This window comes from Ancylobacter mangrovi, assembly GCF_024752355.1.
In the GTDB taxonomy this organism is placed as follows: domain Bacteria; phylum Pseudomonadota; class Alphaproteobacteria; order Rhizobiales; family Xanthobacteraceae; genus Ancylobacter; species Ancylobacter mangrovi.
The window spans coordinates 57,672-168,888 of sequence record NZ_JANTHZ010000010.1; the positions used below are offsets into that span (position 1 = coordinate 57,672).

Annotated in this window: 109 protein-coding genes and 1 tRNA gene (2 of these 110 only partly in view); 38 read left to right on the top strand and 72 right to left on the bottom strand. The window is 67.9% G+C overall.

Going from position 1 to position 111,217, the window contains the following annotated elements:
- The 5 genes from NVS89_RS18900 to NVS89_RS18920 form a co-directional block, all read right to left on the bottom strand.
- Positions 1 to 362 carry the 5' end (the start) of an NAD(P)/FAD-dependent oxidoreductase gene (locus NVS89_RS18900; protein ID WP_258734312.1) on the bottom strand. It extends 868 nt beyond the left edge of the window, so the window shows 362 of its 1,230 coding nt (coding positions 1-362); it begins with the start codon at positions 360 to 362; its stop codon lies off the left edge, out of view.
- Positions 359 to 1,792, bottom strand: a complete 1,434-nt coding sequence (locus tag NVS89_RS18905) for an NAD(P)/FAD-dependent oxidoreductase (protein ID WP_258734313.1) — start codon at positions 1,790 to 1,792, stop codon at positions 359 to 361. The genes NVS89_RS18900 and NVS89_RS18905 overlap by 4 nt, the downstream gene beginning before the upstream one ends.
- 138 nt (positions 1,793 to 1,930) lie before the next feature.
- Positions 1,931 to 2,983 carry a type 2 periplasmic-binding domain-containing protein gene (locus NVS89_RS18910; RefSeq protein ID WP_258734431.1) on the bottom strand — a complete coding sequence of 351 codons (1,053 nt, stop codon included), beginning with the start codon at positions 2,981 to 2,983 and terminating at the stop codon, positions 1,931 to 1,933.
- A 138-nt stretch (positions 2,984 to 3,121) separates the two neighbouring features.
- Positions 3,122 to 4,459, bottom strand: coding sequence for a TRAP transporter large permease (locus NVS89_RS18915; protein WP_258734314.1), 1,338 nt, complete (start codon positions 4,457 to 4,459; stop codon positions 3,122 to 3,124).
- Positions 4,456 to 4,968: a TRAP transporter small permease subunit gene (locus NVS89_RS18920; protein WP_258734315.1), complete on the bottom strand. Its 513-nt coding sequence runs from the start codon at positions 4,966 to 4,968 to the stop codon at positions 4,456 to 4,458. Before NVS89_RS18920 ends, NVS89_RS18915 begins: the two co-directional genes overlap by 4 nt.
- A 666-nt stretch (positions 4,969 to 5,634) precedes the next feature.
- Between NVS89_RS18920 and NVS89_RS18925 the strand changes: the two genes are divergently transcribed.
- The 8 genes from NVS89_RS18925 to NVS89_RS18960 all read left to right on the top strand — a co-directional run bounded on the left by NVS89_RS18925 (position 5,635) and on the right by NVS89_RS18960 (position 13,853).
- Positions 5,635 to 6,414: a DeoR/GlpR family DNA-binding transcription regulator gene (locus NVS89_RS18925; RefSeq protein WP_258734316.1), complete on the top strand. Its 780-nt coding sequence runs from the start codon at positions 5,635 to 5,637 to the stop codon at positions 6,412 to 6,414.
- 699 nt (positions 6,415 to 7,113) lie between these two features.
- Positions 7,114 to 8,625 (top strand): amidase, encoded by a 1,512-nt coding sequence (locus NVS89_RS18930; RefSeq protein WP_258734317.1) that lies wholly within the window; start codon positions 7,114 to 7,116, stop codon positions 8,623 to 8,625.
- 17 nt (positions 8,626 to 8,642) lie between these two features.
- Positions 8,643 to 9,737: a mandelate racemase/muconate lactonizing enzyme family protein gene (locus NVS89_RS18935; RefSeq protein WP_258734318.1), complete on the top strand. Its 1,095-nt coding sequence runs from the start codon at positions 8,643 to 8,645 to the stop codon at positions 9,735 to 9,737.
- 33 nt (positions 9,738 to 9,770) lie between these two features.
- On the top strand, positions 9,771 to 10,763 hold the full coding sequence (locus tag NVS89_RS18940) for a TRAP transporter substrate-binding protein (RefSeq protein ID WP_258734319.1): 993 nt from the start codon (positions 9,771 to 9,773) through the stop codon (positions 10,761 to 10,763).
- A 91-nt stretch (positions 10,764 to 10,854) separates the two neighbouring features.
- Entirely contained in the window at positions 10,855 to 11,445 is a 591-nt protein-coding gene (locus NVS89_RS18945) for a TRAP transporter small permease (RefSeq protein ID WP_258734320.1), read from the top strand.
- Positions 11,442 to 12,722, top strand: coding sequence for a TRAP transporter large permease (locus tag NVS89_RS18950; RefSeq protein ID WP_258734321.1), 1,281 nt, complete (start codon positions 11,442 to 11,444; stop codon positions 12,720 to 12,722). Before NVS89_RS18945 ends, NVS89_RS18950 begins: the two co-directional genes overlap by 4 nt.
- Positions 12,723 to 12,773: 51 nt before the next feature.
- A complete protein-coding gene (locus tag NVS89_RS18955) occupies positions 12,774 to 13,019 on the top strand; it encodes a hypothetical protein (RefSeq protein WP_258734322.1) in 246 nt (81 codons plus the stop codon).
- A 150-nt stretch (positions 13,020 to 13,169) separates the two neighbouring features.
- Entirely contained in the window at positions 13,170 to 13,853 is a 684-nt protein-coding gene (locus NVS89_RS18960) for a GntR family transcriptional regulator (RefSeq protein ID WP_258734323.1), read from the top strand.
- 27 nt (positions 13,854 to 13,880) lie between these two features.
- Here the strand turns inward: NVS89_RS18960 and NVS89_RS18965 are convergent, their stop codons facing one another.
- The 8 genes from NVS89_RS18965 to NVS89_RS19000 form a co-directional block, all read right to left on the bottom strand.
- The gene (locus NVS89_RS18965; protein ID WP_258734324.1) at positions 13,881 to 15,062 is read right to left on the bottom strand and encodes a mandelate racemase/muconate lactonizing enzyme family protein; all 1,182 of its coding nucleotides are present in this window, start codon (positions 15,060 to 15,062) and stop codon (positions 13,881 to 13,883) included.
- Between the two features lie 58 nt (positions 15,063 to 15,120).
- Complete coding sequence (locus NVS89_RS18970; RefSeq protein ID WP_258734325.1) at positions 15,121 to 16,260, bottom strand: mandelate racemase/muconate lactonizing enzyme family protein; 1,140 nt, start codon at positions 16,258 to 16,260, stop codon at positions 15,121 to 15,123.
- Positions 16,261 to 16,303: 43 nt separating this feature from the next.
- Complete coding sequence (locus NVS89_RS18975) at positions 16,304 to 17,800, bottom strand: tripartite tricarboxylate transporter permease (RefSeq protein WP_258734326.1); 1,497 nt, start codon at positions 17,798 to 17,800, stop codon at positions 16,304 to 16,306.
- Between the two features lie 28 nt (positions 17,801 to 17,828).
- Positions 17,829 to 18,290 (bottom strand): tripartite tricarboxylate transporter TctB family protein, encoded by a 462-nt coding sequence (locus tag NVS89_RS18980; RefSeq protein ID WP_258734327.1) that lies wholly within the window; start codon positions 18,288 to 18,290, stop codon positions 17,829 to 17,831.
- A 67-nt stretch (positions 18,291 to 18,357) separates the two neighbouring features.
- The gene (locus NVS89_RS18985; RefSeq protein ID WP_258734328.1) at positions 18,358 to 19,308 is read right to left on the bottom strand and encodes a Bug family tripartite tricarboxylate transporter substrate binding protein; all 951 of its coding nucleotides are present in this window, start codon (positions 19,306 to 19,308) and stop codon (positions 18,358 to 18,360) included.
- Positions 19,309 to 19,454: 146 nt separating this feature from the next.
- The gene (locus NVS89_RS18990) at positions 19,455 to 19,829 is read right to left on the bottom strand and encodes a VOC family protein (RefSeq protein ID WP_258734329.1); all 375 of its coding nucleotides are present in this window, start codon (positions 19,827 to 19,829) and stop codon (positions 19,455 to 19,457) included.
- Positions 19,830 to 19,852: 23 nt separating this feature from the next.
- The gene (locus NVS89_RS18995) at positions 19,853 to 21,322 is read right to left on the bottom strand and encodes an NAD-dependent succinate-semialdehyde dehydrogenase (protein ID WP_258734330.1); all 1,470 of its coding nucleotides are present in this window, start codon (positions 21,320 to 21,322) and stop codon (positions 19,853 to 19,855) included.
- Positions 21,323 to 21,440: 118 nt separating this feature from the next.
- On the bottom strand, positions 21,441 to 22,124 hold the full coding sequence (locus tag NVS89_RS19000; protein WP_258734331.1) for a GntR family transcriptional regulator: 684 nt from the start codon (positions 22,122 to 22,124) through the stop codon (positions 21,441 to 21,443).
- A 92-nt stretch (positions 22,125 to 22,216) separates the two neighbouring features.
- On the opposite strand from NVS89_RS19000, the gene NVS89_RS19005 reads away from it, so the two are divergent.
- The 4 genes from NVS89_RS19005 to NVS89_RS19020 are packed head-to-tail and all read left to right on the top strand — an operon-like array spanning position 22,217 to position 26,576.
- Positions 22,217 to 23,230 (top strand): Ldh family oxidoreductase, encoded by a 1,014-nt coding sequence (locus NVS89_RS19005; RefSeq protein ID WP_258734332.1) that lies wholly within the window; start codon positions 22,217 to 22,219, stop codon positions 23,228 to 23,230.
- Positions 23,227 to 24,465 carry an iron-containing alcohol dehydrogenase gene (locus NVS89_RS19010; protein ID WP_258734333.1) on the top strand — a complete coding sequence of 413 codons (1,239 nt, stop codon included), beginning with the start codon at positions 23,227 to 23,229 and terminating at the stop codon, positions 24,463 to 24,465. Before NVS89_RS19005 ends, NVS89_RS19010 begins: the two co-directional genes overlap by 4 nt.
- A gap of 9 nt (positions 24,466 to 24,474) precedes the next feature.
- The gene (locus NVS89_RS19015; protein WP_258734334.1) at positions 24,475 to 25,422 is read left to right on the top strand and encodes a D-2-hydroxyacid dehydrogenase; all 948 of its coding nucleotides are present in this window, start codon (positions 24,475 to 24,477) and stop codon (positions 25,420 to 25,422) included.
- A 41-nt stretch (positions 25,423 to 25,463) separates the two neighbouring features.
- The gene (locus NVS89_RS19020; protein ID WP_258734335.1) at positions 25,464 to 26,576 is read left to right on the top strand and encodes an enolase C-terminal domain-like protein; all 1,113 of its coding nucleotides are present in this window, start codon (positions 25,464 to 25,466) and stop codon (positions 26,574 to 26,576) included.
- Between the two features lie 197 nt (positions 26,577 to 26,773).
- On the opposite strand, the gene NVS89_RS19025 is transcribed toward NVS89_RS19020, so the two are convergent.
- Positions 26,774 to 27,712, bottom strand: a complete 939-nt coding sequence (locus NVS89_RS19025) for a Bug family tripartite tricarboxylate transporter substrate binding protein (RefSeq protein WP_258734336.1) — start codon at positions 27,710 to 27,712, stop codon at positions 26,774 to 26,776.
- Between the two features lie 117 nt (positions 27,713 to 27,829).
- Positions 27,830 to 28,558, bottom strand: a complete 729-nt coding sequence (locus NVS89_RS19030) for a transporter substrate-binding domain-containing protein (RefSeq protein WP_258734337.1) — start codon at positions 28,556 to 28,558, stop codon at positions 27,830 to 27,832.
- Positions 28,559 to 28,754: 196 nt separating this feature from the next.
- Between NVS89_RS19030 and NVS89_RS19035 the strand changes: the two genes are divergently transcribed.
- Positions 28,755 to 29,675 carry a GntR family transcriptional regulator gene (locus NVS89_RS19035; protein ID WP_258734338.1) on the top strand — a complete coding sequence of 307 codons (921 nt, stop codon included), beginning with the start codon at positions 28,755 to 28,757 and terminating at the stop codon, positions 29,673 to 29,675.
- 6 nt (positions 29,676 to 29,681) lie between these two features.
- Here the strand turns inward: NVS89_RS19035 and NVS89_RS19040 are convergent, their stop codons facing one another.
- The 8 genes from NVS89_RS19040 to NVS89_RS19075 all read right to left on the bottom strand — a co-directional run bounded on the left by NVS89_RS19040 (position 29,682) and on the right by NVS89_RS19075 (position 37,416).
- Positions 29,682 to 31,028, bottom strand: a complete 1,347-nt coding sequence (locus NVS89_RS19040; RefSeq protein ID WP_258734339.1) for an MmgE/PrpD family protein — start codon at positions 31,026 to 31,028, stop codon at positions 29,682 to 29,684.
- A gap of 52 nt (positions 31,029 to 31,080) precedes the next feature.
- Entirely contained in the window at positions 31,081 to 32,598 is a 1,518-nt protein-coding gene (locus NVS89_RS19045) for a tripartite tricarboxylate transporter permease (protein ID WP_258734340.1), read from the bottom strand.
- 3 nt (positions 32,599 to 32,601) lie between these two features.
- Positions 32,602 to 33,078, bottom strand: coding sequence for a tripartite tricarboxylate transporter TctB family protein (locus tag NVS89_RS19050; protein ID WP_258734341.1), 477 nt, complete (start codon positions 33,076 to 33,078; stop codon positions 32,602 to 32,604).
- Between the two features lie 40 nt (positions 33,079 to 33,118).
- Entirely contained in the window at positions 33,119 to 33,670 is a 552-nt protein-coding gene (locus NVS89_RS19055; RefSeq protein ID WP_258734342.1) for a chromate transporter, read from the bottom strand.
- The gene (locus tag NVS89_RS19060; RefSeq protein WP_258734343.1) at positions 33,663 to 34,256 is read right to left on the bottom strand and encodes a chromate transporter; all 594 of its coding nucleotides are present in this window, start codon (positions 34,254 to 34,256) and stop codon (positions 33,663 to 33,665) included. Before NVS89_RS19060 ends, NVS89_RS19055 begins: the two co-directional genes overlap by 8 nt.
- The gene (locus NVS89_RS19065) at positions 34,256 to 35,305 is read right to left on the bottom strand and encodes a CapA family protein (protein ID WP_258734344.1); all 1,050 of its coding nucleotides are present in this window, start codon (positions 35,303 to 35,305) and stop codon (positions 34,256 to 34,258) included. The genes NVS89_RS19060 and NVS89_RS19065 overlap by 1 nt, the downstream gene beginning before the upstream one ends.
- A 64-nt stretch (positions 35,306 to 35,369) precedes the next feature.
- The gene (locus NVS89_RS19070) at positions 35,370 to 36,350 is read right to left on the bottom strand and encodes a Bug family tripartite tricarboxylate transporter substrate binding protein (RefSeq protein WP_258734345.1); all 981 of its coding nucleotides are present in this window, start codon (positions 36,348 to 36,350) and stop codon (positions 35,370 to 35,372) included.
- 88 nt (positions 36,351 to 36,438) lie between these two features.
- A complete protein-coding gene (locus NVS89_RS19075) occupies positions 36,439 to 37,416 on the bottom strand; it encodes a Bug family tripartite tricarboxylate transporter substrate binding protein (protein WP_258734346.1) in 978 nt (325 codons plus the stop codon).
- A 158-nt stretch (positions 37,417 to 37,574) separates the two neighbouring features.
- Here NVS89_RS19075 and NVS89_RS19080 point away from each other — a divergent pair, with 158 nt between their 5' ends.
- The gene (locus NVS89_RS19080; protein ID WP_258734347.1) at positions 37,575 to 38,627 is read left to right on the top strand and encodes a ketopantoate reductase family protein; all 1,053 of its coding nucleotides are present in this window, start codon (positions 37,575 to 37,577) and stop codon (positions 38,625 to 38,627) included.
- Here NVS89_RS19080 and NVS89_RS19085 read toward each other — a convergent pair.
- From NVS89_RS19085 to rplU, 8 genes are all read right to left on the bottom strand, one after another.
- A complete protein-coding gene (locus NVS89_RS19085) occupies positions 38,624 to 39,325 on the bottom strand; it encodes an HpcH/HpaI aldolase family protein (protein WP_258734348.1) in 702 nt (233 codons plus the stop codon). The genes NVS89_RS19080 and NVS89_RS19085 overlap by 4 nt on opposite strands.
- A 10-nt stretch (positions 39,326 to 39,335) precedes the next feature.
- Complete coding sequence (locus tag NVS89_RS19090) at positions 39,336 to 40,463, bottom strand: mandelate racemase/muconate lactonizing enzyme family protein (RefSeq protein WP_258734349.1); 1,128 nt, start codon at positions 40,461 to 40,463, stop codon at positions 39,336 to 39,338.
- 181 nt (positions 40,464 to 40,644) lie between these two features.
- Positions 40,645 to 41,247 (bottom strand): Crp/Fnr family transcriptional regulator, encoded by a 603-nt coding sequence (locus NVS89_RS19095; RefSeq protein ID WP_258734350.1) that lies wholly within the window; start codon positions 41,245 to 41,247, stop codon positions 40,645 to 40,647.
- Between the two features lie 160 nt (positions 41,248 to 41,407).
- Positions 41,408 to 42,580, bottom strand: a complete 1,173-nt coding sequence (gene proB / locus NVS89_RS19100) for a glutamate 5-kinase (protein ID WP_258734351.1) — start codon at positions 42,578 to 42,580, stop codon at positions 41,408 to 41,410.
- 144 nt (positions 42,581 to 42,724) lie between these two features.
- Entirely contained in the window at positions 42,725 to 43,759 is a 1,035-nt protein-coding gene (gene obgE, locus NVS89_RS19105) for a GTPase ObgE (RefSeq protein ID WP_258734352.1), read from the bottom strand.
- 68 nt (positions 43,760 to 43,827) lie between these two features.
- Positions 43,828 to 44,496 carry a GNAT family N-acetyltransferase gene (locus NVS89_RS19110; protein WP_258734353.1) on the bottom strand — a complete coding sequence of 223 codons (669 nt, stop codon included), beginning with the start codon at positions 44,494 to 44,496 and terminating at the stop codon, positions 43,828 to 43,830.
- Positions 44,497 to 44,641: 145 nt separating this feature from the next.
- A complete protein-coding gene (gene rpmA / locus NVS89_RS19115; RefSeq protein WP_258734354.1) occupies positions 44,642 to 44,911 on the bottom strand; it encodes a 50S ribosomal protein L27 in 270 nt (89 codons plus the stop codon).
- Between the two features lie 29 nt (positions 44,912 to 44,940).
- Positions 44,941 to 45,249 (bottom strand): 50S ribosomal protein L21, encoded by a 309-nt coding sequence (rplU, locus tag NVS89_RS19120; protein WP_258734355.1) that lies wholly within the window; start codon positions 45,247 to 45,249, stop codon positions 44,941 to 44,943.
- Positions 45,250 to 45,548: 299 nt separating this feature from the next.
- On the opposite strand from rplU, the gene NVS89_RS19125 reads away from it, so the two are divergent.
- Together NVS89_RS19125 and NVS89_RS19130 are read left to right on the top strand one after the other, a co-directional pair.
- The gene (locus NVS89_RS19125) at positions 45,549 to 45,875 is read left to right on the top strand and encodes a hypothetical protein (protein WP_258734356.1); all 327 of its coding nucleotides are present in this window, start codon (positions 45,549 to 45,551) and stop codon (positions 45,873 to 45,875) included.
- Between the two features lie 443 nt (positions 45,876 to 46,318).
- A tRNA-Ser gene (locus NVS89_RS19130) sits at positions 46,319 to 46,408 on the top strand.
- 456 nt (positions 46,409 to 46,864) lie between these two features.
- Here the strand turns inward: NVS89_RS19130 and NVS89_RS19135 are convergent.
- The 5 genes from NVS89_RS19135 to NVS89_RS19155 form a co-directional block, all read right to left on the bottom strand.
- Positions 46,865 to 49,378, bottom strand: a complete 2,514-nt coding sequence (locus NVS89_RS19135) for an arylsulfatase (RefSeq protein ID WP_258734357.1) — start codon at positions 49,376 to 49,378, stop codon at positions 46,865 to 46,867.
- Positions 49,379 to 49,716: 338 nt separating this feature from the next.
- The gene (locus NVS89_RS19140; protein WP_258734358.1) at positions 49,717 to 50,781 is read right to left on the bottom strand and encodes an ABC transporter ATP-binding protein; all 1,065 of its coding nucleotides are present in this window, start codon (positions 50,779 to 50,781) and stop codon (positions 49,717 to 49,719) included.
- Positions 50,782 to 50,810: 29 nt separating this feature from the next.
- A complete protein-coding gene (locus NVS89_RS19145) occupies positions 50,811 to 51,620 on the bottom strand; it encodes a carbohydrate ABC transporter permease (protein ID WP_258734359.1) in 810 nt (269 codons plus the stop codon).
- Positions 51,607 to 52,485 carry a carbohydrate ABC transporter permease gene (locus tag NVS89_RS19150; protein ID WP_258734360.1) on the bottom strand — a complete coding sequence of 293 codons (879 nt, stop codon included), beginning with the start codon at positions 52,483 to 52,485 and terminating at the stop codon, positions 51,607 to 51,609. The genes NVS89_RS19145 and NVS89_RS19150 overlap by 14 nt, the downstream gene beginning before the upstream one ends.
- Positions 52,486 to 52,540: 55 nt before the next feature.
- Complete coding sequence (locus NVS89_RS19155; protein ID WP_258734361.1) at positions 52,541 to 53,848, bottom strand: ABC transporter substrate-binding protein; 1,308 nt, start codon at positions 53,846 to 53,848, stop codon at positions 52,541 to 52,543.
- Between the two features lie 137 nt (positions 53,849 to 53,985).
- Between NVS89_RS19155 and NVS89_RS19160 the strand changes: the two genes are divergently transcribed.
- Entirely contained in the window at positions 53,986 to 54,792 is an 807-nt protein-coding gene (locus NVS89_RS19160; protein ID WP_258734362.1) for an IclR family transcriptional regulator, read from the top strand.
- Between the two features lie 60 nt (positions 54,793 to 54,852).
- Here the strand turns inward: NVS89_RS19160 and NVS89_RS19165 are convergent, their stop codons facing one another.
- The 10 genes from NVS89_RS19165 to NVS89_RS19210 all read right to left on the bottom strand — a co-directional run bounded on the left by NVS89_RS19165 (position 54,853) and on the right by NVS89_RS19210 (position 64,640).
- Positions 54,853 to 56,244 (bottom strand): FAD-dependent oxidoreductase, encoded by a 1,392-nt coding sequence (locus tag NVS89_RS19165; protein ID WP_309486571.1) that lies wholly within the window; start codon positions 56,242 to 56,244, stop codon positions 54,853 to 54,855.
- A 525-nt stretch (positions 56,245 to 56,769) separates the two neighbouring features.
- Positions 56,770 to 57,855: an Ldh family oxidoreductase gene (locus NVS89_RS19170; RefSeq protein WP_258734363.1), complete on the bottom strand. Its 1,086-nt coding sequence runs from the start codon at positions 57,853 to 57,855 to the stop codon at positions 56,770 to 56,772.
- 3 nt (positions 57,856 to 57,858) lie between these two features.
- Positions 57,859 to 58,281, bottom strand: a complete 423-nt coding sequence (locus tag NVS89_RS19175) for a cupin domain-containing protein (RefSeq protein WP_258734364.1) — start codon at positions 58,279 to 58,281, stop codon at positions 57,859 to 57,861.
- Between the two features lie 117 nt (positions 58,282 to 58,398).
- Positions 58,399 to 58,710: a DUF4387 domain-containing protein gene (locus tag NVS89_RS19180; RefSeq protein WP_258734365.1), complete on the bottom strand. Its 312-nt coding sequence runs from the start codon at positions 58,708 to 58,710 to the stop codon at positions 58,399 to 58,401.
- A gap of 3 nt (positions 58,711 to 58,713) precedes the next feature.
- Entirely contained in the window at positions 58,714 to 60,087 is a 1,374-nt protein-coding gene (locus NVS89_RS19185; protein ID WP_258734366.1) for an acyclic terpene utilization AtuA family protein, read from the bottom strand.
- A 64-nt stretch (positions 60,088 to 60,151) separates the two neighbouring features.
- Positions 60,152 to 61,186, bottom strand: coding sequence for an ABC transporter substrate-binding protein (locus NVS89_RS19190; protein WP_258734367.1), 1,035 nt, complete (start codon positions 61,184 to 61,186; stop codon positions 60,152 to 60,154).
- A 58-nt stretch (positions 61,187 to 61,244) separates the two neighbouring features.
- A complete protein-coding gene (locus tag NVS89_RS19195) occupies positions 61,245 to 62,342 on the bottom strand; it encodes an Ldh family oxidoreductase (protein ID WP_258734368.1) in 1,098 nt (365 codons plus the stop codon).
- Complete coding sequence (locus NVS89_RS19200) at positions 62,339 to 63,145, bottom strand: ABC transporter ATP-binding protein (RefSeq protein WP_258734369.1); 807 nt, start codon at positions 63,143 to 63,145, stop codon at positions 62,339 to 62,341. The genes NVS89_RS19195 and NVS89_RS19200 overlap by 4 nt, the downstream gene beginning before the upstream one ends.
- Before the next feature lie 8 nt (positions 63,146 to 63,153).
- Positions 63,154 to 63,915, bottom strand: a complete 762-nt coding sequence (locus NVS89_RS19205) for an ABC transporter permease (protein ID WP_258734370.1) — start codon at positions 63,913 to 63,915, stop codon at positions 63,154 to 63,156.
- A 5-nt stretch (positions 63,916 to 63,920) separates the two neighbouring features.
- Positions 63,921 to 64,640 carry an ABC transporter permease gene (locus NVS89_RS19210; RefSeq protein ID WP_258734371.1) on the bottom strand — a complete coding sequence of 240 codons (720 nt, stop codon included), beginning with the start codon at positions 64,638 to 64,640 and terminating at the stop codon, positions 63,921 to 63,923.
- 237 nt (positions 64,641 to 64,877) lie between these two features.
- Here NVS89_RS19210 and NVS89_RS19215 point away from each other — a divergent pair, with 237 nt between their 5' ends.
- Entirely contained in the window at positions 64,878 to 65,654 is a 777-nt protein-coding gene (locus tag NVS89_RS19215) for a GntR family transcriptional regulator (protein WP_258734372.1), read from the top strand.
- An 81-nt stretch (positions 65,655 to 65,735) separates the two neighbouring features.
- Positions 65,736 to 66,647 (top strand): SMP-30/gluconolactonase/LRE family protein, encoded by a 912-nt coding sequence (locus NVS89_RS19220; RefSeq protein WP_258734433.1) that lies wholly within the window; start codon positions 65,736 to 65,738, stop codon positions 66,645 to 66,647.
- A gap of 129 nt (positions 66,648 to 66,776) precedes the next feature.
- Here the strand turns inward: NVS89_RS19220 and NVS89_RS19225 are convergent, their stop codons facing one another.
- From NVS89_RS19225 to NVS89_RS19235, 3 genes are read right to left on the bottom strand one after another with little or no spacing between them, the layout of a single operon-like run.
- On the bottom strand, positions 66,777 to 67,937 hold the full coding sequence (locus tag NVS89_RS19225; RefSeq protein WP_258734373.1) for a M24 family metallopeptidase: 1,161 nt from the start codon (positions 67,935 to 67,937) through the stop codon (positions 66,777 to 66,779).
- 54 nt (positions 67,938 to 67,991) lie between these two features.
- On the bottom strand, positions 67,992 to 68,963 hold the full coding sequence (locus NVS89_RS19230) for a TRAP transporter substrate-binding protein (RefSeq protein ID WP_258734374.1): 972 nt from the start codon (positions 68,961 to 68,963) through the stop codon (positions 67,992 to 67,994).
- Positions 68,956 to 69,732, bottom strand: coding sequence for a GntR family transcriptional regulator (locus NVS89_RS19235; RefSeq protein ID WP_258734375.1), 777 nt, complete (start codon positions 69,730 to 69,732; stop codon positions 68,956 to 68,958). Before NVS89_RS19235 ends, NVS89_RS19230 begins: the two co-directional genes overlap by 8 nt.
- 247 nt (positions 69,733 to 69,979) lie before the next feature.
- Here NVS89_RS19235 and NVS89_RS19240 point away from each other — a divergent pair, with 247 nt between their 5' ends.
- A complete protein-coding gene (locus NVS89_RS19240) occupies positions 69,980 to 70,531 on the top strand; it encodes a TRAP transporter small permease (RefSeq protein ID WP_258734376.1) in 552 nt (183 codons plus the stop codon).
- Positions 70,531 to 71,802, top strand: coding sequence for a TRAP transporter large permease (locus tag NVS89_RS19245; RefSeq protein ID WP_258734377.1), 1,272 nt, complete (start codon positions 70,531 to 70,533; stop codon positions 71,800 to 71,802). Before NVS89_RS19240 ends, NVS89_RS19245 begins: the two co-directional genes overlap by 1 nt.
- Before the next feature lie 128 nt (positions 71,803 to 71,930).
- Here the strand turns inward: NVS89_RS19245 and NVS89_RS19250 are convergent, their stop codons facing one another.
- From NVS89_RS19250 to NVS89_RS19260, 3 genes are all read right to left on the bottom strand, one after another.
- The gene (locus NVS89_RS19250) at positions 71,931 to 72,116 is read right to left on the bottom strand and encodes a hypothetical protein (protein WP_258734378.1); all 186 of its coding nucleotides are present in this window, start codon (positions 72,114 to 72,116) and stop codon (positions 71,931 to 71,933) included.
- A gap of 53 nt (positions 72,117 to 72,169) precedes the next feature.
- On the bottom strand, positions 72,170 to 72,577 hold the full coding sequence (locus NVS89_RS19255; RefSeq protein ID WP_258734379.1) for a hypothetical protein: 408 nt from the start codon (positions 72,575 to 72,577) through the stop codon (positions 72,170 to 72,172).
- A 75-nt stretch (positions 72,578 to 72,652) separates the two neighbouring features.
- Positions 72,653 to 73,459: a sterol desaturase family protein gene (locus NVS89_RS19260; protein ID WP_258734380.1), complete on the bottom strand. Its 807-nt coding sequence runs from the start codon at positions 73,457 to 73,459 to the stop codon at positions 72,653 to 72,655.
- A 188-nt stretch (positions 73,460 to 73,647) separates the two neighbouring features.
- Between NVS89_RS19260 and NVS89_RS19265 the strand changes: the two genes are divergently transcribed.
- The gene (locus tag NVS89_RS19265) at positions 73,648 to 74,757 is read left to right on the top strand and encodes a Zn-dependent alcohol dehydrogenase (protein ID WP_258734381.1); all 1,110 of its coding nucleotides are present in this window, start codon (positions 73,648 to 73,650) and stop codon (positions 74,755 to 74,757) included.
- A gap of 46 nt (positions 74,758 to 74,803) precedes the next feature.
- Here NVS89_RS19265 and NVS89_RS19270 read toward each other — a convergent pair whose 3' ends face one another.
- The 6 genes from NVS89_RS19270 to NVS89_RS19295 all read right to left on the bottom strand — a co-directional run bounded on the left by NVS89_RS19270 (position 74,804) and on the right by NVS89_RS19295 (position 79,902).
- Complete coding sequence (locus NVS89_RS19270) at positions 74,804 to 75,532, bottom strand: GntR family transcriptional regulator (RefSeq protein ID WP_258734382.1); 729 nt, start codon at positions 75,530 to 75,532, stop codon at positions 74,804 to 74,806.
- Between the two features lie 70 nt (positions 75,533 to 75,602).
- Positions 75,603 to 76,382, bottom strand: coding sequence for an alpha/beta fold hydrolase (locus NVS89_RS19275; RefSeq protein ID WP_258734383.1), 780 nt, complete (start codon positions 76,380 to 76,382; stop codon positions 75,603 to 75,605).
- 19 nt (positions 76,383 to 76,401) lie between these two features.
- A complete protein-coding gene (locus NVS89_RS19280) occupies positions 76,402 to 76,698 on the bottom strand; it encodes a DUF6166 domain-containing protein (protein WP_258734384.1) in 297 nt (98 codons plus the stop codon).
- 101 nt (positions 76,699 to 76,799) lie between these two features.
- On the bottom strand, positions 76,800 to 78,311 hold the full coding sequence (locus NVS89_RS19285; RefSeq protein ID WP_258734385.1) for a tripartite tricarboxylate transporter permease: 1,512 nt from the start codon (positions 78,309 to 78,311) through the stop codon (positions 76,800 to 76,802).
- Between the two features lie 7 nt (positions 78,312 to 78,318).
- Entirely contained in the window at positions 78,319 to 78,816 is a 498-nt protein-coding gene (locus NVS89_RS19290; RefSeq protein WP_258734386.1) for a tripartite tricarboxylate transporter TctB family protein, read from the bottom strand.
- 102 nt (positions 78,817 to 78,918) lie between these two features.
- Positions 78,919 to 79,902 (bottom strand): Bug family tripartite tricarboxylate transporter substrate binding protein, encoded by a 984-nt coding sequence (locus NVS89_RS19295; protein WP_258734387.1) that lies wholly within the window; start codon positions 79,900 to 79,902, stop codon positions 78,919 to 78,921.
- A gap of 351 nt (positions 79,903 to 80,253) precedes the next feature.
- Here NVS89_RS19295 and mdcA point away from each other — a divergent pair, with 351 nt between their 5' ends.
- From mdcA to NVS89_RS19330, 7 genes are read left to right on the top strand one after another with little or no spacing between them, the layout of a single operon-like run.
- The gene (gene mdcA, locus NVS89_RS19300) at positions 80,254 to 81,912 is read left to right on the top strand and encodes a malonate decarboxylase subunit alpha (protein WP_258734388.1); all 1,659 of its coding nucleotides are present in this window, start codon (positions 80,254 to 80,256) and stop codon (positions 81,910 to 81,912) included.
- 11 nt (positions 81,913 to 81,923) lie between these two features.
- Positions 81,924 to 82,244, top strand: a complete 321-nt coding sequence (gene mdcC, locus NVS89_RS19305) for a malonate decarboxylase acyl carrier protein (protein ID WP_258734389.1) — start codon at positions 81,924 to 81,926, stop codon at positions 82,242 to 82,244.
- Entirely contained in the window at positions 82,241 to 83,137 is an 897-nt protein-coding gene (locus NVS89_RS19310; protein WP_258734390.1) for a biotin-independent malonate decarboxylase subunit beta, read from the top strand. The genes mdcC and NVS89_RS19310 overlap by 4 nt, the downstream gene beginning before the upstream one ends.
- Positions 83,134 to 83,871, top strand: a complete 738-nt coding sequence (locus tag NVS89_RS19315) for a biotin-independent malonate decarboxylase subunit gamma (RefSeq protein WP_258734391.1) — start codon at positions 83,134 to 83,136, stop codon at positions 83,869 to 83,871. Before NVS89_RS19310 ends, NVS89_RS19315 begins: the two co-directional genes overlap by 4 nt.
- A 4-nt stretch (positions 83,872 to 83,875) precedes the next feature.
- Positions 83,876 to 84,604 (top strand): malonate decarboxylase holo-[acyl-carrier-protein] synthase, encoded by a 729-nt coding sequence (mdcG, locus tag NVS89_RS19320; RefSeq protein ID WP_258734392.1) that lies wholly within the window; start codon positions 83,876 to 83,878, stop codon positions 84,602 to 84,604.
- Positions 84,601 to 85,497 carry a triphosphoribosyl-dephospho-CoA synthase MdcB gene (mdcB, locus tag NVS89_RS19325; protein WP_258734393.1) on the top strand — a complete coding sequence of 299 codons (897 nt, stop codon included), beginning with the start codon at positions 84,601 to 84,603 and terminating at the stop codon, positions 85,495 to 85,497. Before mdcG ends, mdcB begins: the two co-directional genes overlap by 4 nt.
- A complete protein-coding gene (locus NVS89_RS19330; RefSeq protein ID WP_258734394.1) occupies positions 85,488 to 86,417 on the top strand; it encodes an acyltransferase domain-containing protein in 930 nt (309 codons plus the stop codon). The genes mdcB and NVS89_RS19330 overlap by 10 nt, the downstream gene beginning before the upstream one ends.
- A gap of 28 nt (positions 86,418 to 86,445) precedes the next feature.
- Here the strand turns inward: NVS89_RS19330 and NVS89_RS19335 are convergent, their stop codons facing one another.
- From NVS89_RS19335 to NVS89_RS19375, 9 genes are all read right to left on the bottom strand, one after another.
- Entirely contained in the window at positions 86,446 to 86,796 is a 351-nt protein-coding gene (locus NVS89_RS19335; RefSeq protein ID WP_258734395.1) for a RidA family protein, read from the bottom strand.
- 18 nt (positions 86,797 to 86,814) lie between these two features.
- A complete protein-coding gene (locus NVS89_RS19340) occupies positions 86,815 to 88,434 on the bottom strand; it encodes a hydantoinase B/oxoprolinase family protein (RefSeq protein WP_258734396.1) in 1,620 nt (539 codons plus the stop codon).
- A 1-nt stretch (position 88,435) separates the two neighbouring features.
- The gene (locus NVS89_RS19345) at positions 88,436 to 90,568 is read right to left on the bottom strand and encodes a hydantoinase/oxoprolinase family protein (RefSeq protein ID WP_258734397.1); all 2,133 of its coding nucleotides are present in this window, start codon (positions 90,566 to 90,568) and stop codon (positions 88,436 to 88,438) included.
- A 36-nt stretch (positions 90,569 to 90,604) separates the two neighbouring features.
- Positions 90,605 to 92,017, bottom strand: coding sequence for an aldehyde dehydrogenase family protein (locus tag NVS89_RS19350; protein ID WP_258734398.1), 1,413 nt, complete (start codon positions 92,015 to 92,017; stop codon positions 90,605 to 90,607).
- Between the two features lie 19 nt (positions 92,018 to 92,036).
- A complete protein-coding gene (locus NVS89_RS19355) occupies positions 92,037 to 92,648 on the bottom strand; it encodes a thiamine pyrophosphate-dependent enzyme (protein WP_258734399.1) in 612 nt (203 codons plus the stop codon).
- Between the two features lie 14 nt (positions 92,649 to 92,662).
- The gene (locus NVS89_RS19360) at positions 92,663 to 93,187 is read right to left on the bottom strand and encodes a thiamine pyrophosphate-binding protein (protein WP_258734400.1); all 525 of its coding nucleotides are present in this window, start codon (positions 93,185 to 93,187) and stop codon (positions 92,663 to 92,665) included.
- 275 nt (positions 93,188 to 93,462) lie between these two features.
- Complete coding sequence (locus NVS89_RS19365; protein WP_258734401.1) at positions 93,463 to 93,903, bottom strand: PaaI family thioesterase; 441 nt, start codon at positions 93,901 to 93,903, stop codon at positions 93,463 to 93,465.
- Complete coding sequence (locus tag NVS89_RS19370; RefSeq protein WP_258734402.1) at positions 93,900 to 95,444, bottom strand: class I adenylate-forming enzyme family protein; 1,545 nt, start codon at positions 95,442 to 95,444, stop codon at positions 93,900 to 93,902. The genes NVS89_RS19365 and NVS89_RS19370 overlap by 4 nt, the downstream gene beginning before the upstream one ends.
- Complete coding sequence (locus tag NVS89_RS19375; RefSeq protein ID WP_258734403.1) at positions 95,441 to 96,436, bottom strand: zinc-binding dehydrogenase; 996 nt, start codon at positions 96,434 to 96,436, stop codon at positions 95,441 to 95,443. The genes NVS89_RS19370 and NVS89_RS19375 overlap by 4 nt, the downstream gene beginning before the upstream one ends.
- A gap of 515 nt (positions 96,437 to 96,951) precedes the next feature.
- On the opposite strand from NVS89_RS19375, the gene NVS89_RS19380 reads away from it, so the two are divergent.
- The 5 genes from NVS89_RS19380 to NVS89_RS19400 are packed head-to-tail and all read left to right on the top strand — an operon-like array spanning position 96,952 to position 102,323.
- Positions 96,952 to 97,830, top strand: a complete 879-nt coding sequence (locus NVS89_RS19380; RefSeq protein ID WP_258734404.1) for an FAD binding domain-containing protein — start codon at positions 96,952 to 96,954, stop codon at positions 97,828 to 97,830.
- Positions 97,830 to 98,315: a (2Fe-2S)-binding protein gene (locus tag NVS89_RS19385; RefSeq protein WP_258734405.1), complete on the top strand. Its 486-nt coding sequence runs from the start codon at positions 97,830 to 97,832 to the stop codon at positions 98,313 to 98,315. The genes NVS89_RS19380 and NVS89_RS19385 overlap by 1 nt, the downstream gene beginning before the upstream one ends.
- Complete coding sequence (locus NVS89_RS19390; protein ID WP_258734406.1) at positions 98,312 to 100,723, top strand: xanthine dehydrogenase family protein molybdopterin-binding subunit; 2,412 nt, start codon at positions 98,312 to 98,314, stop codon at positions 100,721 to 100,723. The genes NVS89_RS19385 and NVS89_RS19390 overlap by 4 nt, the downstream gene beginning before the upstream one ends.
- Positions 100,707 to 101,693 (top strand): ABC transporter substrate-binding protein, encoded by a 987-nt coding sequence (locus tag NVS89_RS19395; RefSeq protein ID WP_258734407.1) that lies wholly within the window; start codon positions 100,707 to 100,709, stop codon positions 101,691 to 101,693. The genes NVS89_RS19390 and NVS89_RS19395 overlap by 17 nt, the downstream gene beginning before the upstream one ends.
- A 39-nt stretch (positions 101,694 to 101,732) precedes the next feature.
- Positions 101,733 to 102,323 carry an SRPBCC family protein gene (locus NVS89_RS19400; RefSeq protein WP_258734408.1) on the top strand — a complete coding sequence of 197 codons (591 nt, stop codon included), beginning with the start codon at positions 101,733 to 101,735 and terminating at the stop codon, positions 102,321 to 102,323.
- Between the two features lie 36 nt (positions 102,324 to 102,359).
- Here NVS89_RS19400 and NVS89_RS19405 read toward each other — a convergent pair whose 3' ends face one another.
- The 5 genes from NVS89_RS19405 to NVS89_RS19425 form a co-directional block, all read right to left on the bottom strand.
- Complete coding sequence (locus NVS89_RS19405; RefSeq protein ID WP_258734409.1) at positions 102,360 to 103,292, bottom strand: LysR family transcriptional regulator; 933 nt, start codon at positions 103,290 to 103,292, stop codon at positions 102,360 to 102,362.
- A 183-nt stretch (positions 103,293 to 103,475) separates the two neighbouring features.
- On the bottom strand, positions 103,476 to 104,051 hold the full coding sequence (locus NVS89_RS19410) for a tripartite tricarboxylate transporter TctB family protein (RefSeq protein ID WP_258734410.1): 576 nt from the start codon (positions 104,049 to 104,051) through the stop codon (positions 103,476 to 103,478).
- Entirely contained in the window at positions 104,048 to 105,556 is a 1,509-nt protein-coding gene (locus tag NVS89_RS19415; RefSeq protein ID WP_258734411.1) for a tripartite tricarboxylate transporter permease, read from the bottom strand. The genes NVS89_RS19410 and NVS89_RS19415 overlap by 4 nt, the downstream gene beginning before the upstream one ends.
- Positions 105,557 to 105,652: 96 nt before the next feature.
- Positions 105,653 to 106,720 carry a Bug family tripartite tricarboxylate transporter substrate binding protein gene (locus tag NVS89_RS19420; protein WP_258734412.1) on the bottom strand — a complete coding sequence of 356 codons (1,068 nt, stop codon included), beginning with the start codon at positions 106,718 to 106,720 and terminating at the stop codon, positions 105,653 to 105,655.
- An 84-nt stretch (positions 106,721 to 106,804) separates the two neighbouring features.
- Entirely contained in the window at positions 106,805 to 107,869 is a 1,065-nt protein-coding gene (locus NVS89_RS19425; protein ID WP_258734413.1) for a Bug family tripartite tricarboxylate transporter substrate binding protein, read from the bottom strand.
- Between the two features lie 683 nt (positions 107,870 to 108,552).
- Between NVS89_RS19425 and NVS89_RS19430 the strand changes: the two genes are divergently transcribed.
- The 4 genes from NVS89_RS19430 to NVS89_RS19445 form a co-directional block, all read left to right on the top strand.
- Positions 108,553 to 108,705 carry a hypothetical protein gene (locus NVS89_RS19430; RefSeq protein ID WP_258734414.1) on the top strand — a complete coding sequence of 51 codons (153 nt, stop codon included), beginning with the start codon at positions 108,553 to 108,555 and terminating at the stop codon, positions 108,703 to 108,705.
- Positions 108,706 to 108,791: 86 nt separating this feature from the next.
- The gene (locus tag NVS89_RS19435) at positions 108,792 to 109,919 is read left to right on the top strand and encodes a type III polyketide synthase (protein WP_258734415.1); all 1,128 of its coding nucleotides are present in this window, start codon (positions 108,792 to 108,794) and stop codon (positions 109,917 to 109,919) included.
- Between the two features lie 12 nt (positions 109,920 to 109,931).
- Positions 109,932 to 110,441 (top strand): isoprenylcysteine carboxyl methyltransferase family protein, encoded by a 510-nt coding sequence (locus NVS89_RS19440; RefSeq protein ID WP_258734416.1) that lies wholly within the window; start codon positions 109,932 to 109,934, stop codon positions 110,439 to 110,441.
- Positions 110,438 to 111,217: the start of a DHA2 family efflux MFS transporter permease subunit gene (locus tag NVS89_RS19445; protein ID WP_258734417.1), read on the top strand. The gene runs 783 nt beyond the window's last position; only the first 780 of its 1,563 coding nucleotides appear in the window; it begins with the start codon at positions 110,438 to 110,440; the stop codon falls past the right edge of the window. The genes NVS89_RS19440 and NVS89_RS19445 overlap by 4 nt, the downstream gene beginning before the upstream one ends.

A 111,217-nucleotide genomic window follows, 5' to 3' on the forward strand; every position in this document is an offset into this window, starting at 1 on the left:
TCGCGGGCACCGGTGGCGATCATGAGGCGCCGCGCCGACAGGGTCTCGGCGCCGCGCGCCGAGGCGACCTCGAGCCGCCCGCCGTCGAGCATCCGCACCACCGAATGGCCGAGCCGGACGTCGACGCCCGCCTGCCCGGCCTCCTGCGCCAGCCGCCGGCCATAGGCCGCGCCGAGATAGACCCGGCCGAACTCGCGCGTGCCGAAGGGAGAGTGGCTGCAATGGCGCGTCGCCCCGCCGAGCTCCGGCTCGCGGTCGAGCAGCACGACCCGCTCCACGCCGCGCCGGCGCAGTTCCACCGCCGCCGCCACGCCGGCCGGGCCGCCACCGACGACGATCACGTCGATCATCGCCCCGCTCATGACCGCCCGGGCTCCTCGTCCTCGCCGACCGCGAGCGGCTCGGCGAGGCGCCCGCGCGTCATCTCCGCGAGGCGCGCATTGCAGTAGAAGCCCTGGCAGCGGCCCATCCCGGCGCGCGTGCGCCGCCTCAGCCCACCGAAATCGCCCGGCGGCACCGCGCTCTCGAACGCCGCCTCGATCTCGCGGCGCGTCACCAGCTCGCAATGGCAGACGATCTCGCCATGGTCGGGCTGCTGCCAGTCGCGCTCGCGCGTCTCGGCGAGGTTGGGCAGATGGACAGCCGGCGCTCCCACCGGTGCAAGCGGCGGCCCTTCGAAGGCGGCGTGCAGTTGCAACGCGTGCTGCGCGAGGCCGAGCGCGGCGCTGAGCCCGGTCGAGCGTATGCCGCCGAGCGTGATGGCCCGGCTCTCCGGCCGCGCGAAGATGCGGTAGCCCTTCTCCTCGCTCGCGGGCCGCAGCCCGGCATAGACGGCCGTTACCGGCACGCCCTCAAGCGCGGGCACAATCTCGGCGCCGCGCTTCAGCAAGGCGCGCAGCGTGTCGGTCTCGACGGTGGCGCGGGTGCGATCCTCCTGCTCCTCCGCCGTCGGCCCGATCAGCACATTGCCAAAGGCGGTGGGACACACCACCACGCCCTTGGTGATCTCGGTCGGCACGGGAAGGACGATACGCGGCACGTGAGGAAAGGCCGCCTTGTCGAGCACCACGAACTGGCCCTTGCGCGGGCGGATCTCGAACTCCGGCGCGAAGCCGAGCCGGCGGTCGACCTCGTCGCCATAGAGCCCGGCGGCGTTGACCACGGCACGCGCGCGCAATTCGCCGGCCGAGGTCGCGAGTGTCCAGTCGCCACCGAAGCGGCCCTCGATCAGCTCGGCTCGGCGCAGGAACCGCGCGCCCAGCGCCACGGCCTGCGTGAGATAGGCGAGCGGCGCGCTCCAGGGGTCGATGATGTGCTCGCCCTCGACCTCGATCGCCGCCACCAGCCGCGGCGAAAGCGCGGGCATGCCCGCGCGCGCCTCATGCGCGTTCAGCAAGCGCAGCCCGGCGACGCCATTGTCGCGCCCCTGCGCCGCGATTGCCTCCAGTTTCGCCGCCTCCGCCTCGTTCCAGGCGCAGACCAGCGCGCCCGTCGTGACGAGCGGCAGGCCGAGGCTGTCGCGGATGTCGAGATATTCCGCCCGCCCGGCCTTCACCAGCTCCAGCTCCAGGCTGCCGGGCGGGGCGTCGAAGCCGGTATGCAGGATGGCGCTATTGGCCTTGGAGGCGCCGCTCAGAATGTCGCTGCCCTTCTCGACCAGCACCACCTTCGCCCCCGCCAGAGCGAAGCGGCGCGCGAGAGCGCAGCCGACCACGCCGGCCCCGATGATGGCGACGTCGAACATCTCCTGAAGCGAGGGGGCGGGCGTCGGCCGGGCCTGCGCGTGGAGCATCGTTGCTCCCTTCCTGTCACAACGCGACCGGCGCGAGGCCGGTCACGGCACGTCACTCGGCTCCGGCGTGCGCCGGGCCGTCGGCGCCCCGCCCGCATGGGCGGAGGCGCCATAGGCGGCAGATGAGGTCGGTCCCGATCAGCGATAGGGGTAGCCGGCCTTCTGCATCGTCTCGGCGTATTTCTTGAAGGCGGCGACCACCTTGCCCGCACGCGGGCTGGAGGCGGCAACCTCGTCCCAGAAGCCCGTGGCGTCCTGAACCACCTGCGCCCATTCCTGCGGCGGCAGCGAGGTGAGCTCCATCTTCTCGCCTTCCACGCGCAGCTTGGCCTCGCCGCCCCAGTACCAGACGTCGCGATAATAGTGCGACTGGTCGATGGACATGAGGAACAGCTCCTTCAGGTGCGGGGGCACCTTGTCCCAGCTCGCCGTGTTGGCGAAATAGCTGCCGAACCACGCGCCGGTGACCGAGTTGGAAAGGGCGTAGTTGCACACGTCGGCCCAGCCCACCTCATAGGCCTCGGTGAAGCCGCACCAGGCGACGCCGTCGAGCTCGCCGGTCTGCATCGCGACTTCGACGTTGTCCCACGGGATCGTCACCGGCACGAGACCGTACTTGGACAGGAACTTGCCCGCGGTCGGCACGCCGAACACGCGCAGGCCCTGCATGTCGGCGAGACTGCGGATCGGCTTCTCGACGGTGAAGATGTGCAGCGGGTCCCAGGCGCCGGTGGACAGCCAGGTGACGTTCTCGACCTCGGAATAGGCCTCTTCCCAGATCTCCTTGAGCCCGTAATAGCGGAACAGCGCCGGCACATCGAGGCTGTAGCGGGTGGCGAAGGGGAAGTAGCCGCCGAACACGGCGATATCGACCGGCGAGGCCATGGTCGCCTCGTCCGACTGCACCGCGTCGATGGTGCCGCTCTGCAGCGCGCGGAACAGGTCGGCGGTCGGGACCAGCTGGTCGGCGTAGAACAGCTCGATCTCCATCTCCCCGTTCGCCGCCGTGTTGAAGGCCTCGATCTGCGGCTTGATGACATGGGCGCCGAGCGGGGCGCCGGAATAGGTCTGCAGGCGCCACTTGATCGGGCCGGTCTGCGCGATGACGGCGGGGGCCGCCAGGGTGGAGCTCGCCAGCGCCACGCCGGCGCCGAGGCCGGCCTTGCCGAGGAAGTTGCGGCGCGTCGCCAGGATCTTCTCCGCCGCGCCGGGCTTCTTGAGGCTGCCCGGCTTCGTGCTCTCGGGCGTCAGGATGCCAGACGTCTTGGTCTTGTCGCTCATCTGCTGTTCCTCTCGTTTTGGAAGGTTCTGGTTGCCGGCAACATGTCCTCAGCCCCGCACATTGGTGTGGGTGGGAAGCCAGAGCGCGAGCTGCGGGAACGCCATGATCAGCGCGATGGTGAGCGCCATGATCAGCACGAACGGCCAGATCGACCGGTAGATGTCGACCAGCGTGATCTCCTTCGGCGCCAGCGAGCGCATGAGGAAGAGGTTGTAGCCAAAGGGCGGGGTGATGTAGGCGATCTGGCAGGTGATGGTGTAGAGCACGCCGAACCAGATGAGCTGGTTGGGGAAGCCGAGGTCCAGCGTCTTCACCAGCGGGATGTAGAGCGGCGCGACGATCACCAGCATCGCGGTATCGTCGAGGAACATCCCCATGATCAGGAAGCTCACCTGCATCATGATGATGATGGTCCAGGGGTCGAGGTCCCACTGGCGCACGAACAGGTTCTCGATCGCCTTGACCGCGCCGAGGCCGTCGAACACCGCGCCGAAGGCCAGCGCGGCCAGGATGAGCCACAGGAACATGCAGGAGACGGCGAGCGTCTTCATCGACGTCTCGCGCACCAGCCGCCAGGTGAACCGGCGCTTCATCACCGCCGCCAGCGTCGCCGACGCCGCGCCCACCGCCGAGCTCTCGACGAGGCTGGTGTAGCCGGAGACGAACAGCCCGGTCATGAAGAAGAAGATGGCGAAGGGAATGATGCCCGCCCGCGCCAGCGCCAGCTTCTCGCGCAGGGGCATGTTCAGCTCCTCCTCCGCCACGATGGGAGCGAGCTTCGGGTTGGTGCGGGCGCGGAACATCACGTACAGCACGAACAGCGCCGCCATGATGAGGCCCGGCACCAGCCCGGCGAACCACAGCTTCGACACCGGCTGGCGGGCGATCATGCCGTACAGCACCATCACCACCGAGGGCGGGATCAGGATGCCGAGCGAGGAGCCGCCCTGCACGACGCCGGAGATCAGCACCTTGTCGTAGCCGCGCCGCAGCATCTCCGGCAGCGCGATGGTGGCGCCGATGGCCATGCCGGCGACCGACAGGCCGTTCATGGCGGAGATGATGACCATCAGGAAGATGGTGCCGATGGCGAGCCCGCCGCGCACGCGCCCGAACCACACGTGCAGCATCCTGTAGAGGTCTTCGGCAATGCCGGACTCCGACAGGATGTAGCCCATGTAGATGAACATGGGCAGCGTGAGCATGGCGTACCAGTTGAAGAGCTTGAACACCTGGTTGAAGGGCAGCTCCACCGCGCCGTGCCCGTAGAGCAGCAGCGCCGCGCCGGCGGCGACGAAGCCGATGGCGGCGAAGACCCGCTGGCCCGAGACCAGCAGCAGCACCATCGAGGCGAACATGAGAAGGGCGATCGCCTCGTAGCTCACCGCAGATCCTCCCCGCGCAGCGTGGCGACGTGCTTGAAGAAGAGCGCGACGGCCTGCAGCAGCATCAGCACGATGCACGCGACCATCAGCGACTTGATCGGGATCACCGACGGATTCCAGATCGAGAACCGCCGCTCGTCGGTGGCGATGGCGTAGGCGAGGCTGGAGATCGAGCCCGCGAGCAACACGCCGAGATAGAAGATCAGGCACCAGACGGTGAAGATATCGACCTTCGCCTTGCCGCGTACGGAAAGGTTTCCGTACCAGAGGTCCATGCGGACATGCTCGTCGTTCTTGAGCGTGATCGGCCCGCCCATGAAGTAATAGGCGGCGAGCGTGAACTGGGTGAGTTCCACCGCCCAGTGGACCGGCATGCGGATCAGGTTGCGGGTGACGGCGTCGAACAGCAGCGTGGCGCCCATGAAGAAGATGAGCGAGGCGGCGAGGTAGCCGACATAGTCGGAGATCCGATCCGTCAGGCGCACATAGAAGGCGATCCATCGCCACATGCCCGTCTCTGTCCGTTCTGCCACTTCGGAAGTCACATCCACGCTCCGTTCCTGTCCGATATGCACCCGCTCGGTCCTGAAGGCCGGCGCCGGCGCGCCCGCCGCCGGAAAATCCGCGTGACGCGCCAGACGGCCCCGCCGCGCCCGGCACACACGGGCGCCGGCGCGCGATCCACAAGACGGCGCCGACGCGATCGCCGCCGATGCTCGCGCAACTAGGCATCGCCGCGACGTCAGATGCCGATCATGAGGCCCATCTGCCAAAGGCGGTCATATGCAATCCCCTCGCGCCCGCTGCACGCCGAATGTGCGCGCCGTTATTTTCAGCACTAGCAAGCACCATACCGCTTTCGATACGGAAGGAAAGACCGAATTATCATCATCGGCGGCCATTTTGACCGAAATGGTTGACTATGTAGCCCGTATAATCAACATATGGCTCTTGCAGTTGACTATTCGGTCATATCACGCGGAAATATCGTCGGCTACCCAAAGGTAAATGCCCGAATCGGCGTCGCCTCCGTACAGCGGCGCGGTCTCATTGACCCAACAACCGGCGTCACTTACCGATTCAGCAATCGCCGTCGCGTGGAATCGGGCGCGCCGCCGGGCCGCCCGACCGGGCCGAAAGCCCGAGCATTCACGAAAGGCAAGCAGGGAAACGCCGTGCAGCCCTCCTCCCGCCATGACGACATCATCGCGCTGCTTTCCGAGGCCGGAGAGCTGAGCGTCGAGGCGCTGGCCGACCGGCTCCGCGTCTCGCGCGAGACGGTGCGGCGCGATCTCGGCCGGCTTGACGCGGCCGGGCGGCTGCGCCGCTTTCACGGCGGGGCCAAGGCGATCGGCGTGCCCGCCCCGGTCATGGACAAGGAATGGCCGTTTGCGCAGCGCATGGCGCAAAATGCGGCAGGCAAGAAGAGCATCGCCGCGGCCGCCGCCCGCCTGTTCGAGCCCGACGATTCCCTGTTCATCGATACCGGCAGCACCACCGTCGCCTTCGCCGAGGCGCTGGCGGGAGCCCGCTCGCTGACGACGATCACCAACTCGCCGCGCATCGCCGCGATGCTCGCCGCCAATCACGCGCACAAGGTCTTCCTCATCGGCGGCGCCTATGGCGCGGATGCCGGCGAGAGCCTGGGGCCGCTGGCGCTGGAACAGGTCGCCAAGTTCCGCGTGCGCCATGCGGTGCTGACCATCGGCGCCATCGATCCGGCCTGCGTGATGGATTTCGACCTGCAGGAGGCCGAGGTCGCCAAGGCGATGATCGAGCGCGCCGACCGCGTCACCGTGCTCGCCGACCACAGCAAGTTCGACCGGCGCGCCGTCTTCGAGGTCGCCCCGCTCGCGCGCGTGCACACGCTGGTGACCGACCTTGCGCCCTCCGAGCCGATGGCGAAAGCCCTCGAGGCCGCCGGCACCCGGCTGATCGTCGCCGGCGCGGAGTGAACGCGCCGCTTCGCGAGCGGGGCGATAGTCGAGGGCGAAGCCGGACCTAACGTTGTGCGGGCCCCTCGCGCTGCAACGCTGGGGCATATAGCGAGTGGACCGCGATCGGCGCACCTCAGCATCGGAAGCTTCGGTGCAGGGCAAAGTCCTCATGCTCCGCACGGGCGCCGAGAAGCTGAGGAAGCCGGCCAATGATGGCCTCATGGCTCGATCAGACTTGCCTATCCCAAATAGCGAATAAAACTATTTTATTGATGCCCCGCGTGGCCTCACTCTGATCCTCTACGTAAATGGCGGGCGCGGCACGACGGGGACGGAAGGTTCGCGTCGGTGGTGTGCGCCTCGTCGCCCTCGCCCGCGGCAGCGGGTCGACGGCATGGTCCGAGCGGCCCATTGGGCCGACGGCGGCAAACCCGCGCGCCACCACACTCCAGTATTATCATGTATATAAAGTGATCCTATGCCGCGCATAGGAGCATTGCTTTCACGTCTTTTGATTCATTTCACGAACGTGTCAAATCATGTTCATAGGATTTGATTATTCTGAGCGTGATTCATTCGCACTCCATTTAATCAAATGACGAGGAAAAAAGCGCCATCTGCTCATTTTGGCGCATTTTGCGGCATTTGATCCAGATCAACTGTTGACCACCCAACCTTCCGTTCGGACAATCCTCGCACATTCACGAGGTACCGGACATGCTCGAGCTCTCCGCCCGGGAGACCAGGGCGCTCATCGGCCGCAAGCAATTGTCGCCGGTGGAGGTGCACGACGCCTGTCAGGCCCGCATCGAGGCGGTCGACCCCCATCTGAACGCGCTGGTGGCGCGCGACTTCGAGCGCTCGCGCCGGGACGCCCGCCGTGCCGAGGACGCGGTGATGCGCGGCGAGCCGCTCGGCGTGCTGCACGGCCTGCCGGTCGCCATCAAGGACCTCACCGAGACCGAGGGCCTCGTCACCAGCTTCGGCTCGCTCGCCCATGCCGACAACGTGCCGTGGCGCGACGATCCGCTGGTGGCACGCATCCGCGCGGCGGGCGGCGTCGTCATCGCCAAGAGCAACACGCCCGAATTCGGCGCCGGCGCCAACACGGTCAACAAGGTCTATGGCGCCACGGTGAACCCGTTCGACCCCACGCTGTCCTGCGCCGGCTCCTCCGGCGGGTCGGCGGTGGCGCTCGCGACCGGCATGGTGCCGCTGGCGACCGGCTCGGACCTCGGCGGCAGCCTGCGCACCCCCGCCTCCTTCTGCGGTGTGGTCGGACACCGCCCTTCGCCCGGCGCGGTGGCGAGCGAGGGGCGCGCCCATGGCTGGTCGCCCCATCTCGTCGAGGGCCCCATGGCCCGCTGCGTCGACGACGCGGCGCTGCTGATGGCGGCGATGGTCGGCGAGAGTTCGCGCGACCCGCTGTCGCGCCCGCTCGACCCGCGCGACTTCCTTCATCTGCACAAGGTCGATCCCGGCACGCTGCGGGTCGCCTTCAGCGCCGACCTCGGCGGCGTGCCGGTGGCGCGCGAGGTGGCGGAGCACTTCGTGGCGGTGGCCGAAGGGTTGGCGCCGCTCTTCTCCCACAGCATGTGGAAGGACCCGGAGCTGCCGGAAGTCGACGCGACCTTCGAGACGCTGCGCGCGGTCGGCTTCGCCGGCGGCATCACCGACTATGTCGAGCGCCACCGCGCCCTCGCCACGCCCAACGTCGTCGCCAATACCGAGCTGGCGCGGCGGTTCGCCATCACCGACATCGCCCGCGCCCAGGCCGGGCAGACCGAGATCCTGCGCCGCTTCCAGGACTTCTTCGCCGATATCGACCTGCTGATCTGCCCGGCGGCCTCGGTGGTGCCGTTCCCGGTCGACGAGCTCTACGTGCCCGAAATCGACGGCGTCGCGCTCGACACCTACATCAGCTGGTGCGCCATCGCCTATGCGATCACGCTCACCAGTCATCCCGCCACCGTCATCCCCTGCGGGCTCGGCCCGTCCGGCCTGCCCTTCGGCCTGCAGATCGTCGGCCGGCTGCGCGACGACGCCGGCACGCTCGCCGCGGCCGCCGCCATCGAGGCGGCGCTGGCCGACGACCCGGTGCTGGCGCGCCCCGCTCCCGATCTCACCCGGCTCGCCCGGATGCCCAGCCGGGCGGGAGCGGTCATCGCCGCCCTCGCCGGCCCCTTCGAACGACCCGGCGCCCATGCGCGCCACGCAGTTGCCCCGTGACGGGTGGAGGAAGTGCTTTGCTGATCAAGGACGTGCGCGTCAGCGTTCACCGCTTCAAGAATTCGGTGCCGCTGATCAACAAGCCGATCGAGGATGATTACCGCATCATCTGCGAGATCGAGACCGACGAGGGCCATGTCGGCATCGGCATGGCCTCGCGCTTCCTCTGGCACGGCGTCGCCGCCGTCGCCGGCAAGCATCTCGGCCCCGCCATCATCGGCATGGACCCGCGCGACCTGGAGAAGATCCACGCCCGCCTGCAGCCGCTGATCTCCGAGCGCGGCGCGATGACGGGCATCAACCTTGCCGGGCTCTCCTGCATCGACCTCGCGCTGTGGGACATCATCGGCAAGGCGAGCGGGCGCACCGTCGCCCAGCTTCTCGGCGGCGCCAAGGACTATGCCGACGCCTATGTGACCTACGGCTTTGCCGCCTTCGAGACCGAGCACCTGATCGAGATGGCTCGGATCCTGATCGGCAAGGGCCACACCCGGCTGAAGATGCTGGTCGGCACCGGGCGCGGCCTCGTCGAGGACGCGAAGCGCGTCGCTGCGGTGCGCGAGGCGATCGGCGAGGACATCCTGCTCGCCGTCGACGCCAATGAGGGGCTGCGCCCGGAAGAGGCGCTGCGCATCGCCAAGATGATCGAGCCCTGCAACATCGCCTGGTTCGAGGACCCGCTGCAGCGCGTCGACGCGCGCGACCTCGGCAATATGCGCAAGCGCACCACCATCCCGCTCTCGGCCGGGCAGATGGACGGGCATTCGCTGCGCTTCCGCGAATGGGTCGAGCACGACGCGATCGACATCTTCATGCCGAACAGCATGTACAACGGCGGCATGACGGAGACCCGCCGGGTCGCGCATCTTTCGCAGATCTACAACAAACCCTTGTCGGATGCCGGCGGCGGCGGCGTGTGGTGCCTCCATCACGTCGCCGGCTTCCGCAACGGCACGCTGGCCGAAATCCATCTCGGTACCGAGCAGGTCGAGGAGCAGATGTTCCTCGATCCGCCCAAGGCCGTGAACGGGCGCGTCGCCATACCCGACGCGCCGGGATTCGGCGTCACCCTCAACAGGGACATGCTGAAAGAAACGCTCGTCACCGCGTGACGAGCCAATCAATCAACGAAGGAGAGTGGGAACATGGCCTATCGCTTCAATATGCGTCACGCGCTCGGGGCTCTCGCCCTCAGCACCAGCCTGGTCGCCGGCGCCGCCTTCGCCGAGCCGCTGCACCTCAAGATGGCGAGCCCCTCCCCCGCGGGCGGCTTCGACACCATCATGGCGCAGAAGGTCGCCGACAAGATGAAGGCGAAGATGGGTGACGAGTTCACCTACGAGCTGTTCGACAACGCCACCATCGGCGACGAGATCGTGCACATGCAGCAGGTGCGCACCGGCCAGATCGACATCACGCCGATGGGCTCGGACGCGGTCGAGCTGGACAACGCCTGGGCGGTGTTCGACATGCCCTTCATGTTCCCGGACCGCGAGGCGGTGGCGAAGGTGCTGGACGGCGAGTTCGGCCAGAAGCTCGCTGCCTCGATGCGCGAGAAGGCGGGCCTCGAAGTGCTGGCCTTCGGCGAGATCGGCTTCCGCCAGATCACCAATTCGGTGCGCCCGATCAAGACCCCGGCCGACTTCCAGGGCATGAAGATCCGCGTGCCGGGCAGCGAGACCCGCATCCTGACCTTCAAGACGCTGGGAGCGACCCCGGTCAACATGAACTTCGGCGAGGTGTTCCTCGCCCTGCAGAACAAGACCATCGACGGCCAGGAAAACCCGCTCAACGACATCGTCGAGCGCTCGCTGCAGGAGGTCCAGCCCTACATCTCGATCTCCAACCACGTCTACACGCCGATCACCTTCGCGATGAACGCGAAGAAGTTCGACTCCCTGCCCGACGACCAGAAGGCGATGCTGAAGGAAGCCGCGCTCGAGGCCGCCAAGGAAATCCGCGCGCTCGGCGCGCAGAAGGACAAGGACCTGCTGGCCAAGCTGAAGGCCAACGGCAAGAACGAGATCATCGAGATCGACCGCGCCACCTTCGTCGAAGCCTCGCAGCCGCTCTACGCCGAGATCGGCAAGATCGCCGGCGGCACCTATGCGGCCGACATGCAGGCCGCGCTGCAGTGACCCCCGCCTAGCCGACGATGCGCCGGGCGTCCGGCGGGCTCCGACCCGCCGGACGTCGCCTTTCAGAAACCGATGCCATGAGACGGATGCCATGAGCCTGCCCGAAGACCCGCAACCGCCGGAGGCCGACCTCGGCCGGCAGATGGAGGAGGCCGGCTTCGAGCTCGAGCTCGGCCAGAACGAGCACGGCCTCGACGCCTGGATCAACGGCATCGCAGGCGCGCTCGGCGCCGCGGCGCTTGTGACGGTCACGCTGCTCGTCTTCCTCAACGCCTCGCTGCGCTACCTCTTCAATTCCGGGATCATCTGGGCCGACGAGATCGTCATCGCGCTCATTCCCTGGCTCACCATGCTCGGCATGTTCCTCTCGGTGCGCCGGCGCGAGATCATCCGCATCGAGCATTTCGCCAACCGCCTGCCGCAGGGCGCGCGACGCATCCTCAACGCCTTCGCCGACCTGCTGTCCGCGGCGTCCTTCGCCTATCTCGCCTTCGTCTCGTTCGACTATTTCGCGATGTTCGGCGGCGACAAGACGACCTATCTCAAGCTGCCCAAGGGCTGGTTCATCTCGTCCATGCTGGTCGGCTCGGCGCTGCTGGCGCTCGCCTTCCTCGCCGACTTCGTGCGCACGCTGCGCGCGCGCAGCCTCGCCCCCATTCCCGAGGAGAAGGCCGCGCGATGACCGGGGCAATCGTCGGCATCGCCGTCCTCCTCGTCCTCCTGATGCTCGGCGTGCCGATGGTGGCCGCCCTGCTCAGCGCCGTCGCGCTGCTGCTCTATCTCAGCGGGCAGTGGGGCATGTCGCTGCCGCAGACCATGGTGGCGGGCCTGTCGGGCTACACGCTGCTCTCGCTGCCGCTCTTCGTCTTCGCCGGCACGCTGATGAACTCGGGCGGCATCGCCGCGCGGCTGTTCGCCTTCGCCCGCGCGCTGGTCGGCTGGACCCGCGGCGGGCTCGCGCAGGTGAACGTGCTCACCAGCGTGTTCTTCGGCGGCATGATCGGCTCCTCCGCCGCCGACCTCGCGGGATCGGGCTCGGTGCTCATCCCCGCGATGAAGCGGGACGGCTATTCGGGCGCCTTCTCGGCCGGGGTGAGCGCCTCGTCCTCCGGCATCGGCCCGCTGATCCCGCCCTCCTCGCCGGTGATCCTCTATTCGGCGGTCACCGGCACCTCGCTGAGCGCGCTGTTCCTGGCCGGGCTGATTCCCGGCCTGCTGCTCGGCCTCGTCTTCATGGCGACCATCACCTGGCTCGCGCACCGGCACGGCTACCCCGCCTTCGGCCATTTCTCGCCGCGCGAGATCGGGCGCACCGGGCTTGCGGCGCTGCTCGCCTTCGGCATGCCGGGGCTGATCGTCGGCGGGCTTGTGGCCGGTGCCTTCACGCCTTCGGAAGCCGGCGCCTTCGGCGTCGTCTACGCCGCCTTCCTCTCCTTCGCGGTCTACCGCACGCTGAACCTTAAGGGGCTCTACCAGGCGACGGTCGCCGCGGTGCAGATGACGGGCGAGCTGCTTGGCATCGTCGCGCTCTCGGTGGCGCTGGGCAGTGCGCTGTCGGCCGCCCATGTGCCGCAGGCCTTTGCCGGGCTGATCGACGTGCTGACCATCGGCGACAGCCCGTTCATGCGGCTGCTGGCGATGATGATCATCGCCATCATTGCCGGCATGTTCATCGACCCGCTGATCCCGGTGTTGGTGCCGATCCTCCTGCCCTCGCTCCAGCTCTTCGGGGTCGACCTGATCCATTTCGGCGTGCTGATGGTCATGGCGGTGGTGATCGGCCAGATCACGCCTCCGGTCGCCATGTCGCTGATCATCACGGCGCGGATCGCCAAGGTCGACCAATGGCAGGTATTCCGCGCCAACATGCCGTTCTTCATCATCACCCTGCTGTTCACGCTGGTGCTGATGGCGGTACCGGCGCTATCCACCTGGCTGCCGATGCACATGCGGAACTGAGCGCCCCGGAGAATGCGAGGGACGCGAGCGGGCATGAAAGGAGACGGACGGGTGAGCGACGAGTGGGCGATCATGAACTGGATCAAGCGCGGCAATGTCCGCTCCAAGATCTGGGCGATCCTGCCGGTGGAGAGCCTGGCGGTGCTGCCGCGCCTCCATGACGAGGGTCATTGGGAGGAATATCGCCGCCTGCCCGCGCGCCGCTTCGTCGACGAGGACGGGGCACGCGAGGCGATCGAATCGGACGGCTTCTGCTTCATCCCCGAGCGCATGGCGATCGGCCCGCTGGCGGACTAGCGGCGCGCGGCAAGGCCCGCCCCTTCGTGCCGGTCGCCTCGCCTGTCATTTTCCGCTATGCGGATGCCCATGCCTTCTGCACGGGCAGCGGGGCTGCTCCCTGCTTCGCGCCCGGAGAAGGGAACGTGTCATTTGGACGGGGCCCGAGCCATGCCATCGCCGACCTTCATCCCGAAGCCGCTCGTGGACCAGGCGTTCGAGTGGCTGGAAGAAGCCATCATCAAGGGCACCTACGCGCCGGGCACCAAGCTCGACGAGGTGGCGCTGGCGCGCGCCTTCAACATCAGCCGCGGGCCGGTGCGCGAGGCGATTCGCCGGCTCGAGGGCAAGCAGCTCGTGGAGCGCGTGCCCAATATCGGCGCGCGGGTAGCCTCGTTCGCGCCGGACGCCATCTTCGACCTGCTGGAGGTGCGCGAGGGGCTGGAGGGCATCGCCGCCCGGCTGGCGACGCAGCGCATGTCGAAGGAGGCGATCGCCGGGCTCGACGCCCTGCTCGACCGCCACGCGGAGCAGGGCGAGGTGCAGGCGGGGGAAAGCTATTTCCAGCGCTCGGGCGACCACGACTTCCATTTCCGCATCATCCAGGGATCGGGAAACGCCAAGCTGATCTCGATGCTGTGCGACGACCTCTACAGCCTGCTGCGCGTCTACCGCTACCGTTCGGGCCTGCGCCCCGGCCAGGCGCCGAAGTCGCTGCAGGAGCACCGCAGCGTGGTGGAGGCGATGAAGGCGGGCGACGCGGACCGGGCCGAGCACCTCATGCGCGAGCACCTGCGGCAGGCGCGGGCGCGGCTGCGCGAGGAATTCGAGGAAGACGCGCGCAAGTCCGCGTGACCTTCGACGCCGGGCGACTCTGGCGCGTCAGGCGGTCGGCGGATGCCGGCGCACCGCCGCCTCGTCGATGTCCGTGCCCCAGCCCGGCCGCTGCGGCAGCACGAACTGGCCGTCCACGATCTCGGGCAGGTGGGTGTAGAACTCGCCGCGCCACGGCACGCCGTCCACGTCCATCTCCATGACGCGCAGATTGGGGATGGCGGCCGAGAAATTGGCGCTGATGAAATCCGCCAGATGGCCGAAATAATTGTGCGGCGCGATGTTGATGTCGTAGCTGTCGGCGCAGGCGGCGACCCTCAGCCCTTCCAGATAGCCGTTCCAGATCAGGTCGACGATGGCGACGTCGACCGCCCCCGCCTCGAAGAAGGCGCGGTAGCCGCGCTGGCCATAGACGTTCTCGCAGGAGGCGACCGGCGTCGTGACGCAGCGGCGCACATGGGCGAGGAAGCCGGGCTCGCGGCTGTCCATCTCGATCCACCCCAGCCCCGCCCCTTCGAGGATGCGGCACAGGCGCAGGAAGCCTTCCGGCTTGAAGTTCATGTTGAGGTCGAGATTGATCTCGACCTCCGGACCCGCGCCGGCGCGTAGCGCCTCGATCTGGCGCAGGATCTGGCCCTCGGCGACCGGGTTGGGATTGAGCTCGGGAAAGCCCCCGCTCGCCCCGCGCCCAGGGCGGTAGGCGACGAAGCGGTCGTCTTCCTTCAGCAGAAGGTTGGTCTTCAGCGCGCGGAAGCCGCGCGCGCGCACCTCTTCGCCGATGCGCGAGAGGTCGTCATAGCTGCGCGGCGGCTCGACACCCAGTTCCTTCGGGTAGCGCGCGCGATAGCCCACGCAGTGCGACCAGTAGAGCGGGACGCGCTCGCGCAGCGTGCCGCCGAGCAGCTCGCGCACCGGCACGCCGAGCGACTTGCCCTTCACGTCGAGCAGCGCGTTGACGATCGCCGCCACCGCCTGCTGGTTGAGCCCCACCGGCGCCTGCGAGATCAGGCTGCCGAGCCGGGCCGCGATCGCCTCGATCGCCAGCGGGTCGCGGCCGACGATCTGCTCCGCGAGAGCGGCGACCACCGCGCTGATGCCGGTGTTGCTGGAGCCCGGACCATCCGTGTACTCGGACCAGCCGACGATGCCGTCCGAGGTCTCCAGCCGCAGGAAGGAGATGGTGCGCCATCCGAACGCGGCGTGGAGGATGTCGGCGCGCGTGATCTTCATCGTGTTGTTCTACCGGCGATGGCAAGGAGGCCGGGGCGCGCGGCCCCGGCCGGAGGGATCACACGAAGCCGGGACCCTCGATGACGGGGTTGGCCTTGATGAAGTCCTCGTCGACTTCCAGACCGATACCCGGTCCTTCCAGCGGATGCACGCAGCCATCCGCGCCGACCTCGTAGGGCTTGTTCTTGAACGGACCCTCGCGCAGCGGGTTGCAGCCCTCGCTCGACTCGAAGAAGCCGCCATTCTCGATCGAGGCCAGCACGTGGATGCCGGCCGCCAGATCCAGTCCGGTGACGCCGCCATGCGGATGCACGGCGATGTTCCAGGTCGAGGCGCAGGCGGCGATACGCATGATCTCGGTCACGCCGCCGCACTTGCCGACATCCGGCTGGAAGATGCGGATGTTGCCGGAATCGAGATGCGGGATGAACTCGAAGCGGGTGTAGGAATTCTCGCCCAGCGCGAGCTGGGTCGAGGAGAAGGTGGCCGCGATCTCGTAGGCCTTGGTGTTGGTGGCCGGGAACGGCTCCTCCAGCCAGTACACGTCGAGCTCCTCCATCGCCGGCATCACGCGGCGACAGTCGTCGAGGCTGTAGGCCGTGTTGGCGTCGGTGAGGATGGTGAGGTCGGGGAAGCGCTCGCGCACCGCGCTGATGCGGGCGATGTCCTGCTTGTTGGTCTGGCCGAGGCGCAGCTTCACCGCGCGGAAGCCCTTCTCGACGAAGCCGCCGACCTCCTCGACCGTCTCCTCGGGCGTGCGGAAGCCGAGCGCGCCGCCACCGCCGGCATAGGCCGGGATCGGCTTCTGCGAGCCGCCGAGCAGCTTGTAGAGTGGCATGTTGGCCGCCTTGCCCTTGATGTCCCACAGCGCCATGTCGATGCCGCTCAGCGCGATCACCGAGCCGGCGCCCATGCCATGGCTGCCGATCTGGGCCTTGTAGACCTTGTCCCAGATCGCGGTCGTCTGCGAGGCGTCCATGCCCAAGACGAGGTCGCGCATGGTGGTGTTGATGATGTGCGCCACCGCGCCGGGGTTGCGCGCATGGTGCGCCTCGCCCCAGCCGATGATGCCCTCGTCGGTCACGATCTTGATGATGGTGGCGTCGCGCTTGGTGAGCTTGCCCAGTCCCAGCGTGTTCTGCCGCTCGGGGGGAAGCCGCACCGAGAGCGGATAGCCGATGACGTCGATGATCTTCATGTCGAACTCCGGAATATGGGCGTCGTCGGGCCCGTCGGCACAGTTATTCGGTCTCGATCACGCTCTTGAAGCGATGCCGGACGAGCGGGTAGAGCAGGCAGAGGAAGGCCACCACGAGCAGGGCCAGGCTGATCGGCCGCTCGAAGAAGACGGTGGGCGAGCCCATCGAGATCACCAGCGACTGGCGCAGCGCGTTCTCCGCGTCGGGCCCGAGCACGAGGGCGATGACCAGCGGCGCGGCCGGGATGCCCGAGGCGCGGAAGCCGTAGCCCAGCACCGTGAAGGCGATCATCAGCCAGATGTCCCACATCGAGTTGTCGACGCTGTAGACGCCGATGACGCACAGCGAGGCGACGATGACGGGGAGCGTCCGCTCGGAGATGACGAACAGCCAGATGAAGAACGGCACCAGAAGGATGTTCTGCGCGAGCAGCATCAGGTTGCCGACATACATGCTGGCGATCAGGCCCCAGGCGACGTCCGCATGCTCGGTGAAGAGCCGCGGGCCCGGCTGGATGCCGAGGATGATGAAGGCACCGATCAGCACCGCCGTGGTCGCCGAGCCGGGAATGCCGAGCGCGAGCAGCGGCACGAAGGCGCCGGAGCTGGCGGCGTTGTTGGCCGATTCCGGGCCGGCGACGCCTTCCAGCGCACCCTGGCCGAAGCGTTCGGGCGTCTTGGAGATCTGCTTCTCGACGCCGTAGGAGACGAAGGAGGCGATGGTCGCGCCCGCACCGGGCAGGATGCCGAGGAAGAAGCCGAGGAAGCCGCCGCGCACCATCGCCGCCCAGGTCTGCTTGAGATCGGCCATGGAGGGCAGGATCTCGCGGATCTTGAGCTTGATGTTCTGCTGCTTGGCCTCGGGTTGGGGATGGACGATGTCGTAGACGATCTCCGACAGGCCGAACAGGCCGACCACGGCCGGGATGAAGCCGATGCCGTCGATGAGCTCCATCGTGCCCCAGGTCAGGCGCGCCTGGCCGGAGATGATGTCCTGCCCGACGGTCGCCAGCAGCAGGCCGAGGAACAGCGACAGGAACGACTTCACCATGTTGCCGCGGGCGAGCGAGGAGACCATCACGAAGGCGAGGATGGTGACCGCGAAATATTCCGGCGGGCCGAACACGAGCGCCATGCGGGCGAGCGGGATGGCGAGCACGCTGAGCAGGATGAGGCCGATGGTGCCGGCGATGAACGAGCCGATCGCCGCGAGGCCGAGGGCGACGCCGCCCTTGCCCTGCTTGGCCAGCGGATGGCCGTCATAGGTGGTAACGACCGAGGCGCTTTCGCCCGGCACGTTGAGCAGCACCGAGGTGATCGTGCCGCCATACATGGCGCCGTAATAGATGCCCGCCATGGCCACCAGCGCGATCAGCGGATCGACGCCATAGGTAATGGGCAGAAGAACGGCGATGGCCGCGCTCGGTCCGAGGCCCGGCAGGACGCCGACTAGCGTTCCCGCGAAGGTACCGAGGAAACACATCAGGAGCAGCCAGGGGTCCATCATCCTGGCGAAACCGTCGATCAACGGGGTAAGCATTTCGGATCCTTAGCTCTTGCTGGAAGGCTTACGAAAACAACAAGCCAGGTTCCAAAGGAACTTCGAGCAGGTAGTGGAAGGCGGCATACAGCGCGGCGCCCCAGATGACGCTGAAGGCGATGTTCTTGACGAGGCCGAGGCCGGAGAAGAACTGGCAGAACAGGAAGCAGAAGAGGATCGTCGAGAACAGGAACCCGACCACGTAGATCGAGGCGACGAACAGGACGAGAAGGAGGATGCACAGCACTCCCCTCATCGAGTTCTTCTCGCCGACCCCGTCGCTTCCCCCCTGTCGCACGGAATCGAACAGCACCGCGGCGCTGCAGATCAGCAGGCCGATGGAGTAGATCATCGGCAGGGCGCCGGGTCCGAGCGTGTAGTCGGCGGACAGAGAAAGCTGGTTGGCCGCGTAGACCTGAGCGGCGGCGAACGCCACCATGAAGGCCGAGACCACGATCTCGGCGTTTAGGGGGAAGGCTTTATTGCCCATGGACAAGGCTCCACTCGCGGAGAGCCCGCAGGCTCTCCGCTGCCGAGATGACGGCCGCTCCGAAAGGTCACTTCTTCGGAAGCGACTGGCTTAGGAATTCGATCTGCTTGGTGACCACGTCCCGCACTTCTTCCGGCGAGCTGTAGGACACCCGCTGGGAGACCTTCTTGGCACGCTCGACATATTCGGGATCTTCGGTCGCCTGCTTGACGGCGTCCCGCAGCTTCTTCAGGACCGCCGGGTCCATGCCGGCCGGCGCGATCATGCCGCGGCTGGAGGCGCTGATCGGCAGGTCGAAGCCCTGCTCCTTGAAGGTCGGCACGTCCGGGATCAGCGGATTGCGCTTGTCGCCGCCGACGCCGAGGATGCGCACGCTGCCCTCCTGCATGAGCGGGAGGACCTCGCTCACCGCCAGGCCGAGCGCGTCGATATGGCCGCCGAGCAGCGCGGTCACCGCCTCCGGCGTGCCGGCGAAGTTGACGACGCGGAACTTGGCGTCAGCCTTTGCCGCCAGCGCCAGCGACACCAGCCCGTCGAGGCTGGTCGAGCCGGTCGCGCCGTAGGACAGCCCGCCCGGATGCGCCTTCAGATAGGTGACGACGTCGCCGAGGCTCTTGTAGGGGCTCTTGGCCGGGACGACGACGATCGCCGGGTCGACCATCACGTTGCCCAGGAAGTCGAAGGACTTGAGCGGGTCGATCGGCAGGCCGCCGCTGGCGGTAACGCCGGAGATCGCGGGATAGTTGACGCTGCCAAGCGTATAGCCGTCCGGCTTGGAGCGGGCGACCTCGGTCCAGGCCACCGCGCCGCCGGCGCCCGGCTTGTTGATGACCACGACCGGCTGGCCGAGGATCTTCTGAAGGGTCGGGGCGACGGTGCGGATGGTGGCGTCCATCGCGCCGCCGGCGCTGAATCCGACGATCACCTGGATCGGACGATCCGGGTAGTCGGCGAAGGCGGCGGCAGAGGTCAGAAGCGTACCCGCGACCGCAAGCGCTACGCGCAAGGTTGATTTCATCGTTTCCTCCAAGGTTGACGAAAGTTCTTTGGCCGGATGTCGTTAATCGCATCCGGTACAACGTATCATATATGATATCACATCGACAGAACGTCAAGCTTTACTTGTTGTTTCTTGCTATTTTTGAGCCTCTCCGCTGAGATATATTACATACGTTGCAGCAGTTCGATTTTGATACGTTCCGGACCTTCGATGAATACGGTCCAGACACCCGGACGGGCCATCGTCACCGGCTCGACGATGACCGCACCCTTCCCGACCAGTTCCTCCGCCGCGGCCTTCACGTCGGCCACCACGAAGGCGAGATGGTCGATCGGCCCCGGCCCGCCCACGGCGCCGCCCGCCGCGCGCGGCGAGAGCGTCAGCTTCACCCCGCCGAGGTCGAGATCGACCTTGGGCCGCGCCGGCGGGTCGATCCGGTTGACGACGCGCGCGCCGAGCCGGTCGCAGAACCAGTCGGCCGCCGCGATGTAGTCGTCGAGCCGCAGATGAACGTGATCGAACCGGCACGCGATCGACATGGGTCCACTCCTCGCCGCCGCCGTCACCAGGCGACGGAGACGTACTGCGCCTCGAGGAATTCGAGCATGCCCTCATGCCCGCCCTCGCGGCCGAGGCCGGACTGCTTCACGCCGCCGAACGGCGCCGCGGGGTCCGACACCAGGCCGCGATTGAGGCCGACCATGCCGAAGTCGAGCTGCTCGGAGATGGCGAGGCCGCGCTTGAGGTCGCGGGTGAAGAGATAGGCGACGAGACCGTATTCGGTGTCGTTGCACTTGCGCACCAGCTCGGCCTCGTCGTCGAAGCGGGTGATCGCGGCGACCGGGCCGAATATCTCCTCACGGAAGCAGTCCGCATCCTCGGGCACGTCCACCATCACCGTCGGCGGGTAGTAGAAGCCGTGGCCATTGGGCAGGGTGCCGCCGGTCGTCACCCTGGCGCCGCGCGCCACGGCGTCCTGCACCAGCTCGTGCACCTTGCGGCGCGTGGCGTCGTTCACCAGCGAGCCGACCTGCACACCCTCCTCGAGGCCGTAGCCGACCTTCATCTCGGCCATGCGCGTTGTCAGCTTGTCGGCGAAGGCGTCGTGGACCGAGGAATGCACATAGAAGCGGTTCGCCGCGGTGCAGGCCTCGCCGAGATTGCGCATCTTGGCGAGGATGGCGCCCTCGACGGCGGCGTCGATGTCGGCATCGGCCAGCACTGCGAAGGGCGCGTTGCCGCCGAGCTCCATCGCCGGCTTGACGACGGTTCGGGCCGCCACCGCGAGAAGCTTGCGCCCGACCTCGGTCGAGCCGGTGAAGGAGACCACCCGCACCCGCGGGTCGCCGAGCAGCATCTCGGCGAGCGGGCCGGAGCGGCGCGAGGGAAGGACGTTGACGAGGCCGGCCGGCACGCCCGCCTTCTCCAGCAGCGGCATCAGCGCCAGCATGGTGAGCGGCGTCTCGGAGGCCGGCTTGATGATGACCGGGCAGCCCGCCGCCAACGCCGGGGCGATCTTGCGCGTGCCCATCGCCGCCGGGTAGTTCCACGGCGTGATGAGCACGGCGATGCCCGCCGGGCGGTGCTGGACGAGGATGCGGGCGCCGGTGGCCGGCCCGCGCGCCATCTCGCCGATGTTGCGCACCGCCTCCTCGGCGTACCAGCGGAAGAACTCGGCGGCATAGGAGACCTCGGCGCGCGAATCCGGCAGCGCCTTGCCGTTCTCCATCGTGATAAGGCGCGCGAGGCGCTCGTGATCGGCCATGATGAGCTCATAGGCCTTGCGCAGGATCTCGCCGCGCTCGCGTGCGCTGCGCGCCGCCCACGGCCCGAACGCCTTGTCCGCCGCCTCGAGCGCGGCCGCACCGTCCTCGAGGGTGGCGTCGGCGACCTCGGCGATGGTCTTGCCCGTGCCGGGATCGACCACGGGAAACGTGCCGCCCTCGCTTCCCTCGCGCCATTGCCCGTCGATGTACAGGCGGGTCGGCACGTTCAGGAGCTCCTGGTCGACGGCAGGTTCGGAAAGGGACATCTCGCACCCAACATAATATATGATCTGATATATGGTTATGACGGCGGGCGCGACACGTCAAGCATGCCGATCACCTCATAGGGCCGCTTTATCGAAACCGGGGCACCGCCCCGGCCCGTCAGTCGAACACCGACATCACGCGCTGGCGGGACTTCTCGATATGCGAGCGCATGGCCGCCGCCGTGCCCTCCGGATCGCCCTGCTTCAGCTTGTCGAAGATCTGGCGGTGCTCGTCGATCGCCTCCTGCGTCACCCGCGCATGCGAATAGAAGCGGAAGATGTGGATGTGCGTGTGAAGGCGCTCCAGCGAGTCGGCGATCAGCGTGTTGCCGCTCAGCGAGGCCAGGTAGTCATGGAACTCGGAATCGTGCACCGCGAAGTCGCGGTAGTGGTTGCCCGGGTGCGCGCCGGCCATCTGCTGCACGATCATCTCGGCGCGCCGGATCTTGTCGGGGTCGATGGCGGCGGCTGCACGCGCGGCCGCGGTCGGCTCCAGCAGCAGGCGGAAATCGAACAGCTCCTCGAACTGGCTCTTGGTGAGCTGCGGCGCCGCGCGATAGCCGACCAGGTGGGTCTTGATGACGAGGCCGTTCACCTCGAGCCGGCTAAGCGCCTCGCGTACCGGCGTCTGCGAGACGCCGAGCTCGCGCGAGAGATTGTCCACGCGCAGCCGTTCGCCGGGCTGGATCTGCAGCGTCATGAGCTGGCCCAGCAGCACGTCGTAGACATTGTCGACGAGGCTCGCAGGACGCGCCATCAGGGCGCTGCCGGGGGAGTTGTCCTTCTTCGATGGCTTAATCATGCAGCGCACATCCCGATGGGATTCCTTGACTCCGGAAGGCCAATTCGTATCCTCGATATAATATATGATTGGATTCTGAGGCGCGATAAAAAATGCTCGTCAAGGCTGAAACAGCGCGAGAAGTCTGCATCGCCGCCCTCACCCGACATGGCGTTTCCGCTGCAAATGCGGGCATTCAGGCCGAGTTGCTGGTGCAGGCGGAACTGATGGGACACCCCTCCCACGGCCTCCAGCGCCTTCCGCGAATCATCGAGCGCATCGGCAACGGCGTGATCGACCCGGTCGCGACCGGCGCCCATGACTGGCGGACCCCGTCGCTGCTCGACGTAGACGGGCAGATGGGGCTCGGCCCGGTCGTCCTGGTGCAGGCGCTCGAGGAGGCAGCCCGCCGGACCCCGGAGACGGGCGTGGTGCTCGGCGCGATCCATAACAGCAACCATATCGGGATGTTGAGCTGGTACGTCCGCCATTTCGCGGAACGCGGCTTCGTCAGCATCATCGTTACAACCAGCGAGGCGCTTGTCCATCCGCTCGGCGGCCGCCGCGCCATGATCGGCACCAACCCGCTGGCGATCGGCGTGCCCGCCACGCCCGACCCGTTCGTGCTCGACATGGCCTCGGGACTGGTCTCGATGGGCAAGATCCACGACTACGCCGCGCGCGGCGAGCCGATTCCCGACAACTGGGCGCTCGACGCGGAGGGCAACCCGACCACCGACGCCGCCGCGGCCAAGGGCGGGGCCATCGCCCCCTTCGGCGGCGGCAAGGGCTACGGCCTCGGCCTCGGGATCGAGCTGCTCGTCGGCGCGCTCACCGGATGCGCCCTCGGCACCGACGTCAAGGGCACGCTCGATTCGGACAAGGTCTGCAACAAGGGCGACCTGTTCATCCTCATCGACCCCGCTCACGTGCGCGGCACCGGCATCTCGGCCTATCTCGACGAGATCCGCCACATCGCCCCCATCGACCCCGCCTCCCCGGTCCTGGTGCCGGGCGACCGCGCGGTGCGGGTGCGGGCCGAGCGCACGGCCAAAGGCATTCCCGTGAACCCGGACGTCTGGCGGCAAATCGAGAATTACACCACCCAGAAAGGAAAGCTGTCGTGACGAGTTTCGGTGTCCTGCGTAGTCCGCGCACGGTTCTTTTCGGCAGCGGCCAGCGTGCCGCGCTCGGCTGGACGGCGCGCTCCCTCGGTCAGCGGGCGCTGATCTGCACCGACGAGCGCATGGCGCGCGACCCGCTCTTCCACGAGATGGTCGAGGATCTCGGGCGCAACGGCGTCGCCGTACACGTCTATGACGGCACCATGGTCGACGTGCCGATCGGCCTGGTCGAGACCGCGGCCGAGGCGGCGAAGCCGTTCGGCCCCGACGTCGTCATCGGCATCGGCGGGGGAAGCTGCCTCGACCTCGCCAAGGCGGTGGCGCTGCTGCTCAGCCATGGCGGCGACGTGCGCGGCTACTATGGCGAGGGCAAGGTGCCCGGCCCCATCCTGCCGGTGATCGCCATCCCCACCACCGCGGGCACCGGCTCAGAAGTCACCCCGGTGGCGGTGCTCTCCGACCCCGACCGTCTGCTCAAGGTCGGCGTGTCGAGCCCCTATCTGGTCCCGACCGTCGCCATCTGCGACGCGGAGCTGACCCTCACCTGCCCGCGCGGGCTGACCGCCGTGTCGGGCGCCGACGCCCTCACCCACGCCATCGAGGCCTATACGGCCGTACGCCGGCCGGCGACCGCCCAGCTCGCGCAGACCAACGTCTTCGTCGGCAAGAACGACCTGTCCGACCAGTTCGCGCGCGAGGCGGTGCGGGTGATCTTCGCCAATCTGCGCCGCGCCTGCGAGGACGGCTCCGACCTCGCGGCACGCGAAGGCATGATGCTCGGCTCGCTCACCGCCGGGCTCGGCTTCGGCAATGCCGGCACGGCGCTCGCCCACGCGCTGCAATATCCGCTCGGCGCCCTCACACACACCTCGCATGGCGAGGGGGTGGCCGCGCTGCTGCCCTATGTGATGGAGTTCAACCAGCCGGCGGCGGCCCCGCTCTATGCCGAGCTCGCCGGGCCGATGGGGCTGGGCGCCATGGCCGACGAGGCCACGGCCTGCGACGCGGCGATCGACGCGGTCGCCTCGCTGTTCGCCGATATCGGCATCCCGACCAGCCTCGGCGCCATGAGGCTGGAGGCCAAGGACATCGACCGCGTCGCTTCCGAATCGCTCCACGCCGCGCGGCTGATCAACAACAACCCGCGGCCGGTCGACGTGAACGGCGCCCGGCGCGTGGTCGCCTGCGCGCTCGCCGGCGACCGGGCGGCCGCGCGCGAAGAGCTGCGGGCGGACTGAGCCGGGACGATGAAAAGCGTCATCCGCTCGCCGCACTACGCGCAGCAGCTCGTGCCGGTGATCCGCCGGCTGCTCGGTAGCGATCCGGTTGTCCCGCAAGACGAGGCGGAGTGCTACCGCGTGGTGGGCGAGGCGGATGTGCTCTTCTGCCAGCCCTCGCAGATCAGCCCCGAGCTGGTGCGGGCGATGGCGCAGGCGCCGCGCCTGCGCTGGCTCCAGGTGCTGGGCTCGGGGGTCGACAAGCTCGCGAGCCTCGAGCGCCCCGACCTCGTCATCACAAACGCCGCCGACGCCTACGGCCCGGCGGTGGCCGAGCACGCGGTGGCGCTGGCGCTCGCGCTGTTCCGGCGGATTCCGGAGCTGGTCGAGGCGCGCGAGCGCCGGCAATGGACCAAGCCGAGCATCGACGACCGGCTGGATTCGCTTGAGGGCGCGGTCGCCGCCGTGGTCGGCTACGGCGCCATCGGCGCGGCGATCGTCCGCCGGCTGGAAGCCTTCGACGTGTCCTCCATCCGCGTCGTGCGCCGCCGGCCCGTCCCCTCCCCCGATGGCGAAGCGGGCCGCGCGCGCTTCATGCCGCTCGACGAGGCGCTGTCGGGCGCCGACATCGTCTTCCTCGCCGTGCCGCTCACCGGGCAGACCCGCCGCCTCGTCGACGCGGCGCGCCTCGCGCATCTCGCGCCGGGCGCGCGGCTCGTCAACGTCTCGCGCGGCGACGTGGTGGACACGGACGCGCTGATCGCCGCGCTCGCGAGCGGGGCGCTCTCGGGTGCCGCGCTCGACGTGTTCGAGACCGAGCCGCTGCCGACCGCGAGCCCGCTCTGGGCGCTGCCCAACCTCATCGTCTCGCCGCATGTGGCCGGGCGCGGCAATCGGCGCGTCACCGAGCGGATCATCGGCATCTGCGAACGCAACATCACGGCCTTCGCCGCGGGCGACCTGCGGAGCAGCCAATAACCCGCAGCCCGATCGGGCATGCGGAATCCGGGAGGATTTGAATGAAGATAGTCGATCTCAAGGTCGAGCTGTTCCGGTGGGACGCGGTCGCCAATGTCCGCTACGGCGCGCACAGCGCCGCGCGCGGGGCGAGCCAGTCCTGCCTGGCGCTGGTGAGCGTGCTGACCGACGAGGGCGTGAAGGGACATTCCTTCCTCGGCGCCTATTCGCGCTCGGCTGAGCTCGATGCGCTCTCGCTGGTGCGCGCGCTGAAGCCGATGGTGGTGGGCGAGGACCCGCTCGACCGCGAGCGCCTGCTGAAGCGGATGATGCAGCGCATCAAGCTGACCACCTACCGCGCCGTCGGCGCCGTCGACGTCGCGCTGTGGGACCTCGCCGGCAAGGTGGCGGGGCTGCCGGTCTACAAGCTGATGGGTGCCTTCCGCGACAGCGTGCCGGCCTATGCGAGCTCGGAAGTGCTCGGCTCGGTCGGCGACTATGTCGAGCAGGCCCAGCGCATGAAGGCCGAGGGCTGGAAGGCCTACAAGATCCACCCGCCGGCGGACTGGCGGGAGGACATCGCCATCTGCAAGGCGGTGCGCGAGGCGGTCGGCGGCGACTATCCGCTGATGCTCGATTCCACCTGGTCCTACACCTATGAGGAGACGATCCGCGTCGGCCGCGCGATCCAGGACCTCGACTATTACTGGTACGAGGACCCGCTGCCGCCCGAGGACCTGCTCAACTACGTGAAGGTGAAGCAGCAGCTCCACATCCCGATCGTGGCGACCGAGTACTCGGCCGGCGGCTTCGCAGGCTTCGCGCCGTGGATCGTGAACCGGGCAACCGACGTGCTGCGCGGCGATCCGGCGGTGAAGGGCGGGCTGACCGCCTGCCTCAAGGCGGCGCATCTCGCCGAGGCGTTCGGCATGAATTTCGAGATCCACCACGGCGGCAACTCGCTCAACAACGTGGCGAACCTGCACCTGATGTGCGCGATCCGGAACTCCGAGTTCTTCGAGGTGCTGCTCCCCGACGAGGCGCAGAAATACGGGCTGGTCGAGGACATCAAGGTCGGGCCGGACGGCATGCTCAAGGCCCCGACGGGGGCCGGGCTCGGCGTCGAGATCGACTTCGACCTGGTCCGCCGCAACTTCGTCGCCGACGTGGTCTGAAACCGGGAGGCGGGAGACCCCTCCCGCCCCTAGGCGGGGCTCCGGCCTCCCCTTCCAGGGCGCCAGCCCTTCCGGGCCGGCGCCCTTTTTCTGTGGCCTCCAAAACAAAAGGAGCGGAAGGCACGCCTCCCGCTCCAGTCGCCTCTTTGGTTCGGTTCAGGCGCCCGCCGCGGCGGGTCGGCGCCTGGTCAGCGACGTCACTTCTTCAGCGCGTCCTTGAGGAAGGTGATCTGGTCCTCGACCGCCGTACGGACCTGCTCCGGCGAGCGGTAGGTGATCTGCTGCGAGACCTTCTTGGCGCGCGCCAGATATTCAGGGTCCTGCGTCGCCTGCTTGATCGCGTCGCGCAGCTTCTTGAGGATTGCCGGATCGACGCCGGCGGGCGCCAGCATGCCGCGGCTGGATTCGTTGATGGGCAGCGTGAAACCCTGCTCGGCAAAGGTCTTGACGCCGGGCAGCAGGTCGCTCTCGCTGGTGCCGCCGACGCCGAGCACGCGCACCTGGTCGAGGAAGGGCTGCACCTCGCTGACCGCGAGGCCGACCGCGTCGACATGCCCGCCCAGCAGCGCCGTCGCCTGCTCGGCCGTGCCGGCGAAATTCACGACGCGGAACTTGGCGCCGGCCGTGCGGTCCAGCGCCAGAACCGTCAGGCCGTCGAGGCTCATGCTGCCGGTCGCCCCGTAGGAGAGCCCGCCCGGATGCTCCTTGAGATAGGCGACGACGTCCTTCATCGACTTGTAGGGGCTCTTGTTGGAGACGACCGCCACGGCCGGATCCACCATCACGTTGCCAAGGAAGGCGAAGGTCTTCATCGGGTCGAACGGAAGCCCACCGCCGGCCGTCACGCCGGAAACCGCCGGGTAGTTCACGCTTCCCAGCGTGTACCCGTCCGGCTTGGCGCGGGCGACCTCGGTCCAGGCCAGCGCGCCGCCGGCGCCGGGCTTGTTGATGACCACGATCGGCTGGCCGAGGATCTTCTCGAGCGTCGGGGCTATGGTGCGGATGGTCGAATCCATGCCGCCGCCGGCGCTGAAGCCGACGATGACCTGAATGGGATGGTCCGGATAGTCCGCCTTGGCGAGGGCGGGCGTCAGCGACAGGCAGGCCGCCGCCATGACGAGGGTACTGAACTTCATGCTTTATCCTCCCAATTGGTTATATGATTTAATATCTGATATTATTTTGAAGGGCAACGCTGTCAATCCGGGCCGGGGATGCCTCTGCCGGCCGCGCGGCGCGAAGGTCCGCCGTCCTCACCCCGCCGGCGGCACCTTCGCCGTCTGGCCGGAACGTGCCAGGGCCTGCGCAACGAAGCCGCTGGTCTTCATATCGGTGACGAACGCCTCCAGCAGGTCGCGCGCATGGCTGCGCCCCTTGGGCACGCCGATGGCCTGCCCGATCTCCATGAACGCCTCCTCCATCACCCGGTAGCCGGGATGGGCGGCGGCATAGGCATCGAGCCATGCGCGCACGCCGGCCGCGGCGTCGAGGCGCTCGGCCACGAACAGGTCGATCATGGCGGCGGAGCCCCCGCGCGGAGCGCGCACGATCCGCGCATGGGCGAGCGTGCGCGAAAGGAACAGGTCGTATGCCGAACCCGGCCCCACCGACACCCGCATTCCCGGGGCGTCGACATCTCGCGGCGTGCGCAGCGGCGAGGAGGCCGGCACCATGTAGGTGCCTTCGATCATCGCATAGGGGCTGGTGAACGCGATCTGCGCCTCCCGCACCGGATCGATGGCGAGGAACGCGATGTCCCACGCCCCCGGCTTCAGCGCCTCGAACAGTATGCCGGCCGCCTCGAACGGCACGATGTCGAGACCGAGCCCGGTTCGGGAGGCGAATTCCGTGGCGAGATCCACCGCGATCCCGGTCGGCGCACCGTCGGCGCCGCGCTGGGCGAGGACCGTGTTGCCGAAATTGATGGCGGCGCGGAGCACGCCCGTCGGCGCCAGTTCGTCGCGCTCTTTCTCAGTCAGCATCACGGGGTTTCCTCCTTGCAGGGGACGGGCGGGTTGACGAGATAAGGGAGGGCATAGGCAGCCCACGCAGGCCCGCCGGCCGCCGCCCTGCCCCTTCGGCAAGGCGAGCTATCGCCATGAGCCTGTTTGCTGTTTGTCTGCTATAGTGTGGCGAGCCAATCGGGCACCCCGCCACCGACACGACATCCGGGAGCCAATGCGGAGCAACAGCCTTTCCAAGCGCATCGCGGCGTCGATCACCAAACGCATCCAGGACGGTGAATTTCCCCCTGGCGCGCATCTGCGCGCCGAGCAGATGTCCGAGATCTTCAAGGTGTCCCGCTCGCCGATCCGCCAGGCGTTCCAGATCCTCGCCGCGCAGGGGATCGTCGAGCAGAAGGTCAATCGGGGCTTCTTCGTCAGCGAGGACCCGGCGCTGCCGGCGCCGCGGCAGGACCTGGCCGAGCATACCGATGCGCCCGAGATCCATTTCCGCTTCGCCGAGGACTGGCTCAACGACCGCATTCCCGCCGACGTTACCGAGCAGTTCCTGCGCGACCGCTATCACCTGACCAAGGCACAGGTCTTCGAACTGCTGACCCGCGCCGCAAACGAGGGCTGGGCCGAACGCAAGGAAGGCCGGGGCTGGCGCCTTCTCGCCGTCGCCAAGGCCACCGAGACGCTGGAGCAGATCTACCGTTTCCGCGCCATCATCGAGCCGGCGAGCCTTCTCGAACCCGGCTTCGCCCTCGACCGGGCGGCGATCGCGGAGCAGCGGCGGATCCAGGAGGGCATGTATGCCGGCGACATCGAGCGCATGTCGGCCGACCGCCTGCTGGTGACCGGCGTGAACTTTCATGAAGCGCTGGTCCGCATGTCCAACAGCCCGTTCTTCCTGCAGTCGGTGGTCCGCGCCAACCGTATGCGGCGGCTGCTCAACTATCGGACGCTGGTCGACCGCGCGCGCTTCTACGACCAGGCCCGCGAGCACCTGCAGATGCTCGACCTGCTCGAGCGCGGCGAGAACCTCGAATGCTCCTACCTTCTCAAGCGCCATCTGACCGGCGCCCTGGCGCAGCGGGCGATCTGGCAGGAATCGGCGCCGAAGAACATGCTCGTCTCCAGCGCCGCCGAGTGAACGGCCTCAGATCGCGAGCTGCGAGATCCTCGGCAGCGCGCGAAGGTCGTTGAGCTGTTCGAGCAGCCGGCGCGGATCGGCGATCACCCCGTCCACCAGATGCAGGAACTTGGCGTCGAGCTCTTCGGCGCTCATCGGATTGCTCGGCGCGCCGCGGAAGTCGCGCCGCTCGATGGCGAATTCGCGCCCGTCGCGCAGCCGCACGCGCAGCTTCGTCGCCCATGCCGCGCCCGGCGCCTTGCTCTCCTCGTTCAGGGTGAGCACCACCCGCTGGGCGAGATCGATGATGCCGGCATCCTCGTGCGGGTTGTCGAGGAAGGACGAGGGCTCGCTCGGATCGCGCCAGGCCGCCGTCGCCATGCAGAACGGCAGGCTGTACTGGGCCGTCGCAATGTCGTTGGGGTGGCGGATGTCGTGGTGGCTGAGGACCTTCTCGCTGGTCGCGATGTGAATCTCGGCGATGTCCTGCGCCGCGAAGCCGTGCGCGGCCTGCAGGTCCCGAAGCGCCTGGATCGGCGTGTTGGCCGTCACATGGCAGGGATAGGCCTTCATGCAGATCCGGCTGGTCTCCCAGTTCGAGCCAAGCCCGGCCGTCAGTTCGTCGAGCTTAGGCTCGCGGGTGAAGGCCTCGAAGAAGCCGAGCTTGCCCTCCAGCACGACGTCGGGCCCGTCGAACCCGGCGGAGGCGAGGCAGGCCGCGAGCACGCCGCCCTCCGATGCGCGCCCCGTATGCAGGCGCTTCACCGTCCCGCCATTGCCGGCCTTGGAGAAGGCGAGCAGCCCCGAGCACAGAGAGCCGGCGATGCCGAGCGCATTCGCCATCTGGCGCGGATCGAGCCGGAGCAGCCGGCCGGCGGTGACCGCGGCGCCGAAGGTGCCGGTGAGGCCGGGCGAGTGGAAGCCCAGCTTCTCGGCCGTGTTGCGCGCGGCGACGCCGATCCGGCACATCACCTCGCACCCGGCGACGAAGGCGACGAGCAGGTCCCGCCCGCCCGCATCGACCTCGTCGCCGACGGCGAACATCGGCGGCAGCAAGGTCGAGCCCGCATGCACGCCGGCGCTCGGCTGGCGCAGATTGTCCATCTCGAATCCGTGCGCCAGCGTTCCGTTGGCCAGCGCCGCGAACGGCGTCGCGACGCGCGCCGGGGTGCCGAGGATGCGACCCGTTCCCCCGCCGCCATACTTCACCGCATAGTCGATGACGATCCGGCTCCACGGCAGGGTCGAGCCGAAGACGGTCGCGGCGACCGAATCCACGATAGCGTCGTTGGCCTTGCGGACGATCGCGTCGGGAATGTCCTCGAACGACAGGCGGGACGCGAAGTCGGCGAGGATCTGAGTAGGCGATGACACACGCATTCTCCGTGCTTTGTCGATGACGGGATGGCGGGAACGGCGGGGGGCGCTAGGCTTCGGCCTCCGCCTCGGCGACGATCCGCCGTGCCGAACGCACCCGGTGCAGCAGCGGCGCGCACAGGATCACCGCCGCCAGGATGAGCAGGACGGCCGAGATCGGACGGTCGACGAGGATCATCGGGTCGCCGTTCGACATGGTGAGCGACTGGCGGACCGCCCGCTCCATGGCATCGCCGAGCACGAAGCCGAGGATGAGCGGGGCGCTCGGGAAGCCGAGCTTGGCCATGCCGTATCCCATGATGCCGAAGAAGACGAGCAGGCCCACATCGAACATGTTGCCCGACGCGCCATAGGCGCCGGCGATCGCCACGCCGAGGATCATCGGATGCAGGATGTAGATCGGCACCCGCAGGATCTGGGCGAACACGCCGACCAGCGGCAGGTTCATCACCAGCAGGGCGACGTTGCCCACATACATGCTGGCGACGAGGCCCCAGAACACGTCGGGCGACTGCTGCATCATCAGCGGGCCCGGCTTCACCCCCCACATGATGAGGGCGGTGAGCATGATCGCGGTCGATGCGCCGCCGGGAATGCCGAGCGTCAGCAGCGGCAACAGCGCGCCACCTGTGTCGGCGTTGTTCGCCCCTTCCGGCGCCGCCAGCCCTTCCGGCGCGCCGTGGCCGAACCGTTCGGGGTGGCGCGAGACGGCCTTCTCGATCCCGTAGGAGACGAAGGAGGCGATGGTCGAGCCGGCCCCCGGCAGCAGCCCGATGAAGAAGCCGGTCAGCGAGCCGTTGAGGAAGGCGAAGCGGCAGTCCTTCAGTTCCGCCCAGGACGGGAACAGGTTGCGCAGCCCCTTCGGCACCTTCAGCAGTTCGACGGTCCCCCTCGCCTCGATGTTGAGCAGGATTTCCGAGATCGCGAAGATGCCGATGGCGAGCGACATGAATTCGATGCCGCCAAGCAGCGAGCTCTGCCCGAAGATGAAGCGCGACTGGGCGGTGAACAGGTCGGTACCGATGCTCGCCAGCCAGAGCCCGACCAGCGTCGACAGGATCGCCTTGGGAAAGTCGCTGCCGCCGAGCAGGACGACCAGCGACAGGCCCATGACCATCAGCGCGAAATATTCCGGCGAGCCGAAGGAGAGCGCGAACGAGGCCACCGGCGGGGCCACGAAGGTCAGCATCAGCAGGCCGACCGTGCCGGCGACGAAGGAGGCGATCGCCGCGATGCCGAGCGCCGCGCCGCCCCTGCCCTTCTTGGCCATCTGGTAGCCGTCGACGCAGGAAATGACCGAGGACGCCTCGCCCGGCATGTTGAGCAGGATCGAGGTGGTCGAGCCGCCGTACTTCGCCCCGTAGTAGATGCCGGCGAACATGATGATGCCGCCGGTCGGATCCATGTTGAAGGTCAGCGGCAGCAGGATCGCGATCGTGGCCGACGGCCCGAGGCCGGGCAGGATGCCGATGACGGTGCCGAGGAAGCAGCCGACGAAGCACCACAGCAGATTCATCGGCTGCAGGGCGATGCTGAACCCGTGAATAAGTCCTTCGAATACGGTCATGACTCAGGCCCCCCAGAACATGCCTTCGGGAAGATCCACTTCGAGAAGGACCGGGAAGAGGATGTGGAGCGCGACGGTGATCGCGGCTGCGACGATGAACGCCCGCAGATAGGACTGGCCGAAGATGAAGCGGACCAGCAGGAAGGTGAAAATGCCGAACCCGGCCATGAAGCCGAAGATGTCCATCAGCGGGATCGCCAGCGCGAGCCCGACCCAGGCGGCGAGCGCGGCCCACACGCCCTTGGGATCCTTTTCCTCGTCGTCGGCGAAGATGCCCTCGGCCGGCGCCACGCGCAGGCTGCGAAAGGCGAGGTAGATGGCGACGACGACGATCAAGCCGCCATAGAAGATGGGAAAGAAGCCGGGTCCGGGCCCCTCCGGTCCGAAGAACTTCCAGGCACTGCTCTCCCAGACGATGTAGGCACCGAGGGCCGTGAGGCCCACGCCGGCGATCAGGTCGCCCGTCGACTGTCTTGTCATCGTTCTTCCGTCCCTATTCGTATGTTTTTGTGTGCCCGCCCTAGCGAACATCGATTCCCAGCAGATGGAGGCCTCCCAGGCACAGCCCCGCGGCCATGAGCAGCGAGATGGGAGGAAAGCGCGGACGCAGCAGGAGGATGCCGGCGGTCGCGCCAGCGATGGCCCAGGAGGCCGGGCCGGCGTCGGCGATCCGGAACAGCGATATCGCGCCGGCGGCAAGCAGGCCGGTGCCCACCGGGGTCAGCCCCTCCTGGAGGATGGAGTGCCACTTCGTCCCCTTGTGGCGATCCCAGGTCAGCGTGGCGGCGTAGCAGAGGAACGAGCTCGGCAGGAAAAGCGCCACCGTGGCGACGAAGGCGCCCGTGACGCCATAGAGCTTCCAGCCGATCAGGGTCGCGAGCATCGAGCCCGGCCCCGGCGACATCCGGGCCACGGCGAACAGGTCGACGAAGTCCTGCGGGCTCATCCACTGGTGGACGTCGACCGCCTGGTGCTGCATCGCCGGCAGGATGGCGACGCCGCCGCCTATCGAGGCCAGCGACAGTGGCCCGAACACCATGGCGAGGGCGATCAGCGGATTGCTCTCAGCCATCGGCGCGCCTCCGCCAGGCGGCCATCGCGATGCTGCACGGCACGACGACGAGAACCACCGGGATGAGCGGCCACCTCATGACGCCGACCGCCCAGGCGGTGCCGGCGATGACGGCGAGGCTGCCTACCTGCCGCGACACCTGCGAGGTCCCGCGGATCACCACTACCAGCAGGAGCCCGATCGCCGCGGCGGTGACGCCGGCGAGCCCCGCCGTGATCGCGCCGATCTGGCGCAGCCAGTCGTAGGCCATGGCCGCGCCGATCACGACGAAGAACGGTCCGAACAGCAGCGCCGACAACGCCACCAGCGATCCCGGCCATCCCCGCAGCCGCTGGCCGACATAGATCGCCAGATTGCCGATATTCACGCCGGGAATGATCTGGCACACGGCGAGGCCGCTGAGGAATTCGCGCTCGTTCATCCAGCCGCGGCGCGTGACGACCTCGTGGAAGACGAGGCCACTCATGCCGCCGCCGAACGCCGACAGGCCCAGCTTGGCGTGCAGCATCGCGATGTCGATCAGCCGAACGGGCCGGTCGGGCGCGGCCGCCTGCCCCGTCGGGTCCGGTCGATCGAGCGTCTCCATCAGGCGGCTCCCGCGCCGGCGAGCCGGACGGCGTCGCCATGGGGGGTGAACCGCGTCTGGAACCGGGCCGAGCGCTGCGCCACGAGGTCAACCACATCCGCGCCGCAGGTCAGGTCCAGCGCGTGCGGATTGATCTCGCCGTCCATCCGGGCCGGGATGTATTCGACCGCGCAGATGCGCTTGTCCTCGATGAGGCAGCGCACGATCATGGTCTCGTTCTCGTGACCCTTCTTCAGGTTCTGCTGGGCGAAGGTGAAATTGCCGAGCGAATAGAAGATGGCGCGGCCCTTGTAGACCTCGATGCCCTGCAGCACGTGAGGATGCGAGCCGACCACCAGATCGGCCCCCACATCGACCGCGTGACGGCCGAGCTCGACCTGATATTCGGCGATCTCGCGATAGCCGCGCGAGACGCCCCAGTGGAAGGCGCAGACGACGATGTCGGCCCCCCGCCGCGCCGCCGCGATGTCGGCGGCGAGCTGTTCGCGGTCCTCCTCGAACAGCCGCGTGCGCACGATCGGTGGAGTCCCGGGCACCTCGAACACCCGGCGCGGCGCCTCGTAGGACGTGCGCGCCCGCATGACGGCGAGGCCCGGCGTGTCGGGTCCCGCCGCCCATTCCGGGATGAAGACGGAGGTGTAGCCGAGCAGCGCGATCCGGCATCCGTGCTTCTCCACGATTGCCGGCCGGTGAGCCTCGGCGAAGTTCTCGCCGCCGCCCGTGTGCTTGATGCCGAGCCGGTCGAGATGGCCGAGCGTCTCGCGCAGCGCGTCATGGCCGAAATCCAGCATGTGGTTGTTGGCGACGGTGACGGCATCGAAGCCGGCGGCGCTCAGCGCCGTCACCTGCCGCGCGTCGGCGCGCCAGTTCGTCTCCTTGATCGACCAGGGCGCCCCTGAATCGGAGGTCGACCCCTCCAGATTTCCCAGGGTGAAATCACCGCTCTTCAGGAAGTCGCCGACATACTTGAAAACACTTGGCGGATCGTCGCGCTGCACGAACACATCGCCCACAAGAAGCATGGTCAGTTGCTTCTTCTTCGATTCCATCTTCAACCTCACGCCGATGGTCAAGTGACGGGCCCCGGCCGCGGACGGGACCCGCCGTCCTGGTTCAGGGATTCACTTTCATCCCGGCCTGCACGAGAATGTCGCGCATCTTGGCGACATAGGCTTTTTCGAACTTGGCCAGTTCTTCCGAGTTCATGTAGCCGTCTTCGAGCTGGGTCTTCTTCAGATAGTCTTTCCAGCCGTCCGACTTCGCGAGCTTGGCGAACAGGTCGGAATAATAGGCTTTGGCATCCGCCGACATGCCGGGAGGTCCGATCACGCCGCGCACCTGCGGCACGCTGGTGATCTCGTAGCCGGCCTCGGTTAGCGTCGGCACGTCGGGGAAGGCGGGCAGGCGCTTGTTGGCGATCTGCGCCAGCGCGCGCAGCTTTCCTCCGGTGACGAGACCTGCCTCCTCGCTCGGCTCGATCATCATCAGGTCGGTATGGCCGCCGAGCAGCGCGGAGATGCGCTCACCCGCCGAGGGATAGGAGACATAGGCCCAGTCGGCGCCGGTCTTGGCCATCAGCAGGTGGCGCACGATCGCCTCGCGGGCGAGCGGGTTGCCGGCCGACTGCTTGTATTTCTTCGGCTCCGCCTTCGCCGCCTCGATGAAGTCCTTCAGCGTCTTGAACGGCGAATCCGCACGCACGACGATCAAAGCCGGCTCGTAGACGAGGTTGGCGATCGGCGTCAGCTCTTCCATGGTGGTCGTCTTGACCTCCTGGACCAGCGGATCGATCAGGTAGGTGCTCGAATAGAGCCCGATCGTGTAGTCGTCGCCCTTCTTCTCACCCAGAAAGTTGCGGGCGTTCGCGCTGCCGCCGCCGCTCTTGTTGATGATCTGGAAGCGGACCGGAATGAGGCCCTCCTTCTCCATGATCGAGATCATGGCCCGGCCGAAGATGTCGTTGCCTCCGCCCGGCCCCGCATGGACGATGATCTCGACCGGCTTCTTGGGCACGAACTCCGCATGCGCGGCACCCGCGAACACCAGGGCCAGGCCGGCCGCGGCGATCAATGAAAGACGTCCCTTGGCTTTCATGCATTTCCTCCCGGTTATTCTTGCGTGATTTTTGCACGCTGTTCGTTGTGCGCGTCCGCCCTTTTGGCGTGGCGGACGCGCTAGACTGCTACCGCGCCGTCTGAATGCCGGCATCCGTCAGGATTTTCTTCATCTGCTCGGCATATCCGGCCAGGAATTCCTTGAGCTGGTCGCCCGGAATGTACCGGTTCTCAAGCTGGTTGTCGGCGATGTACTTCTTCCAGGTCGGCGTCTGGACCATCTTCGCGAACAGGTCCTGGTAGAAGGCGACGGCCTCCTTCGACATGCCCGGAGGGCCGACCACGCCGCGCGCCTGCACGGGGATGTCGATCGCGTAGCCCGCCTCGCGGATGGTGGGCACGTCCGGGAAGCCGGGGATGCGGGTGTCGGAGACCTGCGCCAGCGCACGAAGCTGGCCCGAGCGGATGAGGTCGCCCGCCTCGGTCGCGTCCAGCACGTACATGTCGGTGTGCCCGCCCAGCAGCGCACTGATGCGCTCGCCGCCGCCCTGGAACGAGATGTAGTGCCACTTGGCGCCGGTATTGGCCATCAGCAGATACCGCACCACCGCGTCACGTCCGATCGGCGAGCCGCCCGACTGCTTGAGCGTGTTCGGCGATGCCTTGGCGGCGTCGATGAAGTCCTTCAGCGTCTTGTAAGGCGAGTCGGCACGCACGACGACAAGGGCCGGCTCGACGATGAGATTGGCGATTGGCGTCAGGCCCTGGAGCGAGTTCTCGGCCTCTTTCTGAACGATGTGGTCGCTGGTCCAGTTGCTCGCGAACAGCGCGATCATGTCGTTGTCGCCCTTGGCGGCGGTGACGAAGTTCATCGCGCTCACGCTGCCGCCGCCGGTCTTGTTGACCATGACGAAGCGGACCGGGCTGAGCTTCTCCTTCTCGATCACATTGATGATCTGCCGGCCGAACACATCGTTGGCCCCGCCGGGACCGGCATGGACGACGATCGACACCGGCTTGCTGGGCACGAATCCGTCGGCCGCCGCAATGCCCGAAGCCGCCACCACGCAGGCGGCGACCAATGCTGTCCGCAAGAGAATACGCATGAGAACCAGCCTCCCTACTGATTGAATTTTTTCTTCTAAGATTGAACGATAGCATTCATCAGTGCAAAGTCAACGCGAGCAATCCCCCCTTTATGGCGGTTTGCTCGGCCCCTCATAGGGACAAGAGAACGCCATAGTGCAATCACGGGGAGGACGTCATGAAATTGGCGATATTCGGCGCCGGAGCGGTCGGCGGATATGTCGGGGGACTGCTCGCGCATGAGGGATGCGAGGTGACGCTGGTCGACATGTGGCATGAGCATGTCGCCGCGATCCGCGACCACGGCCTCGAGATCACCGGGCCCGAGGGAAGCCTCGTCGGCCGCCCGCGGGCGGTGACGATCGGCGAGTTCACCTCGACCGTCTGGCCGGAGCCGGTCGACATCGCCTTCATCTGCGTCAAATCCTACGACACGGAATGGATCGCGACCCTGCTCAAGCCGCATCTGGCGCCCGACGGCTTCGCCGTCTCGCTGCAGAACTGTCTCAACGAGGGCACCGTCGCGCGGGTGCTGGGCGCCGAGCGCACGCTGGGCTGCGTGGTGGCGAGCATCTCGGTCGAATTGTTCGCGCCCGGCCGCATCCGCCGCGAGCGCGCGCGCCGGACCGAGGGCCATAGCGTCTTCCGCGTCGGCGAACTCGACGGCCGCCAGAGCGAGCGCACGCACCTCGTGAGCGAGATGCTGCACAAGGTGGACAACGCCAGGGTCACCACGAACCTGCAGGGCGAGCGCTGGTCGAAGCTCGCCAACAACGCGATGAACAGCGGCATCGCCGCCACGACCGGGCTGTCGGCCAAGCAGGGAATGGCGGATGCAGCACTGCGCCCGGTGATGATCGACCTCGCCATGGAGACCGTCGCCGTCGGCACGGCGCTCGGCCACGCGCTCGAGCGCGTGGGAAAGGTCGACGCGGCCCTCTATCTGCGCGCCGCACGGGGCGACGGGGCGGCCCGCGGCGAGATCGACGCGCTGCTGTCGGCCCAAGGCGACCCGAGGCCGGCGACGCGGCTTTCCTCGATGGGCCAGGACATCGCCAAGGGGCGCCGGACCGAGATCGATTTCCTGAACGGCTATGTGGTGGAGATGGGCCGGCAGGCCGGGATCGCCACCCCGGCCAATGCGCGCGTCGTTGCTCTCGTGCAGGAGATACAGGCGGGCCGGCGCGCGCCGCACCCGGACAATCTGCGCCGGCTGGCGGTTCCCGGCTAGCCGGCCGCGCGCGACTTCGCGGCGCTGATGAAAGCCTTGGAGCCGCGCGCCATGAACTGCTTCTGATGCACGTTCACCCAGCGCAACCCGAGATCCATGTAGTGGCCGACCGCGTCGATCTCGTCCTGCACGTTCATGCCGGCGATCTTGCCGGCATCGGCGGTGCGCCGGATACCGTCCTCGACCAGCGAGCGAACCTTCGGGTTCTTGCGGTCGCCCTTCAGCCCCATGGACTCGGCGAGGTCGTTCTGACCGAAATAGAAGACGTCGACCTCCTCGAGCTTCAGCAGCTCGGGCAGGCACTCGATGCCCTGCCGGGACTCGATCATGAAGATGATGATCTTGTCGCGATAGTCGCCCTTGTCCCAATGGCTCATACCGTCGAGAAGCGCCCTGCCCTCCTCGACCGAGCCGACCTTCGGCGCCTGTATGCCGCCGGCGCCGCAGCTCAGATAGCGGTTGATGAGCCCCGGCTCCTTGCTGTAGGGCCGCAGCACGGACGCCATGTTCGACACGCGCGCCGCGCGCGACAGCTCTTCGACCAGCTTGAAATCGGTGCTGCTCTGCTCGCAGTCGATGAAGAGCGCGTCGAAACCGAGATCCCCGACGAATTCGACCATCTGCGGCGTCGGGAAATCGGTATTGCAGACGGTGATGATCTTCTCGGAGAGAACCTTCTGCTTGATCGTGCCGGCCATGATCGCCTCCCTAGGCCCTGTTTTTCTCGATGTAGTCCCAGTTGAGCTCGTATCCGAAGCCGGGCTTCTCGTTCATGTAGACGAAGCTGTCGCGGATCTGGGCGCGGTCGGCATAGATGCCGTGCCAGATCGGGTCGCGATGGGGCGAGCCGTGCGATTCCACGGCGTAGCCCCCGCGCGGGAAGGCCGCGACCAGATGACAGTGAAGCTCCGGCGCGTGGTGCGGCGAGATCAACACGCCGTGGTGGTCGGCCAGATGCGCCACACGCAGCGCCTCGGTGAAGCCGGCATAGCGGGTGGCGTCGAACTGCATGTAGCGGATCGCGCCGCTGGTGATGAAGTCGCGGCAGGTGAAGCGGGTGATCTCACGCTCGCCATGGGCCAGCGCGACCGGGGAAGCGTCCGCCAGGAGCCGGAAATCGGCCGGCTGCAAATACCAGTGCAGCGGCTCCTCGAGCCAGGTGATGTCGTAGGGCGCGACCGCGTTGGCGAATTCGATGCAGGTCGACAGGTCATAGGCGCCGTTCATGTCGAGCATCAGCCCGACATCGTCGCCGATCGCCTCGCGGGTCGCGCGGATGCGGGCGACTTCCTCCTGCATGGCGCGCGCGCCGGTCTTCAGCTTCACGGCCCGGAAGCCGGCCGCGACGAAGCTCGCCATCTCGTCGGCGCAGGCGGTCAGTTTCTCGCCCTCGACGTAATAGCCGCCGGTCGCATAAGTGAAGATCGGCCGGTTCTCCGCACCGAGGATGCGGAACACGGGCAGGTTCGCGGCCTTGCCCTGCAGGTCCCACATCGCCATGTCGATGCCGCCGATCGCGCCCATGATCTGCGGCCGGGCTCCGCGCGGCAGCCCGCCGCCGCCCACGCGCGGTGCGGTCAGCGAGAACAGCTTCTCCCACACGCCGAGCGGCGACAGCGCGTCCATGCCGATGACCGCCTCGGACAGGCGATCGATCCAGCCGCAGATCTCCTTCATCGGCGTGCTGCTCACCTGGCCGTAGCCGACATGCCCGTCGCTGCTGCGGATCTCGACCAGGATCAGCGTGACGTCGTCCCGCGGCTCGTGGGCCGTGTGGTGCTTGCGCTTGAGCGGCGCACGAAGCGCGTGGGCGGTCACGGATTCGATTTTGGTCAAGGCGTCCCCCGGCGAACTGTTTTTGGTTCGCCTTAATTGCACAAAACAACTCTTTTGTGCAATAGAATGGCAGCTAAAATTGGGGTACGGCAGCGCTCGCCGCGAAGCCGGATTGCACGATGAAAGCGCTTTGCGCTCTGGAGTCAATCACTCGTCGGGGGACGACCGCCCGGCCCCGCCGCTACTCGGACGGCGCGGTCGGCGGTGGGGCGAGCCGCTCGGCCTCGTGCTTCAGCCGGGAGAAATACTGCGGGGTGATGTCGAGATAGGCGGCGAGCAGATGCTGGGGAATGAGCCGCCAGTCGGCCGGCAGTTCCTTGTCCATGTCGGCGAAGCGCTCGCGCGCCGTGCGCTGGCGCAGCGCGAGATAGCGCTGCTGCTTGCGGCTGAACGTCTCCTCCGTCATCCGCAGGGCCAGCGTGTTCCACTCGGGGTGCCGGGCCGCCGCCTCCTGCCGCAGCCGATAGGGCCAGACCCACATCGCGCACGGGATCACGGCCTGCATGCCGACCTCCGAGGGCACACCCTTCACGGCCGCGTCGAGCGCCAGCGCCATGCCGCCCCGGAAGATGAAGTCGAGCACGATGTTGCGCCCGTCCGAGCCGGGGGTGAATACCTGCAGGATGCCGCTCTCGAGAAAGCCCAGCTCGTGGTCGCTCTGCCCGACGCGGCAGAAGACCTCGCCCTTGGCGAGCAGCCGGCGCTCGGCCTGGGCTTCGAACCATTCGATCTCCCGCGGCGGCAGATCGGCCCGTTGCAGGATGTAATTCGACAATGACGACATGAGGTTGGCCACGCGGGTCAGCTTTCGGTCGACCGATTCCAGCGATCGACCATATCCGCGCGGGAGGTACTTTGCCACCTCGGCAAGGGCGAAATCGACCCTGCCCTGCCTCTTCGTAAGCCGTGTCGCGCCCTTGAAGCCGGCTCGACCTGCGGCCGCGTCAGCCCCTGCCGCCGCCCAGCACCAGATCGTCCCGGTGCACCATCTCGGTGCGGCCCTCGAAGCCGGTGATGGTCACGATCTCGTCCGACGAGCGCCCCTTGATGCGCTCGGCATGGTCGTGGTCATAGGCCACCAGCCCGCGCCCGATCTCCGCCCCGTCGGGGCCGCGCAGGATCACCGCGTCGCCGCGCTCGAAGATCCCCTCCACCCGCTTCACGCCCGCCGGCAGGAGCGAGGAGCCACGGCGCAGCGCGGCCACGGCGCCGGCGTCGAGATGCAGCACGCCGCGCGGCTCCAGCGCGCCGGCGATCCAGCGCTTGCGCGAGGCGACGGGGTTCGCCGGAGCGAGGAACCAGGTGCAGCGCCCGCCGGTCTCGATCGCGCGCAACGGGTTCTTCAGCTTGCCGGAAGCGATGACCATGTGCGCGCCGGCGGTGGTGGCGATCTTGCCGGCCTCGATCTTGGTCTTCATGCCCCCGCGCGAGAGCTCCGAGCCCGCCGAGCCGGCCATGGCCTCGATCTCGGCGGTGATGCGCGGCACCAGCGGCAGGAACTCCGCGTCCGGATTGTCGTTCGGCGGTGCGGTGTAGAGCCCGTCGATGTCCGACAGCAGGATCAGAAGGTCGGCGCTGGTCATGCCGGCGACGCGCGCCGCGAGGCGGTCATTGTCGCCGTAGCGGATCTCGGAGGTGGCGACCGTGTCGTTCTCGTTGATGACCGGCACCACCTTCAGCGCCAGCAGCTTGGCGATGGTGGAGCGGGCGTTGAGGTAGCGGCGGCGCTCTTCCGTGTCGCCCAGCGTGATCAGGATCTGCCCGGCGGTGACGCCCTCATGCGCCAGCGCCTCCGACCAGGCGCGCGCCAGCGCGATCTGGCCGACCGCCGCAGAGGCCTGGTTTTCCTCCAGCTTCAGCGGGCGGCGCGGCAGCTTCAATATGTTGCGCCCGAGCGCGATGGCGCCGGAGGAGACGACGAGCACCTGCCGCCCCTCGCGGTGCAGGTTCGCCACGTCCTCGGCAAGCGCCGCCAGCCAGGCATGCCGCAGCGCCCCGCGCGCGGAATCGACCAGCAGCGCCGAGCCGACCTTCACCACGATGCGGCGGAAGGAGGAGAGCTGCGGCAGGGCCGCCGTCTCGGCGATGTCGGTGGAAGTGGCGGCGTGACGGGTCATGGGAAGGGCGACTTCGGTGCTGGCGTCGGGCGACAAGGGGCGAATGCCGGCTACATACGCCCATTTGCGGGCGATGGCGCGGGAATTTGCGGGGCCGCCCCGCCCCTCGATGCGAGGGAGCGGCAGCGGCGCCGCGTCACGCCCTCACGGTCGCCAGGGCTCGGCGACTTCCTTGGTCTGCTCTTCCTCGCGGCCCTCGTTTATGACATAGGCCAGCGCGCGCAGCGCCTCGCGCACGCCCTGCCCCGAATGGGCGGAAAGCGCGAGCGGCTTCTTCTTCGCCGCGCGCTGCAGGCGGGCGAGCTGGAGCTTCAGCGTCTCCGGGTCGAGCGTATCGACCTTGGACAGCGCGACGATCTCCGGCTTGTCCTCGAGCCCGTGGCCATAGGCGTCGAGCTCGGCGCGCACGCTCTTGTAGGTCTTGCCGGCATGCTCGCTGGTGCCGTCGACGAGATGCAGCAGCACCCGGCAACGCTCGACATGGGCGAGGAAGCGGTCGCCGAGACCCACGCCCTCATGCGCGCCCTCGATCAGGCCGGGAATGTCGGCGAGCACGAATTCGCGCCCGTCCACCCGCACCACGCCGAGGCCCGGATGGAGCGTGGTGAAGGGATAGTCGGCGACCTTGGGCTTGGCCGCCGTGGTGGCGGCGAGGAAGGTCGACTTGCCGGCATTGGGCAGACCCACGAGGCCCGCATCGGCGATCAGCTTCAGGCGAAGCCAGATCCAGCGCTCCTCGCCCGGCAGGCCGGGATTGGCACGGCGCGGCGCCTGGTTGGTCGAGGTCTTGAAATGCGCGTTGCCGAAGCCGCCATTGCCGCCCTTCAGCAGGCGCACCTTCTGGCCGACATCGGTCATGTCGGCAAGCACGGTGTCCCCGTCCTCGTCCAGCACCTCGGTGCCGGCGGGAACGCGCAGCACGATGTCGTCGCCCCTGGCGCCCGACCGGTTGGCCCCCATGCCGAAGCCGCCCTTCTTCGCCTTGAAGTGCTGCTGGTAGCGGTAGTCGATCAGCGTGTTGAGCCCGTCGACGCATTCGATGACCACGTCGCCGCCGCGCCCGCCGTCGCCGCCGTCGGGGCCGCCGAACTCGATGAACTTCTCGCGCCGGAACGAGAGGCAGCCCGCCCCGCCATCGCCGGAGCGGACATAGATCTTGGCCTGGTCGAGAAATTTCATCGCAATGCGCTCAACAAGATGGACCCCCGCAGATGCAGGGGCCGGCTCAGTCTATCAAATCGGCCCGTTCAATGCCGGGTATCTATATCGCGGCGGATGGGGTGCGCGCTGGCGCCCCAGGCGCGCAGCGAACTCCACAGCCGCCGTTCGAGGCGGAAGCGGTCGACCGGCACCGAGGCGCCCAGCGCACGCACCCGCGTCAACCCGACCCCGGTCCACTGGAATCCGCACTTCTCCAGCACCCGGCGCGAGGCCGGATTGACCACGCGCGCGGCGCCCACCAGCGCCTCGAGGTCGCGGTCGCCGAAGGCGTGGTCGATCAGCGCCCGGGCCGCCTCGGTGGCGATGCCGCGATCCCAATAGGGCTCGCCGAGCCAGTAGCCGATCTCCGGCACGTCGTCCTCGCGGCGGTTGAAGCCGCACATGCCGACGGGGATCGGCGGACCGAAGGTCGATTCGTCCGCGCCGCGCAGCGCCGCCTCGTTCTTCAGGAACACCGCGAAGGTGACCGCGTCCGGGCCGCCCGGCAGGTTGGCGACGAAAGCCGCGGCATCCGCCATCCCATAGGGATGGGGAATGTTCGCGGTCATCTCGGCAACCTTTCGGTTGTCGGCCAGCTCCGCGATCCAGGCCATGTCCTCGATGCGCGGCGCGCGCAGGATCAGGCGGCCGGTTTCGAGGACGGCGGTACTGCTCTCGGCGAGGGGGGACCCGGGGGTCGCTTCAACAAGGGTCATCGGGGATCTCCTGGGGGCCTGAACGACGAAGGGGAGGCGGTTTCCTCGCCTCCCCTGTCGGGTACCCGGGATGTCCCCTTACGGACGTTCCGGAAATCCTACCAGTCGGGCGAGACCGGTGGGATTTCAAGAAACCTCACCGGTATTATTCGGCGGCCTCGGCGGCCGGAATGACGTTTACGTAGGTTCGGGAATTGGCTTTGGCACGGAATTCGACGCGGCCCTCGCAAAGGGCAAAGAGGGTGTGGTCTTTGCCCATGCCGACGTTCACGCCGGGATGCCACTGCGTCCCACGCTGACGAACGATGATGTTGCCGGCCACGACCTTCTCGCTGCCGAACTTCTTCACGCCCAGACGGCGGCCGTCCGAGTCGCGACCGTTGCGGGAGGAACCGCCTGCCTTTTTGTGAGCCATGGTGCTCTCCTATTCCTTCGCTGGCGGTCTCAGGCGCCGGTGATCGAGGTCACGCGGACCACGGTGAAGTCCTGGCGGTGGCCGATCTTGCGGCGCGAATTCTGCCGGCGGCGCTTCTTGAACGCAATGACCTTGTCGCCGCGCGTGTGCTTGACGACCTCGACTGTGACCTCGGCGCCGTCGACCAGCGGCGCGCCGACCTTCGGGCTTTCGCCGCCGAGCATCAGCACCGGCAGGGTCACGGAGGCGCCGGCTTCGGCGTCGATCTTGCCGACGGTGACGACCTCGTCGGGGGCGACGCGGTACTGCTTACCGCCCGTCTTGATGACCGCGAACATGTTCTGTCCTTTCGTTCGAGCCCGATCTCCCGCCTCATCGGCGTGGACCGGCTTCTTTCGGTCGGGTTATAGGGATGCGTGACGGGCGCGAGACGCCCATTACGCGAGGGCCGGTCCATAGCGGGCAAGGCCAGCGCTGTCAAGGACAAGGGCGTGCCCGGCGGCTGACGTCCCCCGCGCGCCCTCCCCGCGCCCGTTCCCGCCCGCGGATGAACCTTCCGGCCTGCGCAGCGTTGTGTGAGCAGACGTCGCCGCCCGGCGGCACCTGTTGATCATACACTCGCAGTGGAGAGTTCGTCATGGACACGCATCGCATCACCGGCGCCGCCCGCCAGGCCGGCGGAAGACTGCGCGGCATCGCAGGCCGGGCCGGCCATGACGCCGCGCTGCGGGCCGAGGAGGCCTATGAAGAGGCGATGGGCGCCGGCGGCCGCGCCTTCGGCGACGTGCGCGAGCGCACCCTCGCCCTCGCCGACGACGCGCTGGAATCGGGCCACGAGCTCTATGGCCGCTCGATGCAGGCGCTTTCGCGCCAGGCGGCCGTGCATCCGCTCGCGCTGGTGGTCGCCGCCGGCCTGACCGGCGCGGCCGTCGCCTGGTTCCTCAGCTCCGGCTCCCGCCGCTGAGCGAAGCCCCGGCGCCGGTCGGCCCGTCAGCGGGCCGGAGGCGCCGGGATTTCGAAAGGGCGGGTCCCGGTCTTCAGGCAGGAAGGTACACCAGCCTCTCGGCAGGCCATCGGGCGTTTGGCGAGGCGGCGCAGCATCTCCTCGGCAGGATCGGCAGCGGGCCCTTGTGATAGGGAGAGCCGACGCCTCGCGGCGTCGGCTTCCACGAGGCAGGCATCGGTCGCCGCGAGCCACCTCGCCCTTAGCGGATGCAACGCCCGCGCGCCCTCGTTCGCGCCTCCCGCGTTCATGCGGCGCCTCCCGGACTTCCTCGTCATCGGGTGTGAATTGCGGCGCCGAAGCACGGATTTCGCGACATGAGACGTTCACGGCACTTGTGCGCTCCTGCCGCCTCGGTTATTCAGCCCCCGCTCCAAGGCGTGGCCCCGGCCCGCCTCGCGCGCGGAGAGGTGCCGGAGTGGTCGATCGGGACGGTCTCGAAAACCGTTGTGCGTGCAAGCGTACCGTGGGTTCGAATCCCACCCTCTCCGCCAATTTCATTACATTAGTCGTTGATTTCATTTCGGTTTTTTCGCATGACCTTATGCGCTCATCGCCACCCCTCCCACATTATTGCGGTGGTGGGCACGCGGCCGAGGGCTGAAAGAGTGAGGCGGCCGGCCCGTTTGGTGACATTCTGTGTTTGGCGCAGAGCGTTGAGGTCTCTTTGGCGCCAATCGCGGACGGTCGACTGAACTCAGGAGCGGACGCTCAACCGTGCGCCGGGGACAATGAACGCTGAGGCGAAGCCCGCGCCGCAGGTGCCTTACGCGGCCACGTTCAGCACAACCTTCCCGAACCCGCCGCCTGCTTCGATATAGCGATGAGCCTCGGCCGCTCGGGACGTGATATCACCGGCCCGCGTGCATCCCGATCCGCCTGCATCCGCCATCCGGTCGAGTGAGCCGGGCCCGCATCCATTCGATTGGAGCGAAGCCCGGCTCATTCGCCTATTTCGACGCGGGGGCGACGCCGGGTGCCGGGTGTTCGACATCCCGGGTCGACATCTGCTTTAGCCACGCTGTCATGGATTCCAGCGAGACCGGTCCTTCTCCCAGGTCGACCGCGATAGATCCGATCTTGCCGGTGAAGTTTGCCGGTATCTGATAGTCAGCATCATCGACCGGCGTACCGGTATCGTGACCCACGTCGAACGTCTCGTCCCAGGCGAAGGTGAACGGGACCGTCTCCGGCAATGTCAGCTTCGCCGCTTCCTTTCCGTCCACGGTCAGGATACCTGTCCCGCCGCGTCCGAAAAGCATTTTGCCCTGCGGGTCCAGCGCGAAATCGAACACCAGCGTGTGCTGCCCACCGGTGAGCGCGTCTGCGGCCTGCCATTTCGGGCGCTTCAGGTCGAGCAGGTTCATGGTGAAGGTTGGCTTGCCATCCTTCAGATAGAGCCCCCAGCCGGCGAAGCGGCCACCTTGCGTCACAAGAACGCCGCTCCCCCCATCGGCGAGAACGGTGATGTCCGCGGTGATGCGGAACGACCGGTTGAGGATGCTGGGCGCGGCGTTCGCCTGCGTGCAGCAGGAGGGGCCGGTATAGACGAAATGCGTGCGGCCGGCGGCCGGGCCCGGACGCGGGGCGACCATCGCGGTGATGGAATTGTTCAGCGGGAAGACCTGGTTCTTCTGGCCCTCCATGATGAAGAGTTCCTGCAGCGCCTCGAGCCTGGCGGGCTCCGCCTTGGCGAGATCGTGCACCTGCGTCGGATCATCCGCGAGCTTGTAGAGCTCCCACGCATAACCGTTCATCACATCCGAGGGGCGCGGCGCAGCCACGCTGGCCCAGGGCGGCACGGGCGGCGTCGTGCTGGCGATCCAGCCATCGTTGTAGAGGGCGCGATTGCCCAGGATCTCGAAATACTGCGTTGTGCGCCTCGAGGGCAGCGCCTTGTTTTCCGCCGGAAGGGTGTAGGCCATCGACACACCGTCCATCGGACGCTGTGCGATCCCGTTCACCATATTGGGCTGGGGAATGCCGGCGAGGTCCAGGATCGTCGGGGCGATGTCGATGACATGATGGAACTGCTGGCGGATGCCACCATGGTCCTTGATCCTTGCGGGCCAGGAGATCGCCATGCCATTGCGGGTGCCGCCAAAATGCGAGGCGACCTGCTTGGTCCAGCGATACGGCGTGCCGAACGCCCAGGTCCAGCCCACCGCCATGTGGTTATAGGTCTTGTCGGTGCCCCAGGCGTCGTACCAGGGCATCTGCTGCTCGGCGTCGAGCGCGACACCGTTGAAATACATGACCTCGTTGGGCGTGCCGTTGACCGAGCCTTCGGCGCTCGAACCATTGTCGCCGCTGATATAGATGATCAGCGTATTGTCGAGCTGGCCGAGCCGCTTGACCTCGTCGATGACACGTCCGATCTCGTGATCGGTGTAGGCGAGATAGGCGGCATAGACATCGGCCTGCCGGATGAAGAGCTTCTTCTCGACATCCGTCAGGTCGCTCCAGCGCTTCAGCATGTCCGCCGGCCATGCCGGAAGAACGGCATTCTCCGGAATGACGCCGAGCCGCTTCTGGTTGGCGAAAATGCGCTCGCGTAGCGCTTCCCAGCCATCGTCGAACAGGTGCATCTGCTCAATGCGATCCACCCATTCCCGGGTGGGGTGGTGCGGGGCATGGGTGCCGCCCGGAGCATAGTGGATGAACCACGGGCGGTTCGGCGCGATCTCGACGTTCCTGCGAAGATAGTCGATGGCGTCGTCGGCCATGGCCGTGATGAGGTTCCACCCCGGATGGCCGTCATAGGGATGGATCGGCGTGGTGTCGCGGAACAGGTTGCCGGGCTGCCACTGGCTCGTATCGCCACCGACGAAGCCGTAGAAATAGTCGAACCCCTGCCCGGTCGGCCAGTTTGTGAACGGGCCGGCGGTGCTGGCTTCCCATGGCGGCACGTTGTGATCCTTGCCGAACCAGGCCGTCGCGTAGCCGTTCTGGCGAAGAATGGCCGCGATGGTGGCGGTCTCCGGCGGGATGATGGCGTTGTAGCCGGGAAATCCGGTCGACAATTCGCTGATGTCGCCGAAGCCGACCTGATGATGGTTGCGACCCGTCAGAAGGGCGGCGCGCGTGGGCGAACACAGCGCGGTGGTGTGGAAGGTGGTGTAGCGCAGCCCCTCATTCGCCACCTCGTCCAGCGTCGGCGTGGGAATGACGCCGCCAAAGGTGGACGGCGCGCCAAATCCCACATCGTCCGTCAGGATCAGGAGCACGTTCGGCGCTCCCGCCGGCGGCATGACCTGGGGCGGCCAGGCGGGCCTGCTGTCGACGGCATTGGGAAGGATTTTCCCGGAGAAGGGCGGCGAAGGCGCCGGCAACTGAAGCCCGGGCAAGGTCATCACCGCGTCCGGCGCCCCTCGCGCGCCACGGATAGTTTGGGCCTCGGCCCTCCCTATCAGCGGAACGGCCATGGCCAATGCGAGAAACTGAAGCATCAGCGATCGGAACATGCGACCCTCCCTTGCACGCTCGCCTTCAGTACAGCCCAAGCGTTCGTTGGCCGAATACTGCAACCGATCGATAGGGGGCGCCTTGACCCTGATCATTTGAGGTAGAAGGCACGGCCGCTCGCCGCGCGAACCTGACCTCGGACCCCGATCTTCCTTCAGGTTTGAGGTGAGTTCCTTCTCCTTATCCTCGGTGACACAGGCCTCCCGCCAGCCTTCCTGCGGGGCTACGGTCGCCAGCACCGGACTGGCGAGTTCGCTTGCTCGGGCTTCGCCGCGGATCGGCCCGCGAACCGCGCCGATTGCCGTTCGCTCGCAGCCCGTAAGGAAACGAAGGCCGTCTAGGCGAGAGCCCTGCCGCTTCGCTCGTCGAACAGATGGGTCAGGTTCGGTTGCGGAGCGATGCGGATCGTCTCTCCCGGCGCGAAGGAGAGACGTTCGCGGAACAGGCAGTTGATCTCCTGCTCGCCCACCTTCGCGACGACGAGGATTTCCGCGCCCGTCGGTTCGGTCACCAGCACCTGTGCCGCCACGCCTTGCGGATCGGTCTGCATGTGCTCGGGTCTTACCCCGTAGACCGCGGGCTGCCCGTCCTCCACGCCGCCGGGCGACGAGAGCGGAAGGGCGATCCCGTCGGGCGTTTCGAACCGGGGAGTTCCATCGAGCCGCACGTGCCCTTTCAGGAAGTTCATGGAGGGCGAGCCGATGAAGCCGGCGACGAACTGGTTCGCCGGCCGGTCGTAAAGGTCGAGCGGCGCCCCGATCTGCTCGACGATGCCGTCATGCATGACGACGATCTTGTCGGCCATGGTCATCGCCTCGATCTGGTCGTGCGTGACATAGACCGTGGTGGTGTGCAGGCGCTGGTGGAGCTCCTTGATCTCCGTGCGCATCTGCACCCGCAGCTTGGCGTCGAGGTTCGAGAGCGGCTCGTCGAACAGGAACACCTGCGGGTCGCGCACGATGGCGCGCCCCATGGCGACACGCTGGCGCTGGCCGCCCGACAGCTGGCGCGGATAGCGATCCAGCAGATGGTCGAGGCTGAGAATCTCCGCCGCGCGCCTCACCCGCGTCTCGATCTCGGCCTTCGGCGCCTTCCGCAGCTTCAGCGAGAAGCCCATGTTCTCGGCGACAGTCATGTGCGGGTAGAGCGCATAGTTCTGGAACACCATGGCGATGTCCCGGTCCTTGGGCGGCATCCCGTTGACGACCTGCTCGCCGATCCGGATCTCGCCGCCGGAGATATCCTCCAGCCCGGCGATCATCCGCAGCAGGGTGGACTTGCCGCAGCCCGAGGGTCCCACCAGCACGACGAACTCGCCGTCCTCGATATCGACATCGACGCCATGGATGACGGCCGTTGCGCCATAGGCCTTCTTCACGGCACGAATTTCAACAGTCGCCATCATGGCCTCCGATATCTCGACGGGTCACGCTACTTGACCGCGCCCGCGCTCAGTCCGTGGATGAGCTGGCGTTGCAGGAACAGGAACAGGATTGCCGGCGGGATGATGGAGACGATCGCGCCCGCCGCGATCTTCCCCCACTCGACGCCGAAGTCGGACAGGTAGAAGTAGAGGCCCACGGAGACGAGGCGCATGTCCTGCTTGGCCGCGAGGCTGACGGCGATGATGAATTCGTTCCAGACGTAGACGAAGACGATCAGCCCCGCCGCCAGCAGCCCGGGCACGAGCTGCGGCAGCACGATCCGCACGAACGCGCCGGCGCGGCTGCAGCCGTCCACCAGGGCGGCCTCCTCCAGCTCCGGCGGGATCGAATTCATGAAGGAGCGGAGCAGCCAGAGCGTGCCCGGAAGCTGCCAGGCGGTGAAGACGATCACCAGGATCGAATAGGTGTTCAGCAATTGCAGCTTCGCCGCCAGCGCGTAGAGCGGCACCAGCACCGCGATGACCGGCGTCATCGAGGCGAGGAGGAGGCCGATCATGATGGTCTCGCGTCCCGGGAAACGGTAGCGCGAGGCCGCATAGGCGCCGAGCGTCGCGCAGGTCAGCGTGCACAGCACCGTGAACAGCGCGACGATCGTGGTGTTGAGGAAGTACTGCGCCATCATGCTCTGGAAGATCACGGAGGCGTAGTTCTTCAGCGAATACACGCCCGAGCCGGAGGCGATGCCCTGGTTGGGATCCAGCGACAGCAGGAACAGCCAGGCCAGCGGCAGCACGGCGCCGATCGACGTCAGGAGGATGGCGACATAGGCCCACCAGGGCGCCTTATCTCTGAACATCGGCGCCCCCCTTGACGGCGAATTTGCGGATGTAGACCAGTGCCAGGACGAGGTTCAGGCAGAACACGACCACGCCGGCCGCGGCCGAATAGCCGAAGTGATAATTGGTGAAGGCTTCGCGCCAGACCCGCAGCGACAGCAGATAGGTCGCCTCGTTCGGTCCCCCGCTCGTCATGATGAACGGGATGGTGACCAGCGTGAAATATTCGAAGGTCAGCAGGATCAGCACCACCATCGCGGTCTGCCCGGCCATCGGCAGCGAGATGTACCGGAACTCCTGCCAGCGCGTGGCCCCGTCGATGCGCGCGGCCTCGTACATTTCCGAGGGAATAGACTGAAGCGCCGCCAGCATCAGGACCAGGGCGAACGGATAGGAGCGCCAGACATTGGCGATCACCATCGAGGCCATGGCGCCGAACTCGTTGCCAAGCGGGGCGAAGCTGACCCCGAACATCACCTGGGCGAGATGGGCCAGCGGGCCGAAATTGGCGTCGAGCATGGCCTGCCAGAGGAGCGCCGTGACCACCTGCGAGACCAGCCACGGCACCATGACGACCGTGCGCAGCAGGCCGCGATTGCGCAGCGGCGCCTCCAGAAGCAATGCCAGGAAAATGGCGAGCGACAGCGCCAGCACGTCGGACGCGATCACGAAGATCGCGGTGGCGACGAAGGAGCGCATGCCGCTCGCGTTGAAGAGCGAGAAGAAATTGGCTCCTGCGTTGAAGGAGCCAATCTGGAAGTAGTTGGTCGCGTGAAACGCAATCCAGAACAGGTTCACGATCGGGTAGAGCGTGATCGCGAAGATGATGACCGCTGCCGGCGTCAGCAGCAGGTACGGGCTCGCACGCGAGACGATTGTGTTCACGACGACTCCTGTGGGATTCGCTTGGAGCGCAGGCGGTATCGCCAGCGAGGCGGGATCAGCCGTTGCGCGCCTGATCCCAATCCGTGGCGACGCGCTCCAGCGCCTCCTTGATCGGCGTTCCCGTCATCATCTGCTGCGCCGCGAGGGCGAGGCGCGTCTGCAGGAAGTCGGTCCTCTTCGGGAATTTGAAGAAGTGCGGCGTCTCGGCCATATAATCCATGGCGAATTTGAGATCGGCCGCTTCCGGCGTCTTGAACCAGGGATCGGCGACGACGGATTTCCGCGAAGGCAGCTCCTTCGCCATCTGGGCGTTGATGAGCTGGGACTGCGGCGAGATCATGCTTTCGATGAACAGCCCCGCGGCTTCCTGCTCGTGGCAGCTCTTCGTCATCATGATGAACTTGCCGGCGGCGAAGGCGGGGCAGGCACCGTTCGGCCCCGGCTGGCGCGCCAGACCGAGATCGTCGCCCAGCGCGCTCCGGGCGGAGGCCACGATGTTGCTGGTGAGGATGGTGGAGAGCGCCTTGCGCCCCTTCATCGCGTCGAGAACATTGTCGCGGGTGAGCGCCGAGATGTTGTCCGGCGTCAGCTTGTGGACCTTCACCATGTCGAGGATCCACTGGAACGGCTTCATGCCGTTCTCGTTCAGGAAGCCGACCTCGCCCGTCTCGGTCACATATTCAGCGCCGCAGGCCCAGAAGGCGGGAATGAGCCAGTCGGTGAATTCGATGGCGTTGCCCTGCTGGCTGAGGCCGGTGAGGAAGCCCGGCTTGCCATGCTTCTTGGCGAGCGGGGTGAGGAAGGATTGCAGGCCGTCCCAGGTCGTCGGGATCTCGCCGTCCACTTCGCTGCGGATGTACCAGAACTCGTTGTTGAGCAGCGAATTCCAGTAATAGGCCATCTTCTGGCCATCATAGACCGTGTTGTCCCACGGAAGGATGAAGTCGTCCTTCTCGGCCTGCGACCAGTTCTTGCCGACGACGTCGTTCAGCGGTGCGGCCGAGCCGGCGCCGACCTGATCGGGCAGGTTGGTGGTCGAGAGCTGGGCGATGTCCGGTCCGCTGCCCGCCATGACACCCTGGATCACCTGCTGGCCCATGACCTGCCACGGCACGGGCTGGATCTCGACGGCGATTTCCGGGTGGGATTTGGTGAACAGCTCGACCATCGCCCCTTCGGCCTTCGAGCGGGCGTTGTTGGACTTGGGGTCGAGCGGGCTCCAGTAGACGAGCTTGACCTTCTTCGCCAGGGCCGGGCGGGGAAAGGCGCTCGCCGCGGCGAGCGTGCCGAGGCCCAGGGCGGCCCCGCCGAGGAACGTACGGCGGTCGAGATGGGGACCTTGCCCCTTCATCTTCTTGGTCATCGGGTGTTTCCTCCTGTGCGATCTGTTTGGCGTCGCGTCTTTTCGCTTCACATATGAAGCATTATTTTATAAATGATGCGCTGGATTGGCGATGGGCGTCAATCGCGTAGCGATGTCGAAGGCCTGGCTCCATGGTGATGGAAGATGAAAGCGATACGGACGAGCAATCGCGCTACATCGTTCCGGGACTTCGGCGCGGCCTTGCGGCGCTGCGCCTGTTCACGCGGGACCGGGCCGTCGTCTCCGTTCCCGAAATATCGCGCGAGCTGAAGATCTCGCGCGCCACCGCCTTCCGGATCGTCTACACGCTCGAGGCGGATGGCTACCTCCAGCGCACGCCGCATTCCCACGCCTACAAGCTCGGCGTGAACGTGCTGTCGCTGGGATTCGAATATCTTGGGTCGCAGGACCTGCTCGACATCGCACGGCCGGTCCTGGAGAAGCTCCGCGACGACACCGACGCCTCGGCCCATATGGGACTGCGCGACGGCACGCAGGTGGTCTACGTGCTGAAGTCTGCGTCCCAGCATCGCCTGCGCAGCAACGTGTCGGTCGGCACGCGTCTCGCCCTGCACGCCACCTCGATCGGACAGGCGCTTCTTCTCGACACGCCGCGCGCGGAGCTGGACCGGCTGTTCGAGGGCTTCGAGATGCTTCAGTACTCCGACCAGACGCCGGCGACCGTGCAGCAGCTCGTCGACCGGCTCGACGAGCATCGGCCGCGCGGCTACGTCGCCTACCGGTCGGCCTATGCGAAGGGCATCGACAGCGTCGCCGCCCCGGTGAGGGACGCGCAGGGCGCCATAGTGGCGGGCATCAATGTCTCGGATCATGAGTCCCTCCCGATCATGCAGGAGCAGCACGGGCGACTGAAGGATCTCGTCATGGAGGCCGCCGCGAGCATCTCGATGCAGCTCGGCTACCGGCCTCCCGCGCGTCGTTAGGCCCGGGCGATGGGCGAAACAGGCGGCCGGGCCGCACGTCCCGCCCGGCCGCCCGGCACCTCAGTTGATCTGGTTGCCGTGGATCGGCATGCCGAGATCGCGCAGGATCTCCTGCACCTTCGGCACCGGCACGTCCCTCACCCGGATGCCGTCCTCCACCGCGACCGCGGCCGCGATGCCGGCCGCCTGTCCGGTCGCCATGCAGGCCGGCATGTTGCGCGAGCGCGCATGCGCGCCGTGATCGGCGGAGATGCAGCGCCCGGCGATGAGAAGCTGCTCCACGCCCTTGGGAACGAGGCAGCGATAGGGAATCTCGTAAGGACGCATGCCGCGGAAATCGACATCGGCGCCCTTCGGGTCGTGGATGTCGAGGGCGGAGGCGTCGGCCGCGATGCTGTCCTCGAAATACGGTCCGTCGAGCACGTCATGCTCGGTGAGCGTATATTCGCCGACGACGTGGCGCGTCTCGCGCACGCCCAGCACCGGGGAGATCTGCGCGATCTTGGCGTTCTCGAAGCCGGGTATGCGTTCCTTGAGGAAGCGCGCATAGGCGTCGACCTGGCGGTAGCACTCCAGCACGGCGTCGGAGAACTCCTTCGGCGAGAACACGTCGACGCCGAGCACGCGCGTGGCGTTGACATAGAGCTGACCGTCGGCGGTCTTGAGCGTGATGTTCTCGCGCTGAAGCTTGATGCCGGTGTCCTGCTGGAACTTGCGCAGCGACCCGTTGAAGCCGGTCAGCCACAGGCCATAGGCCAGGTCCTCGTCCTTCTCGGGGATCGCGCGGGCCGGCACGTCGTCGGTCTGGCGCGCCCAGTCGGCCAGCCGCTTGATGTCGACATTCACCATGGTGAAGTACATCGACACCGGCTGCATCGTCGTGGTCGCGTCGCCCGCGCCCATCACGAAGGGCACGTCCGCCTTGGCGGCCATGTCGCCATCGGCCGAACAGTCGATCAGCACCTTGCAGCCGACGAACTGCCGGCCGCTCTTGCTCTCGACGACGACGCCCCTCACCTCGCCGTGCTCGACCACGGGGCTGGACACGAAGGTCTCGAACAGGATCTGCACGCCCGCCTCGGCGCACAGGCGGGTAAGCAGCATCTTCATGATCTCGGGATCGCAGGGCGAGGCGATCTTGACGCCGCCCGACTTCGACACCGCCATGTAGTCCTCGCCGGCCCCGCCGACCGAGCGGGCGAGATTCCAGATCTCCAGCGGCAGCCCGCCAACCAGCGCGCCCGACGGCTTGGTGTTGAGGCCGAGCGTGAGGTTTCCGCCCAGCGAACCGAAACGCTCGATCAGGACCACGCTCTTGCCCCGGCGCGCGGCGGCTATCGCCGCGATCGGCCCCGTGGTGCCACCGCCCACGACGACGATGTCCGCCTCCATGAGGACGGGCGTCTCGCGTGCGGGCTCCTTAATGACCTTGTCGAGCACAGGGGCGTTCATGCTTCGCGTCTCCCTAACGGTCGCCCTTGGCAGGGCTTGTTTTATATATGAAACATCAGTTCATATATGGTTCATTAAAATGAGACGGCCGTCAAGCGCCGGGCCGATCGGCGTCGGCTCGTCGCAGCTCGACGACTTGCGGGCGGTTGGGGAGACGGAATCGATTGTGGACGAGAGAACGTCGTCGCTGCGTTCTTGCCGAATTATTATCGGCATAAGATAGTATCTATACGTCGACTTTATGTAATTTATTCTAAATATGCGGATTAAATCCGCGATGATGCTTCGATCAAACTTGATAGATTAGGACGACTTCTGCTTTGCTTTCGTCAGTTCCACAATAGCCGGAAAGTCCGGGCGGCTCTGTAGTCAGACGCGAGCTCGTTGGGATCGGCGTCGCTGATACATCCCCTTGGGCAACCTTGAAGACGTCAGGGCATAGGACAGGCTCGATCGCCGGCAGCGAGGCGCCGTTCCGTCCCGCGCAGCACCCGCCACGGCTGAAAGCCGGGAGCCCCTGCCCCGTCAGAACGGGCAGGACGAACGACATCCCGTCTCGTCCGCCAGCCGCACCAGGTCGGCGACGGTGTCGGCCGGGAGCATCAGCCCTTCGGTCCGGTGGCGGGCGTCGTTGCGGGCCTCGATCTCGCCCGGATAGACGATCTCGTCGAAGCCCTTGGCCAGCGGCGCCTGCTTCAGCTCCGCGATCAGCGCCTCCATGCGTGCGCCGAACTCGGCCAGCGGCTGGAAGGCGGCAATGTCGAAGGCGATCATGAAATGGCCGGTGCGGCCGGGACGCTCGAACTGGTAGGGCCCGCTCACCGCCTTGCCGAAGCCGCTGCCGCTGAGCACGCCGGAAAGCATGTCCATCATCACCGCGATGGCGTAGCCCTTGTGCTGCGCCATCGGAAGGATGTTGCCGGCCAGCGCCGCGGCGGCGTCGGTGGTCGGCTCGCCCGCCGCGTCGATCGCCCAGCCCTCGGGAATGGCGAGCTTCTTCTGCTGCGCGAGGTAGATCTTGCCCCGCGCGACGGCGGTGTTGGCGATGTCGAGCACCATCGGCGCGTGCCGCCCGGCGGGCGCCGCCCAGGACCATGGATTGGTGCCCACGCTCTTGGCCCGCCCGCCCCATGGCGCCATGGCCGGGCTGGCATTGGTCGACAGGAAGCCGACGCAGCCCGCGCGCGCGGCCATCAGCGTGAAGTACATCGCCGTGCCGAAATGGTTGGAGTTGCGCAGCGCCGCGACGCCCACCCCATGCGCCCGGGCGCGCGCGATCGTCTCCTCCATGGCGCGGGCGGTCAGCACCTGGCCCATGCCGTCATGGCCGTCGATGACGCAGATCGCGCCGGCGTCGACCACGCGCTCAGGTGCCGCCACCGGCGCGACGACGCCCGCGCGCAGCCGCGCCGCATACCAGGGCAGGCGCATCACGCCGTGGGACTGGTGCCCCCAAAGGTCGGCCTGCACCAGCGTGTCGGCCACCAGCCGCGCATCCTCTTCGGACATGCCGCAGGAAGCGAAGACGGCGCCGGCGAAATCGCGAAGCGGCCCGTCGGCGACCGGGACCAGCCCGTCCGGGGCGCGCGTGGCGGCATCAGGAGACGGCATGGCTCAGATCCTTCCGCCGCGCTCGGAATCGATGGACCGCGTGTCGCCGGTGGCGACGATGGTGCGGGTGGCCTCAATCGAGGCGTAGGTCCAGAAGATCCGCATCCGCTCCGTTTCCGAGGTGTTGATGAAGCGGTGCGGCAGGTTGGCCGGCACCCAGGTGGTGTCGCCCGCGCCCATGCGGTGCGCGGTGCCGTCGATCTCAACGACCGCCTCGCCCTCCAGCACCATCACGCTCTCCTCGCAATTGTGGGTGTGGAGCGCGATTGCCGCGCCGGGGGCGAACTCGGTGATGCCGTTGAGCAGGCTGGTCGAGCCCGAGGCGCGCGTCACCAGCGGAATGGTGCGCGCCCCGTTGCCACGGTCATGCGGCGTGATCTCGCCCGGCCGCAGGATCGCGGCTCTCGCGCGCGGCGTGTCGTTCATCTGGCTGTTTCCTTGGGCTCGGCGGCGGTGGCGGCGGTCCTCGCCATCCCGCATCCGCCGGCCCGGCCGCTGCGGGCCGGACCGGCGTTTCGCGTGGAGCGGTTCTGCGAGGCGCCGTCAGTCCGGAATTTCGAGCTCGACCAGCGGGCCGTGCTGCTGGCCGCCATAGATGTCGCCGCAGTCGCGCGAGCCCTGGATCGCCGGCCGCGGGATCGAGATCTTGATCGCCCGCGCCGCGTCGTGCTCGAAGAAGGTCACCTCCTCCTCCGGCACGCGGTAGATCGAGGCGAAGCTCGCCTTGGTCAGCACCTTGGAGGCGCAGACCTTGCGGTAGACGTCGTCGGTCTCGAACATCACATCGAAGGTCAGCGTGAACGGGCCGGCATTCTTCGACCGGATCAGACGCGCCAGATCACCCAGTTTCGCCATCGCTCAGACCTCCAGGAACTCGGTGCGGAACATCTCCAGCGGATGGTCCGGCTCGACGATGTGGTTGAGGTTGAAGCGGTACACCGCCCCGCGGTTCACATGGCTCGGCGCCATCGGGTAGGCGATGCCGGTGATGAGCCCGCGCCATTCCGGAATCGGGTAGTGGACCGCGAAATGGGCGAAGGTCTTGGCGATAGAATCGGTGATTGCCTCGTCGGCGGTGGTGATGGTGAAGACCAGCCCGACCTCGTGGCCGATCTGGTCGGCGAGCGGCTCCAGCGAGCCCATCACCCCGTCGCGGCCATAGACGCGGACATGGATGTCGTAGTCCTCGCGCCCGAGCCGGCCCTGGAACATCTCCTGCACGCGGGCGAAGAACTTGTCCTGCATGCCCTCCAGCCAGGAATCGAGCTGGCGCAAGATGAAGGGCTCGCGCACGCCGCCGATGATCAGCGCCTGGTAGCCGGCGAGCTCGGAGCCTTCGAGCTTGATGGTGAGGCGCCCGGACGGGCGGAAGCTCGAGCCGCGCACACGCACGGCGCGCTCGTTCAGCGCCTCGTACTGGGCGTCGAGCGTGTCGATAGTGCCGCTCGGCTCGGTGATGAGGAACGGGTCGGCGTTCTCGTAGAGCGTGTGCGAGGCGACGCTCTGGGGGCTGCAGCGGACGTCGAAGTCCATCGGCTCGATGTCGAAATGGTCGTCGCGCACCCAGGCCATCAGGCTGTCCGGGCGCTTGCGCTGCACCACGCAGGCAGTCCCGCATTCGAGGATCTTGGCGGCGTGCCAGGCGGCGCCGGCATTGGCGCCCATCATCAGCGGCACGGTCGCGAACAGCGAGGTGTCGGAAGCGCGGCCCGCGAGCACCACGTCGGCGCCCTTTTCGATCGCGTCGGCGATCGGCTCGTGGCCCATCATGCCGACGATATGCGAACTGCGATCGATCACCTCGTCGTTGATCGGCGGCGCGGGGTTGAGCGCGGTGATGCGCCCCTCATGCAGGCGGCGCTTGAGATAGGCCTTGTCCTGCTCCGAGCGCACGAGCGCGAGGTTGAACTTCAGCCCCTCCTCGCGGGCGATCTCCAGCGCGATGTCGCGCATCCAGTCGACGCCGGCGTCGCCGCCGCCGAAGCCGCAGGAGCCGACGATCAGCGGCGCGCCGACCTTGGCGCGGCCGAGCAGCATCAGGCGCAGGTCGCGCTTGGTGCCCTCGCGCGAGAAATGCGGCTTGCCGCTGCCCAGATGCGCGGGGCCGGCATCGGTTGAGCCGCCATCGCAGGCGATGACGTGCGGCTCGAGCGAAATGCCGCGCGCGAACGAGGATTCAAGGAAGCCCGAACCGATCTGGCCGGACGCCGACAAAACTCTTACTTCAGTCATCTCTCACCTCAACCGTCTCCAACCCGAATGTGCCGGCGCGACGGGGCGCCGCGCCGGCCCGGCGTCAGCCGAGTTCCTGCAGCGCCTGATCGACGAAGCGGGTGTCGATGAAGCGGTTGAGGTCGGGCTTGCCCTTGATGGCGCCGGCCTTCTCGTAGACGGGGATCAGCTCCTCGAAATATTCGCGCTTGAACTCGCCGTCGTTCGGCCAGGCGTTGATGTCCTTCGAGAGCTTCTCCCACACGGGCTTCAGCTCCTCGTCGGTCGCCTCCGAGGCCTTGGCGACGGTGGCGTATTTGCGGAAGCCCGCCGCGAAATACTCGTAGTCCTTGTTGGCCCGCCGGAACGACTGGATGGTGGCCTTGTTGAGGTCGACGATGGCGCGGAAATTTTCCTTGTCGTCGACCCACTTGCCGGGCACCAGCCAGGCTTCCGAGTACCAGTGCTTGTAGGCCTTCCACGGCTCGATCAGCACCTTGTAGTTGCCCTGCTTCACGATCGTGGCTGCCTGGTCGAAATGCACCGGCACCGCGGCGACGCGCCCGCTCAGCAGCGCGCGCATGCGCGAGCCCGAGCCGCCCATTTCCACGATGGTGGTGTCGTCGATATTGATGCCGTGCTGGTTCAGCACGCCGCTCAGCAGCACGTAGATGAAGTCGCCGCGCGAGTTCAGCGCGATGGCGTTGCTGGTGTTCTTGAAGTCGTCATAGGACTTGATCATGTCGGCGTTGACGACGAACACCTGGCTCGTGCTGTTGTAGACGAGCCCGGTCAGGCGGACGTCGGCGCCGAGGCTGTTCGCCAGCATCGCGGTGACGACGTCGGAGTCGCCCGCATTGGCGGAGCCGGCGACGATCGACTGGGTGATGACCTGCATGGATTCGATGCGGTCGATCTTCGGTTCGGGGTAGCCGAGTTCCGCCAGTCCCTCGCGCAGGGCGATGACCTCGGGAATGTGGATCGCCAGGCTGAAGCCCTGGATGACGATGCTCAGCCGCTCCTTCTCCGCGGCGAGCGCGCCGCCTCCGCCGGAAAGGACGAGGCCGGCCGCGCCGGCGCCGGCCGCACTCTGAAGCAGCCTTCTGCGTGTCAGATTCATTGGTAATTCCTCCCTTTTGTCGTTGATTCTTCGTGTCGTCCGCTCGCCGCGGCGATGCTCAGTCGATGGCGACCGGCGCGGCGAGGATCTCGAGCGGGGCGAGGCCGCAGCGCGCCGCCTCCGCGTCCAGCGCGGCGTGCACGTCGGCAGCCAGCGGGATGCCGGTGCGCAGGCGCTCCTTCTCCCGCCGTGCCTCGCGCTCGCCCGGCACCAGGATCTCCTCGACCCCGGCCGCCCGGGGCTGCGCCTTCATGCGCACGACCAGCTCGTCCATGCGGGCGAGGAACATCTCCTCCGGCATGAACAGGTCGGTGCGCAGGCACAGGAAGAAATGGCCGACATTCTGCGGCCGGTCGAAGCTCTGATGCGGGTTGCCGACCTCGCCGCCGAAGGCCGCGCCGGAGAGGACGCCGCTCAATATGTCCATCAGCATCGACAGCGCCGCGCCCTTGACGCCGCCGAAGGGCAGCATCGAGCCGCCGTCGATCAGCGCCTTGGGATCGGTGGTCGGCCGGCCTTCGGAATCGAGGGCGAGGCCGGGCGGGATCGACGTGCCGGCCTGCGCGGCGACATAGACATTGCCGCGCGCCAGCACGCTCATCGCCATGTCGAGCACGAAGGAGGGCTCGCGCCCGGCCGGCACCGCGAACGCCATCGGGCTGGTGCCGAAGAAGGGCGCGCGCCCGCCCCAGGGCGGGAAGGCCGGCGAGGCGTTGGTGAAGGCGATGCCGATCATTCCGGCTTCCATCGCCTGCAGCACGTAGAACGCCGCCATGCCGTAATGGTTGGAATTGCACACCGAGACGAGGCCGGTGCCGTGCCGGCGCGCGAGCTCGATCGCCTCGCCCATCGCCCGGCGCCCGACCACCGCGCCCATGCCGTTGTCGCCATCGACATGAGAGGCGGCATCCGCGACCTTGCGGACCGCGATGTTGGGTGCGCGGTTGTTCAGCCCTTCGCGCAGGCGCTTGAGATAGGTCGGCGCGCGGAACACGCCATGCGTGTCGGTGCCGCGCAGATTGGCGCGCACCAGGCACTCGGCGACGGTCGCCGCGTCGGCCGGCGGAAGGCCGGTGGCGGCGAACAGGCCGGCCACGAACTCGCGCAGGCGGCCCACTTCCACATGGACGCGGCCGTCGACGTCAACCGCGCTCATACCCGCGCTCCCTTCTTGAGGATCTGCCAGATCTCGCGGCGCAGGGCGAGGAACTCCGGGTCGCTCTTGAGCGCGTCGCGCCGCGGGCGGCCGAACGGCACGTCGATGATCTGCTCGATGCGGCCCGGGCGCGGCGACATCACCACGATGCGGTCGGCGAGATAGAGCGCCTCCTCGATCGAGTGGGTGACGAAGATCACCGTCTTGCGCTGGCGCTCCCAGATGGAGAGCAACTCGTCCTGCAGCAGGTCGCGCGTCTGCACGTCGAGCGCGCCATAGGGCTCGTCCATCAGCAGCACCTGCGGCTTGATGGCGAGCGCGCGGGCGATGCCGACGCGCTGCTGCATGCCGCCGGACAGCTCGTGCGGATAGGAGTGCTCGAAGGCCGAGAGACCGACGAGGTTGACGTATTCGCGCGCGATATCGAGCCGCTCGGCCTTGCCAACGCCCGTGACCTCGAGGCCGAAGGCCACGTTGTCGATCACCTTGCGCCAGGGGAACAGCTCGAAGCTCTGGAACACCATGCCCCGGCCGTCGCCCGTGGTGTTGGTGACGTTCTTGCCGTCGAGCACCACTTGCCCGCTGTCGCAGGTCTCGATGCCGTCGATGATGCGCAGCAGCGTGGACTTGCCGCAGCCCGAGGGACCGAGCAGGACGAGGAATTCGAGGTCCTTCACCGCCAGCGAGAAGTTCTCCAGCACCGGCAGGCTGTTGCCGCGCCCGTGGTAGTATTTGGTGACGTTGCGGATCTCGAGCTTGTCGGGCGCGCCGGTCCCGGCGGGTCGCGTTTCGAGTTCGGACATTGCGAGGCTCATAGGGTCACCCGTTGTTGTTCGTACCAGGGGGCGAGCCGCCGGCCCGCTTCGCCCAGGAGCCAGTTGAAGAACAGGCTGACGATCATCAGTGTGATGAGGAGGCCGAGCACCGGCCCGGTGTCGACCAGCAGGCCGGAGCGGTGGATGAGCCCGCCATAGCCGATGATGACGAACATCTCGGCCAGCACCATCGCCCGGATGGCGTGCACGAGCCCGATGCGGGCCCCGGTGATGAGGAAGGGGTAGATGGCAGGAAGCGTCACCTTCCAGAAGATCTGCAGCGTGCCGGCGCCGAAGGACCGCGCGACCGCGACCTGCATCGGGCTGACCCCGCGCGCGCCGTTATAGGCAGTGAGCACGATGTACCAGACGCTGGCGAGGAACACGATCGTCACCCGCAGCATGAAGCCGGTGCCGATGGTGAGGATGAACAGCGGGATCAGCGCCGCCGTGGAGGTCACGACGAACATGCTGACCCACGGCCGGAAGATCGCGTCCGCGACGTCCGAGCGCCCCATGGCGACGCCGAGCGGCATGCCGACGATGCAGGCGGCGAGGAAGCCGACGGCCATCTGCCGCAGCGAGCCGGCGAGCTCGCGCAGCATGTCGCCCTGGCGCAGCAGGTCGACATAGTCCACCGCGACCGCCGAGGGCGGGGCGAGAAGGGCAGAGCCGAGAATTCGGCCGCCGATCTCCCACAGCCCCAGGAACAGGGCGAAGCCGACGCAGGCGAGCATGATCGAGCGAAGCTTTTCCATGATGGTCACTTCCTCACATGCCAGTGCAGGATGCGGCGCTCGAACATCGCGATCAGCGACTGCGCCACCAGACCGAGCAGGCAGATCAGCAGCACCACGGAGAGCAGCGCGGCGGTGTCGAACTGCTGGGTCGAGCGCTTCATCAGCCCGCCGAGATTGACCGCGGCGAACAGCAGCTCAGCGGTGATCATGCCGTTGATCGCCCGCGCCGAGCCGACGCGCAGCGCGGCGACGAAGAACGGCATCAGCGCCGGCAGCACGATCAGCCGCAGCCGCTGGCCGTTGCGGGCGCCGAAGGAGCGGCCGACATCGATCAGCGAGCGGCGCACGTCGCGGGCGCCGGCGATCATCACGATCAGCACGTCGAAGAAGCTCATCAGGAAGACGAGCGCGACGCGCGCTTCGAGGAACAGCCCGAACCAGACCACCAGGAAGGGCACGAAGGCGACGGGCGGAATGGCGTAGATAGCGGTGATGAGCGGCTCGAACATCTGGCGCATCAGCTTCGAGCGCCCGATCACGATGCCGAGCGGCACGGCGAGCGCCAGCGTGAGGCCGAAGCCGAGGGCGAGCTGGATCAGCGACTGGCCGAGCGCCGACATCAGCCGCGCCAGCCAGGACGGGTCCAGGAACTTGCCGATCACCTCGACCGGCGAGGGCAGCAGCATGCCGGAGACGTGGCTCGAGCCCCACTGCCACAGGGCCAGAACGACGATGACCGACACGACCGACAGCCACCGCCTGCCAGCTAGAATGCCTGCCGCAATCACGTTGAACGACGACGAGCCAGACGGCCCGGCGCCGTTCCGGCGGTCCTCAAGGGCTTGGATGCTCAAGGCCTTTCCTCACTGGGGTTTCCTCCGCTCGGCGGCTTTTGCCGCTCTTGGCCGCTTGAAAGCGCAGCCTTTTTTCGAGTAGACTTGTGTAGATGTCTAGTCAACTTAACCAGCGATGCGAGCAGCGTGTCAACCCTCATTCCTAGCCGCACCACCTCGGCCGATCGTTTCACGCCGCTCTACGTCCGGATCCAGGAGCGCATCCGCGCCGCGATCGCCGACGGCACCATGGCGGCGGGCGATCGCGTCTGGTCGGAGGCCGAACTCGCCCGCGAGTACAAGACCACCCGCTCGACCGTGCGCCAGGCGCTGGCCAAGCTCGAATTCGAGGGCCTGATCGTGCGCCATGTCGGCCGCGGCAGCTTCGTGGCCGAGCGCACCACGGTCCGCTCGCCGATCGATTCGCGCTTCTCGATGTCGTTCGAGGAGCAGGTCGCGCAGAGCGGCCGCATCGTGACCTACCGCTCGCCCACCCTCGAGCTCATGATGCCTCCCCAGCCCTTCGCGGAGACGCTCGGGCTCGAGCCGCACACGCTGGCCTTCAAGCTGAAGCGGGTGCGCGTCATCGACGGGCGCCCGGTCTGCCTCGAGGTGCGCTACATGCCGCGCGAGATCGGCGAGCGCGTCACCGGCGAGATGCTGGCCAGCCGTTCGGCGCAGAGCTTCGTCGGCGACATCATCGGCGAGAACATCCCGACCATCGTGGTCTCCGTCACCGCGGAGCTGGCCCAGGGATCGGTGGCCTCGCTGCTCAACGTTTCGGAAGGGTCACCGCTGCTGGTGCGAAAGAACTCGCACTACGCCAGCTCGGGCGCGGTGGTTCAGTGCGGGCGCTCGCTTTTCGTGGGCGACGTCAGCACGGACTACGTGCTCGGCCGGCCGCCGCCGCACCCGCCGAAGTGACGGCCAATACCAAGGGGAGGACGTGGCGCGCGCGCCCATGGCGCCGTCGGCACGCATGTAAACGAAGGAACGCCAGAATTGCTGTTTCACCCGCCGCAACGCATCGAGACCCGTGTTTTCGCCCGGCTGCCGGACAGCCTGCGCCTGACGGGGAAGCCTTCCGCCTGGTCCTTCGGCAAGGGGAACGACAACCTGCATTCCTTCCTCGAAGGCCCGGCCTTCGACCGCGCGGGCAATCTGTTCCTCGTCGACATCCCCTTTGGCCGCATCCTGCGCGTCACGCCTGCGGGCGAGTGGAGCGTCGTCGCCGAATATGACGGCTGGCCCAACGGCCTCGCCATCCACAAGGATGGGCGCATCTTCGTCGCCGACCACCTGCGCGGCATCATGGCCGTCGACCCGGCGAGCGGGGCCGTCACGCCGGTGCTCGAGACGGTGCGGCGCGAGGGCTTCAAGGGCACCAACGACCTCACCTTCGCCAGCAATGGCGACCTCTACTTCACCGACCAGGGGCAGACCGGACTGCAGGACCCCAGCGGGCGCGTGTTCCGGCTGCGCGCCGACGGCACGGTCGACTGCCTGATCGACAACGTGCCGAGCCCGAACGGGCTCGTGCTGTCGCGCGACGAGAAATCGCTCTTCCTGGCGGTGACGCGCGCCAACCAGATCTGGCGCCTGCCGCTGCACGCGGACGGCACCACGACCAAGGTCGGCGCCTACATCACCCTGTCGGGCGGCGGCGGGCCCGACGGCATGGCGCTCGACGACACGGGCGGGCTGGCCATCGCCCATGTCGGCCTCGGCGTGATCTGGCTGTTCGACCGGCTCGGCGAGCCCGTCGCCCGCGTCGCCTCCTGCGAGGAACTGGCGACCACCAACGTCGCCTTCGGCGGGCCGGACGGCAAGACGCTCTTCATCACCGAATCGGAGAGCGGCACCATCCTGCAAGCCGACGTCCCCCAGCCCGGCCGCAAGCTCTATTCGCACATGTGAGGGGATGGGGCCGGGTTCCGGCCTCGTCGCTGCGCCACATCGTCCGGCCGTTTGCCGGGCGATGGTGCCGGCAGGCGAGCGGGGGCCCGCCGCGATCGCGCGGCGGGGTCTGGCTGACGATGCCGGCGCCTAGGCCGCCACGATCAGTTCGCGCGGGCAGCGCTCGGTCCAGCACTCGACCGAGTTCTCCTTGACGTGGAAGGTCTCCTCGGTGTGGTGCCGGCAGCCCGCGTGGTAGTAGCTGTACTCGATGCAGATGATCGAATCCGGCTCGATGACCGAGCGGTTGACCTGGTTCAGGCGGGGCTGCTCATGCGCGCCGACGCCGATCCCGTGGCCGAGGAACTCGCGCGGGAACTTCTCCAGGTACTTGGAGATCATCGCGTAGCCCTTGTCGAACACCTCGCCCCCGGTCATGCCCGGGCGCATGCCCATGCCGAGCTCCATCTGCACCTCGTTGAGCCACTTCCAGATGTCCTGATGGCGCTGGGAGGTCTCGCCGACGAAGTAGGAGCGGACGAAGTCGGCCGAATAGCCGAGGCAGGTCGCGCCCATGTCGACCTTCACGAAGTCGCCCCGGGCGATGGTGTGGCCGACCGGGAAAGGCGCGTGGGCGGCATAGGAGGTCTTCGGCCCGCAACCGATATTGATGAAGCGGTAGCCGTCCGACCCCTCGTCGATCATCTTCCTGACGATCACCTCGAACAGGTCGCGGTCGGTGGCGCCGACCTTGATCGCCTCGCGAAAGGCGGCATGGGCCTCGATGGTGATGTCGGTCGCCTTCTTCAACCGCCGGATTTCCTCAGGCGACTTGACCATGCGGACGATTTCCAGCGGCCCGCTGAAGTCGACGACCTTGTTGCCCTCGAGCAGTTCGTCGAGCCTGGTGCGGTAGCCGGAGGGAAGGCTGTCGCCTTCCGTGCCGATCACGAAGTTCTTCACCTTCCGATCGTCCAGCACGGCGCGCGCCGCCTGGAAGAAGTCGTCGTAGAAGTGCGTGTCGATGTCGGTGAAGAACTCCGCCATCGCATAGGCGCGCACGTCCTCGATCCAGGTCGAGTCCATGGCAAGGTGCAGGTCGACCGCCGGCACGATGAAGGCCGGGGCGAGGGCGGGGTCGCGGAAATAGAAGACCGTGAACGGCCGGTAGGTCAGATGCCCGCCATTGTTGAAGAACTCGGACAGGTATTTCGAGTTCTCGTTGCCTCGGACGATGAGGAGATCGACGCCTTCCTTTTCCATGGCGGCGCGCAGGCGGGTTTCGCTGAACAGGATGGGTTTACGTGACACGGTCGTTGTTCCAGCTCGGGACGGGAGGGGACGGAGTTCGCGGCGTATCCGCGCTCACTTCGAAACGGTGGTGATGACTTCCTGCATGAGGTCGGGACCGACCTTCTTGCCGATCTCGTCCCAGAGCGGGCGCATGACCGGCGTGAAGCTCGCCGCGTCGATCTCGCCCACCTCGGAGGTCTTCTTCATCTCGACGACGTACTTCTCGTCGAGCTCGGCACCGCGGGTGAAGGAGTACTCCGCCGCCGCCTTCGCCGAGGCCTTCACCGCGTCCTGCACCTTCTTCGGCCAGGCGTCGAAATAGGTCGGGCTCGCCATCATCGTGCAGGGCGTGAACAGGTAGTTCGCGATGGTGATGTACTTCTGCACCTCGTTGAACTTGGCGCCGTAGATCGACGGCAGCGGGTTCTCCTCCCCGTCCACCACGCCCTGGCGCAGGGCGGCATAGGTCTCGCCGAAGGCGATCGGGGTCGGATTGGCGCCGAGCGCCTCGAAGATGGTCTTGCGGAACGGCGTGTTCGGGATGCGGATGCGCAGCCCCTTCAGGTCCTCGGGCGTCTTGATCGGCCGCACATTATTGGTGATCTGGCGGAAGCCGAGCTCTGTCAGGCTCAGCCCGACGATGCCCTTGGCGGTGAGGTTGGCCATGATCTTGTCGCCGATCGGGCCGAACACGATCTTCTTGGCCTCGTCGCGCGTGGTGATGAGGAACGGCGCCTCGAAGATGCCGAGCGTCGGCTCGACCGACTGCACCGGCGAGCAGGCGATCGTCATCTGGTGCGTGCCGAGCTTCAGCCCGTTCATCACGTCGACATCCTTGCCGAGCTGCCCGCCCGGCACGATCTCGACCTCGACCTCGCCCGGCAGGCGCGCCTCCAGGTCTTTCTTGAAGAAGACCATGACGTCGTAGATCAGCGATCCCGGCGAGGATTCGATGCCTGCCTTGATCTTGGTCTGGGCATGTGCCGCGGAGGCCATCCCGATGGTCAGTGCGATGGCTGCGGCTTTCAGGACGGCTTTATTCATGGATCAGTTCCCCAGGATGGCGCGGCGCGCGGGAGGTTTCCTCCGCCTGTTTCAGGTCGCGTTCGATGGACTCGAACTTGTTCATGATGTGCGCACGCATGATCTGCCCGAGCTCGATCGGCCGGCGCATCTGCAGAAGACAGAGCATCGTGTCGTGCTCGCGCACGGCGGCCGCCCAGCGATCCAGCGAGACATGCGAATTGAAGCGTGAGGCGAGGATGCGGCCCGACACGCCGCGATGGGCGAGGGTCAGCGCCTCGTTTCCGGCCGCCGCCAGAATGGCGTCGTGGATGGCCTGGTTGATGTAGAAATAGGTGTGGCGGTCGCCGGCGCGGAACGCCTCGATCATCTGCGCCTGCAGGTCCTCGATGCGGGCGATGTCGCCGTCGGTCATGCGGGTCGCCGCCAGCTCGCCCGAATAGCCCTCCAGCACGCCCATGACGCCGAACAGGCCGCGCAGATCCTCCAGAGTCGGAGCGGCGACGCGGGCGCCGCGGTTCGGCTGGATCTCCACCAGCCCCTCCGACGAAAGAACCTTCAGCGCCTCCCTGAGCGGGGTGCGGCTGACGCCGAAACGCTCGCACAGATCGACTTCGGAGATGCGGGCGCCGGCCGCCAGATCCCCTTCCGTGATCAGGATGCGTATGCGCTCGACCAGCGCCTTGTGCAGCGACTGCGACCGCTTGCGCCGCCCGGCGGTCGGCGGAGACAGGCCGGCGACCGGGCTCTGGCCGGCCTCCAAATGCTGCTGGATGTCGTCGTCGCTCATGGCGAAAAGCCTCTTATATAATTCAATTTGGCGCAATATACCGGAATGGGCATTTTTTAAGCACGACCGTTTAAAATTCAGACTTTTGATTTCTAAGTCATTTTTCTACTCTTGATCCGACTATCGCGCCCTCCCATCAAGGCGAGCCTGGCATGATTGCATTATATTTCCCCCAGCGGCCGTCGGCGATCGGCGCCCGGCTCGCGCGCCGCCCCTCCCCCGCGACGGCCTCCCGCGAGCGCCGGGCATGACGGTGCAGGTGAGCTCCATGGCCGCTCCCGCCATCGTGTCGACCGCACTCGACCTGCTCGACGCCGTGGTCCGGGCTCTGGTGTTCGTCGCGCGCGGGGTCGTCATCGCGATCGCGTTCTTCATCACCATCTCGATGATCCTCGGCGTGTTCTTCCGCTTCGTGCTGAACAGTTCGCTGGGGTGGACCGACGAGGTGTCCTCGCTGCTGCTGGCGGTGATGATGTTCATCGCGGTCGGCATCGGCTTCCACGACCGCCAGCACATCGGCGTCGGCGCCCTCGTCGAACGCCTGCCGCCGCACGGCCAGCGTCTCGCGGACGCGGCCCTCCACCTCGTCAGCACCACCTTCTTCGCCATCGTCGGCTGGGTCTCGATCCGCTTCGCCGAGATCGGCATGGGCATGACGCTCGCGACCATCGAGCTGCCGCGCGGTCTGTTCTACTGGGCGGCGCCGATCGGCTGCGGCTTCGCGGCGCTGGTGTGCCTCAACAACGCGGTGCGGATGCTGCGCGGCCTCGACAAGCCGCGCTTTGGCGGAGTCGACTGATGGCGGGCGTATTTCTCGGGCTTGTCGGCGTCATCCTCACCGGACTTCCCGTCGCCGTCGCGATGGGCGTCGTCACGCTGATCGCGCTGTCGACCACCTCCGTCCCCTATGCCGTCATCCCGCTGCAGATGTTCTCGGGGATGGAGAACTTCGTCTTCATCGCCATGCCGCTGTTCATGATCGCCGGCGAGCTCATGAACCGCTCCGGCATCGCCGAGGACCTGATCGAGCTCGCCTCGAGCATCGTCGGCTCGATCCGCGGCGGGCTCGCCATGGTGAATGTCGGCGCCTCGATGCTGTTCGCCGAGATCTCGGGCTCGGCGGTAGCCGACGTCGCCGCGCAGGGCACCATCCTCATCCCGCAGATGGAGCGGCGCGGCTATCCGCGCGCCTTCGCGGCTGCCATAACCTCGTCCTCGGCCTCGATCGCCATCATCATCCCGCCGAGCCTCGCCTTCATCATCTATGGCGCGCTGGCCGAGGTCTCGGTCGCCAAGCTGTTCATCGCCGGCGTCGTGCCCGGCCTGCTGCTGAGCGCGATGCTGGCGGCGACCTGCTACGCCTTCGCGCTGCGCTATGACTGGCCGACCGAGGGCGCCTTCCAGCTCGCCCGCGTCGGGCGCGCCTTCCGCCGCGCCTTCTGGGGGCTGACGCTGCCGGTCATCATCCTCGGCGGCATTCTCTCAGGCGTCTTCACGCCGACCGAAGCGGCGGCGATGGCGGTGCTCGCCGCCCTGCTGATCGGGCTGTTCATCACCCGCAAGATCACGCTGGCGCAGCTTCCCGCCCTGTTCCTGGCGGCCTCGGTGCGCACCAGCCTCGTCATGCTGATGGTGGCGGCGTCCTTCGCTTTCGGCTGGTACCTGACCAATGCGGGCATCCCCCAGCAGATTGCCGGGGACGTGCTCGGCATCTCGGACAACCGCTACGTGGTGATGTTCATCATCAACATGCTGCTGATCGCGCTCGGCGTGATCATGCACGGCTCGGCGGCGATGGTGCTCACCGTGCCGCTGACGCTGCCTCTGGTCACCCAGATGGGCTACGACCCGATCCATTTCGGGGTGATCCTCGCGCTCAACGGCGCCATCGGCCAGCAGACGCCTCCCGTCGCGTCGGTGCTTCTCACCGCGTGCTCGGTCAGCGGCTGCCGGGTCGGCGAGGTGATGAAGTACAATTGGTGGTTCATCCTCATCATGTTCGTCGTCCTGCAGATCGTCACCTATATGCCGAGCATCTCGCTGTTCCTGCCCGCCGTCCTGATCAAGTAGACGCCCGCGACCCAGAGCCTCCTCCCCGCCCCGAAACGGGCGCCGCCCGCGGCTCGCCGGAGAACCGGGAGCGCGCGGGCGGCGTGGCGATGTCGGGGGGCCTGCGCGGTGCCTGGGCTCAGGCCGCGTCACCTGTGGCGCTTTTCATCGCGCGTCACTTCGGGGAACAGCCACATGGCAACGACCATGAAGATCCCCAGCAGGACCACGGCGTATTTCGGGCCGACCTGCCCGAGATGGGCCTGCAGGGCATAGCCCGCAGCCGCGGCAAGAATCACGATCAGCGAGATGGTCAGCTTCACGACGGCGGGCATTGTTACCTCCGGACGAAAGATCGAGGATGGCGTGGGTTGTCACGTCGGCCTCCTCAGGCGAGAGGGGCGAAGACCGCGGCGCCCACATGGTACAGCGCGGCGATGGTGGCGACCTGCACCACCAGCAGGGTGGCCAGAACGGCCCGGCCGTCGCGCAGGCGCTCGGGCCAGATCTCGTAGGTCGCCGGGACGAACAGGAAGGCGAGCCCCATGACGATGATCAGCGATGTCACCTTGAGCTCGCTGAAGCCGTAGAAGACGGTGGCCCCGACCAGCACGCACATGAGCGCGCCGTTGACCAGCGCCAGCGCGACGCTGGCCGGTCGGCCGAGAATCCGCGCCCGCTCCAGCATGACGCCCAGCGGGAAGGAGCCGGAGAGCACGAGCAGCCCGATGCAGCACAGCGTCCAGAACAGGCTGAACCAGGCGAGTGGCACGATATTGGGTTCGATGGCAGCCATTGCGACCTCTTCGCGATTGAGCCGTTTCGAGGGTGAGAGGCGGGCCGGCCCGCGCGGCGGCGGGCCGGGGGACGCCTATTCAGCCGGTTCGACGACGGGAGAGGATCCGCCCATCGGCGCGGCGGGCCTCGGCGTGCGCGAGGTCTTGCGCATGTCGCGCTTGATGTAGCGGGTGTCGTAGCCGTTGAAGAGATGGCCGAAGAACCCGCGGTTGAGGTCGGAGGTGCCGAACAGCCAGTCCATGATCGGGAAGGTGAGGTTCATGTTCCTCTCCATCATGATCGACTGGTTGTGGTGCGCGGCATGGTGGCGGCGGTTCGTGTTGATGAACGGCATCGTCCGCACGAACCAGTTCTCGTCGATATGCGTGGTGAAATGCATGAACTCGTAGAGCAGGTAGACCGAGCTCGTGGTGATGATGAACAGCCAGCCGACATTCGGCGAGATCAGCCAGGACAGCGCGACCGCGCCCGGGATCGACATCAGCGTGAAGGTCACCAGCGCATAGGGCGGGAAGAAGGTCACGCGCCAGTCGTGATGGCCGGCGAAGCGCATCTCCTCCTCGGTGAAGAACTGGTGGTGCATCAGCGTATGGCGGTTGTAGACCGCGCGCAGCAGCGGGATGCGCGAGGGCCGGTGCATCACGAAGCGGTGGATCGCCCATTCGAAGAAATTGCAGAACAGGAAGACCACCGGGACGGTGAGCCATTCCCACCAGCGCACGTCGTGCACGTTCGAGACGTAGACGTAGAGTGCGGTGAAGCCGATCGTGTAGATCACCGCGATGTGCAGCCAGCCATTGTACCAGCCGGCGACCCGTTCCCTGTAGGTCGCGCGGTACTTGCGCTGGCGATCGGTCATGGCGCTGACAGCGAGTTCCATGTCGTTCTCCTCAAGCCTTCCCTCACATCGCGCTCGCTCGCGCAGGCCGGTCGAGCGCTTGCCTTCTGTTGAGATGCAACTAATATATCAATGCTACATCAGATGGCAAGCACCAGATGACAAGTGCCTGTCGCCGCTCGGTTCGCGACGCGGACCGGGGAGCGGGGCACGACAGGGGAGGAAGACGAGTGCCGTTGAGTTACCAGGCCGCCGTGCTGCATGCGCCGCACGCGCCGCTCGCGATCGAAACGGTGATCGCGGAACCGCTGAAGCCCGGCGACGTGTCGGTGCGAATCAAGGCCGCGAGCCTGTGCCACACCGATCTCGAAGTGATCGAGGGCGGCCTCAGATTTCCGATGCCCATCGTGCTCGGGCACGAGGCGGCGGGCATCGTCGAGGAGGTCGGATCGGATGTGTCGGGGGTGCGGCGCGGCGACCATGTGGTGCTGTCGTGGAACCCGCATTGCGGCGGCTGCTTCTACTGCGACCGCAGCCAGCCGATCCTGTGCGAGGGCTATCTCGCCAACGGCCCGCAGGCGTTCGGCTTCGACGGCGAGCCGCGCGCCCGGCTTGAGGACGGGCGAAGCCTGCGCCAGCTCATGTATCTCGGCGCGTTCGGCGAGATCTGCGTCGTGCCGGCCCAGCAGGCGATCGTGATGCCGAGGGATCTGCCCTTCGACCGCGCCTGCCTGATCGGCTGCGGCGTGATGACCGGCGCCGGCGCGGCGATGAACGTCGCCTCGATCCGCGACGGAGATACGGTGATGGTGCTGGGCTGCGGCGCGGTCGGCCTCGCCGCCGTGCAGGGCGCCCGGCTCGCCGGCGCGGGCACGGTGGTCGCGGTCGACCTCAATGCGGACAAGCTGCGGCTCGCCGCGCAGATGGGGGCCGATGTCGGGGTCAACGCCGCCGAGGAGGACCCGGTCGAGGTGGCGCGCCGGCTCACCGGCGGGCGCGGCGCCGACGTGGTGATCGAATCGGCGGGCAATGCGGGCGTCTTCCGCACCAGTGCCGAGACCGTGCGCCCGGGTGGCGAGATCATCTGGCTCGGCAAGATCGACGTCGAGAAGGACGTCGCCTTCCGCTGGGGCTCGCTGATGGGCGAAAAGCGCATCCGCCGCTCGAGCTATGGCGGCGCCCGGCCGCAGCGGGACTTTCCCCTGCTCGCGCGGGCCTATCTCGACGGGCGGCTGAAGCTCGACGAGCTGATCTCCCGCCGCATCGCGCTCGACGAGATCAATGCCGGCTTCACCGCCCTGAAGCGCGGCGAGACCATCCGCAGCGTCATCATGTTCTGAAGGCGGGAGACGCCGGCGATGCCGCGCGCATCGCCGGCATCAACGCTCAGTCGTCGAGCGTCTTGCGGGCGAAGGATTCGATGTAGTCCATCAACCGATCGGAGGCCGCCGCGGCCCCCGCGCGATCGCCGCGGGCGATGGCGGCGGCGAGCTCGGCGTGCAGGTTCGCCGCCAGCGGCAGGTCGGCGACGCGCTTGTAGTGCTGGTACCAGAAGCGGCGCGAGAGCGCGTGCATCAGCCCCATCGAGCGGGCGGCGAACTCGTTGCGGGCCGCCTCGGCCGCCAGCGTGTTCAGTTCGCGGTCGTAGCGCATGAACTCGATCCCGTCGGAGCGCTCCGCCGCCTCGCGCATGCCGCGCGCGATCTCGTCGAAGGCGGCGCGCTCCTCCTCGCTGGCGCGCTCGGCCGCCAGCTCCGCGATCAGGCGCTCCAGCACCCGCCGCGTCTCGAGCAGGCGAAGCTGGGTGCGCAGGTTGATCTCGGAGACCAGGATGCCGCGGCGCGGCAGCACGATGACGAGCCCGTCCCGGGCGAGGCGCTGCAACGCCTCGCGTATCGGCGTGCGGCCGATGCCGAGCCGGTTCGCCAGCGTCAGCTCGGCAAGCACCGTGCCCGGCGGAAGCTGCAGCGTGGAGATCAGTTCCTCGAGCTCGCGATAGGCGCGATCCGTGAGGGTGAGATCCTCATCATCCTTGTCGCGTGGCCGACGTCCGCGGGAAGTCGAGGATTTCTGCGCGTCGGACTTGCTGACCCGCTTGATGCCTGCACTCGGCATGGGCACTCCTGAACAACATGCGCCAGCGATAGTGCCGACAGTGATGCACTATTGCAATGCCACTGGAATATCACTGGAATCCGACAATGGTATTATACGTTTCCGCGGCACATGAGCACAGGATCCTGAGGGCGAAGCGGTGCGGGTCGTGGGCCATCAGATTGTGGCCGGCGCCGCTCCATTCCTCGTAGCGCGCGCCCGGGATGAGCGCGGCGATTCGCCTTCCGTGGCTGGCGGGGCATTCCTCGTCGACCTCGCCGTGCAGCACAAGAGTCGGCAGGTCGATGCGAGGAAGATCGGGCTCCAGGTCGCATCCGCGCACCGAGGCCCAGGCCCCGGCGACGGCGAGCGGGTCGGCATATTCGCGCAGGGCAAGACGGGTCGCGCGCTCCTGCGCCTCCGCCACCAGCGCCTCGGGCGTCTGCGAGCGGAACCACACCGCCTCGCCGCCCGGCCGGGCAGTGCCGCTCGCGAGCACGAGCCGCTCCAGCCCGTGCGTGCCGTGGCGCCTCAGCGTCTCGATCACCACCAGCACGCCCATGCTCCACCCCACCAGCACGGCGGGCTTGGGGGCCATGGCGAGGATGGCGGCGAGATCGTCGGAGAAGCCGGCCAGCGTGTAGCCGTCGAGCCCCGCCGGCCGATGCGAGCGCCCGCGCCCGCGAAGATTGGGGATGATGAGCGCGCGCGGGTCGTCGAGCCGGCCGGCCACCGTCTCCCAGCTCGCCGCGGTGCCCTGAATGCCGTGCAGCAGCACGATGGAGCCGGCGTTCGCCCCGTTCGCGGCGCGGCCATACCACTCGACCGGGCCCGCCGGCGTGTCGAGCAGGTGAGCCTCAAGACCATCCACGTCCGTCACGCCCTTGCGATCAGGCCGCGACGGCGCCCAGCGCGGCGTCGATGTCGGCGCTGGTGTATTCCCACTCATTGCCGAAATTCGCGACCACGTCGCGCATGAAGCGCTCATAGTGGCTCTTCGCCAGCGTGGGATTGCCGAAATGGTCGACCAGCATGGCGAAGGCGAGCTGCGCGGGGGCGTGGCCCTCATAACTCCACTCGAAGCCGTCGCGGCTGATCTCGAGCAGGTCGGTGCGCTCCGGCAGCGGTGCGCCGTCGACCGTGACGGCGACGCCGTCGATGGTTCGGTCTCCACGATAGTTCTTCATGTTCGTGCTCTTCTTTCGCAGTGACGGATGGCTGGAAAGGCGGCGCGACCTGAAGGCGTGCGCCGCCCCTGTCTCACTTGGCGCGTCTCACTTGGCGCGTCTCACTCGGCCGCCACCGGCCGGCGCGAGCGCAGGCGGCTGAGGCCGTCGGAGATCGGGCCCCACAACAGCAGCGCGAGGGCGATCACCATCAGGCTGGTCACGAGGCCGTTCTCCCAGAACACCGAGAGATCGCCGCCCGAGCCGATCAGCGCCTGGCGGAACGCGTCCTCCGCCCGATCGCCGAGCACGAGGGCGAGGACCATCGGCGCGAGCGGATAGTCGAGCTTCTTGAACGCGTAGCCGACCACGCCGAAGATCAGCATCAGCCAGATGTCGAACTCGGCATTCGCCACCGTGTAGGCGCCGATCGCGCACATCATCAGGATCACCGGCGCGATCAGCGCGAACGGGATCCGCATGATGGCGGCGAACAGCGGGACGGTGGAGAGCACCACGATCAGCCCGACGATGTTGCCCAGATACATCGAGGCGATGAGGCCCCACACGAAGTCGCGCTGCTCGACGAACAGCAGCGGGCCGGGCTGCAGGCCCCAGATCATCAGGCCGCCGAGCAGCACCGCCGCCGTGGCCGAGCCGGGGATGCCGAGCGCCAGCATCGGCAGCAGCGCCGCCGTGCCGGCCGCATGTGCCGCGGTCTCGGGGGCGATGACGCCCTCGATCTCGCCCTGCCCGAAGCGCTCGCCGCGCGAGGAGAAGCGCTTGGCGAGGCCGTAGCCCATGAAGGAGGCCGCCACCGCGCCGCCCGGCGAGATGCCGAGCCAGATGCCCGCGAGGCAGGAGCGGATGAAGGTGAAGATGTAGCGCGGCATCTGCGCCCAGGTGCGCAGCACCACGATCGGGTCGATCTTGGCGTTCTTGCCCCGGAAGCTCATGCCCTCCTCGAGCGCCAGCAGGATCTCGGAGATACCGAACATGCCGATGACGACGACGAGGAAGTCGACGCCGCTCATGAGCTCGGTCACGCCGAAGGTCATGCGCATGTCGCCGGAGATGGTGTCGATGCCGACGCCGGCCAGGATGAAGCCGAAGGCGAGCGAGACGATGATCTTCGCCTTGTTCTCCTTGCCCATGCCGATGAAGCTGCAGAAGGTCAGGAAGAACACCGCGAAGAATTCGGCCGGGCCGAAGCGCAGCGCGAACTTCGCCACCAGCGGCGCCAGGAAGGTGATGAGCATCACGCCGGAGATGGCGCCAACGAAGGAAGCGGTGAAGGCCGCGGTCAACGCCTCGCCGGCCCGGCCCTGCTGGGCCATCGGGTAGCCGTCGAAGGTGGTGGCGACCGACCAGGGCTCGCCGGGAATGTTGAACAGCACGGCGGTGATCGCCCCGCCGAACAGCGCGCCCCAGTAGATCGAGGTCAGGAGGATGATGGCGCTGGTCGGGTCCATGCCGAAGGTCAGCGGCAGCAGGATCGCCACGCCGTTGGGCCCGCCCAGGCCCGGCAGCACGCCGACCACGATGCCGAGCAGCACGCCGATCAGCATGAACAGCAGGTTGTGGAGCGACAGGGCGACCTGGAAGCCGTCAAGCAGATAGACAATGTTTTCCATGGCGCCCTCAGAAACCGAGCATCGCTTCGAGCGGGCCCTTGGGAAGGGGAACCTCGAACTGCATCTCGAACACCCAGAAGGTGATGACCGGGATCAGCACCGAGGCGGCGAGGATCGTCCACCAGCGGAACGAGCCGAAGGCGATCATGAAGCCGGCCAGGAAGAAGACCGAGGCGACGTAGATGCCGAGATAGCCGATCGCCAGCACGTAGAGGGTCAGCGGCAGCAGGACCATCGAGACCTGCCGGAGCTGCCCCCAGGTGACGAGGATGCCGCGTTCCGCGCGCAGCCCCTGGAAGAACACCACCGCGGAGGCGGCGAGCAGGAGCCAGGCCATGCGGGCGGGGAAGAAGCCGCTCTGCGGCCCGCCGTCCCAGCCGGCGCCGCGCCCGTAGCTGTCCCACAGCACGGCGATGGCGACGGCGCAGAGAAGGAGGGCGACGATGCATTCGACCGCCCGGCGCGAGAGGCCGGACTCGGTCTCGTAGGGTTCAAAGGATGACATGGGCCACTCCAGGCGCATGGACCGGGCCGTCACCGGCGCGGTCATGAAAGGGGCAAGGAGACGGCCCGCGCGTCGGAGGCGCGGGCCGCAGTGCGGCCGGGATCAGTTGGTCGGCAGGAAGCCGGCCTTGGCCATGAGGTCCTTGTGCTTGGCTTCGTCGGCGTTCAGGAAGTCGACATAGTCCTTGCCGGTGCGCACATCGGCCTTCAGCGCGTTGCGCTCGAGATATTCCTTCCACTCGGGCGTGGCGGTGACCTTCTCGATCAGGTCGACATAGTAGGCCTGCTGCTCGGGCGTCACGCCGCTGGGCAGGAACAGGCCGCGCAGCATGTTGTAGGTGAACTTCAGCCCCTGCTCGCCGCAGGTCGGCACGTCGCTCCACGCCATGTCGGTGGTCACCTTGGCGGTGTAGGCGATGCGCTTGGGCGACAGCACGCAGAGCGGGCGCGTGAGGCCCGCGCGCCAGTTGGCGACGTCCTCGGACGGGTTGTTGGTCTCGACCACGATGTGGTTGCCCGCGAGCTGGGTCGAGGCCTCGCCGCCGCTCTTGTAGGGGATGTAGGAGATCGGCGCGCCGAGCTCGCTGAAGACGCCGAAGCTGACGAGCTCGTCCTCGCGCTTGGAGCCGCCGCCGCCGACCTTGAGCGGCGGATGGGCCTCCTTGGCCGCCTTGGCGAGGTCGCTCACCGATTTGATCGGCGACTCCGCGTTCACCCACAGGCCGAATTCGTCCTGCGCCACCATCGCGACCGGCGTGAAGTCGTGCCAGCTCACCGGGATCTTGGTGGCGAGCGGGGTCATGTAGATGGTGCTGGAGGTGGTGATCAGCTTGTGGGGATCACCCTTCGACTTCTTCATCTCCATCATCGCCTCGCCGCCCGTGGCGGCCGGCTTGTTGACGACGATGAAGGATTCCTTCGAGAAGCCGTGCTTCTGGATGATGGCCTGCATGGTCCGCGCCATCTGGTCGGACGCCCCGCCGGGGCCGAACGGCACGATGATCTCGACGGATTTGGTCGGCTCCCAGGCCGAGGCGGCGAGTGTGGACAGCAGCAGGGCTGCGCCGGCAAGGGCAGCTCTTTTCATGGGTGTTCCTCCATTTAGGGCGTGTTCCGTGTGGCGCGTGTAGCCCGCACCTTGGAATGATACTGGATCAAAGCTCTATGATGTGCAACTCATATATTTCGGATATCCTAGTTGCGGACAATGCGCACATGACGTTATCGTGCCAAGCTGGAGGGGCCGGTCCGTGCCCCGAAAATGCCCTGCCCGCACATACCGAGGCGGGGCTCGTGTCGGCGGCTCATGTGCCGTTGCCATGCAAAAAACATATCAGGAGGAAGCACGATGGACAGAGAAATTGGCGGCGCTGCGTGCGACCTTCCCGGCAGCGCGGCGATGCCGCTGCGGCACCTTGCTCGCTGAGGTCCGGGCCCGATGGACGCGTCTACCCATCCCGCCCGCGGGGGCTGGAACAGCCTCGCGCGCAACTATGAGGCCCGCATCGCCCGCGGGCACGCCCTCGTCGGCGGCAAGGTGGTCCCGGCCGACCGGACGACCGCGCTTCTCGAGGCGGTGATCGAGCCGGGCGACCGGATCTGCATCGAGGGCAACAACCAGAAGCACGCGGACTTCCTCGCCCGGGCGCTGGCCGAGGCGGCGCCCGAACGGGTGCACGATCTGCACGTCGTGCAGTCCAACATCGCGCTGGCGCCCCATCTCGACATCTTCGAGAGCGGCATCGCCCGGCGCCTCGACTTCTGCTACGCCGGCCCGCAGGGGCTGCGGCTCGCCCAGCTCGTGGCGGCCGGCAAGGTCGAGGTCGGCGCGATCCATACCTATCTGGAGCTCTACGGCCGCTACTTCACCGACCTCACCCCGCGCGTCAGCCTGATCGCGGCGGAGGCGGCGGACCGCGACGGCAATCTCTATACCGGCCCCAACACCGAGGACACGCCGGCCATCGTCGAGGCGACGGCGTTCCGGTCCGGCGTGCTGATCGCCCAGGTCAACCGCATCGTGGACAAGGTGCCGCGGGTCGACGTGCCGGGCGACTGGGTGAACTACGTCGTCGAGGCGCCGAAGCCGCACTACATCGAGCCGATCTTCACCCGCGACCCCGCCGCCATCACCGACATCCAGGTGCTGATGGCGATGATGGTGATCCGCGGCATCTACGAGAAATACGGCGTCACCCGGCTCAATCACGGCATCGGCTTCGACACGGCGGCGATCGAGCTGATCCTGCCGACCTATGCCGAGGAGCTGGGCCTGCGCGGCAAGATCTGCCGCTACATGTCGGTCAATCCCTGCCCGACCCTGATCCCGGCCATCGAATCCGGCTTCATCGACGCCATCCACTGCGCCGGCTCTGAGCTCGGCATGGAGCGCTACGTCTCCGAGCGCTCGGACGTGTTCTTCATCGGCCGCGACGGCACGATGCGCTCGAACCGCGTCTACTGCCAGCTCGCCGGCCACTATGCCGACCTGTTCATCGGCTCGACGCTGCAGATCGACCTGGAGGGCAACTCCTCCACCGCTACCCATGCGCGCATCACCGGCTTCGGCGGCGCGCCCAATTTCGGCTCGGAATCGCGCGGGCGCCGCCACGGCAGCCCGGCCTGGCTCGCCGCAGGGCGCGAGGCGCACCGCCAGGGCATGCCGCGCGGGCGCAAGCTGGTGGTGCAGATGGTCGAGACCTTCAAGGAAGGGCTGTCGCCGACCTTCGTCGAGCGGCTCGACGCCTGGGACCTGATGGACACGTTCAACATGCCCCTGCCCCCGGTGATGGTCTATGGCGACGACCTCACCCACATCGTCACCGAGGAAGGCATCGCCAACCTGCTGCTCTGCGACAGCCTCGCCGAGCGGGCGCAGGCGATCCGCGCCGTGGCCGGCTACACCGAGGTCGGCCGCAAGCGCGACCGGCAGATGGTGGAGATGCTGCGCGCGCGGGGCGCGGTGGTCTACCCGGAGGACATCGGCGTCGACAAGCGGCTCGCCAGCCGCGACCTGCTCGCCGCCCGCTCGATCAAGGACCTGGTGCGCTGGTCCGACGGTCTCTATGCGCCGCCGGCGCGTTTCAGGAACTGGTAGGAGGACGCGGCATGGAGCGTCTGGAATTTCGTTTCGCCGGCCGGCCCGGCACGCCTGTCGCCGAAACCGGCGAGGCCTTGGTCGGCGTGGTCGGCTCCGGCAATCTCGAGGTGATGATCGAGCGCGTCGACCTCGGCGGCGGATGCCTCGCGGTGGTCGACACATCGATCCACGGCTTCGGCGACACCTGGCAGCAGGTGCTGGCCGACTTCGTCGACCGGCGCGGCCTCGCCAACATCCGGCTGTCCATCAATGACGGCGGCGCGACCCCGGCGGTGGTGGTGCTGCGGCTCGACCAGGCCTGGGCCGGGCTCGAGGAGGGCGAACGATGATCCCCGCCCGACACTCCTTCCAGGAAGCCGGCGCCCGCGCCCGCATCCGCGCCCTGCTCGACGCCGGCACGTTCCGCGAGTTCTGCGGCCCGGCGCAGCGGCACACCAGCCCGCATCTGCCCACCCTCGGCATGCCGGTCGCCTTCGACGAGGGGGTGGTCGTCGGCGAAGGTGCCATCGATGGCCGCCCGGTGCTCATCGCCGCGCAGGAAGGCGCGTTCATGGGCGGGGCGGTCGGCGAGGTGCACGGCGCCAAGATCACCGGCCTGATCGAGCGCGCGCTCGACACGCGCCCCGACGCGGTGGTGCTGCTGCTCGACAGCGGCGGCGTGCGCCTGCACGAGGCCAATGCCGGGCTGATCGCCGTCGGCGAGATCCAGCGCGCGGTGTTCGACGCCCGCGCCGCCGGCATTCCCGTCGTGACGGTGATCGGCGGGCGCAATGGATGCTATGGCGGCACCTCGATCATCGCCCGCTCCTGCGACCGCATCATCGCCAGCGAGGAAGGGCGCCTGTCGGTGTCCGGCCCGGAAGTGATCGAGGCGGTCGAGGGCGTCGAGGAGTTCGACGCGCAGGACCGCGCGCTGGTCTGGCGCACCATGGGCGCCAAGCACCGCCGCCTGATCGGCGAGATCGACGCGCTGGTCGCCGACGACATGGAGGCGTTCCGCGGCGCGGTGTCGGAATCGCTCGGCAAGTCGCGCCCGCTCGATCTCGACGAGTTGGAAGCCGAACATGCGCGCCTCGCCGAGCGCCTCGCCCGCTTCGAGGGCGTCAGCGACGCCCGCGAGATCTGGGCGGCGCTCGGCGTGAACGACCCCGACCGTGTCTCCGAGATCGAGGCGGACGAGTTCAACCGGCTGGTCGCCACCCTCGAAGGAGCCCGAGCATGAACGCCGATGCCGCCCTTTCCGCTCCGCCGGTCTCCTCGACCGAACGGCTCATCGATGCGCTGTTCGACCAGGCGAGCATCTCCCGCGCCGGCCCGCTGGTGACCGGCACCGGCACGCTCGACGGGCAGGCCATCGCCATCCTCGCCACCGCCGAGCGCGCGCAGATCGGCGCCGACCTCGCCCTCGCCATGGCCCGCAATGTGCTGGACGTCATGCGCGAGGCGCCGGGGCGGCCGATCCTGATCGTCGTCGACAATAGCGGCCACCGGCTCGGGCGCTGGGACGAGCTGATGGGCAACAATGGCTATCTCGCCCATCTGAGCACGTGCCTCTACCTCGCCCGCCGGCGCGGCCACCGCGTGATCGGCCTCGTCAACGAGCTCGCCGTGAGCGCCGGCTTCATGGCGCTTGGGATGGCGACCGACGCCTGCTACGCCATGCCCGAGGCCGAAGTGCGGGTCATGGCGCTGAACGCGATGTCACGCGTCACCAAGGTGCCGCTCGACCGGCTGACCGAGCTGTGCGCCACCTCGCCGGTGCTTGGCCCAGGCGTCGCCAACTTCATCCGCGTCGGCGCGCTGCGGGGCATCTGGTCGGGCGACCTGTCGGCGCATCTGCGCGAGGCGCTGGCCGAGATGCCGGGCGAGCGCGACACGCGCCGCGAGCTTGGGCTCGAGCGGGGAGGACGCACCCTCGCCCGCGACATCGCCGCCCAGGTGCGTGCCGGAGTGTGAGCCGATGCGGCCCGACCACGGCGCGCGGATCGGCGAGGCGCGGGCCCACCCCTTCCGGGAAGCGCCGTCCTTCGCCCGCCACGATCTCGTCTGGCTCGATCCGGCCTGCGAGGGCGTGCTCGAGGCCGGCCGCGCACAGGACCGTGCGCTGGCGGCGGCGTGGATCCGGGCCGGGCGCCCGCTCGTGGTCCGGCGTGACGAGCAAAGCCCCGCGCCCGCCGGCTCGGGATGGCTCGCCCTCGGCCTGCCGCTGCCGACCCGGTTTGACCGGCGCCGCATCGGCCTGCGCGTTCCCGAGGCCATGATCGTCCGGCGCGGCCGCATGCCGCTTCTCGCCGAGGCCGGCCCGTCCGCCTTCTCCGGCTGGCGCGCGCTTCTGCGCGATCTCGCCCGCGACCTCGCCTCGTGCGGCGCCACGGTGCGCGTCTATGGGTCGCTCGGCTGGCAATATCTGACCGGAGAAGGCTATCTGCATCCCGCCTCCGACATCGACCTGCTGATCGAGCCCGGCGCGAGGCTCGACCTCCATCGCCTGCTCGCCGTGCTGGGAGAGGCGGCATGGGCCGACCGCCCGCGCCTCGACGGCGAGATCAGGCTGGCACCGGACCGCGCGGTCGCCTGGCGCGAACTGCTTTCGAACGCCCCGGAGGTGCTGGTGCGCGAGCTCGACGGCCTGTCGCTGGTCCCGCGCGCGGCGGCGCTGCGCGAATTGCAGCCGGGCGTCCCGGCATGACGGGCGCTCTTCCTGCGTCCGCCCTGCCGAGCCCGCTCGAGGAGGCAGCAGCCGGGATTGACCGCTGCGCCGTCTGGGCGCTGGAGATGGAGGTCCGGCTCTTTCCCAAGGCCGGGCTGGTGAGCTTCGTCGACACCGGCAGCCATGACGACATGGACGCCGGCACTTTCCGGCGCAGCGCCGCCGCGCTGAAGGGCTATTTCGGCCGCATGGCCGAGGCCGGCGCGCGCGGCGCGCCCTTCGCCGAGATGAAGAGCCTCGGCATGGCGGCCGAAGCGCGGATGTTCGCCGCGACCGGCGGCATCAACACCCATCGCGGCGCGGTGTTCTCGCTTGGCCTGCTCGCCGCCGCCACCGGGCGGCAGGGCACGCCGGCCACCGACAGCGCCGTGGCGCGCAGCCGCGACCTGTGCCGCGCGGTCGCCTTGTGGGGGCCCGACATTCTCGCCGCGCGCCCGAGCGTCGATGCGAGCCACGGCGCGCAGGTCCGCGCCCGCTATGGCGCGGCAGGCGCCCGCGAGCAGGCCGCAGCGGGATTCCCGGTGCTGCGCAACCATGCCCTGCCCGCCTTCGATGCCGTCTTCGATCGCGGCGGCGATGTCGAGCGGGCGGGGCTGCAGGCCTTCTACGCCACCATCGCCGTGCTCGAGGACAACAACCTGCTGCACCGCGCCGGGCCGGACGGCCTCGCCTTTGCGCAAGGCGCGGCGCGGGACTTCCTCGCGCGCGGCGGCATGCTGGCGGCGGACGGCTATGGTCGGGCGCGGGCGCTGCACGAGGCGTTCGTCGCCCGACGCCTCAGCCCGGGCGGCGCGGCCGATCTCGTGGCGGCCGTCCTGTTCCTCGCGGCGGTGACCGGGCGCGTGCCGCCGCGGACATTCGCATGGCCGTGATGCTGCTGTGCCCGGGCCAGGGCAACCAACACCCGGCGATGTTCGAGCGCCTGCGGGACGAGGGGCCGGCGCGCCCGGTCCTTGACCTCGCCTCCGAGCGCCTCGGCGTCGACCTCCGGCGCCTCGGCGGCGCGGACGACAGGCTGGATTATGCCGATAACCGCACGGCGCAGATCCTCCTCACCGCCCACTGCCTCGCGGTGCGCGCCGTGCTCGGGGCGGAGATCGGCGACATCTGCATCGGCTACAGCGTCGGCGAGATCGCGGCCGCGGCCTGCGCGGGCTGCCTCGACCCGGTGGCGAGCTTCGATCTGGTCGAGGCGCGGGTGCGCTGCATGGATGCGGCACGGCGCGACAGCGGCCTCGAACAGGGCATGATGGCGGTGATCGGCATCCCGCTGGCGCGCATCGCCACCTTCGCCGACGAGGCCGGCCTCGCCATCGCCATCGTCAACGGTCGCGATCACGTGGTGCTCGGCGGCGCTGCCGGCGTACTCGATAAGATCGAGGCGGAACTCGCCGCGCGCGGCGCGCACACGGTGAAGAGGCTGCCGGTGCGGGTCGCCTCGCATACGCGCTTCATCGCCTCGGCCGGACCGGAGTTCCGCGCGGCGCTGGAGGCCGCGCCGCTTCGCACGGCGCGCCTGCTGATGCTCTCAGGGATCGACGGGCGCACCATACGGGTGAAGGACGAGGCCGTGGCCGCGCTCTCCGAGCAGCTTCACACCCGGCTCGACTTCCGCCGCTGCCTGGAGCTCGCCGGCGAGCGGGGCGTGGGCTGCGCGGTCGAGATCGGCCCCGGCCACAGCCTGACGCGCCTGTGCGCGGAGGTCCTGCCGCAGGTCGCCGTGCGCCCGTTCGAGGATTTCCGTTCGCCCGCCGGCCTCCTGAAATGGATCGAGCGCGCGTCGCGGGGCTGAGCACGCCGGCCGGGAGCCCTCCCGCGCCTCAGACGGCGGCGGTGACGAGGATCTCCACCCGGCAGGCCGGATTGTTCATCTCGACCTTGCCGCAGCAGCGCGTCGGCGTCCGGCCGGGCACCACCCATGCGTCCCAGACCGCGTTGAAGGCCGCGAAGTCCTCCATGGTGCGCAGCCAGACCTGCGCTGTGAGGATCCGGCCGCGCTCGGAGCCGGCCTCCTTCAGCAGGTCGTCGATCTTGTCGAGCACCTGCCGCGCCTGCCCGGCGATGTCGAGGCTCATGTCGTCCGGCACCTGCCCGGCGGTGTAGACGATGCCGTTGTGCACGATCGCACGGCTGCGGCGCTGGTTCTGGTCGATGCGGGTCATGTCGTTCATGCCGGACTGCCTTTCGGTTCAATTCTGCGTAGCGGGTCCGCCGGCCGGCGTGCCGTAGCCGCCGCCACCCGCGGTCTCCATCAGGATGCGGTCGCCGGCCTTGAGCACGCGCGGCTCGGTGGGATCGACCTGCGTCCCGTTGATGACGAGGCGCCCGGGCTTGCCCGAACCGCCACCCGCAAAGCCCGCCGTGGGGGATTTGAGCTGGGTCATCAGGAACGAGGTCATCACGTCCGAGGCGTCGGGCAGGATCTCGAACTCGAAGCTGATGCCCCCGCCCCCGCGATGCTGGCCGGCGCCGCCGCTGCCGCGCCGGATCTCGCGCCGCAGCACCCGGATCGGCGCCAGGTTCTCCATCATCTCTACGGGCGTATTGCCGAGATTGGCGGGGAAGCTCAGCGCCGAGAAGCCGTCGCGCCGCGCCGTCGCGCCCTGTCCGGCATTGAGGAAGTTCACCACCGCGAAGCGCTTGCCGCGATACTCGCCCGACATGGTCAGCGAGGAGTTCGGCGAACCCGCCGCCCACACCTTGTCCGGCAGCACGTCCGCCAGCGCCTTGAACACGGCGGCCGGCAGCAGGTGGCCGATCGCGCTGCGCCCGCCGGACGCGGCCGGATAGGTCGGGTTCAGCAGCGAGCCGAGCGGCGCCGTGGTGGAGATCGGCAGGAAGCTGCCTTCGTTGTTGGGAATGTCGGGGCAGAGCAGCGCCTTCAGGCCGTAGACCGTGTAGGCGAAGGTGTAGATCGGCACCACGTTCAGCGCGTGGGGAAGCTGCGGACTGGTGCCGGCATAGTCGATCGAGATCTCGTCGCCCTTCACCGTCAGCTCGCACTGGATGACGATCGGCTTGTTGTCGAAGCCGTCATGCTGGACGGTCGAGCGATAGACCCCGTCCGGGATGGCGCGGATGGCGTCGCGCATCGCCTTTTCCGAGCGCGCGCGCACCTCGGCGCCGAGCGCGTCGAGATCGACCGTGTCGAGCAGGCCCTGCAGGCGCTCGCCCATGGTCCGGCAGCCGGCGACCTGCGCCCAGACATCGCCCATGCCCTGCTCCGGCACGCGGATATTCTGGGTGATGAGCTCGATCAGCACCTCGTTCGGCCTGCCGCCGTCGAGGAGCCGCATGAGCGGGATCTGCAGGCCTTCCTCGTAAATCTCGCGGCTCGAATTGGAGCGCAGCTTGCCGCCGATGTCCGGCAGGTGCGAGACCACCGCCGCGAAGGCGACGAGCTCGCCGCGGTGGAAGATCGGCGTCGCCGTCGTCACGTCGTGGACGTGGCCCGAGCCCTTCCACGGATCGTTGGTGATGAACACGTCGCCCGGCTTGATCGTCTCGGGCGGGAACTTGTCGAGGAAGTGCCGCACCGTCGCCGGCAGGCAGCCGATGAAGCCCGGCAGCGACATGGTCGACTGCGCCAGCGAGCGCCCCTGCGCGTCGGTGAGCACGATGGCAAAGTCGTTGCCGTCGCGCACCAGGGTCGAGAAGCAGGTGCGCACGAAGGCCGCCGAGGCCTCGTCGACCACGCTGATGAGGCGCTTCCAGAGGATCTCGAGCTCGATCGCGTCGAAGCCGCCGTTGCTCCGCGCATCCGTGACGGAGGCCGCGTCGGCGGGACGTTCTGCGGCGAGGTTGTCCATGTCAGTCGAACTCCTTGATCGTCACGGCGACGGTGAGGTCCGGCCGGATGGTGACGTCGGCCTCCACGGCGACGACGATGGTCGACTCGCGCTCCTCAAGGATCAGCGGCCCCTGCAACGTGCGGCCCGGCTCGATCGAATAGCGGTCATGTACCGGGACCGGGCCGAAGCCGCCCTTGAGCGGCAGGTAGATCTCGCGGCGGCCGGTCGCGCCCTGCGAGGCGCCGTCCCCGCCGCGCACGCGGTTGTCGCCCCATTCGAAATGGTGGCCCTCGCTCGGCGCACGCCCGACCAGGCGCCAGGTGATGACCTGCGGCGCCGCGTTGGGGACGAGCCGGCCGTAGAGCCGCTCGTACTCGGCCTCGAAGGCGGCGAGCAGCACGCCCGCCGTGGCCGGCGAGACGCCCTCATAGGGGATCGACACCGAAAGCTCGGCGCCCTGCCCGTAATAGCGCATGGCCGCGCCGATCACCCATTCGACATCCTGCGCGCCCGCCTCGGCGAGTTCGACCTCGCTCTGCCGGCGCAGCGCGGCGAGGTTCTCCTCGACCTGCGCCCAGTCGACATCGGCGAGGAGCTGCGGGTTCGACCAGGCGCGGTCGATGCGCGCCGGCGCGGCCAGCATGCCGAGGCACGAGCCGGCGCCGGCGGCGATCGGGATCAGCACCCGCGGGATGCGCAGCTTGCGGGCGACTTCCACGGCATGCACCGGCCCGGCGCCGCCGGTCGCGACCATGGTGAAGTCGCGCGGATCGAGGCCGTTCTCGGCGATGTGGATGCGCGCGGCGCTCGCCATGTTCTCGTTGACGACGTTGCAGATGCCCCAGGTCGCCTCCAGCGGGCTGACCTTCAGTTCGCCCGCGAGCCGCGCCATGGCGGCGGTCGCATTGGCGACGTCGAGCGCCATCTCGCCGCCGAGGAAGTTGTCCGGGCTGAGGTAGCCGAGCAGCAGGTCGGCATCAGTCACCGTCGGGTCGGTGCCGCCGCGCCCGTAGCAGGCCGGCCCCGGCACCGAACCCGAGGATTCCGGCCCGATATTGAGCAGGCCCAGCCGGTTGCAATGGGCGATCGAGCCGCCCCCGGCGCCGATCTCGATCAGCTCGATGCTCGGGATCAGGATCGGCAGCCCCGACCCGCGCTTGAAACGCTCCACCCGCGCGCATTCGAAGCTGTGCGCGATCGGCGCGTCGCCGCCCACGGCGACGCAGGCCTTGGCGGTGGTGCCGCCCATGTCGAAGGCGAGCACCTTGTCGATGCCGCTCTGCCGCGCGGTGTTGAGCGCCGACATCACCCCCGCCGCCGGGCCCGATTCCAGCAGCAGGATCGGCGACTGCGCGCCCGATTCCGCCGAGCTGAAGCCCCCGCTCGACACCATCACCCGCAGCGGGATGCCCGGACGGATCGCGGCGATGCGCGCGTCAAGCTCCTGCAGGTAGGTCGCGACCAGCGGCTTCACGTAGGCGTTCGCCGCCACCGTCGAGGTGCGCTCGAATTCCTTGATCTCGCGCGCGAGATCGGAGGACAGCGACACCGACAGCTCCGGCAGCGCCGCCTTCAGCCGGGCCTCGATCGCCTTCTCGTGCTCGGTGTTGACGTAGGAATGCAGCAGCGAGACCGCGACGGATTCCACCTCGAGCCCGCGCAGCGCTTCGACCATGCGGGCGAGCTTGTCCTCGTCGAGCGGGTCGAGCACTTCGCCGCGCGAGTCGAGCCGTTCGGCCACCTCGACGCGATCACGCGCCTCGATCAGCGGCTTGGGCAGCTCGATGTCGAGATCGTAGATGTCGTAGCGCCACTCGCGCCCGATATCGAGCGCGTCGCGCATGCCGCTGGTGGTGACGAGCCCGGTCTTCGCGCCCTTGCGCTCGATCAGCGTGTTGGTGATCAGCGTCGTGCCGTGCACCACCTCCGCCAGCGCGGGCGCCGCCTCAGCGCTGCCATAGGACTGCTCGACCTGGCGCAGCAGGTCGCGGATCACCGTCGTCACCGCCTCGCCCGGATCGGCCGGCGTGGTGGGCGACTTCGCCACCCAGATGCGGCCCTGCGGCGAGAGGGTGGCGACGCCGTCGGTGAAGGTTCCGCCGATATCGACGGCTATGCGCAACGTATTGTCGAAAGCGACAGGCTTGTTCATCTCGATCGTCGTTTCTGAACGGAGAGAAATCGGTGCTCAGTAGGCAATGGTGATGAGCCGTTCCTCGGTCATCTCGCGGATGGCGTAGGCGGGCCCTTCGCGGCCGAAGCCGCTGTCCTTCACCCCGCCGAACGGCATCGCGTCGACCCGGGCGCTCGACGCCTCGTTGATGTGCACGCCGCCGAAGCGCAGAAGGCGGGCGGTCCTGAGCGCGGTGCTGATGTCGGAGGTGAACAGCCCGGCCGAGAGGCCGAACGGGCTGGCGTTCGCCCGCGCCACCGCCTCGCCGACATCGTCGAACTCGATGACGCTCACCACCGGCGCGAAGATCTCCTCGCACACGACGCGCATGCTCTCGTCCACCCGGTCGAGCACGGTCGGCTCGAACACCGAGCCTTCATGCGTGCCGCCGGTAAGGATGCGCGCGCCGCCCGCCACCGCCTCGCGCACCCAGGAGGCGGCCCGCTCGGCATGTTCGGGGGTGATCATCGGCCCGATGACGACCGAGGGATCGGCCGGATCACCGGCCTTGGCGGCGTGCACCGCCTCGACCAGCCTCGGCACGAAGCGCCCCGCGATGCGACGGTCGACGAACAGGCGCTGCACCGAGGTGCAGACCTGCCCGGCCTTGCGGAAGCCGGCATTGACGATCTTCGGGATCGCCCGCTCGATGTCGGCGTCGTGGCACACGATGGTGCTCGCGATGCTGCCGAGCTCGAGCTGCGTGCCGCGCAGGCCGGCGGCAGCCTGGATCTCCCGGCCCACCCGCGTGCTGCCGGTGAAGGCATAGAAGGCGATGCGCGGGTCCTCGAGCAGCCGCCGGCCGATCGCCGAACCCGGCCCGTGCAGCAGCGCCAGCAGCTCGGGCGGCAGCCCGGCGTCGATCAGCGCGCGGCACAGCTCGACCGCCGAGAGCGGGGTGTGGTTGGAGGGCTTGATCACCACGGCGTTGCCGCCGGCGAGCGCGGGGGCCACCTTGTGCGCCAGCACGTTGAGCGGCGAGTTGAACGGGGTGATGGCGCAGATCACTCCCCGCGGCACGCGGATGGTGAAGCCCAGCCGGTCGCGCACGCCCGCGCCCGCTTCCATCGGTACCAGCTCGCCATGCAGTCGCTTGGCCTCTTCGGCCGAGAGCTCCAGCGTCTGGACGCAGCGGCGGACCTCGTTGTCGCCGTCGGCGCGGGTGAAGCCGGCCTCGTCGCGCATCAGCGCGATCAGCCTCTCGCTGCGCTCCTCCACCAGCCGCGCCGCGGCGGAGAGGATGCGGTAGCGTTCATAGGGCGCCAGCGTCGAGGCCTCGACGGCCGCCAGCGCGCCCGCCACAGCCTCGTCGACCTGCTCGGGCGAGGCGACCGCCATCTCGGCGAACACCTCGCCGCGGAACTTGTCGACCAGCCGGTCAGTCGAGACGCCGTCGACCCAGCGGCCGCCGATGAGAAGCTTGGACATCGCTACACCCGCCGGTCCGTCACGCGCTGGCCTTGAGGCCGTTCATGAAGTTGAGGCGGATCTTCACCGGGTCGCGCTCGGTGACGCCGGCGGGCTTGGTCTGGTCGATCTTGGCCACGATCAGCCACGGCCCGTCTTCCGTGAACGCGCGCCCGACCAGCGCATCGAAATGCTCCTCGTCGGCGGCCCACTGCGCCTGCTTCAGCCCGGCCCCCTTCGCCATCTCGACGAGGTCGACGGTGGAGGAGGTCAGGGTCTTCTGCGCGCCGGTGATGTGGTAGGCGCCATTGTCCCAGATGATGATGGCGAGGTTCTTCGGCGCCACCGACGCCACGGTGCCGAAGCTGCCGAGCTGCATCAGGATCGAGCCGTCGCCGTCGAGCGCGAACACCTTGCGCTGCGGCTGGGCGATGGCGACGCCCAGCGCGATCGGCGTGGCGAGACCCATGCTGCCGAGCATGTAGAAGTTCTGCGGCCGCTGGCCGCTCGCCCACAGGTCGAAATTGGTGTGGCCGATGCCGGCGACGACCGCTTCCTCGGACTTCAGCTTGGCGACCAGCCGGCGCGTGAGCGCGGTGCGGTTCAGCAGGACGGCGCCGTCGCGGGTGACGTTGGGCTCGATGTTCGACATGGATCAGTTCCCCTTCACGCGGCGCGCTTGGTCAGCAAGGGCGACAGGATGAGGGCCGCCGGGGCCTGGGTCGCGAAGGCCTGCCGGACCATGCCGTCGACCACGAACTCGACATGGGCCCGCTCCTGAATGGCGAAGTGCTCGATGCCGAGGCTCTGCAGGACCGGGCGCATGGTGCGGCAGACGATCGCCTGCCCCTGCTGGAACTCGCCCAGCGTCCCGCGCTCCGAGATCATCAGCAGCAGTGGGATCTGGAACGGGCAGGCGAGCGAGGCCAGCGCATTGACGATGGTGGCGAAGCCGCTCGTCTGCATCAGCGCGATGCCGCGCTTGCCGGCCATGTAGGCGCCGGTGACGATGGCGACCGCCTCCTCCTCGCGCGCCGGCGCGACCACGGTGAAGAACGGGTCGGCCTCGATGAGCCGGATCAGGCGCGAGAGCACATTGTCGGGAACGTAGGTGACGAGACTGACCTCGTTCGCCTTCAGGACGCGGACGACAATCTCTTCCCAGGTTTCATTCGTCGTTTCGCCAGACATGCCTATTCCAGCTCCAGATTTCGCAAGAGACCGCAGTGTCGGCCGACGACGACGTAACTGCCCGCATCGCGGGGACGGGACCCCGTGCTGCGGGAACGACGTTAGCGGGCGCCATTTGTCGGCACAAATTGTGAATTTTTGTCCATTATTAGTTTAATACGATAAATGGTTGCTGCGGCGAATGCCGGGTTCGGGGCGATTGGATGGAAGCGGATATAGGTATAAAATTACCTCATTCTGCCTGCCACAAAGCTCGCGCCGCCCCGCAGACCGCCTCAGCCCGGCTTTGCCTCCTCGGGCGGCGCGGTGAGGAAGCTGCCGCGGCCACTGGCGAGCAGGCGGCCGGCCTCGTCGAAGATCGACGCCTCGCAGCTCGACACCTGCTTGCCGAGCCGGATCACCCGGCCCCGGGCGACAAGGTCGCCCTTGATGGCGATGCGGTGGTAGTCGACGCGCAGGTCGATGGTGAGCACGGGACGGCCGATCGAGTTCATCAGGGCGAAATTGGCGGCGAAGTCGATCAGCGCGGCGTGGATGCCACCCTGGGTCTGGCCGATGCCCGGATTGGCGACCCATTCCGGGCGCCAGCGCGCCTTCGCCTCGATCGTGTCGTCGCCGAGCGAGAGCACCTCGATGCCGAGCCAGGACAGATAGGGGCTGCGGTCGACGATCGCCTGCACGTCCGCCGCCGTCTTGCCGAGTGTGCGAACGCTCATGCCCCTGCCCCTTCCTTCCGCGCCCCGGCGCCCGCTTCCTCACGCATCCGCCGCGCCTCCGCCTCCAGGAAGCGGCGGTCGATCTTGCCGACGCCGGTCATCGGCAGCGCGTCGAGGAACGTCACCCGGCGCGGATACTGGTAGGGTGGCGCGTTGCGCAGCGCGTGCTGCTTGACCTCCTCGTCGGTCAGCGACGAGCCGGACCGCTTCACGAGGAAGGCATAAGGCACGGTGTGCTTGATCTCGTCCGGCGCCGGCACCACCACGGCCTGCTCGATGTCGGGATGGCGCTCCAGCATCAGCTCCACCTCGGCCGGGTAGATGTTGTGGCCGCTGGAGGTGAACATGTCGTCGGAGCGCCCGACGAAATGGTACCAGCCGGCCTCGTCGCGCCGCAGGATGTCGCCGGTGTTGAACCAGCCCTCGGCATCGAAGCGCTTGGCCATCTGCTCCGGGTTGTTGTGATACCCGTTCATCATGCCGGGCCCGCGCACGTGCAGCGTGCCGAAATCCTCGCTCTCCTCGCCCACCAGCCGGAACTCGTTGCCCGCGATCGGCCAGCCGATCGAATGGCGCGGGCGCGGCGCGCCCTCGGGATGGCGGCCGAACAGCGCGGCGCTGGTCTCGGTGATGCCGAAGATGAGGTTGATCTTGGCGTTCGGGAACAGCTCGGCGACCTGGTCGATCAGCTCGTCCGAGGCCGGCGCGCCGCCCATGGTGGCGAGCCGCACGAAGCCGTAGTCGCGCCCGGCCAGCAGGTCGCGCTGCTGCAGCATCATGGCCAGGATGGTCGGCACGCCCGAGACCACCGTGGTGTGGTAGCGGTTGATCGCCTCGATATAGGGGCGCGCCTCGAACTTGCGCATCAGCACGACCGTGGCGCCGCCGAACAGCACGCACTTGATCGAGTTCATGGCGTGCTTGTGGTAGAGCGGCGCGGCGACGATCATCCGGTCGGCCGGCGAGAAGTCGCGGTCGCGCGAGATCGTCTCGGCCACCCAGCTATGGGCCCGGTGCGACAGCAGCACGCCCTTCGGCCGCCCGGTCGAGCCGGACGTGTAGGGTTGGAACGCCACCGCGTCGTGGTCGGGCACGAAAGGCTCGAGCGGTCCGGGGTCCTTGAACGCGTCGAGCCCGTCCGCGCCGTCGGAATCGACCACCACGACGGGCGTGCCCGCCGGAAGCTTCTCCCGGAGGCCGGCCTCGCAGAACACCAGCTTGATCGCCGAATCCTCGAGGATCCAGGCCAGCGTGTCGGCCGGCAGCAGGATGCCCATCATCACCGGTATCACCCCGGCACGCATCGAGCCGTAGAACGCCTCGAGGAATTCGGTGCGGTTGGAGCACAGCACGCCGACCCGGTCGCCGGGCCGGAAGCCGCGGCGCACCAGCCCGCGCGCCACCGCGTCACAGGCCGCGTGGAAGGTCGGGTAGTCGATCTCGCGCGGGTTCTGCGGGTCGTGCAGGTCGATGATCGCCAGATGGCCCTTGTCGCGGAACGCGCTGCCGAGGCAGCCGAGATTGGGGATGGCACCTGTCATGGGGTCACGATCACCTTGCCGAAAATGCGCCGCTCCTCGAGCAGGGCGACGCCCTCCGCCGCGCGCTCGAGCGGCAGCCGCGTCTCCATCACCGGCTTCAGCCGGCCGGACGCGACATGCTCGAGGCAGGCCACGATGTCGTCCGGCACATAGGCGCGGCTACCGATGATCTCGGTCTCGCGGTGCCACAGGAAGCGGACGTCGATGGAGCTGAGATGGCCGGCGGTCGAGCCGCAGGTCAGGATGCGCCCGCCAACCGCCATGCAGCGCTGGGTCTGGATCCAGGTGTCGCCGCCGGTGAAGTTGACCGCGACGTCGACCCCCTTCTTGCCGCTCGCCGCCCATACGGCGCGGGAGAATTCCGGCGTCTCGACATAGTTGATGATGTGGTCGGCGCCGAGCTCCTTCAGCTTGCGGCCCTTCTCCTCGGAGGAGGTGCAGGCGAAGACCTCGCAGCCGGCCATCTTGGCGAACTGCAGGCAGGAGACGCCGACGCCGCCGCTGGCGCCGAGGATCAGCACCTTCTCCCCGGCCGTGATCCGGCCGCGCGTGAACAGCATGCGGTGGGAGGTGCCGTAAGCGATCGGCAGTGCGGCCGCCTCCTCGAAGCCGACATTGTCGGGGATCTCGATGAGCTGGCGCTGGTCGACGGCGATGAACTCGCACAGCCCGCCATTGCCGTTCTCGCCCAGCACGCCGCCGGTCGGGAAGCGCGGGAACAGCACCACCCGCTTGCCGACCCACGCCGCGTCCACGCCCGGTCCGGCCTCGCGCACGATGCCGGCGATGTCGCCGCCGGGAATGCGCGGCATCTTCGTCGGCATGTCCGGCATGCCGTGCATGACGAACACGTCCATGTAGTTGAGGCCGCAAGCCCTGATCTCGACGAGCGCCTGGCCCTCGCCCGGGACCGGCCGGTCCCACTGTTCGAACCTGAGCTGCTCGACGCCGCCATGGGCGTGCAGGGCGACGACATTCATGGATGCATTCATGGCGGAGCGGATTCCGTCCTCGCTGATCGTTCTTTCGAAATCGATAAGCGGTCGGGAGCCACGCCACAAATTATTAAATCTTTTCGATTGTTCGCCTCAGAAAATATATCCGGCTGAACGCCATCGATGGCCAATTCATTGAATGCATTGACCTATTCCCTCCGCAAGCGGGGCAAAGGGGCGGCCCGGAACTGCCCGGCGGAGGGCAGAGCTGCGCACGGGATGCGCAGGCGCTGGCGCATCTATAGGCACCTGACCGCCCCTCCTGCTATTTATTTTCGTAATCAATCAATCAAGCAGAATTAGTAATTTGTCGTAATGAAGAGCATTCGTGATAATTCGCCTAATCAAGATAAAGCCGGGGAACTTGGGTAAGATGGATAATGGGTAGGTCGCATTAAGCGCCCGGTCGGCACCGCGTGCCGGCCCGCACCTCGTCATTGGGTTCGCCCGCATGACGCCGAGCCGCGCGATGCTGCCGGCGCGGCGTCGGACCAAGCAGTCGAAACACGCCGATGAAGCCGCCTCCCTTCGCCTATTTCCGTCCCGGCACGCTCGACGAGGCGATCGCCATCCTTGGCCGGACCGAGAACGCCAAGGTGCTCGCCGGCGGCCAGTCGCTGATGGCGATGCTCAACCTGCGCTACGTCTTCCCCGACGCGCTGGTCGACATCAACGACCTCTTCGAGCTGAGCGGCATCGAGATCGCGCCGGAGCGCATCCGCATCGGCGCCATGACGCGCCAGCGGCGGATCGAGCTCGACGCCGAGCTGTACGAGGCGATGCCGATCTTTCGCGACGCGCTGAAGCTGGTCGGCCATCGCCAGACCCGCAACCGCGGCACCATCGGCGGCAGCCTGTGCCACCTGGACCCCGCCTCCGAGCTGCCCACGCTGGCGCTGCTGCTCGACGCCGGGATCGAGACCGCCGGCCCCGCCGGCGTCCGGCGCATCCCGGTCGGCGAGTTCATCACCGGCTACATGATGCCGGGCATCGGCCCAGACGAGATCGTCACCGCGATCGAGTTCGCCCCGTGGAGCGTCGCCCACGGCCACGCCTTCCACGAATTCGCCCGCCGGCATGGCGACTTCGCGGTCGCCTCGGCGGCGGTGATGGTGGAGCGCGACCGGCAGGGCGTCGTCACGCGCTGCGCCATCGCCATCGGCGGCATCGGCTCGGTGCCCCAGCGCCACGGCGCGGGCGAGACCGCGCTCACCGGCAGCGACGGCGGACCGGATGCGATCGCCGCGGCGCTGGAAAGCTGCGCCGGACTCGACATCCTCGGCGATTTCCACGGAGGCCCCGACTACCGCCTCAGCGTCGCGCGCACGATGCTGCGCAGAAGCCTCACTGCCGCGCTCGCGCGCGCTTCCGAGCGGACCCAGCAGGCCTGATGTACGAGATCGAACTCCTGATCAATGGCCGCCCCTTCCGCGGCGCGGCCGAAGCCCGCACCACGCTGGCGGACTTCCTGCGCCACACGCTGCGGCTGACCGGCACCCATCTGGGCTGCGAGCACGGCGTGTGCGGCGCCTGCACCGTGCTGGTCGACGGGGTGAGCGCGCGTTCCTGCCTCATGCTCGCGGTCCAGGCCGACGGCGCCATCGTCGAGACGGTGGAAGGGCTCGCCGAGCACGACGGCACGTTGCACCCGCTGCAGCAGGCCTTCCGCGATGCCCACGGCCTGCAGTGCGGCTTCTGTACCCCGGGCATGCTGATGACCCTCGTCGAGCTGCTGCGCGAGACCCCGCACCCGAGCGAGGACGAGGTCCGCGACGCCATTTCCGGCAACATCTGCCGCTGCACCGGCTATCAGAGCATCGTCGACGCCACGCTCGCCGTCGCCGGGGCCGCCGGCACGGAAGGGAGCGAGCCATGACCGGTACGCCCGCATCTCAACCCCGCGTCGTGACACGTCCCTCGGTCGGGCGCCCGGTGCCCCGGCTCGAGGACCTGCCCCTGCTGACCGGGGCGGGCCGCTATCTCGACGATATCGAGCTGCCCGAGCTGCTTCACTGTGCCTTCGTGCGCAGCCCGGTCGCCCATGCCCGCATCGAGCGCATCGATGTGGAAGCGGCGCGCGCCATGGACGGCGTGCACGCCGTGCTCACCCTCGCCGACCTGATGCCGAAGCTGACCTCGGGCCGGATGCCGCTCGGCGCCAGTCCGATCAAGGGCGAGAACAGCAGCACGCCCTTCGTGCTGGCCGACCGCGAGGTCGCCTATGTCGGCGAGCCGATCGTGCTGGTGGTCGCGCACTCGCGCTATCTCGCCGAGGACGCGGCCGCGCAGGTGCAGGTCGATTTCACCCCGCTCCCGGTGGCGAGCGACGCGCGCGCGGCCATGGCGCCCGACTCCCCCCTCGTGCGCACCGAGCTGAAGAGCAACGTCCTCAACAGCTTCAAGGTCGGCTTCGGCGACGTGGAGGCGGCCTTCGCCGGCGCCGCCCACGTCTTTTCCGACGTGCTCTCCCAGCATCGCGGCTGCGGCCATTCGATGGAAGGGCGCGGCGTGCTCGCCGAGATCCGCCCCGGCGACGAGCTCTGCGTATGGTCGTCGACGCAGATGCCGCACGACCTCTACTACATGCTGCAGACCATGCTCGGCCTGGATCAGGACGCGCTGCGCGTCGTGACGCCGGATGTCGGCGGCGGCTTCGGGCCGAAATACTGCCTGTACCCGGAAGAGGTCGCCCTGCCGGCGGCGGCGCGGCTGCTGCGGCGCAGCCTCAAATGGGTCGAGGACCGGCGCGAGACCTTCATCTCCTCGATCCAGGAGCGCGACCAGTACTGGTCGGTCGAGGTCGCGGTCGATGCCGAGGCCCGGCTGCTGGGCATTCGCGGCAGCCTCGTCCACGACCAGGGCGCCTATGCGCCCAAGCCCGTGAACCTGCCCTATAACGGCGCCACCGCCATGAGCGGGCCCTACATCCTGCCGGCCTACAGCATGGACGTGCACGTGGTGCACACCAACAAGGTGCCGGTCTCCTCGGTGCGCGGGGCCGGCTACCCGCAGGCCGTGTTCGCCATGGAGCGGACCATGGACCTGATCGCCGCCGGCATGGGGCTGGACCGTGCCGAGGTCCGCCGGCGCAACCTGATCCCGCCCGAGCAAATGCCCTACACCAAGAAGCTCAAGGCCCGGTCCGGCGCCGCGATGGTGTATGACAGCGGCGACTATCCGGCCTCGCAGCGCGAGGCGCTCGCCGCCGCCGGCTGGGACGACTTCCCCGAGCGCCAGAAGCGGGCGCTGGCGGAAGGACGCTATATCGGCATCGGCATGGCCAACGCGGTCAAGGGCACCGGCCGCGGCCCGTTCGAGAGCGGCGTGGTGCGCGTCGGCCAGAACGGCAAGGTCAGCATCTTCACCGGCGCCGCCGCCATGGGCCAGGGCCTCGCCACCGCGCTGGCGCAGATCTGCGCCGACCAGCTCGCGGTCCCGCCCGAGGACGTGACCGTGATCTCGGGCGACACCTCGAAGACGCCGCTCGGCCTCGGCGGCTTCGCCAGCCGCCAGCTCGTCACGGCGGGCTCCTCTGTTCATCTGGCGGCCCGTGCGGTCGCCGAGAAGGCGATCCGGGCGGCGAGCTCGATCCTCGAGGTGGACGAGGACCAGCTCGAGCTGCGCGAGGGGCACGTCCATGTCCGGGACGGCAATCGCAGCCTCGGCCTCGGCGAGATCGCCCGCATGCTGCGTGGCGCGCCCGGCTACGCCTTCCCCGCCGGCGTCGACCCCGGCCTCGAGGCGAGCGCGCAATGGCGCACCGACTCGCTCGCCTACGCCAATGCCTGCCATGTGGTCGAGGTCGAGGTCGAGCCGACGCTCGGCAGCGTCGAAATCACCCGCTACGTCGCGCTCAACGATTCCGGGCGGATGATCAATCCGATGATCGTCGAGGGCCAGGTCCAGGGCGGCATCGTGCACGGCATCGGCAACGCGCTCTACGAGTTCATGGGCTACGACGATTCCTGCCAGCCGGTGACCACCACCTTCCAGGAATATCTGCTGGTGACCGCCACCGAGCTGCCGCGGCTCGAGACCATCTTCCGCGAGACCCCCTCGCCCAAGAACCCGATCGGCGCCAAGGGCGTCGGCGAGACCGGTACCATCCCCGCGGCCGCGGCCGTGATCTCGGCGGTGGAGAACGCGCTCGCGCCGTTCGGCATCCGCATCTCCCAGACGCCCGTTCCTCCCCAGTCCCTGTTCAGGCTGATCGAAGCAGCGCGCCAGTCGCAAGCCGGGCAGCCGCCCCGACGCAAGGATCTTCCAGATGACCAAGAAACTTGAGCTCACGCTCGCCTGCGGCGACTACGAGATCATCCGCCCGCTCAAGGAAGGCGTCGTCCGGCCCGATGGCATCGAGCTCAACATCCTGACCGGGGCGGATTCGGCGACGCGGCACTGGCGGTTCCTGCGCAACGGCGAATACGACGTCGCCGAATGCTCGGCCTCGTCCTACATCGCCGCCCGCGACCGCGACATGCCGTTCCGCGCGCTGCCGGTGTTTCCCCATCGCCGCTTCCGCCACGGCTTCATCTTCACCAACACTTCCAAGGGCATCACCAAGCCGACCGACCTGATCGGCAAGAAGGTGGGCGTGAAGTTCTACCTGGTGACCGCGACGCTGTGGCTGCGCGGCATCCTCGAGCACGAATACGGCGTGCCGCACCAGTCGATCGAGTGGTTCGCCGAGCTCGACGAGGACATCAGCTTCACCCCGCCGCCCGGCGTGAAGCTGACCCGCCTGCCGGACGACAAGTCGGTCGAGGCCATGCTGGCCGAGGGCGAGCTCGACGCCGTGCTGCACCCCGACATCATCGACCCGATCGTCCAGCGCGACCCGCGCGTCGGCCGCCTGTTCCCGGACTACAAGGCCGAGGAGCAGGTCTATTTCGAGCGCACCGGCATCTTCCCCATCATGCATGTGCTGGGGCTGAAGCAGGAGCTGGTGGAGAAATATCCCTGGGTGGTGCCGAACCTCTACCAGGCCTTCGACGAGGCCAAGAACATCGCCATGAAGCGCATGCGCAACCCGCGCCTGGTGCCGCTCGCCTGGTACCAGGAAGCCTGGGACGAGCAGGAACGCCTGCTCGGGCCGGACCCGTGGGAATACGGCCTCAGCGACGCCAACCGGCACAACTTCGAGACGCTGGTCGGCTATTCCTACGAACAGGGTCTGATCGGCCGGCGGATCCCGCTCGACGAGCTCTTCCTCCCGGTCTCGCAGGGGCGCAAGCGCGGCAAGTTCCGCACCTGACGCACAGCCAGACCGACAGGAGGAAAGGGAAGACCCGCCATGGAAATCAGGAACAGCTTCGAGATCCCGCTGCCGCCCGACGAGGCGTGGAACGTGCTGATGGACATTCCGCGCATCGCGCCCTGCATGCCCGGCGCGGCGCTCACCGGCCAGACCGGGGACGGCGGCTATGAGGGACAGGTGGCGGTGCGGCTCGGCCCGGTCGCTCTCTCCTTCAAGGGCGTCGCCCATTTCATCGAGCGCGACGCCGCCGCGCGGCGGGCCCGGCTCAAGGGCCAAGGGGCGGACCAGAAGGGCCGCGGCGGCGCCAGCGGGCTCGTCACCTTCGAGCTCAGCCCGAGCGGCGCCGGCACCCGGGCCGACATCACCACCGAGGTGGCGCTGTCCGGCCCGGTCGCGCAATATGGCCGCGGCACCGGCGTGATACAGGGCGTGGCGACGCAGCTCTGCAACCAGTTCGCCGACAATCTGAGGGCGCTGATCGCGGCCCCGGGTGCCGGCGGAACGGCGCCGGACGGCACCCCGGCAGCACCAGCGGCGGCCCCGCCGGCGGCCAAGCCCATCAGCGGCTTCTCGCTGATCCTCACCGTTCTCTGGCAGAGCCTGCGCCGCCTCTGGTCGCGCGCCTGACCCTCCGGCCGGGCGCGCCGGTCGGGCGCGCGCCTCTCACAGCACCTTGGCGCCGTGGATCTGCTCGGACGACTTGATGGTCGCCATCAGGATCTCGAGGATCCTCTGCGTGCTCGGCGAGTGCGAGCGCAGATGGCGGGTGATGAGGCAGATCTCGCGGGTGAGCAGCGGCTCGTGCAGCTCGCGGAACTCGAACTCGGTCAGCGGGCTCGTGCGCGCGGCCAGCAGCGGCAGGACCGAAATCTTGCCCCCGAGGTGAAGCAGCGCGTAGAGCGAGGTCGTGCTCGAGGCATGGTCGTGGTTCTCGGCCCGGTCGAGCAGCCCGAGCTCGGGCTGGCGGGCGAGGATGGCGCCGATGCCGGTATCGTCGGTGAGGCCGACATAGTCGAACGGCTTGAGGTCGCTCCATGTCAGCCGCCCGCGCCGCTTGGCCAGCGGATGGTCCTTCGGGAACACGACGCCGAACGGGTCGGCCAGCACCGGCACGTAGTCGAGGTCCGGGAAGTTGTTCAGCGGGCTGGAGAGGCCGAAATCCACCCCGCCGTCGAGCACCGAACGCTCGATCTTGTCCGAGCCCTGGTCGTAGACGGAGATGGTGACGTCCGGGTAGAGCCGGCGGAACGCGCTCAGCGTGGGCGCCAGTACATGGGCCATGATCGACGGCGCGACGGCGATCTTGATGTGACCGCGCTGGCTCTTCGAGATCGCCTGCAGGTCGGAGAGCGCATTGTCGAAGTCGCGCAACACCCGCTCGGCGACGGTCTTGAACCAGACCGCGTCCTTGGTGAGTTCGACCCGGCGGGTTGTGCGGTCGAACAGCTTGAGGCCGGCCTCTTCCTCGAGCTGCTTGATCGTCGCCGTGAGCGATGACTGCGTCTGGAAGAGACGGCTCGCCGCCAGAGTGAAGGATCCGGTTTCGGCGACGGCGACGAAGCACCGCAAATGCCGAAGCTTGATGGCTGCGCCCATGTCCCGAAGCGGTTCCTGTCCTGATTCTCGCCTCTGATCGGAGGGCGCAACGTAGCACGGCGCACGCGCACCAAGAGCGTCAAACCGCGCACACCGGGCAATGCCCGCCGGCGGGACCGGACCGGCCGTTCGGCCTCCCCGCCCGGCCGCGCCCGCGCGGGACACGGCCGGGCGGGAGCGGCATCAACTGCCGAGGATCGGGAACACGCCCTCGGGAAGCGGCAGGTGCAGGAGCAGGTCGAACAGCAGGTAGATCAGCCCCGCCGTTCCCAGCACGTAGAGCAGGCAGACCAGCCAGGACGCCTTCGCCACGATGCGCAGATACAGCACCGTGAACACCGGCAGCGTGACGAGCAGGCCGACCGTGTAGAGGCCGACGAAGAAGAACACGATCCAGCTCACCACCGATCCCCACATGCGCTTGTCGGCGCGGGTGAAGATCTTGTGGAACTCGTCCTCGTTGCCCTGGTCCTCGTCGCCCTCGACCAGCTGGACATCGTCGCTGCCATGCCCGCCCCCGGCGCGGGCCGGGACGGCGGCGGGGGCCGGCGAGAGCGTCTGCCAGATCAGCGCGCCGAGGTTCAGCAGGCACAGGATCAGCCCCACCGCGCTCAGCAGGCGCGGGAAGAAGGCGGCGTTGGCCGGCCATTTGAGGCTCAGCGTGTAGGCGCCGGCCATAATCGCGATCAGGCCGAAGGTGATGATCCAGTCGCCATAGGCGACCGTGCGGGGGCTGCCCGCCACGCTCTTCGCGCTCATGAACGCACCTCCTTGAGGCTGGCCGCCTGCCGGTCGCGCGCATGCTTGCGCACGTCCCAGCCGGTCTTGAACAGGATGGCCACGGCGGCGATCGCCAGCACGATCACCAAGGGCCGCTGGATCCACGACCAGCCATAGAGCGAGCTCGACAGGAACAGGTAGCGCTCGCACAGATCGCCCAGCACGGCGCCGAGCAGCAGCGGCGCGCGCGGCCAGTTCCACCGCAGGCAGACGACGCCGACGAAGGCCGAGGTCGCCATCACCCAGATGTCGAACATGCGGTTGTTCTCTGCATAGGCCCCGAGCACCACGAGGATCAGCAGGAACGGCACCAGGATCGGGCCTTCGGTGAAGGTCAGGCGCGCGAGCGGCTTCAGCAGCGGCAGCGCCAGGATGACCACGATGATGTTGGCGATGATCGTGATCCACACCATCGAGAAGGTCACGTCGAGATGGGTGGTCAGCATCTCCGGGCCGGGATTGAGGCCGGAGATCAGGAACGCGTTCAGCAGGATCGCCGTGCTGACGCTGCCCGGCAGGCCGATGGCGATCATCGGGATCAGCGCGCCGCCGTCCTTGGCGTTGTTGTTGCCGCCGGCGGCCAGCAGGCCGTCGATACTGCCCTTGCCGAACTCCTCGGGATGCTTGGAGGTCTGCTTGGCGTGGCCATAGGCGATGAACTGCGCCACCGAGCCGCCGACGCCCGGGATCACACCGATGCCGGCGCCGATCAGGCCGGCGACGGCGACGGTCTTCCAGTAGCGGAAGGTGTCGAGGATGCCCTGGCCGACGCCGACGATCTTGCGGCTCGCCGACTTGCCCGCGATGCTCTCCTTGCTGAGCATGAGCTGGAGGATCTCCGGCCCGCCGAACAGGCCGATCACCACCGGTACGATGCCGATTCCGTCCCACAGCTCGAGCTGGCCGAAGGCGTAGCGCGGTACGCCCGCCTGCGGGTCGATGCCGACCAGCGCGATCAGCAGCCCAAGGCAGCCCATGATGAGCCCGCGCAGCATCTGCCCGCGCGAGAGCGAGGCGATGAAGATCAGGCCGACCACCGTCAGCATGAAGAATTCCGGCGGCCCGAAGGCCAGCACGATCGGACGGATGACCGGGATCGACAGCCCGAGCGCCAGCGCGCCGATGATGGCGCCCACCAGCGAGCTCATCAGCACCGCGCCGAGAGCGCGGCCGGCCTGCCCCTTGCGCGCCATCGGATGGCCGTCGAGCACCGTCGCCGCCGACGTCGCCTCGCCCGGAATGCCGAACAGCACCGCCGTGATGTCGCCCGTCGTCGACGTCACCACCTTCATGCCGAGCAGGAAGGCGAAGACGTGGATCGGCGGCATGCCGAAGGTGAAGGGAAGCATGAGCGCCATGGCCACCGGGCCGCCGATGCCCGGAAGGACGCCGACGACAAATCCGATGAAGATGCCGATCATCATCAGCATCATTGAGTCCGGGCTGAGAACCTGGAGCAGGCCGGACAGCACTGCGTCGAGCATAATTCGTCCTATCGTCTCTGGAAGGGCCTCCCGCGCCGGACGGCCGGCATGGGGAGGCGCGGTTCCGGGATCTTGCGTCCCGTTATTGCGTGCCCGTTATTGCGTGAACGACTCGTGGAGCAGGTCGAGATACTCCTTCGGCGCGCCCTCGGTCGCGGTCTTGATCAGCTCGGCCACGCGCTTGCCCGAGAGGGGCTCGACGGGGCGGTTGAGCTGACGGGATTCGTCGAGGAAGGCGGTGCTCGCCACGGTGCGGTCGAACGCGTCGCGCAGGCATTGCAGGCGCTCCGGGGCGATGCCGGGCGGCGCGGCGAGCGCACGGCCGGCGGCCGTCACCGACGCCTGCACCGTGATGAGCGGCAGGAACTTGGCGTCCACCACCTCCGACAGCGGCACCAGTTCGGGTCGGCTCGGCTCGCGCTCGGTGCCGAAGACCCAGAGCGTGCGCGCGGTCTGCGCCTTCTCCGCCGCCTCCGCCGCGCTCAGCGAGGAGGCGAAGAGGTCGAGATCGCCGCGCCCGAGCGAGGCGAAGACCTCCGGCGCGCCGCTGAAGCCGGTGATGACCTGCGACTTGGTCTCGATGACGGTCGCGAGCAGCCGGGCGGTGATGTATTGCGGCGAGCCGAGGCCGGTCGAGCCGATGCGCACCGTGCGCTCGCCGCCGATCTTGGCAATGTCGGCGAGGCTCTTGATCGGGCTGTCCGGGCCGGTCGCGATCACGTCCGGCTCGCCGGAGACCCGGCCGATCCAGGAGAAGCCGTTGGTCTTGAAGGCGACGCCGGCCGCCCCGCCGAACTCGGCGGCAATCATGCCGCTCGCCGCGATGAGCTGGATCCGCAGCCCGTCGGGCTTGGCGGCCCAGGTCTGGTTGGTGGCGAGCAGGCCGCCGGCGCCGGGCTGGTTGCGCACGATCATGTTCGCCGCGCCGAGCTCGTCGCCCATATATTTCGCGACCATGCGCCCATAGGCGTCGAACCCGCCGCCGGCGGAGAACGGAACCACCAGCTCGACGGTCTTGTCCTTGAAGAAGGCGCACTCGTCCGCCGCGCGGGCGGCGGTGAGCGGTACAAGAGCGAGCGCCGCCACCAGCGACAGCGTGCTCAGACCCTTCGCCGGGGCGAACGCCCGGCCATTTTCGGCTTGCTTGAAAAACGTCCCGGCCATGTCTCGGCTCCCGGCAACCTCATCCTGCCGGCCGGCGGAACGCGCGTCCCGCCGGCCGGCGCGGCCACATGTCGAACAGCAGGGCTACTGGGCGTAGGCCTTGTGAAGCAGCTCAAGATAGTCCTTGGGCGCGTCGTCGGTCACGCTGCGCACCAGCGTGGTCATCTTCTGGCCGTCGAGCGGAGCGACGGGGCGGTTGATCTTCTTGGACTCGTCCAGAAGCTTCTCGCTCGCCATCGCGCGGTCGAACGCGTCGCGCAGGCACTTCAGGCGATCTTCCGGCACCTTGGGCGGCGCCGCCAGCGCGCGTCCGGCGGCGACCACCGCGGCCTGCGCCTTGATCAGCGGCAGGAACTTGGCGTCGACGACCTCGGACAGGGGCTTGATCTCCGGGCGACCGGGGACGGCTTCGGTGTCGAACGACCAGAGGATGCGCGCCGTCTCGGCCTTTTCGGCCGCTTCGCCGCCGCTGAGCGAGGAGACGAAGAAGTCGAGCTCGTCACGGCCCAGCGAGGCATAGACCTCCGACGAGCCGCTGAAGCCCGTGATCACGTCCGTCTCGACGCCCAGCATCTTCGCCAGCAGACCGGCCTCGATGTAATCGATGTCGCCGACGCCGGAGGAACCGATGCGGATCTTGCGATCGGCCGCGATCTTCTTGACGTCGTCGAGCGACTTGATCGAACCGTTGGGCGCGGTGGCGATCACGTCCGGCTCGCCGGAAACGCGGCCGATCCAGGAGAACTGGCCGCTCTTGAAGCCGACGCCGTCGGCGCCGCCGAGCTCGGAGGTGATCATGCCGCTCACCGACATAAGCTGGATCTTCAGCCCGTCGGGCTTCGCGGTCCAGGTCTGGTTGGTGGCGAGAAGGCCGCCGGCGCCGGGCTGGTTGCGCACGATCATGTTGGCCGCGCCGAGCTCGTCGCCCATATATTTCGCGACCAGGCGCCCATAGGCGTCGAAGCCGCCGCCGGCCGAGAACGGCACGATGAGCTCGACCGTCTTGCCCTTGTAGAAGTCGCAGCCATCGGCCGCCTGGGCCGGGCCGGCAAAGGCGGCGGCGAGGACGACGGGCAGCACCAGCGGCAGCATGCGGGCGCCGCGGCGCCCCACGCCTGCGGCGTCACGGAAGGAAAACAACGCGCTCAATTTGATCTCCCACTCAATAGTTCCTGGAAGGACCGTTTCGTTTTCCAACCGACTTACGGGTCGACGCGTCGAAAAACACCCGGCAATTTTTGATAAATGCCAACCTGAGCGATGCAATGAAGGAGAATTCGATCGGCTATACTTCAGGAGCGGGCAAGGACGACGCAAGCAGTGGCGGCGCGCAGCCCGCATTCCGGAGCGATAGCCAGCAGGTCTCCTCTTACCAATTCGCACACCGCGCGAGGCCGTAAGAGGGCATTATTGCGACGTCAGCTAGAGGCACAAATTCATAATAATTCTGGCTTATTCGTTTTTGATTATATATGGCCCCGCTGCGATCGGTAACGCGCTTAGCAAGAGGACATCCGGCTCCCGCCGCACGGACGACCTCGATTTACAGGGTCGCCTCGTTTTTCATCATGGCTAGCGGGAGATGCGAGTTGCGCGGCCAATATCTCCGCGAAACGCGCCTTCAGCGGAGGTGAGCGTCGAATAATTAGGCATCGCGGAAGACGCGAACCGCGGCCGTTTCCCGATATCATGATACCTCGTCCGATCGCTCGTCCGCGAACGACCCGCCGAGCGGCCCGCCCGGCGACCCGACGCGAATTTTCGCGCGGGCCCTTCGACATGCAGCTCAGCTTCATCGGCCATCGGGGCGAATTGCCCACCCGGTCGAGCGGATGATCGTCTGCGCGCCCGAGCGCATCATCATCGCCCATGACAGGTGGTATGATCGCGGCGGCGGCGCCGGGCTGAAGCGCACCTTCCGCCGGGTGCTCCGAGCGACGCCGCCATTGGAACGCGTGGTGGGGCGCCCTGTCACGCGCTCGTGATGAGCCGTGCCGGCCTGCCGGGCGAATAGCGGCGGGGCGGGCGGTGTTTGCCTCGGGTTGAGGGGCACCTGCACGAGTGACACCACATGCGCCTAATATCCGATCGCGAGCCCACGGCCCGGCCCATTCCTGCCGCCGGCGCGGCGCCCATCCCTTCCCGCGACGCGCCGCCCGCGCGCCTGCTCTCGCTCGCGACCGCCGTGCCCGAGCACGTGCTGAAGCAGTCCGACGTCGCCGGCGCGATGCACCGCTTCTTCACCGAGGTCTTCAGCAGCTCCAGCACCATGGCCGGCATCTTCGCCAGCACCGGCATCCGCCAGCGCTACGCCGCCTGCCCGCTCGACTGGTATCTCGAGCCGCGCGGCTGGCCCGAGCGCACCGCCGTCTACGTGAAGGCCGGCGGCGACCTGTTCGTCGAGGTGGCGAACAAGGCGCTGAAGGGCGCCGGCTGCAGCGCCGCCGAGGTCGATACCGTGGTCTATGTCTCGACCAGCGGCATCGCCACCCCGAGCCTCGACGCGGTGGTGCATGCCCGCATGGGCTTCCGCGCCGATGTCGAGCGGGTGCCGGTGTTCGGGCTCGGCTGCGCCGGCGGCGTCACCGGCCTCGCCATCGCCTCGCGCCTCGCGCAGGCGCGCCCGGGCTCGACCGTGCTGATGGTTACGGTGGAGCTGAGTACCCTCGCCTTCCGCCTCGACCGCCCGGACAAGGCGCATCTGATCTCGACCGCGCTGTTCGGCGACGGCGCGGCGGCCTGCGTGCTGCGCACCGACGGGCAGGGCCTCGCCACGGTCGAGGGCGCGGGCGAGCATCTGTGGCCCGACACGCTCGACATCATGGGCTGGAGCATCGATCCGGTCGGCTTCGGCGTCATCCTGCGCCCGGACGTGCCTGCCTTCGCCGCGACCCATCTCAAGCCCGCCGTGACGGGCATATTGGAGCGCATCGGCCTCGCGCCGGAGGATGTCGGCCGCTTCGTCTGCCACCCCGGCGGGACGAAGGTCGTGGCGGCGATCGAACGGGCCTTCGGCCTCGGCCAGGGCGCGCTCGACCACGAGCGCGGCGTGCTGGCGGATTTTGGCAACATGTCGGCGCCCACCGTGCTGTTCATCCTCGACCGGGTGATCGCGCAGGGCCTGCCGGAGCGCGCCGCGCTGGTGACGATGGGGCCGGGCTTCACCGCCTCCTGCGTCTCGCTCGCGCAGGCGGCATGAGGGGCGACGGCGATGGACGCGATCCTCATCCTCGGCTTCGTCACGCTGCAGCGGCTCGGCGAACTCGTGCTGTCGAACCGCAACACCGCGCGTCTGCTCGCCCGGGGCGGGCATGAGGTGGGGCGCGGGCACTACCCCTTCATGGTCGCGCTGCACGCGCTGTGGCTGGCCGGCCTGTGGTGGCTCGCTCCCGGGCGGCCGGTCAGCCTCGTGCTGCTCGTGGTCTACGGGTTGCTGCAGGTGATGCGCGTATGGGTCATCGCCTCGCTCGGCCGGCGCTGGACCACGCGCATCATCGTGCTGCCGCAGGCGCCGCTGCTCCGGCGCGGGCCCTACCGCTTCCTCGCTCATCCCAACTATGTCGTCGTCGCCGCCGAGATCGCCGTGCTGCCGCTGATCTTCGGGCTCACCGGCTTTGCCGTGCTGTTCTCGGCGGCGAACGCGCTCATCCTGTGGGTGCGCATCCGCACCGAGAACGCTGCGCTCGGCATCGGCGCGGCACGGCGGGAGATGCGGGCGTGAGCGCGGACGCCGCCATGCCCGGCGGGGCGGTGGCGCCGCGCATCTGGATCGGCTTCGCCGCCATGTGCCTCGGCATGTTCATGGCCGTGCTGGACATCCAGGTGGTGGCGACCTCGCTGCCGGCGATCCGCACCGCGCTCGGCATTCCGGCCGAGCTGATGAGCTGGGTCCAGACCGCCTATCTCATCGCCGAGGTGATTGCGATCCCGCTGACGGGCCTGCTCACCCGCGCGCTCGGCATGCGGCGGCTGTTCGTTGGCGCGACCGGCATCTTCACGCTCGCCTCGCTCGGCTGCGCGGCGAGCACCGGCTTCGCCACGCTGGTGGCCGCGCGGGTGGTGCAGGGCTTTTCCGGCGGCATGCTGATCCCGCTGGTGTTCTCGGCGGTGTTCCTGCTGTTCCCGTTCCGCCTGCAGGGCTTCGCCACCACGCTCGCCGGCATGCTCGCGGTGCTGGCGCCGACCGTCGGGCCGGTCGTCGGCGGCTGGATCACGCAGACCACCTCCTGGCACTGGCTGTTCCTCGTCAACATCGTGCCCGGCATCCTCGCCTGCGCGGTCGGCCTCGTGGCGCTGGCGCGGCAGGCCCTGGACGCGCCCCTGCTGCGCAGCCTCGACACGGCCGGCCTCGCCTTGCTCGCGCTCTGCCTCGCCAGCCTCGAGATCGGGCTCAAGGAGGCGCCCCAGCGCGGCTGGCTGGCGCTGCCGGTGCTGGCGCTGCTCGCCGCCAGCCTCGTCGCCGGCGCGCTGTTCGTGCGGCGCATGCTGGCGGGTGGG

What these genes read in the sequence shown, in the direction of transcription:
- NVS89_RS18905 (WP_258734313.1), bottom strand. Translation starts at nt 1,792, where the DNA reads ATGCTCCACGCGCAGGCCCGGCCGACGCCCGCCCCCTCGCTTCAGGAG.
- NVS89_RS18920 (WP_258734315.1), bottom strand. Translation starts at nt 4,968, where the DNA reads ATGTGGCGATGGATCGCCTTCTATGTGCGCCTGACGGATCGGATCTCC.
- NVS89_RS18930 (WP_258734317.1), top strand. Translation starts at nt 7,114, where the DNA reads ATGCTCGAGCTCTCCGCCCGGGAGACCAGGGCGCTCATCGGCCGCAAG.
- NVS89_RS18940 (WP_258734319.1), top strand. Translation starts at nt 9,771, where the DNA reads ATGGCCTATCGCTTCAATATGCGTCACGCGCTCGGGGCTCTCGCCCTC.
- NVS89_RS18945 (WP_258734320.1), top strand. Translation starts at nt 10,855, where the DNA reads ATGAGCCTGCCCGAAGACCCGCAACCGCCGGAGGCCGACCTCGGCCGG.
- NVS89_RS18950 (WP_258734321.1), top strand. Translation starts at nt 11,442, where the DNA reads ATGACCGGGGCAATCGTCGGCATCGCCGTCCTCCTCGTCCTCCTGATG.
- NVS89_RS18960 (WP_258734323.1), top strand. Translation starts at nt 13,170, where the DNA reads ATGCCATCGCCGACCTTCATCCCGAAGCCGCTCGTGGACCAGGCGTTC.
- NVS89_RS18965 (WP_258734324.1), bottom strand. Translation starts at nt 15,062, where the DNA reads ATGAAGATCACGCGCGCCGACATCCTCCACGCCGCGTTCGGATGGCGC.
- NVS89_RS18970 (WP_258734325.1), bottom strand. Translation starts at nt 16,260, where the DNA reads ATGAAGATCATCGACGTCATCGGCTATCCGCTCTCGGTGCGGCTTCCC.
- NVS89_RS18975 (WP_258734326.1), bottom strand. Translation starts at nt 17,800, where the DNA reads ATGCTTACCCCGTTGATCGACGGTTTCGCCAGGATGATGGACCCCTGG.
- NVS89_RS18980 (WP_258734327.1), bottom strand. Translation starts at nt 18,290, where the DNA reads ATGGGCAATAAAGCCTTCCCCCTAAACGCCGAGATCGTGGTCTCGGCC.
- NVS89_RS18985 (WP_258734328.1), bottom strand. Translation starts at nt 19,308, where the DNA reads ATGAAATCAACCTTGCGCGTAGCGCTTGCGGTCGCGGGTACGCTTCTG.
- NVS89_RS18990 (WP_258734329.1), bottom strand. Translation starts at nt 19,829, where the DNA reads ATGTCGATCGCGTGCCGGTTCGATCACGTTCATCTGCGGCTCGACGAC.
- NVS89_RS18995 (WP_258734330.1), bottom strand. Translation starts at nt 21,322, where the DNA reads ATGTCCCTTTCCGAACCTGCCGTCGACCAGGAGCTCCTGAACGTGCCG.
- NVS89_RS19000 (WP_258734331.1), bottom strand. Translation starts at nt 22,124, where the DNA reads ATGATTAAGCCATCGAAGAAGGACAACTCCCCCGGCAGCGCCCTGATG.
- NVS89_RS19005 (WP_258734332.1), top strand. Translation starts at nt 22,217, where the DNA reads ATGCTCGTCAAGGCTGAAACAGCGCGAGAAGTCTGCATCGCCGCCCTC.
- NVS89_RS19015 (WP_258734334.1), top strand. Translation starts at nt 24,475, where the DNA reads ATGAAAAGCGTCATCCGCTCGCCGCACTACGCGCAGCAGCTCGTGCCG.
- NVS89_RS19020 (WP_258734335.1), top strand. Translation starts at nt 25,464, where the DNA reads ATGAAGATAGTCGATCTCAAGGTCGAGCTGTTCCGGTGGGACGCGGTC.
- NVS89_RS19025 (WP_258734336.1), bottom strand. Translation starts at nt 27,712, where the DNA reads ATGAAGTTCAGTACCCTCGTCATGGCGGCGGCCTGCCTGTCGCTGACG.
- NVS89_RS19030 (WP_258734337.1), bottom strand. Translation starts at nt 28,558, where the DNA reads ATGCTGACTGAGAAAGAGCGCGACGAACTGGCGCCGACGGGCGTGCTC.
- NVS89_RS19035 (WP_258734338.1), top strand. Translation starts at nt 28,755, where the DNA reads ATGCGGAGCAACAGCCTTTCCAAGCGCATCGCGGCGTCGATCACCAAA.
- NVS89_RS19045 (WP_258734340.1), bottom strand. Translation starts at nt 32,598, where the DNA reads ATGACCGTATTCGAAGGACTTATTCACGGGTTCAGCATCGCCCTGCAG.
- NVS89_RS19050 (WP_258734341.1), bottom strand. Translation starts at nt 33,078, where the DNA reads ATGACAAGACAGTCGACGGGCGACCTGATCGCCGGCGTGGGCCTCACG.
- NVS89_RS19055 (WP_258734342.1), bottom strand. Translation starts at nt 33,670, where the DNA reads ATGGCTGAGAGCAATCCGCTGATCGCCCTCGCCATGGTGTTCGGGCCA.
- NVS89_RS19060 (WP_258734343.1), bottom strand. Translation starts at nt 34,256, where the DNA reads ATGGAGACGCTCGATCGACCGGACCCGACGGGGCAGGCGGCCGCGCCC.
- NVS89_RS19065 (WP_258734344.1), bottom strand. Translation starts at nt 35,305, where the DNA reads ATGGAATCGAAGAAGAAGCAACTGACCATGCTTCTTGTGGGCGATGTG.
- NVS89_RS19070 (WP_258734345.1), bottom strand. Translation starts at nt 36,350, where the DNA reads ATGAAAGCCAAGGGACGTCTTTCATTGATCGCCGCGGCCGGCCTGGCC.
- NVS89_RS19075 (WP_258734346.1), bottom strand. Translation starts at nt 37,416, where the DNA reads ATGCGTATTCTCTTGCGGACAGCATTGGTCGCCGCCTGCGTGGTGGCG.
- NVS89_RS19080 (WP_258734347.1), top strand. Translation starts at nt 37,575, where the DNA reads ATGAAATTGGCGATATTCGGCGCCGGAGCGGTCGGCGGATATGTCGGG.
- NVS89_RS19085 (WP_258734348.1), bottom strand. Translation starts at nt 39,325, where the DNA reads ATGGCCGGCACGATCAAGCAGAAGGTTCTCTCCGAGAAGATCATCACC.
- NVS89_RS19095 (WP_258734350.1), bottom strand. Translation starts at nt 41,247, where the DNA reads ATGTCGTCATTGTCGAATTACATCCTGCAACGGGCCGATCTGCCGCCG.
- proB (WP_258734351.1), bottom strand. Translation starts at nt 42,580, where the DNA reads ATGACCCGTCACGCCGCCACTTCCACCGACATCGCCGAGACGGCGGCC.
- obgE (WP_258734352.1), bottom strand. Translation starts at nt 43,759, where the DNA reads ATGAAATTTCTCGACCAGGCCAAGATCTATGTCCGCTCCGGCGATGGC.
- NVS89_RS19110 (WP_258734353.1), bottom strand. Translation starts at nt 44,496, where the DNA reads ATGACCCTTGTTGAAGCGACCCCCGGGTCCCCCCTCGCCGAGAGCAGT.
- rpmA (WP_258734354.1), bottom strand. Translation starts at nt 44,911, where the DNA reads ATGGCTCACAAAAAGGCAGGCGGTTCCTCCCGCAACGGTCGCGACTCG.
- rplU (WP_258734355.1), bottom strand. Translation starts at nt 45,249, where the DNA reads ATGTTCGCGGTCATCAAGACGGGCGGTAAGCAGTACCGCGTCGCCCCC.
- NVS89_RS19125 (WP_258734356.1), top strand. Translation starts at nt 45,549, where the DNA reads ATGGACACGCATCGCATCACCGGCGCCGCCCGCCAGGCCGGCGGAAGA.
- NVS89_RS19135 (WP_258734357.1), bottom strand. Translation starts at nt 49,378, where the DNA reads ATGTTCCGATCGCTGATGCTTCAGTTTCTCGCATTGGCCATGGCCGTT.
- NVS89_RS19140 (WP_258734358.1), bottom strand. Translation starts at nt 50,781, where the DNA reads ATGGCGACTGTTGAAATTCGTGCCGTGAAGAAGGCCTATGGCGCAACG.
- NVS89_RS19145 (WP_258734359.1), bottom strand. Translation starts at nt 51,620, where the DNA reads ATGTTCAGAGATAAGGCGCCCTGGTGGGCCTATGTCGCCATCCTCCTG.
- NVS89_RS19155 (WP_258734361.1), bottom strand. Translation starts at nt 53,848, where the DNA reads ATGACCAAGAAGATGAAGGGGCAAGGTCCCCATCTCGACCGCCGTACG.
- NVS89_RS19160 (WP_258734362.1), top strand. Translation starts at nt 53,986, where the DNA reads ATGGAAGATGAAAGCGATACGGACGAGCAATCGCGCTACATCGTTCCG.
- NVS89_RS19165 (WP_309486571.1), bottom strand. Translation starts at nt 56,244, where the DNA reads ATGAACGCCCCTGTGCTCGACAAGGTCATTAAGGAGCCCGCACGCGAG.
- NVS89_RS19170 (WP_258734363.1), bottom strand. Translation starts at nt 57,855, where the DNA reads ATGCCGTCTCCTGATGCCGCCACGCGCGCCCCGGACGGGCTGGTCCCG.
- NVS89_RS19175 (WP_258734364.1), bottom strand. Translation starts at nt 58,281, where the DNA reads ATGAACGACACGCCGCGCGCGAGAGCCGCGATCCTGCGGCCGGGCGAG.
- NVS89_RS19180 (WP_258734365.1), bottom strand. Translation starts at nt 58,710, where the DNA reads ATGGCGAAACTGGGTGATCTGGCGCGTCTGATCCGGTCGAAGAATGCC.
- NVS89_RS19185 (WP_258734366.1), bottom strand. Translation starts at nt 60,087, where the DNA reads ATGACTGAAGTAAGAGTTTTGTCGGCGTCCGGCCAGATCGGTTCGGGC.
- NVS89_RS19190 (WP_258734367.1), bottom strand. Translation starts at nt 61,186, where the DNA reads ATGAATCTGACACGCAGAAGGCTGCTTCAGAGTGCGGCCGGCGCCGGC.
- NVS89_RS19195 (WP_258734368.1), bottom strand. Translation starts at nt 62,342, where the DNA reads ATGAGCGCGGTTGACGTCGACGGCCGCGTCCATGTGGAAGTGGGCCGC.
- NVS89_RS19200 (WP_258734369.1), bottom strand. Translation starts at nt 63,145, where the DNA reads ATGTCCGAACTCGAAACGCGACCCGCCGGGACCGGCGCGCCCGACAAG.
- NVS89_RS19205 (WP_258734370.1), bottom strand. Translation starts at nt 63,915, where the DNA reads ATGGAAAAGCTTCGCTCGATCATGCTCGCCTGCGTCGGCTTCGCCCTG.
- NVS89_RS19230 (WP_258734374.1), bottom strand. Translation starts at nt 68,963, where the DNA reads ATGAATAAAGCCGTCCTGAAAGCCGCAGCCATCGCACTGACCATCGGG.
- NVS89_RS19235 (WP_258734375.1), bottom strand. Translation starts at nt 69,732, where the DNA reads ATGAGCGACGACGACATCCAGCAGCATTTGGAGGCCGGCCAGAGCCCG.
- NVS89_RS19240 (WP_258734376.1), top strand. Translation starts at nt 69,980, where the DNA reads ATGACGGTGCAGGTGAGCTCCATGGCCGCTCCCGCCATCGTGTCGACC.
- NVS89_RS19245 (WP_258734377.1), top strand. Translation starts at nt 70,531, where the DNA reads ATGGCGGGCGTATTTCTCGGGCTTGTCGGCGTCATCCTCACCGGACTT.
- NVS89_RS19250 (WP_258734378.1), bottom strand. Translation starts at nt 72,116, where the DNA reads ATGCCCGCCGTCGTGAAGCTGACCATCTCGCTGATCGTGATTCTTGCC.
- NVS89_RS19255 (WP_258734379.1), bottom strand. Translation starts at nt 72,577, where the DNA reads ATGGCTGCCATCGAACCCAATATCGTGCCACTCGCCTGGTTCAGCCTG.
- NVS89_RS19260 (WP_258734380.1), bottom strand. Translation starts at nt 73,459, where the DNA reads ATGGAACTCGCTGTCAGCGCCATGACCGATCGCCAGCGCAAGTACCGC.
- NVS89_RS19270 (WP_258734382.1), bottom strand. Translation starts at nt 75,532, where the DNA reads ATGCCGAGTGCAGGCATCAAGCGGGTCAGCAAGTCCGACGCGCAGAAA.
- NVS89_RS19280 (WP_258734384.1), bottom strand. Translation starts at nt 76,698, where the DNA reads ATGAAGAACTATCGTGGAGACCGAACCATCGACGGCGTCGCCGTCACG.
- NVS89_RS19285 (WP_258734385.1), bottom strand. Translation starts at nt 78,311, where the DNA reads ATGGAAAACATTGTCTATCTGCTTGACGGCTTCCAGGTCGCCCTGTCG.
- NVS89_RS19290 (WP_258734386.1), bottom strand. Translation starts at nt 78,816, where the DNA reads ATGTCATCCTTTGAACCCTACGAGACCGAGTCCGGCCTCTCGCGCCGG.
- NVS89_RS19295 (WP_258734387.1), bottom strand. Translation starts at nt 79,902, where the DNA reads ATGAAAAGAGCTGCCCTTGCCGGCGCAGCCCTGCTGCTGTCCACACTC.
- mdcA (WP_258734388.1), top strand. Translation starts at nt 80,254, where the DNA reads ATGGACGCGTCTACCCATCCCGCCCGCGGGGGCTGGAACAGCCTCGCG.
- mdcC (WP_258734389.1), top strand. Translation starts at nt 81,924, where the DNA reads ATGGAGCGTCTGGAATTTCGTTTCGCCGGCCGGCCCGGCACGCCTGTC.
- NVS89_RS19310 (WP_258734390.1), top strand. Translation starts at nt 82,241, where the DNA reads ATGATCCCCGCCCGACACTCCTTCCAGGAAGCCGGCGCCCGCGCCCGC.
- NVS89_RS19315 (WP_258734391.1), top strand. Translation starts at nt 83,134, where the DNA reads ATGAACGCCGATGCCGCCCTTTCCGCTCCGCCGGTCTCCTCGACCGAA.
- mdcG (WP_258734392.1), top strand. Translation starts at nt 83,876, where the DNA reads ATGCGGCCCGACCACGGCGCGCGGATCGGCGAGGCGCGGGCCCACCCC.
- mdcB (WP_258734393.1), top strand. Translation starts at nt 84,601, where the DNA reads ATGACGGGCGCTCTTCCTGCGTCCGCCCTGCCGAGCCCGCTCGAGGAG.
- NVS89_RS19330 (WP_258734394.1), top strand. Translation starts at nt 85,488, where the DNA reads ATGGCCGTGATGCTGCTGTGCCCGGGCCAGGGCAACCAACACCCGGCG.
- NVS89_RS19335 (WP_258734395.1), bottom strand. Translation starts at nt 86,796, where the DNA reads ATGAACGACATGACCCGCATCGACCAGAACCAGCGCCGCAGCCGTGCG.
- NVS89_RS19340 (WP_258734396.1), bottom strand. Translation starts at nt 88,434, where the DNA reads ATGGACAACCTCGCCGCAGAACGTCCCGCCGACGCGGCCTCCGTCACG.
- NVS89_RS19345 (WP_258734397.1), bottom strand. Translation starts at nt 90,568, where the DNA reads ATGAACAAGCCTGTCGCTTTCGACAATACGTTGCGCATAGCCGTCGAT.
- NVS89_RS19350 (WP_258734398.1), bottom strand. Translation starts at nt 92,017, where the DNA reads ATGTCCAAGCTTCTCATCGGCGGCCGCTGGGTCGACGGCGTCTCGACT.
- NVS89_RS19355 (WP_258734399.1), bottom strand. Translation starts at nt 92,648, where the DNA reads ATGTCGAACATCGAGCCCAACGTCACCCGCGACGGCGCCGTCCTGCTG.
- NVS89_RS19360 (WP_258734400.1), bottom strand. Translation starts at nt 93,187, where the DNA reads ATGTCTGGCGAAACGACGAATGAAACCTGGGAAGAGATTGTCGTCCGC.
- NVS89_RS19365 (WP_258734401.1), bottom strand. Translation starts at nt 93,903, where the DNA reads ATGAGCGTTCGCACACTCGGCAAGACGGCGGCGGACGTGCAGGCGATC.
- NVS89_RS19370 (WP_258734402.1), bottom strand. Translation starts at nt 95,444, where the DNA reads ATGACAGGTGCCATCCCCAATCTCGGCTGCCTCGGCAGCGCGTTCCGC.
- NVS89_RS19375 (WP_258734403.1), bottom strand. Translation starts at nt 96,436, where the DNA reads ATGAATGCATCCATGAATGTCGTCGCCCTGCACGCCCATGGCGGCGTC.
- NVS89_RS19380 (WP_258734404.1), top strand. Translation starts at nt 96,952, where the DNA reads ATGAAGCCGCCTCCCTTCGCCTATTTCCGTCCCGGCACGCTCGACGAG.
- NVS89_RS19385 (WP_258734405.1), top strand. Translation starts at nt 97,830, where the DNA reads ATGTACGAGATCGAACTCCTGATCAATGGCCGCCCCTTCCGCGGCGCG.
- NVS89_RS19390 (WP_258734406.1), top strand. Translation starts at nt 98,312, where the DNA reads ATGACCGGTACGCCCGCATCTCAACCCCGCGTCGTGACACGTCCCTCG.
- NVS89_RS19395 (WP_258734407.1), top strand. Translation starts at nt 100,707, where the DNA reads ATGACCAAGAAACTTGAGCTCACGCTCGCCTGCGGCGACTACGAGATC.
- NVS89_RS19400 (WP_258734408.1), top strand. Translation starts at nt 101,733, where the DNA reads ATGGAAATCAGGAACAGCTTCGAGATCCCGCTGCCGCCCGACGAGGCG.
- NVS89_RS19405 (WP_258734409.1), bottom strand. Translation starts at nt 103,292, where the DNA reads ATGGGCGCAGCCATCAAGCTTCGGCATTTGCGGTGCTTCGTCGCCGTC.
- NVS89_RS19410 (WP_258734410.1), bottom strand. Translation starts at nt 104,051, where the DNA reads ATGAGCGCGAAGAGCGTGGCGGGCAGCCCCCGCACGGTCGCCTATGGC.
- NVS89_RS19415 (WP_258734411.1), bottom strand. Translation starts at nt 105,556, where the DNA reads ATGCTCGACGCAGTGCTGTCCGGCCTGCTCCAGGTTCTCAGCCCGGAC.
- NVS89_RS19420 (WP_258734412.1), bottom strand. Translation starts at nt 106,720, where the DNA reads ATGGCCGGGACGTTTTTCAAGCAAGCCGAAAATGGCCGGGCGTTCGCC.
- NVS89_RS19430 (WP_258734414.1), top strand. Translation starts at nt 108,553, where the DNA reads ATGATCGTCTGCGCGCCCGAGCGCATCATCATCGCCCATGACAGGTGG.
- NVS89_RS19435 (WP_258734415.1), top strand. Translation starts at nt 108,792, where the DNA reads ATGCGCCTAATATCCGATCGCGAGCCCACGGCCCGGCCCATTCCTGCC.
- NVS89_RS19440 (WP_258734416.1), top strand. Translation starts at nt 109,932, where the DNA reads ATGGACGCGATCCTCATCCTCGGCTTCGTCACGCTGCAGCGGCTCGGC.